Raw genomic sequence first — 112659 nt, forward strand, 5'->3', positions numbered from 1 at the left:
GACCCGCGCTCGAAACTTACATAACTCATTGAATCTCAAGGAGTTTTCCGTTTCGACTGCGCCGGAAGTGGGGCGAATTATAGGCCTCCAGAATCTGCCGTCAACCCTTAATTTCGCTTTTCTTTCAATAACTTGCCGATAGGTCAGAGAACACCCGATTCTTTCTATATAGAGGAGAAAGATTCGCCCCTTCTATATAGAAGAAGTCATCAGAGCACCCCATCCTCTTTCATCGCAGCCACCGCCCCCGCTCCCAGACCCAACACCCGCTGCAAAACCTCCAGCGTATGCTCGCCCAACAAAGGAGGCGCACGACGATACTCCACAGGCGTCCGAGACAACCGAATCGGGCTGGCCACCTGCGGCACCATCCCTGCCAACGCATGAGGCAGCTCAATCGCCAACCCGCGAGATTTCACCTGCGGATCCTCGAACACCTGCGACAGATCATTGATCGGCCCACACGGCACACCCGCCTGCTCTAATTGAACCACCCACTCGGCGGTCGTCTTGAAGACTGTCGCCTGACGGATCAACGGAATCAACACCGCCCGGTTCGCCACTCGCAGCTTATTGGTCGCGAAACGCGGATCGTCGGCCCACTGCGGCTGCCCCGCCACTTCGGCAAACTTGCGGAACTGCCCGTCATTACCCACCGTTAGAATGAAGTCACCATCAGCCGTAGGAAAATCCTGGTACGGCACGATATTCGGATGCGCATTGCCCAGCCGCTTTGGCGCATTGCCCGTCGTCAGGTAGTTCATCGCCTGGTTAGCCAGACAAGCCACCTGCACATCCAGCAACGCCATATCGATGTGCTGACCGCCACCATCGTGATCACGGTGAGCCAGCGCTGCCAGGATCGCCACCGTCGAATACAGCCCCGTGAGGATATCCGTGAGCGCCACACCCACTTTCACCGGCCCGGCACCCTCATCACCCTCAGGCCTCCCGGTCAGGCTCATCAGCCCGCCTAGCCCCTGGATCATGAAGTCATAGCCTGCGCGTTTGGCATACGGTCCGGTCTGACCGAAACCGGTGATCGAGCAGTAGATCAGATCCGGATTGATCGCCTTCAGCGACTCATAGTCCAGACCATAAGCCGCCAACCCACCGACCTTGAAGTTCTCGATCAGGATGTCCGACTTGGCTGCCAGCTCTCGCACCAGCTTCTGACCTTCGGGACGCGTGAAATCAATCGTCACAGATTGCTTGTTGCGGTTTGCCGACAGGTAATAAGCCGCCTCGCTGGTGTTCTCACCATAGGCGTCTTTGAGGAAGGGCGGCCCCCAGGCACGAGTGTCGTCACCATTGCCCGGGCGCTCGACCTTGATCACTTCCGCCCCAAGGTCGGCCAGGATCTGGCCAGCCCACGGGCCAGCCAGCACTCGAGATAAATCCAGCACCCGCAGATGCGACAGCGCGCCCATGGTCGCTCTCCTATTAATAGAACGCCTGCAGGCCGGTCTGCGCACGACCAAGGATCAGCGCGTGGACGTCGTGAGTACCTTCATAGGTATTCACCACTTCCAGGTTGACCAGGTGGCGAGCCACCCCAAACTCATCGGAAATGCCGTTGCCGCCCAACATGTCACGCGCCATACGAGCGATCTCGAGAGACTTGCCGCAAGAGTTGCGCTTCATGATCGAAGTGATTTCAACCGCAGCAGTGCCCTCATCTTTCATGCGACCCAGACGCAGGCAGCCTTGCAGTGCCAGAGTGATTTCGGTCTGCATGTCAGCCAGCTTCTTCTGGATCAACTGAGTAGCGGCCAACGGACGACCGAACTGTTGACGATCCAGAGTGTACTGGCGAGCGGTGTGCCAGCAGAACTCGGCCGCGCCCAGCGCTCCCCAGGAGATGCCATAACGTGCAGAGTTGAGGCAGGTGAACGGACCTTTCAAACCACGCACGTCCGGGAAGATGTTTTCTTCCGGTACGAACACGTTGTCCATGACGATCTCACCAGTGATCGAAGCCCGCAGGCCGACCTTGCCGTGAATCGCCGGAGCGCTCAGGCCTTTCCAGCCCTTCTCCAATACAAAGCCGCGAATATCGCCGGCGTCGTCCTTGGCCCAGACCACGAACACATCGGCGATCGGGCTGTTGGTGATCCACATCTTGGCACCGGTCAGGCTGTAGCCGCCTTCGACTTTGCGTGCACGAGTAATCATCGCGCCCGGGTCGGAACCGTGGTTCGGTTCGGTCAGACCGAAGCAGCCGATCCACTCGCCGGAAGCAAGTTTCGGCAGGTACTTCTGTTTCTGTGCTTCGGTACCGAATTCATTGATCGGCACCATCACCAGCGAAGACTGCACGCTCATCATCGAACGGTAGCCGGAATCCACGCGCTCGACTTCACGGGCAATCAGGCCATAGCTGACATAGTTGAGGCCGCTGCCACCGTACTGTTCAGGGATGGTCGCGCCCAACAGGCCAACCTCACCCATCTCACGGAAGATCGCCGGGTCAGTCTTCTCATGGCGGAAGGCTTCGAGGACGCGTGGAGCGAGGCTCTGCTGGGCGAATTGCTCGGCAGTGTCGCGGATCATGCGTTCTTCTTCAGTCAGCTGTTGATCCAGCAGCAGTGGATCGATCCAGTTGAAGCTAGCTTTACCGCCCATGAGTGAGTCCTCGCAAATCGGGTGAATTAACGTGGCATTGATCCTAGGCCCGCTTCGCCATCCCGGCAAACGAGGATTTTGCATCCTGTTGTGCTAATTTCTCACTCCGAAACGTCGCCAAGTGCCTTATATGCGGCGTATTAGTGAGGTTGACGTACATGCGCCGCAAGATACCCAGCACCACCGCCCTGATCAGCTTCGAGGCAGCCGCTCGTCACGAGAGCTTTACCAAGGCCGCCGAAGAACTTTCCCTCACCCAGGGCGCCATCTGCCGACAGATCGCCAGCCTTGAGGACTTCCTCAGTGTCGAACTCTTCCGACGCTCGCGACGCGGAGTGAAGCTGACCGAAGCGGGTCTTTCCTACAGCCGCCGAGTAGCGACCCAACTCGATGCCGTTGAGCGCGACACGCTTTCAGTGATGGGCCAGCAAGGCACCAACGTGATCGAGCTCGCCGTGGTGCCGACCTTCGGCACGCAATGGCTGCTGCCAAGACTCAAGGACTTCCAGCTCAAACATCCGGAGGTCACGGTCAACCTGACCAACCGCACCCGCCCCTTCCTGTTTGCCGACACCGATTTCGATGCGGCCATCTACTTTGGCGACGCCGACTGGTCGGGTACCGAATCCCACAGACTGATGGGTGAGAATCCGATGCCGGTGTGCAGCCCCGCCCTGCTCGGCAACAAAACTCACCTGACACCCGATGAAATCGCCGATCTCCCTCTCCTCCAGCAAACCACCCGCCCCTACGCCTGGCGACAGTGGTTCAACTCGCAGCACCTGAACATCCCCCGCGACATGACAGGTCCGCGCTACGAGCTATTCTCCATGCTGGCCCAGGCGGCCATGCATGACATGGGGATCGCGTTGATCCCACCGTTCCTGATCCAGCGCGAATTGGCCGAGAAACGCCTGGTGATAGCCAACCCGAATGCACTCTCCAGCATCAAGGCGTATTACCTGATGATTCCGGAGCGAAAGGTCGAATCCGCGTCACTCAAGGCATTTCGCGACTGGCTGGTGAACCAGGCACACAGCTACAACCTAGAAGGATAAAGGCTTTCAGCGATTACTAACCCCGTAGTCAGGATATTCAAAGCCCTACAGATATAACTATTTGTCGCAAATCGACAGACTGTATCCGAAAGTCGTACAGACGTCCCACAAGCGCCTGCTGACGTGGCTTTGCGCCCTCATTCGCGACTCATTGCGGCCTATTCACGTCACCGATGAGAAAATTCTTCAAATTCATCCAGACTCCTTGAAAGGCACGGCCTGCAAGGGATTCAACTGGTCATCTGCGACATTCGGTCACGGGATGACTTGTAGTTAATTTTCCGTCACCCGTCATAATCCCTTGAAGGGCATAAACTTCGCCTGCAAAATGCCGCGCCCCGCCCTGATTCGGCGGGATCGTGCTGATCGGCCGCCCCAGTCGCACCATCCGTAGTGCATGGGTTTACTCAATAAGATCACGCAGGAGATTTGACGTGCACATTGGTGTTCCTCTCGAAACCCAGACCGGTGAAACACGGGTTGCTGCAACCCCGGAAACCATTAAAAAGCTGATCAGCCAAGGTCATAAGGTCACTGTGCAAACCGGCGCGGGCGTTAAAGCCAGCGTTGTCGACAGTGCCTATGAAGCGGCAGGCGCAACCATTGGCAGTGCCAATGACGCGTTTGGCGCCGAGCTGATTCTCAAAGTGGTCGCACCCAGCGATGCCGAACTGACGCTGATCAAGCGCGGCACGGTGCTGGTGGGCATGCTCAACCCGTTCAACAACGACACCATCGCGAAGATGGCCGAGTGCGGGATTACCGCGTTCGCCCTGGAAGCGGCGCCACGTACGTCCCGGGCCCAGAGCCTCGACGTGCTGTCATCCCAGGCGAACATTGCCGGCTATAAGGCGGTGTTGCTGGCCGCTCACTACTATCCGCGCTTCATGCCGATGCTGATGACCGCTGCGGGCACCGTGAAAGCGGCGCGCGTGCTGATTCTGGGGGCCGGTGTGGCCGGGTTGCAGGCGATCGCCACGGCGAAACGTCTGGGTGCCGTCATCGAAGCGTCCGACGTACGTCCGGCCGTGAAGGAACAGATCGAGTCCCTCGGCGCCAAATTCGTCGACGTGCCTTACGAGACCGATGAAGAACGCGAATGCGCGGTCGGTGTCGGCGGTTACGCACGTCCGATGCCGGCGAGCTGGATGCAACGTCAGGCCCAGGCCGTGCACGAGCGCGCCAAGCAGGCTGACATCGTCATCACCACCGCACTGATCCCGGGCCGCAAGGCACCGACCCTGTTGAGCGCGGACACTGTGGCGCAGATGAAACCCGGTTCGGTGGTCATTGACCTCGCTGCTGCCCAGGGTGGCAACTGCCCGCTGACCGTGGCAGATCAGGTCGTGATCGAGAACGGCGTGACCATCGTCGGCCCGACCAACCTTGCCGGTGAAGTCGCCGCTGACGCCTCGGCGCTGTACGCACGCAACCTGCTGGACTTCCTGAAGCTGGTCTTCACTAAAGAAGGCCAGTTCGAAGTGAACCTCGAAGACGACATCGTCGCCGCGTGCCTGATGTGCCGCGACGGCCAAGTCATCCGCAAAAACGCCTAAGCAGGGATTCAGACGATGGAAGAGCTTATCTCCCCCGGTATCTACAACCTGATCATCTTCGTGCTGGCGATTTATGTCGGTTACCACGTGGTCTGGAACGTTACACCCGCATTGCACACGCCACTGATGGCGGTGACCAACGCCATTTCGGCGATCGTGATTGTCGGCGCCATGCTCGCGGCCGCACTGACCGTCACCCCGCTGGGCAAGACCATGGGCACCCTCGCCGTGGCACTGGCTGCAGTCAACGTGTTTGGTGGCTTCCTGGTCACCCGCCGCATGCTTGAGATGTTCAAGAAGAAAGCCCCGAAAGCAAAAGAAGAGGCGCCTAAGTAATGAGCATGAACCTCGTCACGACGCTCTACCTGATCGCGTCGATCTGCTTCATCCAGGCCCTCAAAGGTCTGTCGCACCCGACCACGTCGCGCCGCGGCAACCTGTTCGGCATGCTCGGCATGGCGTTGGCAATCCTGACCACCATCGGCCTCATCTATAAGCTCGGGGCTGAGCTGGCCACCGCCGGTATTGGCTACGTGATCGTAGGCCTGCTGATCGGCGGCACCGCCGGTTCGATCATGGCCAAGCGCGTTGAAATGACCAAGATGCCGGAACTGGTTGCGTTCATGCACAGCATGATCGGCCTGGCAGCGGTGTTCATCGCCATTGCTGCGGTGGTCGAGCCTCAGTCGCTGGGCATCGTCAAGCAACTGGGCGACTCGATCCCGGCGGGCAACCGTCTGGAGCTGTTCCTCGGTGCAGCCATCGGTGCCATCACCTTCTCCGGTTCGGTGATCGCCTTCGGCAAGCTGTCGGGCAAGTACAAGTTCCGCCTGTTCCAGGGTGCACCGGTACAGTTCAGTGGTCAGCACAAGCTGAACGCTGTGCTGGGTCTGGCGACGCTGATCCTCGGCATCACCTTCATGCTGACTGGCAACCTGGCCGCGTTCGCGCTGATGCTGGCCCTGGCCTTCGTCATGGGCGTGCTGATCATCATCCCGATCGGCGGCGCCGACATGCCGGTGGTGGTATCGATGCTCAACAGCTATTCCGGCTGGGCGGCGGCAGGTATCGGCTTCTCGCTGAACAACTCGATGCTGATCATTGCAGGTTCCCTGGTGGGTTCGAGCGGTGCGATCCTCTCGTACATCATGTGCAAGGCGATGAATCGTTCCTTCTTTAATGTACTGCTCGGCGGTTTCGGCAATACCGCGGACGCCGGTCCTGCTGGCGAGAAAGAAGCCCGTCCGGTGAAATCCGGCTCGGCTGACGACGCAACCTTCCTGCTGACCAACGCCGACACCGTGATCATCGTGCCGGGTTACGGTCTGGCGGTGGCACGTGCACAGCACGCATTGAAAGAGCTGACCGAGAAGCTGACCCACCACGGCGTGACCGTGAAGTACGCGATCCACCCGGTGGCCGGTCGGATGCCTGGCCACATGAACGTACTGCTGGCCGAGGCCGAAGTGCCGTACGACCAGGTGTTCGAGATGGAAGACATCAACTCCGAATTCGGCCAGGCCGACGTGGTGCTGGTGCTCGGCGCCAACGACGTGGTCAACCCGGCCGCCAAGAACGATCCGAAGTCGCCGATTGCCGGCATGCCGATCCTCGAAGCGTTCAAGGCCAAGACCATCATCGTCAACAAGCGCTCGATGGCCAGCGGCTATGCCGGTCTGGACAACGAACTGTTCTACCTGGACAAGACCATGATGGTGTTCGGCGACGCGAAGAAAGTCATCGAAGACATGGTCAAAGCGGTCGAGTAAATCGCTCGCTGCTGTACCAAACGCCCCGACTTGTCGGGGCGTTTTTGTTTGCAAAAACCGTCGGACAATTTGCCGCGTTGTTGCAGATCCGGTAACGGTGTTTTACTTGAAACCCGCTAAATAGACGCCTCGTTTGCGACCTTGGTAGCGGGACAGGCGCCCGCGAAATTCACTAGACTGCGCATCCTGCTACTCGCTGCCCGAGAAAATAATCCATGTACCGTGACCGTATTCGCCTGCCTTCGTTGTTGGATAAAGTGATGAGCGCCGCCGACGCCGCTGCGCTGATTGAGGACGGCATGACCGTCGGCATGAGCGGCTTCACCCGCGCCGGCGAAGCCAAGGCCGTTCCCCATGCACTGGCCGAGCGAGCCAAGGTCACGCCGCTGAAGATCAGCCTGATGACCGGTGCCAGCCTGGGCAACGACCTCGACAAGCAACTGACCGAGGCCGGCGTCCTGTCCCGGCGCATGCCGTTCCAGGTCGACAGCACCTTGCGCAAGGCGATCAACGCTGGCGAAGTGATGTTCATCGACCAGCACCTGTCGGAAACCGTCGAGCAACTGCGCAACCAGCAACTGAAGCTGCCGGACATCGCGGTGATCGAAGCCGTGGCCATCACCGAACAGGGCCATATCGTGCCGACCACGTCGGTGGGCAACTCGGCGAGCTTCGCGATCTTCGCCAAACACGTGATCGTCGAGATCAACCTGGCGCACAACGCCAACCTCGAAGGTCTGCATGACATCTATATCCCGACCTATCGCCCGACCCGCACGCCAATTCCGCTGGTAAAAGTTGACGACCGCATCGGCAGCACCGCGATCCCGATCCCGCCGGAGAAGATCGTCGCCATCGTCATCACCCAGCAGCCGGATTCGCCGTCCACCGTGTCTTCGCCGGATGTCGACACCAAAGCCATCGCCGATCACCTGATCACCTTCCTCAAGCAGGAAGTCGATGCCGGACGCATGACCAACAAGCTCGGCCCGTTGCAGGCCGGGATCGGCAACATTGCCAACGCGGTGATGTGCGGGCTGATCGATTCGCCGTTCGAAGACCTGACCATGTACTCCGAAGTGCTGCAGGATTCGACCTTCGACCTGATCGACGCCGGCAAGCTGAGCTTCGCCTCGGGCAGTTCGATCACCCTGTCGGAACGGCGCAACAGCGACGTGTTCGGCAACCTGGAAAAGTACAAGGACAAACTGGTGCTGCGCCCGCAGGAGATCTCGAACCATCCGGAAGTGGTTCGGCGTCTGGGCATCATCGGCATCAACACGGCGCTCGAGTTCGACATCTATGGCAACGTCAACTCCACCCACGTCTGCGGCACGCGGATGATGAACGGCATCGGTGGCTCGGGCGACTTCGCGCGCAACGCACACCTGGCGGTGTTTGTGACCAAGTCGATCGCCAAGGGTGGCGCGATTTCCAGCGTGGTGCCGATGGTCAGCCACGTCGACCACACCGAGCATGACGTCGACATCCTGGTGACCGAGGTAGGTCTGGCCGACCTGCGCGGCCTGGCGCCACGGGAACGCGCCCGGGTCATCATCGACAACTGTGTGCACCCGGATTACCGCCAGGCGCTGAATGACTACTTCGACAAAGCCTGCGCCATCGGCGGCCACACCCCGCACATTCTGCGCGACGCCCTGAGCTGGCACATCAATCTGGAAGAAACCGGGCACATGCTGAAGGCTTGATCCGCACAGATATTCCGCTGGCGCAAACACAGTTTCGTCAGCGGAAATTTGAAAACCTCCGCTCCCGTCAAAAACTGTACTGCTGTACCGGTCTTTTCCTACAGCTTTTGCCTACTCGCATCATCGAATCGAGCAAAAATGCACCAAATAGGCGCAGACAGGTACAGTTTGCGCGATTTTGACCCGTACACCCCCTATAAACAGTTAACTGGTCACTCACAATACAAGTGAACTGTATCTAGAGAGTCTGGCCAAACGAGAGGATCATGGGCACCAGTTAAACCACTACCTGATCCCGCCACAAGCGGAAGGATGTCAACCATGGAACGTACACTCAGTTCCGAACTGTTCTTCGAAGACAAAGCTGCAAAAACCCAGGCTTCCCTGCCTCTGCGCGTTATCGCCAACCTGATGTTGTGGCAGCGCCGCATCTCCAGCCGCCACCAACTGGCTCGTCTGGATTCGCGTCTGCTGGCTGACGCCGGTATCAGCGAAGCACAACGCTACGAAGAGCTCAGCAAGCCGTTCTGGCGCTAAGTAGCGTCGCTGGCTCTGGTCGCCAGACCCACCGCCAGCAACCCGAATTGAACAAACAAGACCCGTCGCGGGAAACCGCGACGGGTCTTGTCGTTTTGGGGGGCGAAAAACATGCGATACAGGTGCCTGCATCGTAGACAGGTACAGTTCAGATGAAATCAAAACTGGACCAGTACAATTTTGCCGCGGTGTATCTGCCGAGCTCACTGCATTGAGATCAACATGACCTTTCTCCTCCACTGACATAAGGAAGACGTCATGAATCACTTACAGGATGTTTCAGCAGTTACGGTCGATCACTCTCCCGGCTGCGGTCTTCTACGGCGGCTATTCAAAGGCTTCTGGCAAGGCCTGGAGCGCGCCAGGACAAGGCGCCTGCTGGCTCAACTCGATGGGCGGGAACTCGCCGATCTCGGCCTCAGCCACGCGGATCGACTGAACGAGCTGGAGAAACCCTTCTGGCGCTAGCATTTTGCCCTCTGTGCGAAACCTCCCACACAGGCCTAATATCCGGGCAGAACGTGGCGAATGCCGTGCGACTGGCGTCTGACTCCCCAGACACCAAGCCACCTCTCAATACGAAATTTCCAGAGGAGTTACACCATGTCCCGTCTTCGCCTGCTCAGCGCTGCCGCCCTGCTGGCCGTGGCTGCCAATGCCAGCGCTACCAGCTTCATTGTGACCACCGACGCCGTTGTTGGCGCGCTGAAGTCCTCTTCGGACGCGACTTCCGACGTCAGCTCTTCTCTGCGTGACAACAAAGTCGTGATCGCTGCCCGTGACGACGCTGCCAGCTTCGTTGCCAGCGAAGGCCAGATTCGCGGCGTGAAACTGGAAAGTGCCCTGGACCTCATCCGCCATCAGGCACCGCAACTGAATGCGACCGACGCACAACTGGCACAAGCCATCCTGGCGATCTGATTCGACGTTGCTGTAAGGGACACGCCAGCCGTGTCCCGATGTTTCGCCGCTGGCTCTGGACCGGGCATTGCGCTAGCCTTGGGACTCGCTAACAGCTCCTGAGACCCATGCGTTTTTATCAAAATCTGCTTATCCCTTCTGTTCTGCTCACTGCCTGCTGGGCGACCTCGGTCGATGCCTTTGACGTCTCGACGCAAAACACCGTCGTCAGCGGTTACGCCACCAGCATGGTGTCTTCCGCGCCTTTCGACCGTAAACTAGTGCTCGCCGCCCACGACGATGCTGCGGCATTCGTTGCCAGTGACGGCCAATTACGAGGCGCCCAGCTGGAATCCGCACTGCATTACCTGCGTAAATCCCGGCCAAAACTTCATGTAAGCGACCTTGAACTGGCACAGGCAATTCTCGTCCAATAGTTATTCTTGTCCCCTTCGGAGTCGTTCCATGCGTAGCCCGCTGATTGCTGCCGCCCTTGGCCTGCTGTTGTTGGCCGATATGGCCCAGGCGCACACCCTGGTAGCCACCAGTAACATCATCGTTCGTGCCTCCCAGCGCACCATCGATTTCACGTCCGACACCACCACGTCGATCCGCGATTCGAAAATCATCCGCGAAGCCCACGACGACGCCGCCAGCTTCGTCGCCAGCAACGGTGATATCCGTGGCGCACACCTGGAAGCCGCCCTCAACACCTTGCGCACCCGCGTGCCGGAAGCCCGCGACGCCAGTGACCAGGTACTCGCCGAAGCCATCCTCGCATTGTGAAATCTCTCAGCGCCTGGCTGCTGGCCGGGGCGCTGCTGCTGATCGGCAGCAACGCCCACGCCAGCCTGCAACTGCGGCTCAAGACCGACGGTCTGAGCCCCGCCCAACAACAGGCCAGCCAGGCGCTGCTCGATGAAGCGATGCAGAAACTGCCGCCCAGCTTCATCGAACGCCTGGATCGACGCATCGATGTCGGCTGGACCGACGAGATGCCCGACAATGCCTACGGTGAGGCGGCTCTTGTTTCCGAGCTGGACCTGAACCGCAAACTGCTCGCCAGTCTCACCGACGGCAGCGCGGCCAAACAAAAGACCAGTCGCCCCCACGGCACCGTGCGCCAGGAATTGCTGGCCACGGTGCTGCACGAAATCACCCACATTTATGATCGCGCACGCCTGTGGCCAGCCGCCGAACGCACGCTGATCCAGCGCTGCACCCGCCGCAACAACAGTGCCGGACTGGTCGGCCTGCCGGACGAGTGCCGAGGCCAGAACGACCGGCGCTTCACCCTCAGCGATGACCCGCGCCTGCTCGACCTCGCTGGCTGGCAGCAATACGTCGGTCGCCGTGGCGAACGTGAACAGCACAACCGCCAGATCGCCCGCAGCCCGGACCTGTACGAGATCTCCAGTCCGAAGGAGTTCGTCGCGGTCAACATGGAGTACTTCCTCCTCGACCCGAGTTACGCCTGCCGCCGTCCGGCGCTGTACCGTTATTACAAGGAACACTTCGGCTGGGCACCGCCGGAAAAAGACACCTGCGCCAAATCCTTCGCGTTCCTCAATGCCGGCAACGACTTTGCCAAGCAGCCGTTGGGCCAGGTCGATCCGGAACGGGTCTACGCCATCGACTACCTGCTGGCCGAAGCGAATCAGAACTGGGTCAGTCGCTGGGGACACAGCATGTTGCGCCTGGTGATCTGTGCACCGGGCCGGCCGCGCGGGCCGGACTGCCGACTGGATCTGGACCAGCATCTGGTGCTGTCTTACCGCGCATTCGTCGGCGATGTGCAGCTGTCGAGCTGGGACGGACTGGTCGGCAAATATCCGTCGCGCCTGTTTGTCCTGCCGTTGGCGCAGGTGATCGACGAGTACACCAAGACCGAACTGCGCAGCCTCGCCTCGGTGCCGCTGAACCTGTCGCGCAGCGAGATCGAAGACGTGGTCGAACACGCCGCCGAAATGCACTGGAGCTACGACGGCAACTACTTCTTCCTGTCCAACAACTGCGCGGTGGAAAGCCTGAAACTGCTGCGCAGCGGCAGCAACAATTCGCAGCTTGTCGGCCTCGACAGCATCATGCCCAACGGCCTGCTGGAAGTGCTCAAGGGCCGGGGCCTGGCGGATACCAGCGTGCTGGATAACCCCAAAGAGGCGTTGCGTCTGGGGTATCGTTTCGACTCGTTCCGTGATCGTTATCAGGCAATGTTTGATGTGCTGAAGAAGCAATTGCCGATCAAGCAGACCAGCGTCGAGGAGTGGCTGTCGCTGTCGGCAGAAGAACGACGGCCATGGTTCGAACGCGCCGACCTGCGTACCAGCGCTGCGTTGCTGCTGTTGGAACAGGCGAGTTTCCGTCGCCAGTTGCTGCTGGCCCAGGATGAGGTCAAGCAACGCTACCTCGGCGCCCGGGAGCTGGAAAACGGCGGTATGGATAAAGCCAACGCGACGCTGCAGCAGATCCTCGCCAACAGCGGCTTCCTCAGCCGCCCGGCGGAGCTGCTCGACTCTCGCGGTTACGGCCTGCCGCAACCGAGCGAATTCAGCCGGCTGGAAGCCGAAAGCAGTCAGCGCCAGAAACAGCTGTTGGTGCTGAGCGGTGATCTGGACAAGGAAGTGCGTGCGCTGCTGGAACCGAAGCGAGCGGCAGAGATTGCCGCCAACGAGGCCAACGTGAAGCAGATCGGCGAGCATTTGCGCAAACTGCACAAAGCCTCGGGTGGCCTGGAACTGCCCTGAAAACAACGGCCCTGAAAAACAAAAGACCACAGCCTGAGAAAGGCTGTGGTCTTTTTTATTGCCTGCAAATCAGTACAGAACGCCATCCAGAATTTCGTAGACGATCCCGGTACCGACTGCGATCAACACGATATCGCCACCGGCCCGACGCCACTCATAGCCAGGATACACCGGCAAACGCCCCAAAGCCCGAGCATCCAGCCGCTCGCCGTAATAACCGTGGGGCAACGGCCGACCGCGTTCCAGGCGAATGCCTGGAGGTGGCGGCGCACCGCGAACGAAGTAGCCGTGATTGTCACGGATTACCTGGCGCACCGGCCCGAAGTCACGTGGTGGCGGGCCGCCACGGTGGCTGCTTTGCCAATCATGATGGTCGCCACCGCGATCGTCGTAATGGCCCTGTTGCGGGCCGCCGTGGTCGTGATCGTCGCGTGGGTCGGCGCTGGCCAGCAGCGGCGTGGCGCTGATCATCAGCACGCCCAGACTGGCAATCAGACGTTTCGGCATTTTCATGGGTTTTCCTCACTGCACTGACAGCAAAAAGGGATTCAGAACGTGGTCCTGAATCCCTCGGTCTTGCTCATTTAGTCTATGTGGCGAGGCGCTAATTCCTCTGTATCAGGAACTTTACCTTCAGCTGACGCGGGCCTTACGCACGCCTTCGGACAGCGCCGAGCACAGGCTGAGCACGCCATCAATGGCCTGAGCCGGAGTGGTCGCGTTGGCGATGTGGTCGATCAGTGCCGAGCCCACCACCACACCATCGGCCAGACGCGCGATGGACGCGGCTTGCTCCGGCGTACGGATACCGAAACCGATGCTGATCGGCAGGTCAGTATGACGGCGCAGGCGCGCCACGGCTTCCTCGACGTGCTCCAGAGTCGCGGCACCGGCACCGGTCACACCGGCGACCGACACGTAGTAAACGAAGCCGGAGCTGCCGTTCAACACTTTCGGCAGACGTGCGTCATCGGTGGTTGGCGTGGTCAGGCGGATGAAGTCGATGCCTGCAGCCTGGGCCGGGTCGCACAGCTCCGAGTTGTGCTCCGGCGGCATGTCGACCACGATCAGGCCGTCAACACCGGCTTCATTGGCTTCGGCGATGAAGCGCTCGACGCCGAACTTGTGGATCGGGTTGAAGTAGCCCATCAGCACCAGCGGCGTGTCGCTGTTGTCCTTGCGGAACTCGCGTACCATTTGCAGGGTTTTGATCAGGTTCTGCTTGGCGCCCAAAGCACGGATGTTCGCCAGCTGAATCGCCGGGCCGTCGGCCATCGGGTCGGTGAACGGCATGCCCAGTTCGATCACGTCGGCGCCGGCTTTCGGCAAGCCTTTGAGAATTGCCAGCGAGGTGTCGTAATCCGGGTCACCGGCGGTAACGAAAGTCACCAGCGCGGCACGGTTCTGTTCTTTGAGTTCGGCAAAGCGGGTTTGCAGGCGGCTCATCAGTGTTTCTCCTGCTGCGATTGTTCCATGTGGTGCATGACGGTCTGCATGTCTTTGTCACCGCGACCAGACAGATTGACCACCATCAGGTGATCCTTCGGCAGCTTCGGTGCGCGTTTGAATACTTCGGCCAGGGCATGGGCGCTTTCCAGTGCCGGGATGATGCCTTCGAGGCGGCAGCACTGGTGGAACGCAGCGAGGGCTTCGTCGTCGGTCACCGAGGTGTACTGGACGCGGCCGATATCATGCAACCAGGCGTGCTCAGGACCGATGCCTGGGTAGTCGAGGCCGGCGGAAATCGAGTGGGCGTCGATGATCTGGCCATCGTCGTCCTGCAGCAGGAAGGTACGGTTGCCGTGCAGCACACCCGGTACACCGCCGTTGAGGCTGGCTGCGTGCTTGCCGGTCTCGATGCCGTAACCGGCGGCTTCGACGCCGATGATTTCCACGCTCTTGTCGTCAAGGAACGGGTGGAACAGGCCCATGGCGTTGGAGCCACCGCCGATGCACGCCACCAGGCTGTCCGGCAGGCGACCTTCCTGGGCTTGCAGCTGCTCGCGGGTTTCCTTGCCGATCACGGCCTGGAAGTCGCGAACCATGGCTGGATAAGGGTGCGGGCCGGCCACGGTGCCGATCAGGTAGAAGGTGCTGTCGACGTTGGTCACCCAGTCACGCAGCGCTTCGTTCATCGCGTCTTTCAGGGTGCCGGTGCCAGCGACCACCGGGATCACTTCGGCGCCCAGCAGCTTCATGCGGAACACGTTGGCCTGCTGGCGCTCGATGTCGGTGGTGCCCATGTAGATCACACAGTCCAGACCGAAACGCGCAGCCACGGTGGCGGTGGCCACACCGTGCATGCCGGCGCCAGTCTCGGCGATGATGCGTTTCTTGCCCATGCGCCGCGCCAGCAGGATCTGGCCGATGCAGTTGTTGATCTTGTGCGCGCCGGTGTGGTTCAGCTCTTCGCGCTTGAGGTAGATCTTGGCGCCACCGCAGAACTCCGTCAGGCGCTCGGCGAAATACAGCGGGCTTGGACGTCCGACGTAGTCGCGCTGGAAGTAGGCCAGTTCCTCTTTGAACGCCGGATCTTCCTTGGCCGCTTCGTATTCGCGGGCCAGATCGAGGATCAACGGCATCAGGGTTTCGGCAACGTAACGGCCGCCGAACGAGCCAAACAGGCCGTTGGCGTCAGGGCCGTTACGCAGATCGGAGGTGTTCGAAGTCTGGGTCATGGTTCGCTCCAGCGGATTTCACGAGAAGACAATGGCGTTCACTCTACCCCTCACCTTCCAGGCTGAAAACCGATAAGATCGCCACAACCTGTCAGAAAAACTCACACATATCATGAGCCATGACCTTCCCCCGCTGAACGCCCTGCGCGCCTTCGAAGCCACCGCCCGGCTGAACAGCGTCAGCCAGGCTGCCGAGCAACTGCACGTCACTCACGGTGCGGTCAGCCGCCAGCTAAAGGTGCTGGAAGAGCACCTCGGTGTCAGCCTGTTCGTCAAGGATGGTCGCGGCTTGAAACTCACAGATGCCGGTATCCGTCTGCGCGACGCCAGCGGCGAGGCGTTCGACCGCTTGCGCAGCGTCTGCGCCGAGCTGACCCAAAGCACCGCCGACGCGCCGTTCGTGCTCGGCTGCTCGGGCAGCCTGCTCGCGCGCTGGTTCATTCCACGACTGGGAAGGCTGAATGCCGATCTGCCGGACTTGCGTCTGCACTTGTCCGCCGGTGAAGGCGATCTCGACCCGCGCCGCCCGGGACTGGATGCGCTGCTGCTGTTCGCCGAACCGCCGTGGCCGGCCGACATGCAGGTCTATGAGCTGGCCAGCGAACGCATCGGGCCGGTCATGAGCCCGCTGTTCAGCGGTTACGAACACCTGAAATCAGCACCGCCCGCGGCCTTGCTCGACGAGCCCGTGCTGCACACGACTTCGCGCCCACAAGCCTGGCCGATCTGGGCACAGCAAAACGGCCTCGACGCCAAGGCGTTGAAGCTGGGACAAGGTTTCGAGCATTTGTATTACTTGCTGGAAGCGGCCGTCGCCGGGTTGGGCGTGGCAATCGCGCCGGAACCGCTGGTGACCGAAGACTTGAAGGCCGGGCGCCTGGTCGCGCCATGGGGCTTTTGCGAAACCCCGGCGCAACTGGCGTTGTGGCTACCCAAGCGCGCCGCGGACGGGCGCGCCCGGCAATTGGCGCAGTGGCTCAGGAACGAGCTGCGCCAGGCGGATCACTCGCCGCGCTTGAACAGCAAGTAAGCGGCCAGCAGACCCAGCGCACCGACCGCCACACCGGCGGTCGTCCATGGATGTTCCTGCGCGTAATCGCGGGTGGCGATCCCGGTCTCGCGGGTTTTGACTTTGACTTCTTCGTAGGCATCGCTGAGCAGGCTGCGCGAATGTTTCAGCGCGCTTTCGGCGTTGCCCTTGAGCGCCTTGAGGGTCTTGCGCGACTCGTCCGAAGCGTCGTCTTTCAGGCTTTCCAACGACTTGAGCAGACTCTCGATCTCCGCTTCCATGCTTTGCAACGAGGCTTTGCGTAAAGAGGTGTTGGCCATGGTGGCTCTCCTGCATTGGTGATGAGTGGCGTGTGTTGTTTGGGACTTCACCGGTTCTGGAAAGTGCAGAAAATCTGAACTCCGGTTTCTCCCGGCGACCGAAATCAACAGCGCAAATCGCTGCTAGGCTCAAATCCACACGTCAAGGAGATCGCCATGAGTGACCATCACACCTACAAGAAAGTCGAGCTGGTCGGTTCGTCCACCAGCAGCATCGAAGACGCCATCAACAATGCACTGGCCGAGGCCAACAAGAGCATCAAGCATCTGGAATGGTTTGAAGTGGTCGATACCCGTGGCCACATCAAGGACGGCAAGGCTGCCCACTTTCAAGTGACCCTGAAAGTCGGGTTCCGGATTGCCAGCAGCTGAGTTTGGGCTACGCTTCTGAACTTGCGCGCTGGCCGAATGCCATAGGAATGGCAAAGCGCTACAGGGTGGACGCATCGAGTGAACTTGATGCCCGCCTCTTTTAATCCGACCAGGGAGTGCGACCGATGAAGAAGTTCATATTGGCAGTAGGTTTGTTGAGCCTTGCGGGTGGTGCGTTTGCTGCCGGCAAGCCTTGCGAAGAAGTGAAAGCCGAGATCGCGGCAAAACTGGACGCGAAACACGTCTCCGGTTATTCGCTGGAAATCGTCGATAAAGGTGCAGCAGCGGGCGGCAAGGTCGTCGGCAAGTGCGAGGGCGGCACCAAGGAAATCGTCTACAAACGCGGTTGATCGCGCCTGAAATGCAAAAGCCGACGCAGTGCGTCGGCTTTTTTTTGCACGGCTATCTTTGTGCAACCTATCGGACTTCAGCCCTTCATCACCTGTGCCAGCAACTCGTAGGAATGCAGGCGATCGGCGTGTTCGTACAGATCGCAGGTAAAAATCAGCTCGTCGGCCTGGGTCTGTTCGACCAGCACTTCCAGTTTCGCGCGGATTTTCTGCGGGCTGCCGACCATCGCCAGACCGAGGAAATCGCCCACCGCCTCACGCTCATGAGGCAGCCACAGGCCATCCATGGTTTTCACCGGCGGACGCTGCACCAGACTTTGCCCACGCATCAGCGCGAGAATTCGCTGGTACACCGAGGTCGCCAGGTAATCGGCCTGTTCATCGGTGTCGGCCGCCACCAGCGGTACGCCAAGCATTACGTACGGCTTGTCGAGCACCGCCGATGGCTTGAAGTGATTGCGGTAGACGCGGATCGCCTCGTGCATGAAGCGTGGTGCGAAATGCGAGGCAAAGGCGTAGGGCAAACCGCGCTCGCCGGCCAATTGCGCACTGAACAGACTGGAGCCGAGCAGCCAGATCGGCACATTGGTACCAGTGCCTGGCATCGCGATCACCCGTTGATCCGGCGTTCGCGGGCCGAGGAAGCGCACCAGCTCGGCCACGTCTTCAGGGAAATCGTCGGCACTGCCGGAGCGCTCTCGGCGCAAGGCGCGGGCGGTCATCTGGTCGGAGCCGGGCGCACGGCCCAGGCCGAGGTCGATCCGCCCCGGATACAGGCTTTCAAGGGTGCCAAACTGCTCGGCAATCACCAGCGGCGCGTGGTTGGGCAGCATCACGCCACCGGAGCCGACACGGATGGTCGAGGTACCGCCGGCCAGATAGCCCAGTAACACCGAAGTCGCAGAACTGGCGATGCCATCCATGTTGTGGTGCTCGGCGACCCAGAACCGGGTGTAGCCGAACCTCTCGACATGCTGCGCCAGATCCAGCGAGTTGCGCAGCGACTGGGCCGGGCTGCCGTTCTCGCGCACCGGCACCAGATCGAGGGTGGAAAACTTTACGTCGGACAGTTGCTTCATGAACCTGCATCTCCGATTGAGGGCGCCGGTTTGTTCCTGACGAACGCAAACCTGCCCAATTCATAAGCGTGTTCTCTGCAATAAGGGCATATACCCGAGTTTCAATAGCCGATCCGAAATTTCCTACTAAAAAAGTCAACGATTCAGCCGGGCTGAACTTTGTTCCGGCGTCTATCCTCAGAAGCCTTGCAGGCAAAAACCACGACGGCGCGGCCTTTCGCGCCCGAATTGAAGGAGGCACACATGGCTATCGTGAAGAAGGCATCCGCACATTGGGAAGGTGACCTGAAAACCGGCATCGGCTCGATCTCCACCGAAACCGGCGTCCTGCGGGAAGCGCCATACGGCTTCAAGGCCCGCTTCGAGGGCGGCAAGGGCACCAACCCGGAAGAACTGATCGGCGCGGCCCATGCCGGTTGTTTCTCCATGGCGTTCTCGATGATCCTCGGTGACGCCGGGCTCAAGGCCGACAGCATCGATACCCAGGCCGAAGTCACCCTTGATCAGGTTGACGGCGGTTTCGCGATCACTGCAGTGAAGCTGATTCTCAAGGCGAAGATTCCCGGTGCCACCCAGGCGCAGTTCGAAGAACTGAGCAACAAGGCCAAGGAAGGATGCCCGGTATCGAAGGTATTGAATGCGAAGATCAGCCTGGATGCGTCGCTGGTCAACTGATCGACTTGAGCAGAATCAGAACCCGCCAGGCAAAAATGTGGTCGAATAAATGACAGCAGCTTTCGCGCATCGTCGTGCGCACTGCTCCCAGGAGCTTCAACCATGAAACGTTTTGCTTTGGCGGTTATCTGTGGCGTGCTGGCAACTTCGGCCTTTGCGACACCCAAAGATTGCGAAGAACTCAGGAAAGAGATCGAAATCAAGATTCAGGCGAATGCCGTGCCTTCCTACACGCTGGAGATAGTCTCCAAAGAGGAAGCCGAAAAGCACGACGTCGCCATGATCGTCGGCACTTGCGAGAACGGCACCAAAGCCATCATCTACCAGAAGAACGACAGCTGATTCACGCTAGATGGCGCAATAGGTGTCGCGATCCTCGGCGACGATTTCCCGCTTGGCGTTATACAGCCGGGCACTGGGAGTAAACATCAGGGAGCGACCCTCCAGCACGTACCGCTGACCCGCTTCGAAATGATCGAAGCGGATGGTCAGGTAGCACAGGCGCTCCACAGGGTCGTTCAACATCCCAGCTCCTCCACCGGGTGCCTCGAAATCGAAACGCACCAGCAACTCATGGCTGCCGGGCGTTACCTGGAAAAAACGTCCGTCAGTCAGGCGCTGCTTGTCGAGACGTTCGGCCATCAGCAGTTTTCCGCCCGGGGTCGGCGTCGAGAACTCAACCCAGGCCATGTTGGGGTCGACCGGGGGCATCGGCGTCTGACAACCGGCGAGCACACCGGCAACCAGCAACAGCATTGACTTGCGCATGATGAATGTCCGTGAATTCGGACATCCAGCATAACGCCGATCAGGTACGCTGACAGCCTGCCGGCTTGCCCTGGCCGACTACATTTTTCTGCTGGTCATAGAGCTTGGCCCAAGGCCGGAAACCGATGTAACCAGCCTGCAACTGATAGCGCTGACCGGCGTTGAAGTCCGTGAATTTCAGGCTCAACTGGCAATCGCGCCACAGGGGCTCGGCGTCCGGGCCGATGTTGGTCGCTTCCACCGGAAACTGGTAGCGCACCTTCAGTTCATGACTGCCGGGTTGTACCTCGAAGTAACGTTTGTCGACGGCGGCCTTCCTGTCGACTTCCAGCGCTTGCAGCGCCGTGTCCTGCTGCCGGGCGTCCAGATCGATCCAGGCTTGTGTGGGGTCAGGCGAAGGCATTCCGAATCCGGCACAACCGGCCAGCGTCAGCAGGCCTCCCGTCAGTATCAAGATGCGCATGGCGAAGCTCCAATGGGCGGGATAGTCTTGCGATCAGACTTTCCAGGGATGTTCTTATTGTGATCAGGCCGTTTCCAAGCCTTGGGTTACTTGATCGCGTTTTGCGGGTTTTGTTTCCGGGTGTGTTGTTTTTGTTGCTCAACGGTTGTTCCAGCGTCAGCTATTACAGCCAACTGGCCGGCGGTCAGCTGCAATTGCTGCGGGCGCGGGAGCCCGTGGCCAAGGTGATTGCCGACCCGAACCGCGACGCAACGCTGCGCGCCCACCTGGCCCAATCGCAAAAGGCTCGGGATTTCGCCAGCCAACACCTGCACCTGCCGGATAACCAGAGTTATCGCCTGTACGCCGACATCCACCGGCCGTACGTGGTGTGGAACGTGTTCGCCACCCCGGAGTTTTCCCTGAGCCCGCAGAACCACTGCTTCCCGATTGCCGGGTGCGTGGCCTATCGCGGTTACTACAGCCAGAGTGCCGCGCGAGGCGAGGCAGCGATCCAGCGCCTGCAAGGCATGGATGTGTCGATCGGCGGCGTAGAAGCCTATTCGACCCTGGGCTGGTTCAACGACCCGATCCTCAACTCGATGATGGGCTGGGGCGATGAACGCCTGGCCACGCTGATCTTCCATGAACTCGGCCATCAACGTTTCTATGTGAAGGACGACACCGAGTTCAACGAGTCCTATGCCACCTTTGTCGAGCAGGAAGGCACCCGGCAGTGGCGGGCGTTTCGTGGCTTGCCACCAGAGAACGATGCCCAGCTCAAACGCCGCGATCAGTTCATTCAACTGATCCTCGATACCCGTGCCCGGCTGGAAAAGCTGTACACACAACAGATGCCCGTCGAGCAAATGCGCGAACGCAAGGCCGCCGAGTTCGAACGGTTTCGCCGGGACTATCGGGAAATGCGCGACAGCCAGTGGGCCGGGGACAAGCGTTATGACGCCTGGGTCAATGCGCCGCTGAACAATGCGCGATTGTTGCCGTTCGGGCTGTATGACCAGTGGGTGCCGGCGTTTGCTGCCCTGTTCAGGCAGGTGGGCGGGGATTGGCAGAAGTTCTATGCACAGGTGGAGAAACTGGGCGGATTGCCGACTGACAAGCGAAAGGCAGCCCTGCGTGAGCTGGCCGCCCTTCGCTCCGATTGACGATCAGCGCTGCAAAAACGCCTGATGCAACTCAGCCAGGGTTTCAAAATGATAAGCCGGCGCCTCGGCGCTCAGCTCTTCATGACTACCGAAGCCATAACCCACGGCAGCCGCATCCAGACCGTTGCTGCGGGCGCCGATCAGGTCGTGCTTGCGGTCGCCGATCATCAGCGTGCTCGCCGGGTCCAGCCCTTCTTCGGCCATCAGGTGGGCAATCAGCTCGACCTTGTTGGTGCGGGTGCCATCCAGTTCGCTGCCGTAGATCACCCTGAAGTGTTTGGCGAAATCGAAGTGCCGGGCGATTTCCCGGGCGAACACCCACGGCTTCGACGTTGCGATGTAAAGCTGCCGGCCCTGGCCACTCAGGGTTTCCAGCAACGGCGTGACGCCCTCGAACACCCGGTTCTCGTAAAGACCGGTGACCTTGAAGCGCTCGCGATAGAAATTCACCGCCTCCCAGGCCTTGGCTTCATCGAATCCATAAAACTGCATGAATGCCTGCAACAGCGGCGGGCCGATGAAGTGTTCCAGTTTGGTCAGGTCCGGCTCATCAATGCCGAGTTTGGCCAAGGCGAACTGGATGGAGCGGGTGATGCCCTCACGCGGATCGGTCAGGGTGCCATCGAGGTCGAACAGTACGGTCTGGTAATGCATGAAAAATCCCGGGCAATAGAGAGAAAATTCAGAGCTGGTCGTAGCCTTCGGCCAGATGCAGGTCCTTGAGCTTCACGTAGTTCGCCGCGCTGTAGGTGAAAAAGGCGTTTTCCTTATCGGTCAGCGGGCGAACCTGTTTCACCGGGCTGCCCACGTACAGGAACCCGCTTTCCAGGCGCTTGCCCGGCGGTACCAGGCTGCCGGCTCCGATGATCACATCGTCCTCGACTACCGCGCCGTCCATGACGATGCTGCCCATGCCGATCAGCACGCGGCTGCCGACGGTGCAGCCATGCAGCATGACCTTGTGGGCGATGGTCACGTCATCGCCGATCAGCAGCGGGAAACCGTCCGGGTTGAACGGGCCGGCGTGGGTGATGTGCAACACGCAGCCGTCCTGCACGCTGGTGCGCGCGCCGATGCGGATCCGGTGCATGTCGCCGCGGATCACCGTCAGCGGCCACACGGAGCTGTCTTCGCCGATTTCGACGTCGCCGATCACCACCGCGGAGCCGTCGACAAAAGCGCCTTTGCTCAAGCGTGGGGTGTGATTCTGGTACTTGCGAAGGGACACGATTAGTTCTCTCTCTGTCGCCGATAGCTGCGGTGGGTGTCGATTGTAATTAAGATGGGCGCATGTTTCTTCCAGCCAAGGTGCAACCGTGAGCGTGAACAACCCTCTTCTGCAGTCCTACGACCTGCCGCCGTTCTCCGCGATCCGTGCCGAACACGTGCAGCCGGCCATCGACACCATCCTGGCCGACAACCGCGCCGCCATCGCCGAGATCCTCAAGACCCAGGGCCAGAACCCGACGTGGGCCGGGCTGGTGCTGGCGATGGACGAACTCAATGATCGCCTGGGCGCTGCCTGGAGCCCGGTCAGCCACCTCAATGCCGTGTGCAACAGCGCCGAACTGCGTGAAGCCTACGAGTCGTGCCTGCCGGCCCTGAGTGCCTACTCCACCGAGATGGGCCAGAACCGCGAGCTGTTCCAGGCCTATGAAGCCCTGGCCAACAGCCCGGAAGCCGCCGGTTTCGACGTGGCGCAGAAAACCATTCTGGAACACGCCCTGCGTGATTTCCGCCTGTCGGGTATCGACCTGCCGGAAGCCGAGCAGAAACGATACGCCGAAGTGCAGAGCAAGCTGTCCGAGCTGGGCAGCCGCTTCTCCAACCAGTTGCTCGACGCTACCCAGGCCTGGACCAAGCACCTCACCGACGAAGCCGCCCTCGCCGGCCTGACTGAATCGGCCAAGGCGCAGATGGCCGCTGCCGCTCAAGCCAAAGGACTCGACGGCTGGCTGATCACTCTGGAATTCCCGAGCTACTACGCGGTGATGACCTACGCCCAGGACCGTGCGCTGCGCGAAGAAGTCTACGCCGCCTACTGCACCCGTGCGTCGGATCAGGGCCCGAACGCCGGCCAGAACGACAACGGCCCGGTGATGGGCGAAATCCTCGACCTGCGTCAGGAACTGGCCAAGCTGCTCGGTTTCTCCAGCTTCTCCGAACTGAGCCTGGCCACCAAAATGGCCGAATCCAGCGATCAGGTGCTGAGCTTCCTGCGCGATCTGGCCAAGCGCAGCAAACCGTTCGCCGCCCAGGATCTGCAGCAGCTCAAGGCGTACGCCGCCGAACAGGGCTGCGCCGATCTGCAAAGCTGGGACAGCGGTTTCTACGGGGAAAAACTCCGTGAACAACGCTACAGCGTCGCCCAGGAAACCCTGCGCGCCTACTTCCCGATCGACAAGGTACTGGGCGGCCTGTTCGCCATCGTTCAACGCCTGTACGGCATCGAAATCGCCGAACTGAAAGGCTTCGACACCTGGCATCCGGACGTACGCCTGTTCGAGATCAAGGAAAACGGCCAGCACGTCGGCCGCTTCTTCTTCGACCTTTACGCCCGCGCCAACAAGCGTGGCGGTGCCTGGATGGACGGCGCCCGCGACCGTCGCCGCACCCTCGACGGCGTGCTGCAAAGCCCGGTGGCCAACCTGGTGTGCAACTTCACCCCGGCCGACAGCGGCAAGCCTGCGCTGCTGACCCACGATGAAGTGACCACCCTGTTCCACGAATTCGGCCACGGCCTGCATCACCTGCTGACCCGCGTCGAACATGCCGGTGTATCCGGCATCAACGGTGTGGCATGGGACGCAGTCGAGCTGCCGAGCCAGTTCATGGAAAACTGGTGCTGGGAGCCGGAAGGCCTGGCGCTGATTTCCGGCCACTACGAAACAGGCGAGCCATTGCCGCAGGATCTGCTGGAAAAAATGCTCGCGGCGAAGAATTTCCAGTCCGGCCTGATGATGGTCCGTCAGCTGGAGTTCTCGCTGTTCGACTTCGAACTGCACGCCACCCACGGTGATGGCCGCAGCGTCGCGCAGGTGCTCGAAGGCGTGCGCAACGAAGTCTCGGTGATGCGTCCTCCGGCCTACAACCGCTTCCCTAACAGCTTCGCGCACATCTTCGCCGGCGGTTACGCAGCGGGTTACTACAGCTACAAGTGGGCGGAAGTGCTGTCGGCGGATGCATTCTCCAAATTCGAAGAAGACGGCGTGCTCAACGCCGACACCGGTCGCGCCTTCCGCGAAGCAATCCTGGCCCGCGGCGGCTCGCAGGAGCCGATGGTGCTGTTCGTCGACTTCCGTGGCCGTGAGCCATCGATTGACGCACTCTTGCGCCACAGCGGCCTGAGTGAGGACGCGGCAGCATGAGTGAGGCACCTGTGAAAACGAAAAAACGCTTTATCGCCGGGGCGGTCTGCCCGGCGTGCAGCGAACCGGACAAGCTGATGATGTGGAGTGAGGACGACGTCCCGCACCGCGAATGCGTGGCGTGCGGCTACAGCGATACGCTCAATGCCCAAGGGCTGTCGGTTCCGAAAGAACTGGGCACGCGAGTCAACACCAGCGCGCTCAAGCCTGCCCCGGACAAGACGGTTCAGGCGGTGCAGTTCTTCCCGAACCCGAAGCTGAAGAAAAAGCCTGACGAGCAACACTGATCCGGCACCACCTTCCACCGATTTCCGGTGGAAGGTGGTATTGGTTTAACACCTGTCCCCTGCACTTGCTTCGTAGGCTGGCCGTTTCCGCCATGCCTCGAAGGAAGTTGCCGTGCCCGACACCAATCCCCTCCTGCAACACTGGACCCTGCCGCCCTGGCCGGCGATTCGCGCCGAGCATTTGCTGCCGGCGATCAACAGCATCATCGACGACCACCGGCGAATCATTGCGCAAGTGCTCGCCACTCAGCTGGAACATCCCGGTTGGGACGATCTGGTACTGAGCATCGACGAAGCCGATGCTCGCATCAGTGAGTTCCGGTCGATTCTCGAAACACTCTCCATGGTCAGATCCGACGATGCCGACTGGCTCGTGGAAAGCGCCAAAGCCCATCTCGCGCTCAACCAGTATCGCTCCGAAAAAAGCCGCAATCGCCCGCTGTACGAGGCCTACCAGCGTTTGGCGCAGAGCCCGATCGCGGGCAGTTTCGATGAATCACGCAAGATCGTGCTGGCGCGGATACTGCGCAAATTCAGGCAATCGGGCATCGAGCTTCCCACCGCGCAACAACAGGAGCTGGCCCGGTTGAACCTTGAGATCGGCGGACTTGAGTCCAGATTTTTGACCCACCTCGAACGCTGGACCGAGACCTGGAGCAAACGGGTCGACGATGTTGCACTGCTTGCGGGACTGTCCCCGTCGATGAAGGATCGCCTGGCGCGCGCCGCACGCGAGGCCGGACATGACGGCTGGCTGATTCGCCTGGACCAGAACACCTGCCAGCACATCCTCAAATACGCCGAGAATCGTGCGTTGCGCGAGGAATGCTGTGTGGCCTACGCGACCCGCGCTTCCGATCAGGGGCCGCTGGCCGGGCGCTTCGACAACGGCCCGGTGCTGACGAAGCTGCTTGCCTTGCGCCAGCAGAAAGCCCGCTTGCTTGGCCACGAAAACGCTGCGCAACTGAGTCTGGCAAAAAGCGTGGCCGGAACGACGGCCTGGGTCAGGGGGTTTCTCGAATGCCAGGTTGCGCAATTGACCCCCATCCTGGAGCAGGACGCAAAACAACTGGCCGCGTTCGCCAGGCAACGCGGAATCGACCGGGTCCAGCCATGGGATGAAGAATTCCTCGCCGAGCAATGGCGGCAGCAGCAGTTTCCTGGAGCGCTGGATAACCTGCGTGATTACTTCGAATTCGATGGCACCCTGCTCCGGCTGTGTCTGTTCTGCGAACGCATGTTCGGGATTCGTATCGTCGAACAGGTTGGCGGAAAACACTGGCATGAAGATGTGCGGCTGCTGGAGATCCGCGAGCATGAACTGGTCGTCGGTTACATCTACCTCGACCCGTTTCACCGCAACGACGCTGCGGATTTCGCTGGAACATCCACACTGCGCAATCGCCGGATCAATGCCGAAGGTCGACCGGCGCTACCCATTGCCGTGCTCTACAGCAATTTCACGCCGGCCACCGATAACCATCCTTGCCGACTCGAACTCAACGATCTGCGGGTACTTTTTCATGAGTTCGGTCACTGTCTTCAGCACGTTTTGACGCGCTCGCCCCATCACACCCTATCCGGCATCCTGCAACTGGGTCATGAGGCGGCGGAGTTTTCCGGTCAGCTGTTCGAGCAGTGGTGTCAGTCGCGGGAGTTCGTACTGTGGCTCGGCGCACATTTCCAGACTGGGGAGCGCTTGAGTGCAGCACGGGTCGATGCGGCACTTTCGGCCAGCCTGGCTCACTCCAGTCGGCAACAGGCCTTGATACTGATGGGAGCGATCATCGATTTCGAACTGCACGCCACCCACGGCGACGGGCGTTCTATCGAAGAGGTTTGCGCCGACGTGCAGCGCACAATGACTCACCTGCAACTGTCCGACAGTCACCGCTTCGCCAATGGTTTCGATTACATGGTGACCCAGTACGACGCTTCGGTTTACGCCTATGTCTGGTCAGGGGCGCTGGCTCAGGAAGCGTTCAAACGCTTCAGTCGTGATTGGGTGTTCAGGGCCCAGACCGGTCGGGTGTTCCGGGAAACGTTCTTTGCGCCCGGGGCCGGGCGCCCGTTGCTGGAAGCGGTGGAGGCATTCATCGGCCGGCCGGTCAGTGAAGAACTGTGCCTCGGCCGGCCGGTCAACCGGCGGATTACTTCAGATTAACGGTCTGGAACCAGCTCTTCATCGAGCAGGTTGCGAACGCACTGGTGCTGCAATCGCCATTGGCCAGCGCGGTGCGCAGCTTGTCGACGTCGGCCTGCATCACGTAACGCACGCCGTCCTTGAAGTGGCCGCTTTCACCGAAACCGCCCTGGGTCATTTCGTTCAGGGCGTCTTCCTTGCTCCAGCCCTGCACCACGATGCGGTACATCGCGGCCATCAGGCCGGTGCGGTCGGAGCCGTGCTTGCAATGCATCAGCACCGGGCCGTTGGCTTCGGCGGTCTGGATCGCACGCAGGGTCTTGAGGACATCGGCGTCATCGACATGATTGGTGCGATACGGCAATTGCACCTGGTTGATGCCCGGGGTTTTCAACCAGCTCGAGTCCTCTTCCGGCAGGAAGTTGATGACCGTGGCCACTTTCAGGTTCTGCAGCAACGGCACGGCGCCAGCGTCAGGCAGTGCACTGCGATAGAGCGTGGGCGACATCTGGAAGAAGTTGTATTTCATTTCGACCGGTTGTGCCCATTCCGGAGGACGAGAAACCGGCGCATCTGCGGCGTGGGCCGAGATCGAGCCAAGCAGGGCAAACAGCGAGAAACAGATCGCGGAGGAAAAACGCTTCAAGGACATGCTGTGCGGTGACCGTATGGGATTCGTCAGTGAGGGCGGCAGCTTGCGGGTTGTCCAGTCAAATCCCTGTGAGGCGATTGTCAAAGAAACGTGAAGCCGGGGACTTCCTTCGTCGCATTTCTGGGCTTTTTTTAGGCTGAATCGGTTCATCCGGTTGGTTAGGCTGCTACCATTTGTCACATCATGTTGCAGACGCGTCCCCGTTTTCCGGGTCATTTCCGGCCACGTCGCAACCGACCACTCAAAAAGCCGTCCCCAGAAACGGCTGATAACCATCAATGCCTGATGAGGTGCACCCCATGTCTGATCAAGATCGAGACAACCCGCGGCGTGAGTTCTTGCGCAAATCCCTGACCCTGATCCCGGTGGTCACCCTCGCCGGCACCGGCCTGGGCAGCAGCGTGCTGCAAGCGGCTCCCGAAAGCTCGCCAGCCACGGCCTCCGCCAAATCGGTTGCCGCAGATACAAGCGCCTACCAACCGAGCTACTTCACCGCCGAAGAGTGGGCGTTCATCAATGCCGCCGTCGCGCAGTTGATCCCCAACGATGCCCAGGGCCCCGGCGCTCTGGAGGCCGGTGTGCCGGAATACATCGACCGTCAGATGAACACCCCGTACGCCGCTGGTGCCCTGTGGTACATGCAAGGCCCGTTCAACGCCGACGCTGCGCCCGAGATGGGCTGGCAGAGCAAACTGGTTCCCAAAGAAATCTATCGCCTCGGCATTGCCGCCACGGATCAGTGGACAAAATCCCTCAACGGTAAAACATTTGCCGAGCAAGACAGCGCTACCCGAGACGATCTGCTCAAGCAGCTTGAAGCCGGAAAACCGCAATTCGACAGTGTTCCGGCGAAGATTTTCTTCAATCTTTTGCTGCAAAACACCAAGGAAGGGTTCTTCTGCGACCCGATCCACGGTGGCAATAAAGGCATGGTCGGCTGGACCATGATCGGCTTCCCCGGCGCCCGCGCCGATTTCATGGATTGGGTGGAACGCAACGAGCAATACCCCTTCCCGGCAGTTTCGATTCGCGGCGAGAGGGCGTGAGCATGGCAACGGTAATGAAGAAGGTCGACGCAGTGATCGTCGGTTTCGGCTGGACAGGCGCAATCATGGCCAAGGAGCTGACCGAGGCAGGCCTCAACGTGCTGGCGCTGGAGCGCGGGCCGATGCAGGACACCTACCCTGACGGCAACTATCCCCAGGTAATCGACGAACTCACCTACAGCGTGCGGAAAAAACTCTTCCAGGACATCTCCAAAGAGACCGTCACCATCCGTCACAGCGTCAATGACATCGCCCTGCCGAACCGCCAACTGGGTGCGTTCCTGCCGGGCAACGGCGTGGGCGGCGCCGGGCTGCACTGGTCGGGCGTGCACTTTCGCGTCGATCCGATCGAGTTGCGCATGCGCAGCCACTACGAAGAGCGCTACGGCAAAAGCTTCATCCCCAAGGACATGACCATCCAGGACTTCGGCGTCAGCTATGAAGAGCTGGAACCGTTCTTCGATTTCGCCGAAAAAGTCTTCGGCACCTCCGGCCAGGCCTGGACCGTGAAGGGCCAACTGGTCGGTCAGGGTAAGGGCGGCAACCCGTACGCGCCGGATCGCTCGAACCCGTTCCCGCTAGAAGCGCAGAAGAACACGGTTTCCGCACAGCTGTTCGGCAAAGCGGCTACCGAAGTCGGTTACAAACCCTACAACCTGCCTTCCGCAAATACGTCAGGGCCGTACACCAACCCTTACGGCGCGCAGATGGGCCCATGCAACTTCTGCGGTTTTTGCAGCGGCTACGTTTGCTACATGTATTCCAAGGCATCGCCGAACGTGAACATTCTGCCGGCGCTGAAACCGCTGCCGAATTTCGAACTGCGGCCCAACGCCCACGTGCTGCGGGTCAACCTCGACAGCACGAAAACCAAAGCCACCGGCGTCACCTACATCGACGGCCAGGGCCGGGAGATCGAGCAACCGGCGGACCTGGTGATTCTCGGTGCGTTCCAGTTGCACAACGTGCGCCTGATGCTGCTCTCCGGCATCGGCAAGCCGTATGACCCGGTCAGCGGTGAAGGCGTGGTCGGGCGTAACTTCGCCTACCAGAACATGGCGACCATCAAGGCGTTCTTCGACAAGGACACCCACACCAACAACTTCATCGGCGCCGGCGGCAACGGTGTGGCGCTGGACGACTTCAACGCCGACAACTTCGATCACGGGCCACACGGTTTCGTCGGCGGCTCGCCGATGTGGGTCAACCAGGCCGGCAGCCGACCGATTGCCGGCACCTCCAACCCGCCGGGCACACCGGCCTGGGGCAGTGACTGGAAACGCGCGACCGCCGATTACTACACCCATCAGGTGTCGATGGACGCGCACGGTGCGCATCAGTCCTACCGTGGCAACTACCTCGATCTGGACCCGGTGTACCGCGATGCCTACGGCCTGCCGCTGCTGCGGATGACGTTCGACTGGCAGGAAAACGACATCAAGATGAACCGTTTCATGGTCGAAAAAATGGGCAAGGTCGCCCAAGCCATGGGCCCGAAAGCCATTGCCGTGCTTGGCAAGAAAGTCGGTGAGCACTTCAACACGGCGTCCTACCAGACCACCCACCTCAACGGTGGCGCGATCATGGGTACTGATCCGAAAACCAGCGCCCTGAATCGCTATCTGCAGAGCTGGGACGTGCATAACGTGTTCGTTCCGGGTGCCTCGGCGTTCCCGCAGGGCCTGGGTTACAACCCGACCGGGCTGGTTGCCGCACTGACCTACTGGTCGGCGAAAGCGATCCGCGAGCAATACCTGAAAAACCCCGGCCCGCTGGTTCAGGCTTAAGGAGCGATGACCATGAAGACTCTCGTTATCGCGACCCTGGCGCTGCTTGGCAGCGTTGCTGCTCACAGTGCCGAAGTTGATCAATCCTTGATCAAAAAAGGCGAATACCTCGCCCGCGCCGGGGACTGCGTGGCTTGCCACACGGCCAAGGACGGCAAGCCGTTCGCCGGCGGCCTGCCGATGGAGACCCCGATCGGCACGATCTATTCGACCAACATCACCCCGGACAACACCGGGCTGGGTGGCTACAGCTTCGAGGAGTTCGACCAGGCCGTGCGTCATGGTGTCGCCAAAAACGGTAGTACGTTGTACCCGGCGATGCCGTACCCGTCCTACGCCCGCGTCAGTCAGGATGACATGCAGGCGCTGTACGCCTACTTCATGCACGGCGTTGAACCGGTGGCGCAGGAGAACAAGGCCAGTGACATCCCGTGGCCGTTGAGCATGCGCTGGCCGCTGATGGGCTGGCGCTGGCTGTTTGCGCCGAAGGTCGAAGACTACAAACCCGCGTCGGACGATGCCGTCATCAGTCGTGGGGCGTATCTGGTGGAAGGCCTCGGACATTGCGGCGCCTGCCATACGCCACGGGCCCTGACCATGCAGGAAAAATCCCTGAGCGCGGCCGAAGGCAGCAGTTTTCTGTCGGGCAGCGCGCCGCTGGAAGGCTGGATCGCCAAGAGTCTGCGTGGCGACCACAAGGACGGCCTCGGCAGCTGGAGCGAAGAGCAACTGGTGCAGTTCCTCAAGACCGGCCGCAGCGACCGCAGCGCGGTGTTCGGCGGCATGAGCGACGTGGTCACCCACAGCATGCAGTACATGACCGACGCCGACCTGACTGCGATCGCCCGTTACCTGAAATCGCTGCCGGCCAATGATCCTGCCGACCAGCCGCACCAGTATGACGAGAAAGCCGCCAAGGCCTTGTGGAATGGGGACGACAGCCAGCGCGGCGCCCCGGTGTACATCGACAACTGCGCGGCCTGCCACCGCACCGACGGCCATGGCTACACCCGGGTCTTCCCGGCGTTGGCGGGTAATCCGGTGCTGCAATCGGAGGATCCGACGTCGCTGATCCACATCGTGCTCAAGGGCGGCACCCTGCCTGCGACGCACACGGCACCGTCCACTTTCACCATGCCGGGTTTCGCCTGGCGTCTGTCGGATCAGGAAGTGGCGGATGTGGTGAGCTTTATTCGTGGAAGTTGGGGTAACAAGGCATCCCCTGTCACCGCAAAAGATGTTGCCAAGTTACGTACTGACGATATGACTACAACATCAGCCGGTGACCTTGGACAAGTAACAAGTCACAACTAAACGCAATAACCCCTGCATGACTAATCATGCAGGGGTTATTCATTCAATCGCTGTTACGGGTTGGTAATACTGGCATAGGCTTTGGCCAGGGCAACCAGTTTGGCCCGATCCTGCTCACCGATTTCACCGTCACGATCCACATCGTGCTCCAGACGGCCAATGCTGAAGGTATGGCCACCATCCCTGGAGGTTGCGGTAACAAAAATCGGGTCAACCAGCCTTTCAGTCTGCACGCCAGCCTCGGCATCCCAGCCCAGCTCCTTACGCGCAAGTTGCATGGAAACCAGTGTATTGGGCTCCGACGGGCCGGGCTGCATCAGTTGCAGGAAAATACCGCGCGAATTAAAAAACGACATCATCAATTCCTTTTGTCTTTTATATATTCAAGTGCTGTGAAGCGGGGTGAATACTACGAACTTTAATTGCAAACGAACAGCCGACTTATGTTTCTTTAATTTGCACCACTACAACTTCACATCTAAACAAACTTATAACTAACCGTGCGTTTATTGATGGACGGCCGAACGGTAGTGGATCATCCGCAACCTTGCAGATACTGTATGCATATACAGACCAAGGAAACCCGTGATGACCAGCCTCTTGCCCCCACGCGGCCGCGGTACCGCCACCAATCCGCACAACCGCTTCGCGCCGAGTCGTTCGGTGGCCGAGGACGACGGCTGGTTTCAGGAAGTGCCACTGACCCAGGGCACCGAAGTCAGTTTCGAGACGGCGAAATCCATCATCACCCGCAACACCTCGCCGGACCTGCCCTTCGACCGCTCGATCAATCCCTATCGCGGCTGCGAGCATGGCTGCATCTATTGCTACGCACGACCGAGCCACGCCTATTGGGACATGTCACCGGGGCTGGATTTCGAAACGAAGCTGATCGCCAAGACCAACGCCGCCCAGGTGCTGGAGGAACAGCTTGGCAAGAAAGGCTATCAATGCGCGCCGATCAATCTCGGCTCCAACACCGACCCGTATCAACCGATCGAACGCGAACACAGAATCACCCGCCAGACCCTCGAAGTGCTGCTGCGTTATCGACATCCGGTGACCATCGTCACCAAGGGCTCGCTGATCCTGCGCGACCTTGACCTGCTGACCGAGCTGGCGCAGCAGCGGCTGGTGGCGGTGATGATCAGCCTGACCACCCTGGACGATGAGCTCAAACGCATCCTCGAACCCCGGGCCGCCGCGCCCAAGGCCCGGTTGCGGGCGATCCGGGTGATGCGCGAGGCGGGGATTCCGGTCGGCGTGCTGTGCTCGCCGATGATTCCGATGATCAACGACAGCGAAATCGAAAGCCTGCTGACCGAAGCCCACGCTGCCGGAGCCCAGAGCGCCGCGTACATGATGTTGCGCCTGCCGCTGGAAGTGGCGCCGTTGTTCGAGGAATGGCTCGGTGCGCATTACCCGCAGCGCGCCGCCCATGTGTTGAGCCTGATCCGCAAGAGCCGTGGCGGCGAGCTGTACGACAGCCGTTTTGGCGCACGCATGCGCGGTGAAGGGCCGTTCGCCGACCTGCTCGCGCAGCGATTCGCCAAGGCGTTGAAACGTCTGGGACTCAATCACCGCGAAGGTTTCAATCTCGACTGCACGGCCTTCTGTCCGCCGGGTCGCCAGATGGCGCTGATTTAAGGAGGAAATGACTGACCAGATTCACGCCGGTCACGTTTTTTGTGACCTGGAACACACGTTCTAGAGCCTTTGATTCAGTTTGAGTTAAGTTTCAGCGGCTACCGTGTTCATCGAGTGACTGACGGGTCGGGATGACCCGGATGTTTTAAACAGCCACTGGCTTCATTCCGGAATACACGGGAATGACTCCCCGAATCCGCCAAAGAGGATGAATCATGAGTGACAAGGATAAACAGCCGTTGGCTGCGTCGGCGCAAGCCGTCCCCGGGGCGGATTCCGCCGATGCAGCACTGCGACATATCGTTGACGGCTTTTTGCATTTTCATCATGAGGTCTTCCCGCAGCAGGAAGAACTCTTCAAGAAACTCGCCACGGCCCAGTCGCCACGGGCGATGTTCATCACTTGCGCCGACTCGCGCATCGTTCCCGAACTGATCACTCAGAGTTCTCCCGGCGATCTGTTCGTGACCCGTAACGTCGGCAACGTGGTTCCCCCCTACGGCCAGATGAACGGCGGCGTTTCCACCGCCATCGAATACGCGGTACTGGCCCTTGGCGTGCAACACATCATCATTTGCGGCCACTCCGATTGCGGCGCCATGCGCGCAGTACTCAACCCGGGCAGCCTGGAAAAGATGCCGACGGTCAAAGCCTGGCTGCGCCACGCTGAAGTCGCGAAAACCATGGTGCATGACAACTGCAACTGCATCGACGAAAAAGAGAGCATGCCGATCCTCACCGAGGAAAACGTCATCGCCCAACTGCAGCACTTGCGTACCCATCCTTCGGTAGCCTCGCGCATGGCGAACGGTCATCTGTTCATCCATGGCTGGGTCTACAACATCGAAACCAGTGAAATCAAAGCTTACGACGCGGATCAGGGACGCTTCCTGCCGCTCGACGGCAGCCATCCGATTCCGGTGGCGACGCCCAAAGCGCGCTTCTGAATCCTCCTAAAAATCCGTGTGGTATGACGCCGGTCGCTGTTTCAGCGACCCGGCTTCGCCACGCCTGAAGAAAACTTCGGGAGAGTCATCATGCGTGCGGCTCAATTGAAAGCGGTGTTGCCACGGGAGCTGCTGGCTTCGGTGGTTGTGTTTCTGGTCGCCCTGCCATTGTGCATGGGCATTGCGATTGCTTCAGGGTTGCCGCCGGCCAAAGGCCTGATTACCGGGATCATCGGTGGCCTGGTGGTGGGTTGGCTGGCGGGGTCGCCGTTGCAGGTCAGCGGGCCGGCGGCGGGTCTGGCGGTGCTGGTGTTCGAGCTGGTGCGCCAGCACGGGATCGAGATGCTCGGGCCGATCCTGCTGCTCGCCGGTTTTCTGCAACTGCTGGCCGGGCGTCTGAAGCTCGGTTGCTGGTTCCGGGTCACGGCGCCAGCGGTGGTCTACGGGATGCTCGCGGGGATCGGTGTGCTGATCGTGCTCTCACAGGTGCATGTGATGCTGGATGCCGCGCCGAAACCCTCCGGGCTGGACAACCTGACGGCGTTCCCCGGCGCAGTGGCGCAGGCTTTGCCGTCCTTTGGCTGGCAGGCCGGGTTGCTCGGATTGTCGACCATCGCCGTGATGTGGCTGTGGGAGAAATTCCGTCCGCACTCGCTGCGTTTCATTCCCGGCGCGCTGCTTGGTGTCGGGCTGGCGACCGGCGCCAGTCTGCTGCTGGCATTGCAGGTCAAACGGGTTGAAGTACCGGCGAATCTGGCCGAAGCCATCGACTGGCTGAAGCCGGCGGACCTGCTGAGCCTGGCCGACCCGACGCTACTGATCGCCGCGTTCGCCGTGGCCTTCATCGCCAGCGCCGAAACCCTGCTGTCCGCCGCGGCGGTGGATCGCATGCACAGCGGCCCGCGTTCGGACTTCGACCGTGAACTGTCGGCGCAAGGAGTCGGCAACATGCTCTGCGGTCTGGTGGGCGCGTTGCCGATGACCGGGGTGATCGTACGCAGTTCGGCCAACGTCCAGGCCGGTGCGACCACGCGCTACTCGACGATTTTCCATGGTCTGTGGCTGCTGGCTTTCGTGCTGTTGCTGTCGAGTCTGCTGCAAAGCATTCCAGTGGCGAGTCTGGCGGGCGTTTTGGTCTACACCGGTTTCAAACTGGTGGATCTCAAGGCGTTTCGTGGCCTGGGGCGTTATGGCCGGATGCCGATGTTCACCTACGCGGCGACAGCGCTGGCGATCATCTTCACCGACCTGTTGACCGGTGTGCTGATCGGTTTCGGTTTGACCCTGGTGAAGCTGGCGTTCAAGGCTTCGCGACTGAAGATCAGCCTGATCGATCTGCCGCAGGACGGGGAAATGGAATTGCGCCTGGTGGGCGCCGCGACATTCCTCAAGGTGCCGGCACTGACTCAGGTGCTGGGCAGTATTCCACCGGGCACGACAGTGCATGTGCCGCTCAACAACCTGAGCTACATCGACCATTCCTGTCTGGAATTGCTGGAAGAGTGGGGCCGGGCCAATGCGGCCAAGGGTTCGAAGCTGTTGATCGAGTCGCGCGGATTGAAACGCAGGCTTGAGGGGAGAATCCGTACCACCACCGGCATCGGTGCGGCAGGCTGAAAAAAACCTGGGGGAACAGAGCAATCTGTTCCCCCAAACGTTTGCGCCGAGATCAAGCCGCAGGCTGATCCAGTTCCAGGCCCACGCCCAGACGGCGGCTCATGCACGGCCAGCGTTTCCACGCCGCACCGGTGTCCGGGCTGCTGAGTTTTTCGCGGTAGGCTTCCACCGACTCCAGCGCAAAGCTGTCGTCGTCGAGCATGCTGTCCACTGCGTGGTGCACCACTTCATCGAGTTGATTGGCAAATTCCTCACCGAGCAACTGGTGAGCAATCAGATTGGCGACCGTCATGTCCAGGGGGATCAGTGGCTGGCCGAAATGCTTGATGTACAGGTCGTTGACCTCTTCGACAAAGCGGTGGGCCAGATAGGCCTCGTCCAGCAGACTGTCCAGGCCGACCGGCGGCTGGAGAAAGTACTGTTCGGCGATTTTCAGCACCGGTTTGATCTGTGACTCGATTCCCGCTTCCCTGGCGACTTCATTGGCTGCATCCAGCAGGTCTGGCACTTCATCGATGTAGGCGGCGACAAAACGCGTCAGCACGCCGTTGGCGTCGGTTTCCGGCAACTGGATGGCCGGGTGCAGGTGTTGCAGTTGATTTTCGAGCTGACGGGTCAGCTTTCCGGTTTCGATCTCGTGTTGTCGGGCTATGTGGATCTGCTCGCGCAATGCGGCGGTGTTCATGAAAACTCCAGGAAACAAGGCAATGAAATAGGGAAGACATAACTTAGCTGGCTTACGAAAAATGCTAAGACGCATTTGTCATAATTATTTCATCCTTGATACACCTGCGTTATATCGGTTTGCCACCACTCGTCTGCATCCTTCTCCATTCGTGCCCTGGAACGCAAGTGCCAGCTGTTTCATTCGATTTACGTCCGCACATTGCATTTTTCCGCCGCTGTCTATACTCGCCATTGAATGGAGTTAGCTGATGACGCCCGACTGCACCCGCAGCAAGGCCCGGCGATTCAAGTTCGTAGTCTGATGCAGCCGCTCCCTTGCCGCAGGCGAAAGCCGGCGGGATAACAAGAACGATAAGGGGAACCCGCAATGATGCGACATCCACACGTCTGGATGGGCCTCCTGTTGTGGTCGATTTTCAGCCAGGCCAACGCCGCCTGGACTGTGAATATGGCGCCTGGAGCGACTGAAATCAGTCACGCAGTATTCGACCTGCACATGACCATTTTCTGGATCTGTGTGGTGATCGGGATCATCGTCTTCGGCGCCATGTTCTGGTCGATGATGGTGCACCGCCGTTCTACCGGGCAGGTCGCCGCAAAATTCCACGAAAGCACCACCGTCGAGATTCTCTGGACCGTCGTCCCGCTGCTGATCCTGGTGGCGATGGCCGTTCCGGCGACCGCCACGCTGATCCGCATGTACGACACCAGTGAGCCGGACATCGATATCCAGATCACCGGCTACCAGTGGAAGTGGCACTACAAATACCTGGGCCAGGACGTCGAGTTCTTCAGCAACCTGGCCACCCCCGCCGAACAGATCCACAACAAGGAAGCCAAGGGCGAGCATTACCTGCTCGAGGTCGACAAGCCACTGGTGCTGCCGATCGGCGCCAAGGTGCGCTTCCTCGTCACTTCCGCCGACGTGATCCACTCCTGGTGGGTGCCGGCCTTCGCGGTCAAGCGCGATGCGATCCCCGGATTCGTCAACGAAGCGTGGACCCGTATCGACAAGCCCGGCATCTACCGTGGCCAGTGCGCCGAGCTATGCGGCAAGGATCACGGCTTCATGCCGATCGTGGTCGACGTCAAGGAGAAGGCCGACTACGAAAAATGGCTGGCCGACCGCAAGGCCGAGGCTGCGCAACTCAAAGAGCTGACCAGCAAGGAATGGACCCTCGACGAGCTCAAGGAGCGCGGCGACAAGATCTACCACACCACCTGCGTGGCCTGTCACCAGGCCGAAGGCCAGGGCCTGCCGCCGATGTTCCCGGCACTCAAGGGCTCGCCGATTGCCACCGGGCCGAAAGCCGATCACCTGCACCGCGTGTACTTCGGCAAACCGGGCACCGCCATGGCGGCGTTCGGCAAGCAACTCTCGGAAGTCGATATCGCAGCGGTCGTGACCTACGAACGTAACGCCTGGGGCAACAACAAGGGCGACATGGTCACGCCAAAAGAAGTGCTGGAGCTGAAACAGGCGGAAAGCAAATGAGCCGGTCTATTGCGTACTTCGTGAACCGGCCGGGGCAAGGCGCCCCGGTCTGCCAAGTCCACTCACATGAAGGAGACCGGCCATGAGCGCTGTCATCGATGACCACGGTCATGCCGACCACGCCCACGGCCCCGCCAAAGGCCTGATGCGCTGGGTGCTGACCACCAACCACAAGGACATCGGCACGCTGTACCTGTGGTTCGCGTTCTGCATGTTCCTGCTCGGCGGCTCGTTCGCCATGGTGATCCGTGCCGAGCTGTTCCAGCCCGGCCTGCAGATCGTCGAACCGGCGTTCTTCAACCAGATGACCACCATGCACGGTCTGGTGATGGTGTTCGGTGCGGTGATGCCGGCGTTCGTCGGCCTCGCCAACTGGATGATCCCGTTGATGATCGGCGCGCCGGACATGGCTCTGCCACGGATGAACAACTTCAGCTTCTGGCTGCTGCCGGCGGCGTTTCTGTTGCTGGTGTCGACCCTGTTCACTCCCGGTGGCGGGCCGAACTTCGGCTGGACGTTCTATGCACCGCTGTCCACCACCTATGCGCCGGAAAGCGTGACCTACTTCATCTTCGCCATTCACCTGATGGGGATCAGCTCGATCATGGGCGCGATCAACGTGATCGCCACCATCCTCAACCTGCGCGCCCCCGGCATGACGTTGATGAAAATGCCGCTGTTCGTCTGGACCTGGCTGATCACCGCGTTCCTGCTGATCGCGGTAATGCCGGTGCTGGCCGGGTGCGTGACGATGATGCTGATGGACATCCACTTCGGCACCAGTTTCTTCAGTGCCGCCGGTGGCGGTGACCCGGTGCTGTTCCAGCATGTGTTCTGGTTCTTCGGCCACCCCGAGGTGTACATCATGATCCTGCCGGCCTTCGGTGCCGTCAGCCAGATCATCCCTACCTTCTCGCGCAAGCCGCTGTTCGGCTACACCTCGATGGTCTACGCCACGGCGAGCATCGCGTTCCTGTCGTTCATCGTCTGGGCGCACCACATGTTCGTGGTAGGTATTCCGCTGGTGGGCGAGTTGTTCTTCATGTACGCGACGATGCTCATCGCGGTGCCGACCGGGGTGAAGGTGTTCAACTGGGCCAGCACCATGTGGCAAGGCTCGCTGACCTTCGAGACGCCGATGCTGTTTGCCGTGGCGTTCGTGATCCTGTTCTCCATCGGCGGTTTCTCCGGGCTGATGCTGGCCATCGCCCCGGCGGACTTCCAGTACCAGGACACCTACTTCGTGGTCGCGCACTTCCACTACGTGCTGGTGCCGGGGGCGATCTTCGGGATCTTCGCCTCGGCCTACTACTGGCTGCCGAAATGGACCGGCCACATGTACGACGAAACCCTGGGCAAGTTGCACTTCTGGCTGTCCTTCGTCGGCATGAACCTGACCTTCTTCCCGATGCACTTCGTGGGACTGGCGGGGATGCCACGGCGGATTCCGGACTACAACCTGCAGTTCGCCGACTTCAACATGGTCTCGTCGATCGGCGCGTTCATGTTCGGCGCCACGCAGATCTTCTTCCTGTTCATCGTGATCAAGACCATCCGTGGCGGGGAGCCGGCACCGGCCAAACCGTGGGATGGCGCCGAAGGTCTGGAGTGGAGCGTGCCGTCGCCGGCGCCGTATCACACCTTCACCACGCCGCCGGAAGTGAAATGAACCCTGTAGCCCTTGAGGGCCGCCGCCATGGCTGACTCGATTTCGCTGAAGAAACTGGTGACCCGACTGCTGGGCGTGGTGGTGGCGATGTTTGTTTTCGGTTTTGCTTTGGTGCCGATTTACGACGTGATGTGCAAGGCGTTCGGCATCAATGGCAAGACCGCCGGGCAGTACGAGGGCGAGCAGGTTGTGGATAACTCGCGACAGGTGCGGGTGCAGTTCCTGTCGATGAACAACGCCGACATGCCCTGGGAGTTCTATCCCAAGGGTGAGGAACTGGTCGCCCATCCGGGCGGGGTGAACGAGATGATCTTCATCGCCCGCAATCCCACCGACAAGCCGATGAGCGCCCAGGCCGTACCGAGCATCGCCCCGAGCGAAGCGGCGGCGTATTTCCACAAGACCGAATGCTTTTGTTTTACCCAGCAGGTGCTGCAGCCCGGTCAGCAGATCGAGATGCCGGTGCGCTTCATCGTTGACCGCGACATGCCCAAGGACGTGAAGCACCTGACGCTGTCCTACACGCTGTTCGATATCACCGCCCGACATCCTCCGGTGGCTGCAAACACTGGCGGTTAAGCGTGCCCGATAAGGAGAACAATAAATGGCAACTCATGAGCACTATTACGTCCCGGCCCAGAGCAAGTGGCCGATCATCGCCACCTTCGGCATGGTCATCACCGTCTACGGCCTGGCCACCTGGTTCAACGACCTGAAGGCTGCGCGCCCGGAATCCCACGGGCCGTACATCTTTTTCGTCGGCGGGCTGTTGCTAGCGTATATGCTGTTCGGCTGGTTCGGCGCGGTGATCAAGGAAAGCCGCGCGGGGTTGTACAGCCCGCAGCTGGATCGCTCGTTCCGCTGGGGCATGAGCTGGTTCATCTTCTCCGAGGTGATGTTCTTCATCGCCTTCTTCGGCGCGCTGTTCTACGTGCGGCACATTTCCGGCCCGGCGCTGGGCGGCGAAGGCACCAAGGGCATTGCGCACATGCTCTGGCCGAACTTCCAGTTCACCTGGCCGCTGCTGCACACACCCGACCCGAAACTGTTCCCGCCGCCCAAGGAAGTCATCAGCCCCTGGGGCCTGCCGCTGATCAACACCATCCTGCTGGTGAGTTCCAGCGTGACCATCACCATCGCCCACCATGCCCTGAAGAAAGGCCATCGCGGTGCGCTGAAAATCTGGCTGGCGATCACCGTGCTGCTGGGTTGCGGCTTCCTCGCCTTGCAGGCCGAGGAGTACATGCACGCCTATCACGAGCTGGGCCTGACCCTCGGTTCGGGGATCTATGGCGCTACGTTTTTCATGCTCACCGGGTTCCACGGCGCCCACGTGACCATCGGCACGATCATCCTGTTCGTGATGCTGATGCGCATCATGAAAGGCCACTTCGACAACGAGCACCAGTTCGGCTTCGAAGCCGCGAGCTGGTACTGGCACTTCGTCGATGTGGTGTGGATCGGCTTGTTCATCTTCGTTTACGTGCTCTGAAGGACAGAGCTACCAGGGCGCGTGCGACACCAGTTGGCCGCTGTAGAAACCCCAGGCAATCAAGCCGACGGTGCAAGCGGCCAATGCCACCCGAACACTCAAGGCGATGACCAGGCGATTTGAACTGCTGTCGTCCTTGACCAGGAAAAACAGGCCGCTGAACAGGCTGATCACCGTGGCAATCAGCATCAGGACGATAGCTGCTTTGAGCATGGGAAGACTCCGGGGGTACAGGCGATGCAATCAAGTATAGCGGTCGCATTCACTGCTTTTCTGGCGCAGCCATGAAGCGCTTCCGGCCGGGCGTCGTGCCGACGCTGGTGGTCGCCTTGCTGCTGCCGCTGCTGATTTCGCTGGGCTTCTGGCAACTGGGCCGGGGCGCGGAGAAAACCGCCCTGCTCGCCAGTTACGCCGAACGCCGGGCCGCCGAACCGATGGCCAGCACCGAGCTGTTGCACAGTGCCGATCCGGCCTTTCGCCGGGTGCATCTGCATGGCCAGTTCGATGCGGCGCACAGCCTGCTGTTGGACAACCGGCAGCGGGACGGCAAGGTCGGCGTCGAATTGCTGCAACCGTTTCAGGATCAGCGCACCGGTCTGTGGCTGCTGGTCAATCGCGGCTGGCTGCCATGGCCGGACCGCCGCGTTACCCCGCAATTCAAGACACCGGCCGATGCCGTGAATGTCGATGCCTGGGTGTACGTCGCCCCCGGCGCGACCTTCCAGTTGCACGCCGACCCGGTCAGCAGCACCTGGCCGCAAACCGTCACCGCCGTCGAACCGGCCAAATTGTGGAAAACCCTCGAGCGTGACGGCTTCGCCTATGAATTGCGCGCAGAACCCGGTCCCGCCAGCTATCAGGCCGACTGGCCGGTGGTTGCCATGGGCCCGGAAAAACACCTCGGCTACGCCGTGCAGTGGTTCGCCATGGCCACCGCCCTGTTCGGTCTCTACATCTACCTCGGATTGCACAACGCGAAGGAGAAACACCATGGGAGCGGCCATGAATCCACCCAGCATGTCTGAAGCCAAGGCCCCGGCCGGTCGCCGCCGCGGGCGCATTCAACTGCTGTTGATCCTGCTCGGCGTGATCGGCCCGATGATCCTCGCCACCGGCATGTACAAGTTGCAGTTCTGGGTACCGGAAGGACGCAGCTATCACGGCGAATTGATCGGCAACGGTCAGAGCCGCGCCGACCTCGGCGTGACGGCTGACGAAGAACGCTGGCAGATGCTGGTGACCGCACCGAAAGACTGCGCGGTGGACTGCCAGCAACTGGTGTATCTGGCGCGGCAGATCCAGATCGGCCTTGGCCGCGATGCCGGGCGCGCCAGCCACGCCCTCGCCGCCGCACAACCGCTGACGGCCGATTACGAAGCCAAGCTGACCCGCGAATATCCGCAGCTGCAACGCTATCCGCTGGACGCCGCCGCGTTCAGCAAGGCGACCGGCGACAAGGCCACGCCGCAGCTGTGGATCATCGACCCCCACGGCAATCTCGTGCTGCGCTACGACCCGAGTGTGAAGGGCAAGGATCTGCTCAACGACCTGCGCCACCTGCTGAAACTGTCGAACATCGGATAAGGGCATCGTCATGGCCAAACCTGGATTTCGCCTCGCGCTGTTTGCCACCCTGCTGGCACTGATCGTGGTGCTGCTCGGCGCCTACACCCGCCTGACCCACGCCGGCCTCGGCTGTCCTGACTGGCCGGGCTGCTACGGCTTCATCAGCGTGCCGAAAAGCGAAGCCCAACTGGCCCACGCCGAACTGCATTACCCGGACTCGCCGGTGGAGGCGCACAAAGGCTGGAACGAGATGATCCACCGCTACTTCGCCGGCACCCTGGGCATGCTGATTTCGATTCTGGCCGGGCGCGCGTGGGTCAATCGTCGTCATCCCGGGCAACCACTGAAACTTCCGCTGTTTCTGCTGGCGGTGGTGTTCGCCCAGGCGGCGTTCGGCATGTGGACAGTGACGCTCAAGCTCTGGCCGCAAGTGGTGACCGGGCATTTGCTCGGTGGCTTCGCGACCTTGAGTCTGTTGTTTCTACTGACCTTGCGACTGTCCGGCGTGCTGCCGGCGCTGACCGTGCCCAAGCGTCTGCAATATTGGGCCACCGCCGGACTGCTGCTGGTGATCGGCCAGATCGCCCTCGGCGGCTGGGTCAGTTCCAACTATGCGGCGGTGGCCTGCATCGACTTCCCGACCTGCCACGGCCAGTGGCTGCCGCCGGCGGATTTCGCCAACGGCTTTCACCTGACCCAGCACATCGGCCCCAACTATCTCGGCGGACAACTCGACAGCGATGCACGCACGGCGATTCACCTGACCCACCGCATCGGCGCCCTGCTGGTGACGATTGTCCTGCTCGGTCTGGCGTGGCAACTGAAAGGGGTGGGCATGACGCGACTGGCCGGGCTGGTGCTGGTTGCGCTCGGCGCGCAGATCACCCTCGGCATCAGCAACGTGTTGTTTCATCTGCCACTGCCGGTGGCCGTGGCGCACAACGCCGGCGGCGCGGCACTGCTGCTGACCATGGTGCTGGTCAACTATCACGCGCGAACCAGTCTGGTCCGGGTCAAGCAACCGATGCTCGCGCGCTGGCGCCTGAGCCCGCGTAAACAGTCGGCCGCACCCATCACTATAAAAGGAGAAACGCCATGGCGGTTCTGATCGGCGAACGTCCCGCGCAGGCGTTGTGGCGAGATTACCTGGAGCTGACCAAACCGAAAGTCGTGGTGCTGATGCTCATCACCTCGCTGGTCGGCATGTTCCTCGCCACCCGCGCCGGGGTGCCGTGGACGGTGCTGGTATTCGGCAACCTGGGGATCGCGTTGTGTGCCGGTGGTGCGGCGGCGGTCAATCATGTGGTGGACCGGCGCATCGATGCGGTCATGGCCCGCACCCACAAACGGCCGCTGGCCGAGGGCCGGGTTTCGCCCACGGCGGCACTGACCTTTGCGCTGATATTGGCGCTGCTCGGCCAGGCGTTGCTGCTGACCTTCACCAACCCGCTGACCGCTTGGCTGACCCTGGCCTCGCTGCTTGGCTACGCGGTGATCTACACCGGTTTCCTCAAACGCGCGACGCCGCAGAACATCGTCATCGGCGGCCTTGCCGGCGCCGCGCCGCCGCTGCTCGGCTGGACCGCCGCTACCGGCCATATCGGCGCTGAACCACTGCTGCTGGTGCTGATCATCTTCGCCTGGACCCCGCCGCACTTCTGGGCGCTGGCGATCCACCGCAAGGAGGAGTACGCCAAGGCCGACATCCCGATGCTGCCGGTCACCCACGGCGAGCACTACACCAAGGTGCACATTCTGCTGTACACCTTCGCCCTGCTGGCGGTCAGCCTGTTGCCCTACGTGATCCACATGAGCGGCGCGCTGTACCTGATCTGCGCCCTCGGGCTGGGCGCGAGGTTTCTGCAATGGGCCGTGGTGCTGTACCGTGGCACTCGGCCGCACGCGGCGATCAACACCTTCAAGTACTCTATCTGGTACTTGTTTCTGCTGTTCATCGCCCTGCTCGTAGACCACTACTTACTGTTGAACCTATGACTCGAACCCAGAAAACCGTCTTCATCCTCGTGGCCGTGATCGCGCTGATCCTCGGCCTGACCGTCAACAAAGTGCTGAGCGGCAAGGGCCAGGGCGACCCGACCGCGCTGATCGACGCCGGCATCATCCTGCTGCCGCAGAGCCGCAACCTGCCGGACGTGACGATGACCAATCAGGACGGCCAACCGGTCACCGTCAACGAGCTCAAGGGCAAGTGGAGCCTGCTGTTCTTCGGCTACACCTTCTGCCCGGACATCTGCCCGACCACCCTCGCCCAGCTGCGCCAGATCAAGAGCGAGCTGCCGAAGGATGCGGTGGACAAGTTGCAGATCGTGCTGGTCAGCGTCGACCCGAACCGCGACAACCCTGCGCAGTTGAAGCAGTACCTGGGTTACTTCGATCCGCAATTCATCGGCCTGACGCCGAAGTCGATCGATGAGCTGCAGAAGGTGGCCAACGCGGTGAGCATTCCGTTCATTCCGGCGGATACCAGCAAGCCGAACTACACGGTGGATCACAGCGGGAATCTGGCGGTGATCGGGCCTGATGGGACGCAGCGTGGATTTATTCGGGCGCCGTTGAACAATGCCAAGCTGGTGGCGCAGTTGCCGGTGATGCTGAACCGCAAGTAAAAACCCGGACCAAAAAAAACCGCAGCCTGAGCTGCGGTTTTTTTATGCCTGTAAGCCGGGATCAGAACGCCGGCAACACCGCACCCTTGTACTTCTCGGTAATGAATTTCTTCACTTCCGGGCTGTGCAGGGCTTCAGCCAGTTTCTTCATGGCGTCGCTGTCCTTGTTGTCCGCACGGGACACCAGGATGTTCACGTAAGGCGAGTCGTTGCCTTCGATGACCAGCGCGTCCTTGGAAGGATCCAGCTTGGCTTCCAGCGCGTAGTTGGTGTTGATCAGCGCCAGGTCGACCTGGGTCAGCACGCGCGGGATGGTCGCGGCTTCCAGTTCACGGATCTTCAGGTCTTTCGGGTTTTCGGCGATGTCCTTGACGGTGGACAGGATGTTTTTCGAATCCTTCAGCTTGATCACGCCCGCCTTGTCCAGCAGCAACAGCGCACGGCCGCCGTTGGTGGCGTCGTTCGGGATCACCACGTTGGCGCCGCCTGGCAGGTCTTCGATTTTCTTGATCTTGCTCGAATAGGCGCCCAGCGGCTCCAGGTGCACACCGGTCACGGCCACCAGGCTGGTGCCCTTGGCCTTGTTGAACTCATCGAGGTACGGCTGGTGCTGGAAGAAGTTGGCGTCCAGACGCTTCTCGGCCACCTGCACGTTCGGCTGGATGTAATCGGTGAAGACCTTGACCTTCAGATCCACGCCTTCTTTGGCCAGTGCCGGCTTCACGAATTCGAGGATTTCCGCGTGCGGCACCGGGGTGGCAGCAACGGTCAGGGTTTCAGCGTGAGCCGAAAAAGCGGCTACGGCAGCGAAAGCAGCGATCAGTTTTTTCATTCAGCTAACTCCTTTTGAGGTGCCCGTGTGGCACCTGCCAGCGAATGGCCGGCTCATTTTTTGATTACCAAACCGGGTTATTTGCGCGAGAAATGCACGACCAGTCGGTCGCCGACCATTTGCAGCACTTGCACCAGAATCAGCAGCAACACCACGGTGACGATCATCACGTCGGTCTGGAAACGCTGGTAACCGAAACGGATCGCCAGGTCACCCAGACCACCGGCGCCAACCACACCGGCCATCGCCGTGTAGGAAACCAGTGTAATCGCCGTCACCGTAATCGCTGCGAAAATGCCCGGACGAGCCTCCGGCAGCAAGGCATTCATGATGATCTGGCGAGTGGTCGCGCCCATGGACTGGGTCGCTTCGATGATGCCGCGATCCACTTCACGCAGGGCGGTTTCCACCAGACGCGCGAAGAACGGCGTCGCACCCACCACCAGCGGCGGAATCGCACCGGCCACGCCCAGCGAGGTGCCGGTGATCAGCACGGTGAACGGGATCATCACGATCAACAGAATGATGAACGGCAACGAACGCAGGATGTTCACCACCAGCGACAGCAATGCATACACGCCTTTGGCTTCGAGCAACTGACGCGGGCTGCAGAGGAACAGCAGCACGCCCAGCGGCAGGCCGAGCAACACGGTGAACAGCAGCGAACCGCCGAGCATCATCATGGTGTCGCCGGTGGCCAGCCAGATTTCGTACCAGTCGATATTGGTGAAGAAACTCATCAGGTCTGCCATTAGCGCAACACCTCCATGTGAACGTCAGCGGCGGTGAAGCGGGCAAAGGCCGCTTCCATGTCGCCACCGGTGACGGCGAGGGTCAATTGCCCGTAAGGAATGTCTTTGATGCGGTCGATGCGGCCAGCCAGGATGCTGTAGTCCACACCGGTTTCCCGGGCGACGGTACCCAGCAGCGGCGCGTAGGTCGCTTCGCCCTGGAAGGTCAGACGCACGATGCGGCCCGGCACGTGAGCGAAGTCATCGCGCTGCTCGCTTTCGTCGATCTGCTCGTCTTCCTGGACGAAACGTTTGGTGGTCGGGTGCTTCGGATGCAGGAACACGTCGGCCACCGAGCCTTGCTCGACGATCACGCCGGCGTCCATCACCGCCACCTGATCGCAGACACGGCGGATCACGTCCATCTCGTGGGTGATCAGCACGATGGTCAGTTTCAACTCGCGGTTGATCTCGGCCAGCAGTTGCAGCACCGAAGCGGTGGTCTGCGGGTCAAGGGCGCTGGTGGCTTCGTCGCACAGCAGGATTTTCGGCTTGGTCGCCAGGGCGCGGGCGATGCCGACGCGCTGCTTCTGGCCACCGGACAACTGCGCCGGATACTTCTTCGCGTGGTCGGACAGGCCGACCCGCGCCAGCAATTCGGCTACACGCTGGTCGATCTCGGCGCGGGACAGTTCACCGGCCAGGGTCAGCGGCAGCGCAACGTTGTCGGCCACGGTCTTGGACGCCAGCAGGTTGAAGTGCTGGAAGATCATCCCGACCTGCTGACGGAAACGGCGCAGGCCGTTGGCGTCCAGCGCGGTGACTTCTTCGCCGTCGACGATGATCTTGCCGCCACTGGAATCTTCCAGGCGATTGATCAGACGCAGCAGGGTACTTTTTCCCGCGCCGGAATGGCCAATCAGGCCGAACACCTGACCGTTCTCGATGGAGAGACTGGTCGGATGCAGCGCGGTGATGTCCTTACCGGCGACGCGGTAAGTCTTATGGACGTTTTGAAACTCGATCACGTAGCGAACCTTGTGGGGCGCGTTGGAAAAGGATCAGCGGTTAGCCGGGCGCGCATTTTAGCCTGTCCGTATAGAGGTTCTTAGCATTTATTTCGCAATTAACCTTCGATTTGGCAATAACAGGATCAAAGGTCATAAAAAAGGAACGCCCAAAACCCTCGTCAGTCACTAGGTAAGCGACTTGAAAACCCTGGGTGCCGTGCCCGGGAACCACTCGAGCGTCCCGGCGCAACGCCGGGGCAGACAGGAGTTCACGACTGATGAGTACGAAAAAACCTGCCACAGACAAAAGCCAACTGGCCGGCACCGACACCCCGGATCGCGCCAACACCAATGCCAAACTCGACAGCCTGGAAAAATTCCGTTCCGACGCCACCGGCCAGGCCCTGCGCACCAATCAGGGCGTGAAGGTCGCGGATAACCAGAACACCTTGAAGGCCGGGCCGCGTGGGCCGTCGCTGCTGGAAGACTTCATCATGCGTGAGAAAATCACGCACTTTGACCATGAGCGGATTCCCGAGCGCATCGTCCATGCCCGCGGTACCGGGGCCCATGGTTTCTTTCAGACCTACGAGAATCATTCGGCGCTGACCAAGGCCGGTTTCCTGCGGGATCCGGGAAAGAAAACACCCGTGTTCGTGCGTTTTTCCACGGTGCAAGGGCCACGGGGCTCCGGCGATACCGTGCGCGACGTGCGCGGTTTTGCGGTGAAATTCTTCACCGACGAAGGTAACTTCGACCTGGTCGGCAACAACATGCCGGTATTTTTCATCCAGGACGCGATCAAGTTTCCCGACTTCGTCCATGCCGTGAAACCCGAGCCGCACAACGAAATGCCTACCGGTGGTTCGGCCCACGACACCTTCTGGGATTTCGTGTCGCTGGTGCCGGAATCGGCGCACATGGTCATCTGGGCGATGTCCGACCGGGCCATCCCGAAAAGCCTGCGCAGCATGCAGGGTTTTGGCGTGCACACCTTCCGGCTGATCAACGCCGAGGGCAAATCGCGCTTCGTCAAATTCCATTGGCGCCCCACCGCCGGCACTTGTTCGCTGGTGTGGGACGAAGCGCAGAAGCTGGCCGGTAAAGACACCGACTACCATCGACGCGATCTCTGGGAGGCCATCGAGACCGGGGACTACCCGGAATGGGAACTTGGCGTACAGGTCATCGAGGAGGAAAACGAGCACGACTTCGATTTCGACATCCTCGACCCGACCAAACTGATTCCCGAGGAAGTCGTCCCGATCACACCGCTGGGCAAGATGACCCTCAACCGCAACCCGGACAACTTCTTTGCCGAGACCGAGCAGGTCGCGTTCTGCCCCGGCCATATCGTGCCGGGGATCGACTTCTCCAATGACCCGCTGCTGCAAGGTCGGCTGTTTTCCTACACCGACACGCAGATCAGCCGACTCGGCGGGCCGAACTTTCATGAGCTTCCGATCAATCGCCCGGTGGCGCCCTTCCACAACGGCCAGCGCGATGCCCAGCACCGCACGGTGATCGACAAGGGCCGCGCGTCCTACGAGCCGAACTCGATTGATGGCGGTTGGCCAAAAGAAACACCACCGGCCGCGCAGGACGGCGGGTTCGAGAGCTATGCGGAGCGCATCGACGCCAACAAGATCCGCCAGCGCAGCGAGTCGTTCAGCGATCACTTCTCCCAGGCGCGACTGTTCTTCAAGAGCATGAGCAAGCACGAACAGGAACACATCATCTCGGCTTACAGCTTCGAACTGGGCAAGGTTGAGCGCGAGCACATTCGGGCCCGGGAAGTGAACGAGATTCTGGCCAATATCGATCTGGAACTGGCAAAGCGCGTGGCACACAACCTTGGGTTGCCGGAGCCAGCCAAAGGGACGGTCGAGGTGCGCAAGACATCTCTCGACCACTCACCGTCCCTGAGTCAGGCCAACCTGTTGCCGGAGAATATCAAGACGCGAAAAGTGGCGATTCTGGCAGCCAATGGCGTCGATGGTGCCGCGATTGATGCAATGAAGAAGGCTCTGGCGGCAGAAGGTGCGCATGCCAAGCTGCTCGGCCCGACTTCGGCACCGGTGAAGACGGCCGATGGCAAAAGCCTGGCGGTGGATGCGTCGATGGAGGGCTTACCTTCGGTGGCGTTCGACGCGGTGTTCGTGCCGGGCGGCGCGGCGTCGGTCAAGGCGCTGAGCGGCGACGGCGTGGCGTTGCATTACCTGCTGGAGGCGTACAAGCACCTGAAGGCGATTGCCCTGCAAGGCGAGGCCAAACAGTTGCTGGATGTGCTGAAGCTGGAGACGGATGCCGGATTGATCGAAGGCAAGGATGTGAAAGCGCTGACCAAGCCGTTCTTTGCGGCGATCGGGCAGCATCGGGTTTGGGATCGGGAGGCGAAAGCCAAGGCAATTCCGGCCTGAAAAAAACCGCAGCCTGCGAAAAGCAGGCTGCGGTTAATTCAAGGTTTGCGCGGGCTCAGAACCATCTGTGCCGGGACTGTGCGCAGAATCTGCTTCTCGATCTGCAGATCGAAATCCGGATCGAGCTTCTTCACGCGTTTGGTGATCAGCGTCGCCAGCCACGGATAATCATTGGTGCGCGGCGCCTGAATGCTCACCGCACAGTCGTAATTCACCACATCGGCGGCGATCGCGTCGAGTTGACGGCGAAGTTTGCGGCTATCGTTGATATTCAGCGCAACCGTGGTGCTCTCGGCAGTCGGATCGATCACCTTGGCTTTCGGCTTGGCCTCGGCGGCGAGGAGCGCTGCTTCGGCTTTTTCCAGCTCAGCCTTGCGCGCTTCGGTGATGGCGCCGTTGACGCCACCGGTCAGCGCCGGAGCCTTTGGCATCAGCGCGCGGGCCCGGGCCAAAGCGGTTGCGGCAGCATTCACATCGCCCTTTTGCAGGACGATCTGGCTGCGGCGCAGATAGGCTTCGGCCAACTGGCGCTGGTATTGCTCAAGGGACTGATCGTTGGGCGTTTCGGCCTGCAAGGCTGCCAACTGGTCTTCGGCAGTGGCCAGTTCGCTGCTGGCCAGGCTTTGCTCCAGCTGTGCGATGGCCGTGGCCCGCGCATCGGGGGCTTCGGCCACCGGCGGCGTGCTTTGGCAGGCGCCCAGCAGCACTGAAAATGCGACAAGGAGCAGATAACGGGAGGCGAACGGCTTCATTCCTGCGACTCTCTATTTGCGCAAAAAACGAGCAAGTCTACACCCCTCGACGGGGCAGAACAAAACTCAGCAGAAACAGTGCGGCCGCCGTCACAACGATTGACGGGCCGGCCGGGGTGTCCTTGAACCAGGACAGCGCCAGCCCGCCACACACGGCGAGCATGCCCAGCAGGCTCGCGCCCAGTGCCATCTGCTCCGGCGAACGGGCGTGACGTTGTGCCGCAGCCGCCGGGATGATCAACAGCGACGTAATCAGCAACACACCTACGATTTTCATCGCCACGGCGATCACCACCGCGATCAGCAACATCAACGCCATGCGCAGACCAGCTACCGGCAGGCCTTCGACCCGGGCCAGTTCTTCGTGCACGGTGATCGCCAGCAGCGGCCGCCACAATGTCACCAGCAACACCAGCACCGCCGCGCTGCCGCCGAGGATCCAGGCAAGGTCAGTCGGGCTGATAGCCAGCAAGTCGCCGAACAGATAGGCCATCAGGTCGATCCGCACTTCATGCATGAAGCTTAGTACCACCAGGCCGAGAGAGAGCGTGCTCGGTGCGAGAATGCCCAGCAACGTGTCGGACGCCAGCGGCTGACGCTGTTGCAGGGTCACCAGCAGTACCGCCAGCAGCAGGCAGCCCACGGTGACCGCGACGGTCGGGCTGACATCCAGCAGAAAGCCCAGCGCCACGCCGAGCAGCGCGGCGTGGGACAGGGTGTCGCCGAAATAAGCCATGCGCCGCCAGACCACGAACGAGCCCAGCGGCCCCGCGACCACCGCCAGCGCCAGACCTGCAAGCAGGGCGTAGAACAGAAAATCAGCCATGCTTGCAGCTATCTCCGTGAACGTGAGGTTGGCCCGTCAAAGGCCCTTTGACCACCGAACCGTGCAGGTCGTGGGCGTGGTCGTGATGGTGGTGATAGACCGCGAGGCTCGGGGCGTGGTTGCCGAACAGCTCGACGAAAGCCGGATCGCCACTGACCTGCTCGGGATGCCCGGAGCAGCAGACGTGACGGTTGAGGCACACCACCTGATCCGTGGTGCTCATCACCAGATGCAGGTCGTGGGACACCATCAGCACGCCGCAACCGTGACGGTCGCGCAGCCGGGTGATCAGGCTGTACAGCTCGGCTTGCCCGGCGACATCGACGCCTTGCACCGGCTCGTCGAGGACCAGCAGTTCCGGCTCGCGCAACAGCGCCCGGGCCAGTAGCACGCGCTGCATTTCACCACCGGACACGCTTTGCACCGGGCTGTCGATGACGTGTTCGGCGCCGACTTCCTTGAGTGCCGCCAGCGCACGCGGACGATCAACGCCCGGCACCAGCCGCAGGAAGCGCAAGACTGACAGCGGCAGGGTCGGATCGACGTGCAGCTTTTGCGGCATATAACCGACGCGTAGTTTCGGTTTGCGCCAGACGCTGCCGCTATCGGGTTTCAGCAGCCCGAGCACGGCGCGCACCAGCGTGGTCTTGCCGGCGCCGTTGGGGCCGATCAGGGTGACGATCTGCCCCGGCTCGACGCTCAGGTGAATGTTGTCCAGCACGTTCTGCCCGGCAAACCGGACAGCCACCTGCTCCAGACGGATCAACGCATCGCTCATCAAGCCCCCCGGCAACCGGAGCAGAGGCCGACCACTTCGACGGTCTGGGCCTCGACGATGAAGCCGACGTCCTTGGCGCTGTGGACAATGGCGTCGCTGATGGTTTTTTGCTCAAGCTCGATGGCCGCGTGGCACTCGCGGCAGATCAGGAACTGGCCTTGGTGCGAATGCTTCGGATGAACGCAGCCGACGAAAGCGTTCAGCGAGGAGATGCGGTGTACCAGACCGTTTTCCAGCAGGAAATCCAGCGCGCGGTACACGGTCGGCGGCGCTGCGCGGCGGCCGTCCTGCTCGCTGAGCACAGCGAGGATGTCGTAGGCACCCAGCGGCTTGTGGCTCTGCCAGACCAGTTCCAGCACCCGCCGACGCAATGCGGTCAGGCGCAGGCCTTTCTGTGCACACAAGGCATCGGCCTCGGACAGGGCGCTGTGGACGCAATGGGAGTGGTCGTGGGGACGGCTGGCAATCGGGGTAATAGGCATGAGCGGCGACGAGTTTGGTTAGAGACGTTATTATGTTACCCGTTCTCGCCTCCTTGAGTGGTCATCGTGTCCCGACTTTTTTCTGTTTTTGTGGCCTTTGTCGCCAGTTTTCTGCTGATCGGTTCGGCCCAGGCCGAAGTCAGAGTCCTCACCAGCATCAAGCCACTGCAATTGATTGCCGCTGCGGTGCAGGACGGCGTGGCGATTCCGGAAGTATTGCTGCCGCCGGGGGCTTCGCCGCATAACTACGCGCTGCGCCCTTCCGACGTGCGTAAGGTGCAATCGGTGGACCTGCTGTACTGGATCGGCCCAGACATGGAAGGTTTCCTGCCTCGCGTGCTGAACGGTCGTACGCTGCCGAGCGTTGCAGTGCAGGACCTGCCGGGCATGAAGTTGCGTCGCTTCGCCGAAGACAGCCACTCCCATGCCGAAGACGCCGACGAGCATGATCACGATCACCGCCCAGGCACCCTCGATGCGCATTTGTGGCTATCGCCGGTGAACGCGCGGGTGATTGCCGACAAGATGGCCGCCGACCTGAGCGCTGCCGACCCGGCCAATGCCGAGCGCTACCAGAGCAACGCCAAGGCATTCGACGAGCGTCTCGATGCACTGGATCAACGCTTGAAGAAACGTCTGGCCAGTGTTGAAGGCAAACCCTACTTCGTCTTCCACGAAGCCTTCGACTACTTCGAAGATGCCTACGGCCTGAAACACACCGGTGTGTTCAGCGTGGCGGCGGAAGTGCAGCCGGGCGCTCAGCATGTGGCGGCAATGCGCGCACGGTTGCAGGAAGTCGGCAAGACGTGCGTGTTCAGCGAGCCGCCATTGCGCCCACGTCTGGCCGAAACCCTGGTGGCTGGCCTGCCGGTGAAACTGGCGGAGCTGGATGCGTTGGGCGGCTACACGCCGGCGACGGCTCAAGGTTATGAGCAGGTGCTGGAGAAGCTGGGGAATGATCTGGCGGGTTGCCTGGAGTCGCTCTGATACAAAAAACCGCAGCCTGCACAGGCTGCGGTTTTTTCTTTTACAGGGCGAAAGGTAGCGGTGTGCTGACCTGCTGACGCTGCGCCAGCCGCTGCTCGAACTCTTTCGGATCGTGAATCAGCACGTCCTGCCCGGCGAACGATTCCGCCGCGATCAACCGCGACAGCCAGAACCGCACGCACGCCACGCGCAGCATGGTCGGCCACAGTTCAGCCTCAGCCGCCGTGAACGGACGCAGTGCCGCGTAGGCACCCAGGAGGGCCCGGGCACGTGGGCCGTCGATCAGGCCGTCATCGTCCGAACACCAGTCGTTCAAGGCAATCGCCACGTCGTAGAGCATCGGCCCGGAGCAGGCGTTGTAGAAGTCGATCAGCCCGGTCAGGTGCGTGCCTTCGAACATGGCGTTGTCACGAAACAGGTCGGCGTGGATATTCGCCCGAGGCAGCGCGAGAATTTTCTCTTTCTGTTGAGTGATTTCGTCCAGCGCGGCTTGCAGTAGCGCTCGCGGCTCATCGCTCAGGTGCGAGAGAAACTCGGTCCCCTCCTCCAGCATCCAGTCCAGGCCACGATCGGTCTTGCGCTTGATCATGCTGTCGCCCTGGGTCGCCAGGTGCAGGTGCGCCTGCAAGTCACCGACCTGCGCGCAATGCTGGGCGTTGGCCTGTTTGATGTGCTTGCCGGCCAGGCGCGGCTGCAGCAGCGCCGGTTTGCCTTTCAGCTCGCGCAGGGCCACGCCGTCGGTGGTGCGCAGTGCATAAGGCACCGGCAGGTCGGCTTCGTGCAATACGTCGAGCAGGTCGATGAAAAACGGCATTTCCTGCACCGGGCCGCGCTCGACCAGGGTCAGGACAAACTCGCCCTTTTCCATGCTGATGAAGAAGTTGGTGTTTTCGCTGCCGGCGGCGATCCCCTGGAAATCGAGCAGACGGCCGAGCCCGTAAGGGGCGAGAAAGGTTTCCAGCTCGGGCCGAGCCAGGGGGGTGAACACAGACATGGTTAAAAACTGCTCAGTTCTGGCGCCGCCATCGAGCCGGCGCCGGTTGAAATTAAGAAACTACTTCCACTCGAAAATCTTCCACGCGGGGATCAGCATATCCGGCTGGTCCGAGCGGATGAAGTTTGCATCAGTACCGTCCGCACGCACCAGAAAATAGGGCGGGAAACCCTTTTTGGTCACCTTGATCGCGTACAGGAAACCGTTCTGCCGGTACTCCTGGATGGTTTTGTCACCCTCGGTGCGGATGGTGACTTCCGGCTCCGCTGACGGCGCATCATCCGCCGCGATCGCAGGCAAGGGTGAGACAGCAATCAAACTGACCAGCAGCAAGCGATTTAACGTACGCATGATAACCTTGTCCCTTTGTCGTCAACGGTCCCGCTATTCTAGCGCCGGACCCGCCGAAAAGGTTGATCCTGCTCATGAGCCAAGCCCCCCTCGTCCTGGTGGACGGTTCGTCTTACCTGTACCGCGCCTTTCACGCGCTGCCACCGCTGACCACGTCCAAAGGCCTGCCGACCGGTGCGGTCAAAGGCGTGCTGAACATGCTCAAGAGCCTGCGCAAGCAGTATCCGGACAGCCCGTTCGCCGTGGTGTTCGACGCCAAGGGCGGGACATTTCGCGATGAGATGTACGCCGAATACAAGGCCAACCGCCCGAGCATGCCCGACGACATGCGCCTGCAGATCGAGCCGCTGCACCAGAGCGTGAAAGCCCTCGGTTTCCCGCTGCTGTGCGTCGAAGGCGTCGAGGCCGATGACGTGATCGGCACTCTGGCCCGCAGCAGCGCAGCCGCCAACCGCCCGGTAATCATTTCCACCGGCGACAAGGACATGGCGCAACTGGTCGACGGCCACATTACCTTGGTCAACACCATGTCCGGTAGCTCGATGGACGTGGAGGGCGTGAAGGAGAAATTCGGCGTCGCTCCGGAGCAGATCATCGATTATCTGGCCCTGATGGGCGACTCTTCCGACAACATCCCCGGCGTTCCCGGCATCGGACCGAAAACCGCGTCCGGCCTGCTGGTGGGCGTCAACGGCGGCCTGACCGAGCTCTACGCGCAGCTCGATATCGTGCCGACCCTGCCGATTCGTGGTGCCAAGACCCTGCCGGCCAAGCTCGAAGAGCACAAGGAGATGGCGTTCCTTTCCTATCAGCTGGCGACCATCAAGGTCGACGTGCCGCTGGACATCGGCCTCGACGACCTGCAAATGGGCCCGGAAGATCCGGCCAAGCTGCTTGAGCTTTACACCCTGCTGGAGTTCAAGAGCTGGATCAACGATCTGGAGCGGGACGCCAAACGCCTGGAACTGAGCAGCGCCGCCGCGCCTGAGCCGGCCGTCGATCTGTTCAGCGCGCCTGCGGAAGAAGCGCCTGCCGCTCCGGCTGAAGCCGCGTACGAGACCATCCTTGATCAGGCCCGCTTCGACGTCTGGCTGGAAAAGCTAAAGAACGCCAAACTGTTCGCCTTCGACACCGAAACCACCGGCGTCGACGCGCAACAGGCGCAACTGGTCGGTCTGTCCTTCGCGGTGCAGGCCAACGAAGCAGCCTACATTCCGCTGACGCATTCCTACATCGGCGTGCCGGAGCAACTGGATCGCGACACCGTGTTGCGCGCGCTGAAACCAATCCTGGAAGACCCGAACAAGCTCAAGGTCGGCCAGCACGCCAAATTCGACATGAACATCCTGGCCAACTGCGCCATCGGTGGCGACCAGAACGAAGGCATCACCGTGCGCGGGATTGCCTTCGACACGATGCTTGAGTCCTACGTGCTCAACTCCACCGCCACCCGTCACGACATGGACAGCCTGGCGCAGAAGTACCTGGATCACACCACCGTGAGCTTCCAGGACATCGCCGGCAAAGGCGCCAAGCAACTGACCTTCGACCAGATCGCGCTGGAGCAGGCCGGCCCATACGCCGCCGAAGATGCCGACGTGACCCTGCGCCTGCACCAGACACTGTTCGAAAAACTCAGCGCCATCCCGAGCCTGGCCAGCGTACTGACCGACATCGAGATCCCGCTGGTGCCGGTGCTGGCCCGCATCGAGCGCCAGGGTGCATTCGTCGATGCCGCGCTGCTGGGCGTTCAGAGCATCGAGCTGGGCGACAAGATGGTCGCGCTGGAGCGTGAAGCCTTCGAGATCGCCGGTGAAGAGTTCAACCTCGGCTCGCCAAAGCAACTGGGCGTGATCCTCTATGAAAAACTTGGCCTGCCGGTGCTGAAGAAGACCGCGAAGGGCCAGCCGTCCACTGCCGAAGAAGTGCTGGCAAAACTGGCCGAAGATGATCACCGCCTGCCAAAAGTGCTGATGGAACACCGCTCCATGAGCAAGCTGAAAAGCACCTACACCGATCGCCTGCCGGAGCAGATCAATCCGCGCACCGGGCGTATCCACACCTCGTACCATCAGGCCGTCGCATCGACCGGGCGCCTGTCGTCGAGCGACCCGAACCTGCAGAACATTCCGGTGCGCACCGCCGAAGGCCGACGCATCCGTCAGGCCTTTGTCGCGCCGAAAGGCTACAAACTGCTGGCAGCGGACTACTCGCAGATCGAATTGCGGATCATGGCGCACCTGTCCCGCGACGAAGGCCTGATGAACGCCTTCCGCAACAATCTGGACGTGCATACCGCAACTGCCGCCGAAGTGTTCAAGATCGAGCTGAACGAAGTGACGTCCGACCAGCGCCGTGGCGCCAAGGCGATCAACTTCGGCCTGATCTACGGCATGGGCGCGCAGAAGCTGGGCAAGGACATCGGCGTCGACACCAAGACCGCCAAGGCTTACATCGACACCTACTTCGCGCGCTACCCGGGCGTTCGCGAATACATGGATCGCACGCGCGCGCAGGCAGCGGATCAGGGCTACGTAGAAACGATCTTCGGCCGTCGTCTGTATCTGCCGGACATCAACTCCAACAAGCCCCAGGAGCGCGCAGCTGCCGAACGCACGGCGATCAACGCTCCGATGCAGGGCACCGCAGCGGACATCATCAAGAAAGCCATGGTGGCGGTGGACAACTGGCTGAGCGCTTCTGGGCTGGATGCCAAAGTCATCCTGCAGGTACACGACGAACTGGTGCTGGAGGTTCGCGAGGATCTGGTGGATCAGGTTCGCGACGAAATTCGCGTCCACATGAGTGAAGCGGCGAAGCTGGATGTGCCGTTGCTGGTGGAAGTGGGAGTCGGCAACAACTGGGACGAGGCCCACTGATCGGTCAGAGGCCGGCTCTGCCGGGGCATAACGCCGCAGCAGAGCCCTTTGCAGGCACTTAGTCCTAAAGGTTCTGGAATTTATTCCAAACCTTTTCTAGAAAATTCTGAACTAATCTTGCAGGCTGATACTCAGAGGTACTGAATGGCTGGTGAAGCCCTTCGATGCTCCTATGTTGTGTTAAGTGTTGGCAGATATCTGAACCCCGCCCTAGCGGTTCGGAACTTGAACCCCGGAACTTCTCCCTCCCCATATGAAGTCCGGGGCTTTTTTTGCCTCAAAACTGGCTGTGGCGCAGCCAGACTGCGTTAAAAGCATCGCTAAAAATGCTCATTTAGGTCGCCTAAAGTCGAGCGCGACCCCGGCCGTTTTAGCAATGCTTTTGCCTTGCCTGACAGCACCACAGACAGTTTTGAAATCCCCTTACTCTGCCGCCGCTTCCGCACCTTTATCCGCCAGTTCCATCCAGCCCGCCAGCTTGGTGTAGGCCTCTTCCAGGCCCATGCGTTTTGGCGCGGAGAACAGCTGGATCGTCACCAGGTCACCCCACCCCTTACGGATTTCCGACTGCACCTTGAGCAGCGTGTTCTTGGCTGCGCCGTAGGTCAGCTTGTCCGCTTTGGTCAGCAGAATGTGCATCGGCATGCCGGCCGCAACGGCCCAGTCGAGCATCAGCAGGTCGAAGTCGGTCATTGGATGGCGGATGTCCATCATCAGAATCAGACCCTTCAAACTCTCGCGACCACCGAGGTAAGCCTCGAGGTGACGCTGCCAGTGTTGCTTGAGCGGGATCGGTACTTTTGCATAACCGTAGCCCGGCAGGTCGACCAGACGCCGTTCATCGTCTAGCTTGAAGAAGTTCAACAGCTGTGTGCGACCCGGGGTTTTCGAGGTGCGCGCCAGGCTGGCGTGAGTCAGGGTGTTCAGCGCGCTGGATTTACCGGCGTTGGAACGACCGGCGAACGCCACTTCGAAGCCTTCGTCGTCGGGGCACTGATCGACTTTGGCGGCACTGAGCATGAACGTGGACTGTTGGCACAGGCCGAGGATGGGATTCTTGAGTTGCATGGGATTTCCGATGTGGGCGGCGCCGGGATTGGGCGCGGAACGCGGTGTCGCTTCCGTTTCAGTGACGCCAGTATATAATGCCGCAGATTTTGTGTGTGCTTTGTCCCAGCGAAGGATGAAGTTCACGAGAGCGACAGACTTTGATTGCGCAACAGAACGCAGATCGCTCTCAACCCTGAAAAGGTCGTTTTATGACGAAATGGCTGCTGGCTGCCGGAGTTCTGATGCCGCTTTACAGCGCACAGGCTACACAGGATCCGGAAGCCGTGTACAACCGTGTTTGTGGTGCCTGTCATTCCGGCCAACTACCCATGGCGCCCAGAAGAGGCGATCAGGAAGCTTGGACGCCGAGGTTGGCGAAAGGTATGGAGACGCTGGTGCAACACGTGACCCAGGGTTTCAAGGCGATGCCGCCGCGTGGTTTGTGCATGGACTGCAGTGCCGAGGATTACCAGGCCATCATCCTCTGGATGAGCGGAAGTAAACCCGGTCCATAACTCTTAACCCTTAGCCGTAGTTGGATTAGCTGATGAACAAACTGATCGTGAGTCTGCTGTTGACCGTGGGAATCTCAGGTTTCGCCCATGCTGCAGGCGATGCCGCCGCAGGCCAGGCGAAGGCTGCCGTATGCGGGGCCTGCCATGGCCCGGATGGCAACAGCATGGCGCCAAACTTTCCGAAACTGGCCGGCCAGGGTGAACGCTACCTGACCAAGCAACTGCATGACATCAAGTCGGGCAAGCGCACCGTTCTGGAAATGACCGGCCTGCTGACCAACCTGAGCGATCAGGACCTCTCTGACATCGCCGCCTATTTCGCCAGCCAGAAAGGCAGCGTCGGCGCCGCCGATCCGAAGATCGTCGCTCGCGGCGAAGCCCTGTTCCGTGGCGGCAACCTGGAAAAAGGCCTGCCAGCCTGCACCGGTTGCCACTCGCCGAACGGCGCGGGCAATGCCGCCGCCGGCTTCCCGCACCTGGGTGGCCAACACGCTCAATACATCGCCAAACAGCTGACCGATTTCCGCAAGGAAGAAGCCGGTCGCAGCAACGACGGCGATGCCATGACCATGCGCACCATCGCTCGCAAGCTGAGCGACGAGGACATTGCGGCGGTCTCCAGCTACATTCAAGGCCTGCACTAAGGCCAGGCCTGCGATAGTGATTCGAGCGTTGCGCGCGCAGGACAACTCCCGCCACGTTAACGCTCGATTAATCCGTTGCATGAAGTATAAAAAGGGTGGCTTTGGCCGCCCTTTTTTGTGGCCGCTGCCGTTACACTACAGAACTCATGCCCGCCAGGATCTGTCTGAAAACAGGTCGCGCGAGGCGACCAATTTGCCCAGGAGTAAAGCATGCGTAATCTGATCATCAGCGCCGCCCTCGTCGCTGCCAGCCTGTTCGGCGTGACGGCCCAGGCCGCCGAAGCACCTGCCGCCCCGTACGTCGAATTGAGCAACCCGGTCCCGGTTGCCGTGCCTGGCAAGATCGAAGTGGTGGAACTGTTCTGGTACGGCTGCCCGCACTGCTACGCCTTCGAGCCCGTGATCAATCCATGGGTTGAAAAACTGCCTTCCGACGTCAACTTCGTCCGCATCCCTGCCATGTTCGGCGGCCCTTGGGATGCACACGGTCAAATGTTCCTGACCCTGGAAGCCATGGGCGTCGAGCACAGCGTTCACGCTGCCGTGTTCAACGCGATCCAGAAAGAACACAAGAAGCTGACCGACAAGAACGACATGGCCGACTTCCTCGCCACTCAAGGCGTAGACAAGGACAAGTTCCTGGCCACCTTCGACTCCTTCGCCATCAAGGGCCAGATCGTCAAGGCTCGTGAACTGGCCAAGAAATATGAAATCTCCGGCGTTCCAACCATGATCGTCAACGGTAAATACCGCTTTGACATCGGCTCTGCCGGTGGTGCCGAAGAGGCTCTGAAGCTGGCTGACCAACTGGTCGCCAAAGAGCGAGCGGCCAACAAGGCGGCCGCCAACTAAGCGCGGCAATCGCCATGCGCCGCTGGGGAACCGAACGTCTCGTCGGCCTGCATGATCCGCAGGTCAACGAGCATCACCTGGAATCCACGGGCTTGCCCGCAGACAGCCGTTTGCGCTTGCTCAGCTTCAATATCCAGGTCGGCATCAGTACCGAGCGTTATAGGCACTACCTGACCCGCAGCTGGCAGCATCTGCTGCCGCACCCCGGCCGTTCCGGCAATCTGCAGAAGATCGGCAATCTGCTCGGCGACTTCGATCTGGTCGCCCTGCAGGAAGCCGATGGCGGCAGCCTGCGTTCGGGCTACGTCAATCAGGTCGAACATCTGGCCCATCTCGGCGCCTTCCCTTACTGGTATCAACAACTCAATCGCAATCTTGGCCGACTGGCCCAGCACAGCAACGGCGTGCTCAGTCGCCTGCGCCCGTGGGCGATCGAGGACCATCCGCTGCCGGGGCCGAAAGGTCGCGGGGCGATCCTGGTGCGCTTCGGCGAAGGTCCCGAGGCGCTGGTGGTGGTGATGATGCACCTGGCGCTCGGCGCCCGGGTACGCACCATGCAACTTGCATATATCCGCGAGCTGATCGGCGGCTACAAGCATCAGGTGCTGATGGGCGACATGAACACCCACGCCAGCGACCTGCTGCAACACTCGCCCCTGCGCGACCTCGGCCTGCTGGCCCCGCAACTCGAAGCGACATTCCCCAGCTGGCGCCCGCAGCGCTGCCTGGACCATATTCTGCTCAGCCCGACCCTGACGCTGGAAAAGGTCGAGGTGCTGGCCCAACCGATTTCCGATCACCTGCCCGTCGCGGTAGAGATTCGTCTGCCGGGTTCGCTCACGGCCGATGCATTGCCCGCGTTGAGTCCTGCCCCTCGCGGAACGCCTGAATGAGCGACGAAGCCCAGCGCTGGAAAGAGAAATACCTCAAAAGCATCGAACAACAGGAAAAGCTCGAACGTCGATGGGACGCCCGGCTCGACCTGCTGCGTCGCGGCCTGGTGCGTAGCACGCTCGCGGCTGAAGGCACCGATCGCGTGGTCGATCAGTGCATGAAGGAAATGCGCGACGTGGTGCGCACCGACGACATGGATGCCGGCCTCGCCGCCCTGTTGCCGCGCCTAGAAAAAGCCGTGCTCGACTCCGAGCAACGCCGTGAAACCCGGATCGAGCAGGTCAGCACCGCGCTGAACTCGCTGGTGGCTCAGCTGCAATCGCTGCCCCTGCCCCGGGACGTCGCCCAGCCACTGAAGAAGTTCGCCAAGCAGCTCGACGGGCGAGTCAGTCAGGCCCGGGAAATGCCGTTATTGCTGAGCGAACTCAGCGGTTTGCAGGGCAAGGCGTTGAGCCAACTGGAGGCGCCGGCGGAACCGGGACGTCCGGGACTGTTGCAGCGCCTGTTCGGCAGCCGTGACAGCGAAGAATCGCCTGCACCTGTGGCTCAGCCTGTTGTGACTTCTCCAACAGCTCGGCCAGAGCAACCGCCCGCCGCGCCTGAAAGCGCGCCAATGCCAGAAGCGCCTGCTGCAATCGCCGAACCGGCAGCCATTGCCACCGTCAGTGAAACACCGCTCGCCGCACCGCTGGTCGCGCCACTGCAAGCTTCAGCACCAACACCCATATCAACACCCGAGCCTGTTGCAGAGCCGGAAGTGGTTGCCTTCGAGCCTGCCCGGATCATCACAGAAGTCGCTACGACTCCCGACGAACCGGAACTCTCCGAGCCAGAACCCGAGCCGCCTGCCTTCACGCCGCCTCCGGTCTTTGCGCCATCGACACCGAGCGCCATCAACCCTGACGAACTGATCCACCCCGGCGACAACCCGCCTCCGGTCTTCCTCGACAGCTTGCCGCTGCCCGAGCCCATCGCGCAGGCCTTGGCGGCCATCGACCCGGAGCAACCCGAGCAAGACATTCTCTATGCCCTGCCGGATTCGCCCGAACCCTCCTACAGCTCGGTGGCCAAGCACATCGAAGACACCCTGATCGGCCTGCTGGATGACCTGACCCTGCCTGAGCGCCATCGCCCCCAAGCCGAGGCCATGCGCGATAGGCTGAAACATGGCCTCAACTGGTACGAACTGCTTCCGATCCTCGACGATCTGGCGACCTTGATGCTGGCCATCACCGACAGCGGTCAGCACGAGTTCGAAGCTTATCTGCAGCAACTCAACGAACGCCTCGAAACGTTCCAGAGCAACCTGCAGGCCGCCAGCGAAGGTCATGCCGACAACAGCTCGGCGGCGCGAGCTATGGACACGCAGATCCGTGAACAGGTCGATGGCCTGCAGACCAGCGTGCAGGAAGCGGCAGACCTGGACGACCTCAAGCAGGTTCTGGAAAACCATCTCGAAGGCCTGCTCGGCACGATGGACCAGCACCAGAAACAACGTGACGCCCGGGAACAGGAGGTCGCCGGACGCCTCAAAAGCCTGGCCGAACGCGTTGCGCACATGGAGCAGGAAGCGCTGGGCTACCGCGAACACCTCGAAGAGCAGCGCCAGAAAGCCCTGATCGATCCGCTCACCGGCCTGCCCAACCGCGCTGCCTGGAGCGAACGGCTCGACCACGAAATCGCCCAGTGGCAGCAGCACGGCAACACCCTGAGCCTGGCCATGCTCGACCTCGATCACTTCAAGCGGATCAACGACAACTACGGCCATCTGGCCGGCGACAAAGTGCTGAAGATCATCGCCACGGTGCTGCGCAAGCGCCTGCGCGGCAGCGATTTCATTGCCCGGTTCGGCGGAGAGGAGTTCGTCCTGCTGCTGCCGGCAACTCCGCCGGCCGTCGGCGCCAAACTGCTGGAAACCCTGCGCGCGTCCATCGAGGCCTGCCCGTTCCACTTCAAGGGTGAGCGCGTCACGATCACCATATCCATGGGGCTGGCGGCGTTCAGGCCGGGAGAACACAGCGATCTGGTGCTCAAAAGAGCCGATCAGGCGTTGTACCGGGCCAAAAACGCAGGCCGCAACCGGGTGGAGCTGGGCTGAAGACAATTGTTCCATTTCATTTAAATCAGCCCTTTTGCCGTTCGCACGCAAGTCAGTACGTTACACTGTTGCATTACTGACTCGCGTGTACTGCCATGAAATTCCTTGCCCTCATCACGTCGCTGCTCGTTCTGGCCGGTTGTGCCAGCGGCCCGCGCTACGACACCAGCCATCCTTCTGCCAATCACGACAGCCGCGCGCAATTCGTGATCGTGCATTACACCTCCGCCTCCCTTGAGCGTTCGCTGCAACTGCTGACCCACGGTGAAGTCAGCAGCCACTACCTGATCGGCGACGACAAGAAAGGCACGATCTACAAGCTGATGGACGAAAACCTGCGCGCCTGGCATGCCGGCGAGAGCGAATGGCAAGGCCGTACCTGGCTCAACTCAAGCTCCATCGGCATCGAAATCGTCAACCCGGGTTTCAAGGACACGCCGACCGGGCGCGTGTGGTTTCCGTACAGCGAAGCCCAGGTGCAGTCGCTGATCGTCCTGCTCAAGGACATCAGCAAACGCAACGGCATCAGCCCGGACCACATCATCGGCCACAGCGATATCGCACCGCTGCGCAAGCTTGATCCGGGCCCGTTATTCCCGTGGAAGCGCCTGGCTGCAGAAGGCCTTGGCTTGTGGCCAGACGAACAAGCCGTCGCCCGCCAGCAAGTGCGGTTCGAGGTGGAGTTGCCGAGCATCAGCTGGTTCCAGGCGCAACTGGCGCGCCTGGGCTACGCAACGCCGCAGAACGGCGAGCTGGACGTCGCGACCCGCCATGTCCTCGCAGCCTTCCAGATGCACTTCCGCCCTTCCCGCTTCGACGGTACTCCGGATGCGCAAACGGCAGCATTGCTGCTGGTGCTGAATCAGACAAAATAATGACGCCCGCCCGACGGTCAGGGCGAAAACGCAATCAGCAGCTATAACTCATTGGTAATTCTTCGGATATCCATATGGTTGCTACCCGAGAGACGCTGCGTAGCTGGTTTTATCGTCCGTGGTTTCTGGCGATGCTGGCGGCTGTCTTCAGCGCGGGCCTGCTGATCACCGGCGGGCTGTTCGTGGCCATGCATCAGGTCGAACAGAGCGAAAGCCAGGAAATGAACGCCCAGGGCGAGCGCTTCCTGGCTCGCCTGGAGCAGTTGTTCGGCCAGTTGCGCGAGAGTCTGGACGATCTGGAAGCCCAGCCATTGCGCAGCTGCGATGACGAAATGATCGCCACGCTGCAGCAAGTGACCTTCAACTATCGCTTCGTCTATGAAGCCGCCTATATGGATGCCTCGCGCATCTGCTCCAACCGCCCGCGTCAGGAAGGCCTGTCAGTCGTCCGCCCGCCGGACATCAAGGGCCCGACCTACAGCTACTGGCTGAACACCACCACCGAACCCGATGAAAACCGCGCGGCGCTGATGCTCGGCCGCGGCAACTTTCGCGTGGCCACCTCTCGCGGCCACCTGACCGACATGGTCGATCTGTCTCCCGACAGCAGCCTGCTGGTGGTGCTGGATCACGGGACCCGGGCGATTCCGGTACTTGGCGTGCCACAGGCCTGGCCACCCACCGAGCCGTGGCCACCTAAATCCACTGACGCGTTGCAAGTCACCCAGACGCGTCTGATCTATCGCATGCCCACCGACAACCCGGAATACCAGTTGGTGCTGATCAGTCCGCGCACGGGCATGCACATTCCGGAGCTGTGGTGGTGGATGGTGCCGTTCTGTCTGGTCCTCGGGGCGCTGGTGGGCGTTCTGGTGTTCTGGATCGTCCGCCAGCGTCAGTCTCTGGATGCCGAGCTTCACGGTGCAATCCGCCGTGGCGAGTTGCAGGTGCTGTATCAACCGATCTTCGATCTCGACAGCCGCAACTGCGTCGGCGCCGAAGCCCTGCTGCGCTGGCGCCGGCCGGACGGCACGCTGACCAGCCCCGACCTGTTTATCCCGATGGCGGAAAATACCGGGCAGATCCGCCAGATGACCGATTTCGTCCTCCAGCGCCTGCTCGAACAACTGGGTCAATTGCTGCGGGCCAATCCGCAGCTGTACATCTCGGTGAACCTGGCGGCCTGTGACGTGATGGTGCCGCGCATCGGCCAGGTCATGGCGCGGCTGCTGAGCCTGCATCGGGTGGCAGCGCGGCAGATTGCGTTCGAAGTGACCGAGCGCGGCTTGATCGATGTGGTGGTGGCCCGGGAAAACCTGCAAGCGCTGCGCGATGTCGGTCATCAAGTGCTGATCGACGATTTCGGCACTGGCTATTGCAGCCTCGCCTACTTGCAGACCCTGCCGGTGGACTGCCTGAAAATCGACAAGGCCTTCATCGACGCCCTCGGCCACGACGCGGCCAGCAGCGGCGTCGCGCCGCACATCATTCACATGGCCCAGGCACTGGATCTGAAAGTGATCGCTGAAGGTATCGAGCATGAATCCCAGGCGGCGCTGCTCAGCAGCGAAGGCGTGAAGTTCGGTCAGGGCTGGCTGTTCGCCCATGCCTTGAGCGCCGTGCAATTCATTGAGCTGATCACCCGAGGACGGCGGCTCGCCGGCCGCCGGATGGACGACGAAGCCTAGACCGCCAGCGCCATGTAGAACTGCGTGCCCTGCCCCGGCCGCGAATAGACGCCCATCCGCCCGCCATGCAACTGGACGATTTCCTTGCACAGCGCCAGCCCGAGCCCGGCCCCGCCCTTCTTGCGTCCGACCTGGACGAACGGTTCGAAGATCCGTCCTTGCTGGCCGTAAGCGATACCTTCGCCATTGTCCTCGACGCTGATGATCACCCGCTCGCCATGCCGGCGCGCCTGCAACCGGATCAGGCCGTCGCGGGCCGTATGGCGCAAGGCATTGTCGATCAGGTTGTCCAGCACACGATCCAGCTGGGCCTGATCGGCCTGCAAGCGCGGTAACGGGCTCTGCACCTCGACATTCAATGCCACGCCCTTCTGCGCCGCCGTGTCGGCAAAACGCGATTGCGCCTGAACCAGCAAATCCTCGATGGAGCACGGCGCCAGCGTGAGTTTCTGCAACCCGCTCTGATAGCGTGAGAAGTTCAGAAGGTCGTTGATCAACTGCATCAGGCGCTGCATTTCTTCATTGACCGTGTCGAGCAGATCCGACTCGCGGGATTCCGCCGGAAACTTCGCCCGTTCGCGAAACAGCCCGAACGCCATGTGCATGCCGGTCACTGGCGTGCGCAGTTCGTGGGAGGCACGCAATACGAATTCGCTGCGAACCCGCTCGAAGGCCCGCTGTTCGGTGACATCGTGCAGCACCATCACCGCGCCGAGAATATGCCCCTGGGTATGGCTGACCGGGGTCAGGCTGTAGGTCAGCAGCCGCGACTCGCCGTCGACCTCGATGCTCAAATCTTCCGGCGCGCGCTCAAGGGTGCCGCCGCGCAGCACCAGTTGCAGCTGCGCATCCAGTTCCGGACGCTGGAGCGCGGTGCCCAGGCCTTCGCCAAAGCGGTCACTGTCCCAACCCAATTGCCGCTGGGCCACCGGGTTCAAGTGTTCCAGATGCCCCTGGCGGTCGATCATCAGCAAACCGTCATCGATGCTGTCGAGCACCGCTTGCAAGCGTTGCTGGCCGGCCAGCAGCTCATCGACATTGGTCGCCTGATGCTCGCGCAGCGCTTCGGCCATCAGTCCGAAGCGCCGGGTCAGCAGGTTGATTTCCATGGCCGAAGACACCGGCAAGGTCACTTCGAAATTGCCTTGGCCGATGTTGTCCGCCGCTTTCGCCAGCGCCTCGATCGGCGAACCGAACCGGCGGGCGATCCCCTGGGCGGTAATGAAGCCGATGATCAACACCGCCAGCCCCACCAGCCCGAGCAGGCCGGCAATCAGCAAGGCCCGGTCGCGGGCGGCATGTTGTACGGAGTTGATGTTATCCAGTGCGTGCTTGTGCTCGGCGATCAAACCGTTGCGCAGGGTGTTGAAGCGCTCGCGCAGATCACCACTGCCGCTCAGGGCTGCAGCCGGGTCGCGGGACACATCGAATGCTTGCAGGAAATTCAGATAATCCGCTTTGGCCTGACTGAACCCGTACTGGCGTCCGTCGTCCTTCTGTTCCTGGGCGATGCCTTCGTCGAGCAGTTCGAAGTAATGCTGTTTCGATGCTTCGAAGGCCACCGGATCGGGCTTCTCGGCAAGCATCATGATCAGTTGATCGCCCAGGGTCTGGCGCAGCTTTAGGCCCAGATCGAGGGTGACGAAGTTGTTGCGGATCAACGCCTCCTGAGTACCGGCCATTTGCATCACACTGACCAGCCCGAGCATCAGCCCGAGCAAGGCCACGGTGATCAGTGCGGAAATGCTCAGGAACAAGCGGGTCCGCAACTTCATCGCCAGTTTCATCGGCGGGCGCTCACAGGTTGTACTGCTTGCGCTTGCGATACAGGGTCGAGGCGTCGATCCCGAGAGTCTTGGCCGCCTGGTCGAGGGTCCCGGCAGTCGCCAGCACCGCGCCGATATGAGCCTTCTCGAGCTCGTCGAGGCTCAAGGCCGCACCGACGCGCGGCGCATTGTTGGCGGGTTGCTCGGCCATGCCGAGGTGGCTGATTTCCACACGCTCCTGCGGGCAAATGATGCTTGCACGCTCGACCACGTTGCGCAGCTCGCGGATGTTGCCGGGCCAACGGTACCCCAGCAGTGCTTCCCGGGCTTCGTCACTGAAGCCCCGGGCCGGACGCGCGTATTCCTTCACGAAACGAGCGAGGAAGCGGTCAGCCAGGGTCAGGATGTCTTCGGCTCGCTCACGCAACGGAGGCAAATGCAGGGTGATGACGTTCAGGCGATAAAGCAGGTCTTCGCGGAAACGACCGTCACGCACCATGTCTTCAAGGTTGAGGTTGGTGGCCGCGAGAATGCGCACATCGGCGCGGCGGGTGACTGGGTCCCCTACCCGCTCGTATTCCTTGTCCTGAATGAATCGCAGCAACTTGGGTTGCAACGTCAGTGGAAAATCGCCGATCTCGTCGAGAAACAGCGTGCCGCCATCGGCCTGATTGACCCGGCCCAAGGTGCTTTCGCTGGCCCCGGTGAACGCACCGCGACTGTGACCGAACAGCTCGCTTTCCATCAGCTCGGCGGTCAGCGATGGGCAATTGATGGTGACGCAGGATTTCTTCTCGCGCTTGCTCCAGCCGTGAATCGCCCGGGCCAGCTCACCTTTACCGGTGCCGGACTCGCCGAGGATCAGGATATTGGCGTCGGTGCTCGCCACTTGCCGCGCGGTTTCCAGTACGACCTTCATCGCCGGGCTGTGGGAATCGAGACCGTCCTTGGGTTTGCGGATCTCGCCTTCGAGGGCTTCCAGACGCGCAGACAACTGGCGGACTTCAAGCTGCTTGGCGGTCGCCAGGCGCAACTGGTCAGGGCTGCACGGTTTGACCAGATAGTCGGCGGCGCCCGCCTGAATCGCGTCCACCGCCGTATCGACAGCCGAATGCGCGGTGACGATCACCACCCGCATCCATGGCGCCTGGATGCGCATCTGCGCCAGCACGTCGAGACCATTGTCTTCGCCGAGGCGCAGATCGAGGAAGCACAGATCGAACACCTGACGTTGCAACAGCGCGTCAGCCTGGGCCGCGCTGTTGGCGGTGGCAACGGTATAGCCTTCGTCTTCGAGGCAATAACGGAAGGTTCGCAGGATGGCGGATTCATCGTCCACCAGCAGAATGCGGCCTTGATGCTCAGTGGCTGATTCCATTTTTCCTACGCTCCATAAGTGAATGTCTTGGGTTAGTCCCGGAAAAATCGGGCAAGTTGCATGGTTGATTCTGATCGATTCCAGTCATAGCAGGGTAGCTCTCTCCTGCCCTCACGGCTAATTCACTGATTTTGTTGATTTTTTAAACAAACGGCGTTTTTCAGTCATTTGCCTGCTTCCTTTTCTGACATCCGCACCCTGCTCTCAATTCAAAAAGAATGATTTCTCCTACGAAGCATTCGTGCATTTCGCACGACCGTGGATGGGCCATCGTGCAGGATGCGTCGTCCTGATTTCTCATTACGTTTATAACTATTTGATTTTATTGGTTTTTTTAAAACAAAAAAGCTGGCATGCAGGCTGCAATACCCCTCTCAGCCCGGGCAGATATGAACTGCCCTAACCGAATAAGAGTGAGGAACCCAGGATGACTCGCCAACGTGCCGCCCAAATGCGTATCTCGCCACTGCACCTGCAGCAGGCCCTGTTTGGCGCACTTGCGCTGCTGATTACCCTGATCGCCTGCCAGCAATACCTGCGCTGGGAACAGAGTCAGCAACCCGAGCCCCTGATTTCGATGCAGCACGCAACGCAGACGCACTTCAGCGCCGTCAGCAGCAGCCAGGCCGACAACGATGCAATGCGCATGATGGATGTCGACCAGCCGCAGCCGCTGGGCGACATGCCACGCGAAGAACGCTGGGTTTTCTGATCCACGAATCTGGGCGCCGCTGCGCCGAGACCGGCAACACCCCTAAATAGAAACAAGGAGAATCACCATGTTGAGCTGGGCAATCACATTCCTGATCATTGCCATCATCGCTGCAGTACTGGGCTTCGGTGGTATCGCGGGCACCGCCACGGGTATCGCCAAGATTCTCTTTGTCGTGTTCCTGGTGATGTTCATCGCCTCGTTCTTCTTTGGCCGTCGCGGCCGAGGTTGACCATGAGTGCTTTAAAGACACTGGCAGCCGCCCTGCTTCTGGGCGGTAGTGCCATGGCGATGGCGGCCAATGATGGCCAGACGCGGGTCAACGAGCTGCTGAGTTCAGACCCGCACTACAGGGAAACCTGGGAAGGCGTGGTGAAGAAGGAAGAACGCCTGCCGGAATGGGTGATGAACCTCTCCGGTACGCCGGACCAACAGATGAATGCCGTCACTGAAGACGGCGACAAGTATCTGGTCGGGCCGCTCTGCGAATCGCAGGACAAATGCCTCAACCATCGCTTGATCGTCGCGTTCAGCTTCGACAAGAAACACGCTTACGCCATGCTGGTCGATGTGCCCGAAGGATTGCCGGCCGACAAGTCGCCTACGCGACATGCCACCTACCGCTTCCTCGGCAAACCCGATCAGGGCATGCAGGATCTGTTGATGGAAACGCTGAAGAAAGATCCGAACTGGTATTGAACATGAAGGCAGCCGACAGCTGCCTTCCATTGCGCCCGCCCGAGGAAGGCCGGCGCATGACCAGGGGGCCGGGACGTTCTGACTGTTGCAGGGTCGGAGTGACCTACGGGTACAGGGAGTGCCTGCGATGAGGGCCGGGTCAGGGTAAAAGCTGCGACGCAAGTTCGCCAACCCGGAGCGGTTCGACGGACTTGCGCTGAGCTTTCAAAGTGACAAAACATTGATCCAGAGCGTTCTGCTCATCTTTTTATCGATCACACTGCGCGCGAAAAGCATTTCGCGGTGTTTCCTCGCGACCGTATATCGAGAAAGAGTCGATAAAGCCAGTCGGCGTTTTAGATTCGAAACGTAGGCTTTTTCGGAAAATTTTCGTCGAAATCACTCGTTCAAAAAATAACCAATCTACGCTGTAATGGCCGGTTCACGGCACTTATGCCTGCCGAAATGTCGTATTCGAACCGGTTGGGACGCCAGTTTCATTTAAAAAAGCTCATGCCGATTCGGCATAGGGTAGGCGTTTACGGCATTAGACGGCGCAACCCCGCATCGGAATAGTTGCGCCTTTTTTCGCCTGCCGGAGAGCCGTAAACACGCGCTTCGGGGCACCTTATACGGAGGCAGATGCACAGACTTTTCCGCCAAGAGCGTTCCAGTTCCTGCATGTGCCTTGAGTCAAACGCAAGTAAGGGTAAAGAATATGAAGAAGGCAAAGCTTAGCCTCGCCTGGCAGATCCTCATCGGTCTGGTATTGGGGATTGCAATCGGTGCGTTGCTCAACCATTTCAGTGCCGAAAAGGCCTGGTGGATCAGCAACGTCCTGCAACCGGCAGGCGATATCTTTATCCGTCTGATCAAGATGATCGTGATCCCGATCGTCATTTCTTCCCTTATCGTCGGCATCGCCGGCGTGGGCGACGCCAAGAAGCTCGGGCGTATCGGCCTGAAGACCATCATCTACTTCGAAATCGTCACCACCATCGCCATCGTCGTCGGCCTGCTGCTGGCCAACCTGTTCCATCCGGGTGCGGGCATCGACATGAGCACCCTGGGCACCGTGGACATCTCCAAGTACCAGGCGACCGCCGCCGAAGTACAGCATGAACACGCGTTCATCGAGACCATCCTCAACCTGATCCCGTCGAACATCTTCGCGGCCATGGCCCGCGGCGAAATGCTGCCGATCATCTTCTTCTCCGTGCTGTTCGGCCTCGGTCTGTCGAGCCTGCAGTCGGACCTGCGCGAGCCGCTGGTGAAGATGTTCCAGGGCGTCTCGGAAAGCATGTTCAAAGTCACCCACATGATCATGAACTACGCCCCGATCGGCGTGTTCGCCCTGATCGCGGTGACCGTGGCCAACTTCGGTTTCGCCTCGCTGCTGCCGCTGGCCAAACTGGTGATCCTGGTTTACGTCGCCATCGCCTTCTTCGCCTTCGTGGTGCTGGGCCTGATCGCCAAGATGTTCGGTTTTTCGGTGATCAAGCTGATGCGCATCTTCAAGGATGAGCTGGTCCTGGCTTACTCCACCGCCTCCTCGGAAACCGTGCTGCCACGCGTGATCGAGAAGATGGAAGCCTACGGCGCACCGAAAGCCATCTGCAGCTTCGTGGTACCGACCGGCTACTCGTTCAACCTCGACGGTTCGACCCTGTACCAGTCCATCGCCGCCATCTTCATCGCTCAGCTGTACGGCATCGACCTGTCGATCAGCCAGCAACTGCTGCTGGTCCTGACCCTGATGGTCACCTCCAAAGGCATCGCCGGCGTGCCGGGCGTGTCCTTCGTGGTACTGCTGGCCACTCTGGGCAGCGTCGGTATTCCGCTGGAAGGCCTGGCCTTCATCGCCGGTGTCGACCGTGTGATGGACATGGCGCGTACCGCCCTGAACGTGATCGGCAACGCCCTCGCCGTACTGGTCATCGCCCGTTGGGAAGGCATGTACGACGACGCCAAGGGCCAGCGCTACTGGAACTCGCTGCCGCACTGGCGCAGCAAGGAAAAACTGCCGGCCGGTGACGTTTCGAAAAACTGATCCCCGCCTGCAAGGCACCCTGACAAACCCCGGAGAAATCCGGGGTTTGTCGTTTCTGGCGACCCCGCTATCATTCGCCGCATCTTCCGGGGGATTTGACTGATGCTTAATGGCCTGTGGCTTGGCTTCTTCATCGTGGCAGCCGTGTCGGCGCTGGTGCAGTGGCTGGTCGGCGGTAACGCCGGAATCTTTGCGGCGATGGTGGAAAGCATTTTTGCCATGGCCAAGCTGTCGGTCGAGGTCATGGTGTTACTGTTCGGCACCCTGACCCTGTGGCTGGGCTTCCTGCGCATTGCCGAGAAAGCCGGGATCGTCGAATGGCTGGCCAAGGTGCTCGGGCCGCTGTTCCTGCGACTGATGCCGGAAGTGCCGGCCGGGCATCCGGCGCTGGGCCTGATTACCCTGAACTTCGCCGCCAACGGCCTGGGCCTGGACAACGCCGCCACGCCGATCGGCCTCAAGGCTATGAAGGCGCTGCAGGAACTCAACCCCAGCTCGACCATCGCCAGCAACGCGCAGATCCTGTTCCTGGTGCTCAACGCGTCATCCCTGACCCTGCTGCCGGTGACGATCTTCATGTACCGCGCCCAGCAAGGCGCGCCGGACCCGACGCTGGTGTTCCTGCCGATCCTGCTGGCCACCAGTTGCTCGACCATCGTCGGCTTCCTGTCGGTGGCGTTCATGCAGCGCCTGCGGGTCTGGGACCCGGTGGTGCTGGCTTACCTGATTCCCGGCGCGCTGATCCTTGGCGGCTTCATGGCGTTGCTGGCGACGATGTCGGCCACGGCGCTGGCGGGGCTGTCGTCGATCCTCGGCAACCTGACGCTGTTCGGCCTGATCATGCTGTTCCTGGTGATCGGCGCCTTGCGCAAGGTGAAGGTCTACGAAGCGTTCGTCGAAGGTGCGAAGGAAGGTTTCGACGTTGCCAAGAATCTGCTGCCATATCTGGTGGCGATGCTCTGCGCCATCGGCGTATTGCGCGCATCGGGCGCGCTGGATTTCGGCCTCGACGGCATTCGTCACCTGGTGCAGTGGGCAGGGTGGGACACGCGCTTCGTCGATGCGCTGCCGACTGCGATGGTCAAACCGTTCTCCGGCAGCGCCGCCCGGGCGATGCTCATCGAAACGATGAAGACCTCCGGGGTCGACAGCTTCCCCGCGCTGGTGGCGGCGACGATCCAGGGCAGCACCGAGACCACGTTCTACGTGCTGGCGGTGTACTTCGGCGCGGTGGGCATCCAGCGCGCGCGACATGCAGTGGGATGCGCGCTGCTGGCGGAGCTGGCGGGCGTGCTCGGCGCTATCGGCGTCTGCTACTGGTTCTTCGGTTAAGGCTCAAGGCCGGGCAGGTGGGGCAACTTTCTGCCCTTGCTCCACCGCCCATGCCACGACTTTCGTGGTGAGGCGATCACTGGCCTGACCGAATCCTGCCACCACCGCCGGAACCTGCACATCGCTCAACGGCTGGCGCTCTTCAAAGCGGTGGCTGGCGAGAATCTTCTGGTCATACCCGCGTACCAGCAACGCATCGACCCGCACCACGACGCTGGCCTGATTGCCCTGATATTCCGTCTGGAACGCCTGCAAGCTGCCGCCCAGTTCCAGATCCGCAGCAAAATTGCTGTCATCGGTACTGAGCAACGTCACCCGGCCATCACGCGCAAAGCCATCGAGCAGCCGGTTACGCACCAGCACCGGCGCCGGATCGCTCCAGCGCGAAGCCTTGTAGGTGCTGATCACATCGCCCTGGGGAATCACGGCGATACCCGGCCGATTGAGCGCTTCGCTGGCCTGCAATTTGTTCAGACGCAGCGACCAGTGCTGAGTCGCCGCCGAACTGGCCGAGGCGGGCGCCTGTGCGGCTGGCAAGCGGTAGACATCCAGCGGCTCGGACTTGGGCAGGATCGAGCAGGCGCCGAGCAGCGTGAAGCCGGCGAGGAGGGCGAGGCGAGTCAGCTTCATGGCGTGAACTCCTTGTTCTTTTCACTGCCCAGCAGGTAACCGCTGGGGTTGGCCTCCAGACGTTGGGAAATGGCCCGCAGCGAGGTCAGGGTTTCACGCAGTTCGCGCACTGCCGGCGCGAGGCCGTTGAGGCCCTGCATGCCGCTGTCGAGGGAATTCTGATTCTTGCTGAGTAAGCCGTTGATGGTGGCGCTGCTTTGCTCAAGCGACTTCATCGCTTGTTCGGCACTGCCCAGGGCCTGTTTGCCCTGATCGTTGAGCAGGCCGTTGGCGTTGCGCATCAGCAGCGATGTCTGCTCGAGCATGCTGCCAGCCTGTTTGCCGACGGTTGCCAGTTGTTGCATGGCCTGGCGCAAGTCGCCGCGCTGATCGTTGATCGAGCCGGTGGTCTGTTCCAGGTGTTCGAGGGTTTTGCTCACGCGCTCGATGTTGTCGGCGGAGAACATCTGGTTGGCGTTGTTCAGCAGCGTGCTGACCCCGCTCATCAGGTCGTTACTGTCATTGAGCAGCCGCGAGATAGGCGAGGGCGAGGCGACGATGGTCGGCAGCTCGCCGTCCTTGCCACGCAGTTTCGGACTTTCCGGCGTACCGCCGCTGAGCTGGATGATCGAGGTGCCGGTGATCCCGGCCAGGGCCAGTTTGGCCAGGGTGTCTTCCTTGACCGGCGTGTCGCCGCCAAGGCGAATCCGCGCCAGCACTCGGCGCGGGTCCTTCGGGTCGAGCCGCAGGCTGACCACGTCGCCAACCTTGATCCCGCTGTATTGCACCGGGCTGCCCCGGGACAGGCCGCTGACCGCCTCGTTGAAGACGATTTCGTAATCCTTGAACTCGGTGTCGACGCTGGACTTGGCCAGCCACAGACCGAAGAGCAGGGCGCCGGCCACCACAATCACCGTGAACAGGCCGATCAACACATGATGGGCTCGGGTTTCCATGTCAGACCTCGTTGAGCAGTTTGGCGGCGTCCAGCGCCGAGCGGCCGCGAGGGCCGTGGAAATATTCGTGAATCCACGCGTCGTCGGTTTCCGAGACCTCGTCGATGGGCCCGGCCACCAGCACTTTTTTCTGCGCCAGCACCGCCACCCGGTCGGTGATGGTGTAGAGCGTGTCGAGGTCGTGAGTCACCAGAAACACGCTCAGCCCCAGCGCATCGCGCAGGGTCAGAATCAACTGGTCGAACTGCGCAGCGCCGATAGGATCGAGGCCGGCAGTGGGTTCGTCGAGAAACAGGATGTCCGGGTCCAGTGCCAGCGCCCGGGCCAGCGCCGCGCGCTTGATCATGCCGCCGGACAAGGACGCCGGGTATTTGTCCGCCGCCGACAGCGGCAGCCCGGCCAGCGCCAGCTTCACCGCCGCCAGGTGCTCGGCGTCGTCACGGCTCAGGCCGGCGTGCTCGATGAGGGGCAGGGCGACGTTCTCGGTGACGGTCAGCGAGGAGAACAGCGCGCCTTTCTGGAACAGCACGCCAAAACGCCGTTCGACCAACGACCGCTCGTGCTCGGACAGGCTCGGCAGGTTCTGGCCGAACACTTTCACGTTGCCTTCGCTGGGCCGGCGCAGGCCGACGATGCTGCGCAACAGCACCGACTTACCGCTGCCGGAGCCGCCGACCACCGCGAGAATTTCGCCTTTGTACAAGTCCAGGTCGAGGTTCTCGTGCACGCTCTGGCTGCCGAAACGATTGCACAGGCCACGGACTTCGATCACCGCCTCGGACGGCATGCGGGGTAGACGACTCACCAGCCCATCTCCATGAAGAACAACGCGGCAACCGCATCGAGCACGATCACCACGAAGATCGATTGCACCACGCTCGAGGTGGTGTGGGCGCCGACCGATTCGGCGCTGCCACTGACCTTGAAGCCTTCCAGACAGCCGATGGCAGCAATCAGGAACGCGAAGATCGGGGCTTTGACCAGGCCAACCAGGAAATGTTGAATCCCTATGTCGCTTTGCAGCAGCGACAGGAACATCGCCGGCGAAATATCCAGCGACACGGCGCAGACCACGGCACCACCGATGATCCCGCAGATCATCGCGAGGAAGGTCAGCATCGGCAGCGCCACCAGCAACGCCAGCACGCGGGGCACCACCAACAATTCCATGGGGTCAAGGCCGAGGGTGCGGATCGCGTCGATTTCCTCGTTGGCCTTCATCGAGCCGATCTGTGCGGTAAAGGCACTGGCGGTACGGCCGGCCATCAGGATCGCCGTGAGCAACACGCCGAACTCGCGCAGGAAGGCGAAGCCCACCAGATCCACGGTGAACACGCTGGCGCCGAAACTGGCCAGCACCGTCGCCCCGAGAAACGCCACCACGGCGCCCACCAGAAAGGTCAGCAACGCCACGATGGGCGCGGCGTCGAGGCCGGTCTGTTCGATGTGCGCGATCATCGGCGTGATCCGCCAGCGCTTGGGCCGGAACAGGCTGCGGGCGATGGTTTCGAGGATCAGGCCGACGAAGCCGAGCAATTGCAGGGTGTCCTGCCAGACCGTGTCCACGGCCCGGCCGATGCGGGTCAGCAGTTGCACGCTGACGCTGATTTCCGGTTCCTTGATCGGCACGCAGAAGTCGGTCAGCGAGCGATACACGGTTTGCAGCAACGCGCGGTCGGCCGTGGAAATCGTGCAATCGGGATGTTCGGCGGATTTGCCCAGTCGCTCGGAGCCGAGCAGTTCCACCAGCAGCGAGGCGCCGGCGGTATCGAGGGCGCCGAGGCCATTGAGATCGATGGTGGTGCTGGCGTCGTACTGACCGCGGAGCGTTTCGCTCAGGTGCTTGAGTTCGGCGTAATGGGCGAGCGTCCAGTCCCCGGTGACCCGCAGACGGGCAGGGCTGATCGTGGTGTCCAGTCGGGCATTACCGGTCATCGAGCTGCTGGTCATAAGCTCCGTGCTTGTTCGGCTGAATTCGCGAACCTACGTAATAGCACGAACCGGATTACTTTTCTTTGGTCGGTGTGCTGTCCGTGACTTCGAAGCGCAGCACGCCGATCACCTGGTCGTCTTCGGTCAGCACCCGCACCTGCCAGTCACCGACCGGGTTGCCGGGGAAAACCTGCTTGTGGGTCCACGCCCGGTAGCCTTCCTTGCGCCCGCCGTGGATGTCGAGGGCAATGCGGTCGACCTCTTTGCCGTTGAACTGCCACACGTGATAGATCCGCTCATCGAGCCCGCGCGGTGCGTTGATCGCGGTGTAGGCGTAGAGCCCGCCGTTGCGGATCTGCTCGGCGCTGACTTGCTCGAGGCTGGCGCCGGGGGTGCGATCCTGCAACTGGGTGCTGATCGCAACGTCAGTCATCCACAGCGTCGCCGGCGGCACCCACGAACGCAGGACCCAACCGACGCCGCCGATTCCGATGGTGATGCTGAGGATCGCCAGCGCGTTGCGCACGGTGCGGATCGGGAAGATCGACGCCAGGCTCGGGAACGACAGCACCACGGCAGTCCCCAGCGCCCATTTGAAACTCTGCGACGTGGTCAGGTGCATGATCACCGGCAACGCGGTGAGCAGGGCGGCGAACAATGTCAGGGTATGCAATGCAAGGAACGCCCAGCGCCGGGGCGCCAGCCATTTGTAGTAGAGCGGGTCAACGATCGAGATCAGCGCGGCGATGCACAGCAACCCGGTGAACACCAGTTGGCCGCTGTTCCAGGTGGTGGTGATAAAGAAAAACGGCAGGACAAAAAACAGACTTTCCTGATGGATCATCTGCGTCGCATAACGCAGCAGCGGCTGGGGGATTTCCCGTTTGAAAACCCGCGTGAACAGCTCGGTCAGGCTGTTTTCCAGCATCAGCCAGATCCAGCTCAGCAGCATGATCGTGGTGATCCAGCTCGCCAGCCCCTGTTGCCGGTCGACCAGGATGAAACTGCCGACTCCGGAAATGAAACCGCCGAGCGCAATGACCCCGGGGTAGCGCTTCATCAGTTCGAGGATGCGCTGGATCAGAAGGGTCAATTTGGGCATTTGGGCGGTTCACGACAGTCGAAGAAAAAAACCTCGACAGAGTACCGCCCGCCGGGGGCTGTGGCGAGGCTGTCGATCAGTCTGAGGGCACGGATTTACGCCGGCGCAGATGCCAGCCGAGCAGGACAAGCCCCAGAACACCAACCGCGCCGCCAATCAGCCACAGCACCTGATCGTCACTGAACAACGGCTTCTCGATCCGCAGATAGCCCGGCTGCAACAGCAATTCGCGCATGGCCTTGTTCGCCGCCTCCAGCGTCACCCCTTGCAGTTCCCGGGCGGGATCGGCGAAGCGGCCATCCTCAAAGTCGCCCAGCGCGCTCCAGTAATAGTCGGCCATGCCGCTGTTGCCCTGCACGGCCCAGGCCTGGTGGGCGATGGCTGCCTGTTTGATGCGATTGAAGGTATCGGCATCGAGGCCGTTTTTCAGCAGGCTCGCCTTGAGATCTTCCAGCACCTGCTCGGCTTCGGCGATGTCGCCACGATCCAGATCGGCGTTGAGGCTCATGAAGCCAACGCCGCCGAACACCTCGCGCTCGGCCCAGGGCCCGTAGGACAGGCCATGGTTCAAGCGCAGCTCGCGGTACAGCGCCCACTCCAGATACTCCTTGAGCAGGTCGAAAGTCTCGTCGTACTGATCGTCGAGCATCGGCTCCGGCACCAGCCAGTGCAGCTTGGCGCTGTTACCGATGAAACCGCGAGTGATCGTGCGTTCGTGAGCAGCGCTGGTGCGGATGTCCGGCAGCGATCGGTGCTCGCTCGGATCGACCGCCTCGAGCGCGCCCCACGCCCGTTCCAGATAAGCCGGCAGCAGCTTGTCGAGGTCACCGACGACGATCAGGGTCATGTTGTTCGGTGCGTACCAGGCCTTGCGCACCTTCTCCAGCTGCTCCCGGGTCAGGCCCTCGACTTCGGCCCGTTGCGGGCATTTCAGACCCAGCTCGACCGCCAGTTGATTGCTCGCACTGTGGCCAAGGTCCTGACGGTCGAGAAAACGCCGCAGACGGGTGTAATGGCCGCCATCCTCGCGCTCGACCACCCGTTTGGCGGCGTTGATCGCGTTGTCGTCGAAACGGGTCTGGGTCAGCAGATCCAGCAGCAGATCGAGCACCTTGCGCTGGTTTTTCGCCGGGGCTTCGATGACGAAAGTGGTGTCGGCGTTGCTGGTGAAGGCATTCCAGTCGCCGCCCAAAGCCTGCATACGTTCTTCGAGGCCGCCTTCGCCGGTGGCGTCGATGCCGCTGAACAGCAGGTGTTCGAGCAGGTGCGGCAGCTCCTTTTCATTGCAGTCGAAGTCGTCGAGGCCGACGCCCACCACCAGCCGGATCGCCACATGCCCGCGTTCGGTGCCGGACTTGAGCAGCAGTTGCAGGCCGTTGGGCAGGGCATAGCCTTCGACCTGGAAACGATCCAGGGCGAAGGCGGGCAAGGAACCGATCAACAGACAGGCGAACAACAGGCAACGCATAACGAGCTTCCATACAGCTGAATTGGAGATCCGTGTCGTCAGTCCGGCCGCGAGGCCGAACCTTGAGTTACTGACTGACCGCAACCCCAGACGTTCAAGGCGAATGCGTGATGTCAGCCATTTCATCCGCTGCCAATGCTCCGGTGTCGGAGGTTTCAAGCACCACGTACGCGCTGCTGCAGAACAGCGAATTCAAACGTTTCATGTCGGCAATCAACTCCAGGTGCAACGAGCTGGTCTCGATACTTTGCACGATCTTGCGTTGCAAACGGCTGACATGAGCGTGGGCCAGACGGCGTTCCTGGGCGCGGAAGCGACGTTTCTCGCGCAACAACTGGCGGGCGCTTTCCTTGTCGCCACTGAGAAACACCGACAGCCCGAGCCGCAGGTTGGCGATCAATTGCTGGTGCAGCCCGGCCAGCTCTTCCAGCCCGTCTTCGGAAAACGAGCGGCGTTGCGAGGTCTTCTGCTGCTGGATTTTGCGCAGCATGCGTTCGATCAGGTCGCTGGCGAGCTTGAGGTTGATCGCCAGCTCTATGATCTCTGCCCAGCGCCGGCTGTCCTGCTCGCCGAGATCCTCCCGGGGCATCTGCGCCAGATACAGCTTGATCGCGCTGTACAGCGCCTCGACATCATCGGTCAGTTTGCGCATTTCCTGGGTAACGGCAGTCTGTTTGCCGCGCAGCACGTCGAGGGCGGCATCGAGCATGTTGTCGATCAGGTCGCCCATACGCAGGGTTTCCCGGGCGGCGTTGGCCAGCGCCAGGCTTGGCGTGACCAGTGCCGTCGCGTCGAGATGACGGGGTTTGGCGGTGCCGTTGACCTCGGGGCGCTCCGGCAACAGCCAGGCGCACAGCCGTGCCATCGGCGCGACCGTCGGCAGCAGGATCAGGCAGCGCGCGGTGTTGTAGAGCAGGTGGAAGCCGATGACCATTTCCTGCGGGCTGTAATCGAGGTTGTCGATCCAGTGCGCCAGCGGATCGAGCACCGGAATGATCAGCAACAGCCCGATCAACTTGTACAACAGGCTGCCCAGCGCCACTTGCCGGCCGGCGGCGTTCTGCATGCTGGTGCTCATGAACGCCAGCACGCCGCTGCCGATATTGGCGCCGATCACCAGACCGATCGCCACCGGCAGGCTGATCACATTGGCGCCGGCCAGGGTCGCGGTCAGCAGCACGGCGGCCAGGCTGGAGTAGGAAATCATCGCGAACAACGCGCCGACCAGGGCGTCGAGCAGGATGTCGCCGGTCAGCGAGGCGAAGATCACCTTTACGCCTTTTGCGTGGGTAATCGGCCCGGCGGCCTCGACGATCAGTTGCAGCGCCAGAATGATCAGCCCCAGCCCGATGGCCACACGGCCCATCTGCCCGAGCCGCGTCTGTTTGCGCGAGAGAAAGAAAATCACCCCGAGGAAAATCAGCAGCGGCGACAGCCACGACAGATCGAACGTCAGCACCCGCGCCATCAACGCCGTACCGACGTCGGCGCCGAGCATGGTGGTCAGGGCCGGGGTCAGCGCCATCAGGCCCTGGCCGACGAAGGAGGTGACGAGCATGGCGGTGGCGTTGCTGCTCTGCACCATGGCGGTCACGAGGATGCCGGCGATGAACGCGAGCCAGCGCCTGGACATGTTCTGGCCGATCACATGCCGCAGATTGGTGCCGTACACCCGCAGGATGCCGGTTCGAACAATATGCGTGCCCCAGATCAGCAAGGCCACGGCGGAAAGCAGATTGAGCAGGGTGAGCATGCAGACCCCCTGTAGTTGCAGCGCCCCAAAGGGGCAAGTTGACGATACCGCGCGGTTTCTACGTGTTGTTCTTAAGCTGTAGTTGGCTAACGGTCCGGGCGCCAGCATTGCACAGCTAAAGCGGGGATTGAAACAAAAGCGTCATGAAAACAGGTTCATGCAGCCATGAAAAAAGGGCCCGAAGGCCCTTTGATCATCAGCGCAGCGTTCCGGTTACTGACCCGGAACATCCTTGCGCAGTTTCACCGGATCCTGCTGTTTCTTCTTTTTCGCCATCGCGGTGCGCAGCTTGATGTTGATGGCCTCGACCGCCAGCGAGAAGCCCATGGCGAAGTAGACGTAGCCTTTCGGTACGTGCACGTCGAACGCTTCGGCGATCAGCACGGTGCCGACCACCAGCAGGAACGACAGTGCGAGCATTTTCAGCGACGGGTGCTTGTCGATGAATTCGCTGATCTTGCCCGAGGCCGCCATCATCACCAGTACCGCGACGATGATCGCCGCCACCATCACCGGCACATGGGACACCATGCCGACGGCAGTGATGACCGAGTCCAGCGAGAACACGATGTCGATGATCGCGATCTGGATGATGGTGTAGAGGAAGTTGCCGCCCTTGCCGCCGGGCGTCTCGTCGCTTTCGTCTTCACCTTCCAGCGCGTGGTACATCTCCTGGGAGCTTTTCCACAGCAGGAACAGGCCACCGAAGAACAGGATCAGGTCACGCCCGGAAATACCCTGGCCGAACACCACGAACAGGTCGGCGGTGAGGCGCATGACCCAGGTGATCGACAGCAGCAACAGGATTCGCGTGATCATGGCCAGGCCAAGACCGAAGATCCGGGTGCGCTGTTGCATGTGTTTGGGCATGCGGCTGACCAGGATCGAAATCATGATGATGTTATCGATGCCCAGGACGATTTCCAGGGCGGTCAGGGTGAAGAAGGCAACCCAGATCTCAGGGTTGGTCAGCCATTCCATGTGTATTCCTTTGAGCGTGTGTTAAACCAGGACGCCAGCAAGCAGCTGGCGTTCTGGTGAGTTGATGCCGTTACAAAGTGCTGAACAGCGGGAAAGTCCCCAACAGCAAGGCTGCGGCCAGTATGCACAGGCAGACCAGCACTGCCCACTTCAGGGTGAAACGCTGGTGATCGCCGAACTCGATCCCGGCCAGTGCTACCAGCAGATAGGTCGACGGCACCAGCGGGCTCAGCAGGTGAACCGGCTGGCCGACAATCGAGGCACGGGCCATTTCCACGGCGGTGATGCCGTAATGGCTGGCCGCTTCCGACAGCACCGGCAACACACCGTAGTAGAACGCGTCGTTCGACATGAAGAACGTGAACGGCATGCTCACCAGCGCGGTAATCACCGCCAGGTACGGGCCGAGGAAATCAGGGATCACCGCCAGCAGGCTTTTCGACATGGCATCGACCATGCCGGTGCCCGACAGGATACCGGTGAAGATGCCCGCCGCGAAGATCAGACTGACCACCGACAGCACGCTGCCGGCGTGAGCCGCGACGCGATCCTTCTGCATTTGCAGGCAAGGGTAGTTGACGATCATTGCAATACTGAACGCCACCATGAACAGCACCGGCAGCGGCAGCAGGCCGGCGATCAGGGTGCACATCAGCGCCAGGGTCAGCAGGCCGTTGAACCAGATCAGCTTCGGACGACGGGCATCCGGGAATTGCGAGACGCTGATTTCGCTGTGATCGATCTCATCGCCGATCAAATGCAGTTCACCCAGACGCGCACGCTCACGTTTGCCGTAGAAGTAGGCAATGATCAGGATCGCGATCACACCGGCGCCCATGGCCGGGATCATCGGCACGAAGATGTCCGACGGGTCCACGTGCAGCGCACTGGCGGCACGGGCGGTCGGGCCACCCCACGGGGTCATGTTCATCACGCCGCCGGCGAGGATGATCAGACCGGCCATGATCCGCGGGCTCATGCCGATGCGGCTGTACAGCGGCAGCATGGCGGCCACGCAGATCATGTAAGTGGTCGCGCCGTCACCGTCGAGGGAAACGACGAGCGCCAGTACGGCGGTGCCGACCGAAACTTTCAGCGGGTCGCCCTTGACCAGTTTGAGGATCTTGCGCACGGCCGGGTCGAACAGGCCGGAGTCGATCATCAGGGCGAAATACAGAATGGCGAACATCAGCATCACGCCGGTCGGCGCAAGCTTGGTAATACCTTCGAGCATCATCGGGCCGATCTTCGGGGCGAAGCCACCGAACAGGGCGAACAGGATCGGGATGATGATCAGAGCGATCAGCGCGGACAGGCGCTTGGTCATGATCAGGAACATGAACGTGATGACCATGGCGAAGCCAAGGAAAGTCAGCATGGGAATACTCCAGGCGTAGCGCGGCTAGGTAAGTGAGCGGATCGGGCGGGATCAGCGCAGAACGGGAAGCACGAGACGTACGGACGGAGTTGGAGCGAGGAGGCGGGCTACAGAGGACATCAGAATCACCATTGTTGTTGTTAATTGGGCCTGACGCGGGAGCAATCACGCGCGTTGGCCAACCGGTCTGTTGCCGGTAGTGGCGGCGATCCTAATGGGGCAACCTTTCAGCCAGCTTTCGCAGGTGAAAGCTTCGATACCAACGGCCAACCGGCCGTCGGATGCGACTAGAGTCAATGAACACGGGAACGGGAGGGCAGGGTGATGAATGAATTGCACAGCGGCGGCTGCCATTGCGGACATATCCGCTATCAGTTCAGCGGAGCGTTGCGCGACATTGCCCACTGTCATTGTTCGATCTGTCGAAAGGTCAGCGGTGGCATCGTCACCACCTGGATCACGCTACCGGCGGCGAACTTCCAATGGCTGACCGGAACGCCTTCGCGCTATGACTCGTCAACCAGCTGCGCGCGGTTCTTCTGCCCGGACTGCGGCGCGCAACTGGCGCTGGTGACCTTGCTCAGCCCCGAGAGCATCGATCTGACCATCGCCACGCTGGATCACCCGGAACAAGCCGCCGCCGAGCGGCACATCTGGACCGATAGCCAGTTACCATGGCTGCATCTGGATGAACATCTGCCGGGCGAGCCCGAAGAAACCATCTGATCAAAAAACAGACAGATCCAGCGGCCGCATCGCGCCCATCCAGACCGCGTGCTCGGTGTGATCCAGCAAGTCATCGCCGGTGTCCGGGTGCAGGAACACCACCAACCCCTTGCGATTGAGCGCCAGCCACGGCAGCACGTCGCCGATCAGCTCGGGCCCGAAGGCCAGTTGGCAGCTCCAGTCCGGATGCGGGCCGACCGGGCGTTCGTGCACGCGGCCCATCTTCAACGGGAATAATTGCGCGGCCTGCTCACACAGCGCACGCGCCTGTTCGATGGTGCTCGCGTCGTAATAAACATGGGCGTGATAACCCTTGATCGTCTGCATCGCAAACCCTCTGAATCGGTTCGAACCCTCGGCGTTGGCCGTATGTCACACGCCATACAAGGGAAAACAAAAGGGACCTCAGCCATGAAAAATGCCGAAACCCCGGTGGTGAAAGTGGTGCTCTATGGTGCCATGAGTAGCCTGGGCAGTGCGTTGATGGCTGAACTGCTGCGCCGCCAGCACGAAGTCATCGCCATCCTCGACGACCTGACCGCCCTGGCGCCACGTCCTGGCCTGCGCACCAAAAGCGGCGATCTGTTTGATGCCGAACGAGTCAACCAGAGTGTGGCCGGCAGCTCGGCGGTGATTTGCCTGCTCGATGCGCCGGGCCTGCCGTTCAGCAGCGAGCATGTGGAAAAGTCCGTGGTGCTCGGGTCGGTGGAACAGGTGCTGGCGGTCGATGCGCTGATCGATGGCCTGCAGGCGGCGCACGTGTCGCGGCTGTTTGTCGTGGGGAATTTCGCGCTGCTGGACGAGCCGGATCTGGATGATCGCCTGCAACGCCACGCCGCCGAGGAAATCCGCGAAGCCCTGCAAGGCAGCCCGTTGCGCTGGACGCTGGTCGATGCGCCGCGTGGAGTGGCAGGGCTGACCATCGAGCATTTCAGCCAGGTCAGCAGCAGCCTTGAGCCGGGGCTGGCCGAACCGCTGGAACGCCTGAGCCGGGTGGCCATCGGGATGGCCGATGAATTGCGGTTGAATCTGCATGTGGGCGAACACGTGAAGTTTGTCGCGGTGTCGGACGGCTGATCACACCGCGATCGAAGGCAATTCCATTCCCGTCAGCGACTGCGCGCTGCTGGCCTGTTCGGCCATCAACCAATCGACGAATTGTTGAATCAACGCCCCACGCCGTTTGCGTTGCGGCAGCACCACGTAATAACCGAGGCGGGAGAGGGTGGTCTCGGCAATCGGCCGGCACAACAAACCCTGGGCCAGCAAGTTATCCACAAGGTGCCGCCAGCCGATGGCCACACCCTGACCGCCAATTGCCGCTTGAATGAGCAGCGTGTAGTTGTCGAAACGCAGTTGGCCCGGCGCGGGCGGCGTGTTGATGCCGAGTTCGCGGAACAGACCGCTCCAGTCGAACCAGTTGCTGCTGTTCTCACCGCGCAGATGCAGCAACGGAAATTCCAGCAGCGCCTGAGGCGGCAAGGGCCGGACGCGATCCTTGAGCAATTGCGGGCTGCACACCGGGAACACTTCTTCGCTGAACAGCCAATGACTTTCGCCCTGTTTGAAGCGACCGTCGCCGAACAGCACGGCAACGTCGATATCCGGCCGGAGCATGTTGTGATTGCGTTCGCTGGTGACCAGGCTGACATCGACCTGCGGATTGGCTTCGTGAAAACGGTGGAGGCGCGGCATCAGCCAGTAAGCGGCGAAGGCGAAATCGGTGGCGACCTGCAGCACTTCATGTTGCTGCTGTGCACTGATCGCGCTCAATCCTGCGTCGATATTCTGCAAACCGAGGGTGACTTGCTCGAAAAGGATCGAACCGACCTCGGTCAGCTCGATACCTCGGTAGATCCGGTCGAACAGCCGTGTTCCGAGCTGCTCCTCCAGCCTTTTGATTTGCTGACTGATGGCCGGTTGAGTGGTGCCGAGTTCCACCGCTGCAGCAGTAAAACTGCGATGACGGGCCGCCGCCTCGAAGGCGCGCAGCAGGTCCAGCGACAAATCACCGAGGGCTTCATACATAAGCTGTGCTTATCCTAGTCATTGTCCGGCGCGGGCTTTACCGGAGATTGCGTGGAATCCATGCTCGATCGCAGCAATGTCGCATAAATATTCACTATGGAATGCCGCGATCACATGAAGCGCAAGAACATTCTCTTCATCATGGCCGATCAAATGGCCGCGCCAATGTTGCCGTTCTACGGCCCGTCGCCGATCAAACTGCCGAATCTAAGCCGCCTCGCCGAACAGGGCGTGGTGTTCGATGCCGCGTATTGCAACAGCCCGCTGTGCGCGCCGTCGCGATTTACCTTGGTCAGCGGCCAGTTGCCGAGCAAGATCGGCGCCTACGACAATGCCGCCGATTTCCCCGCCGACATTCCCACCTACGCCCATTATCTGCGGCGCCTCGGTTACCGCACTGCGCTGTCGGGCAAGATGCACTTCTGCGGGCCGGATCAACTGCACGGTTACGAAGAACGTCTGACCAGCGACATCTACCCGGCCGATTATGGGTGGGCAGTGAACTGGGACGAGCCCGACGTGCGGCCGAGCTGGTACCACAACATGTCCTCGGTGTTGCAGGCCGGGCCGTGCGTGCGTACCAACCAGCTCGACTTCGACGAAGAAGTGGTGTTCAAGGCGCAGCAATACTTGTTCGACCATATTCGCGAGGACGGCGACCAGCCGTTCTGCCTGACCGTGTCGATGACTCACCCCCACGACCCCTACACGATTCCCAAGGCGTTCTGGGATTTGTACGACGATGCGGATATCCCGCTTCCCGCAACACCGGACCAGCATTCGCTCGATCCGCATTCCCAGCGTTTGCTCAAGGTCTACGACCTGTGGGACAAGCCGCTGCCTGTGGATAAGATCCGCGATGCGCGTCGCGCTTATTTCGGTGCGTGCAGCTATATCGACGCCAACGTCGGCAAACTCCTGCAAACACTCGAAGATACCGGGCTGATCGATGACACCATCATCGTGTTCTCCGGCGACCACGGCGACATGCTTGGGGAAAAAGGCCTCTGGTACAAAATGCACTGGTTCGAAATGGCCGCGCGAGTGCCCCTGTTGATAAGTGCGCCAGGTCAGTTCAATGCGCGTCGAGTAAGCGCCGCAGTGTCCACCGCCGACCTGCTGCCGACTTTCGTCGAACTGGCCGGCGGCAGCCTGGAACCGAATCTGCCGCTGGACGGCCGCTCGCTGGTGTCGCACCTGCAAGGGCAGGGCGGTCACGACGAAGTGTTCGGCGAATACATGGCCGAAGGCACCGTCAGCCCGCTGATGATGATCCGCCGTGGCGCCTACAAATTTATCTACAGCGAAACCGACCCTTGCCTACTCTTCGATGTGGATAACGATCCACGGGAGCAGGAAGAACTCAGCCAGTCACCGCAACATCGCCAGCTGTTCGACGATTTTCTCGCCGAAGCACGGGCCAAATGGGACATTCCGGCGATTCACCGCGAGGTGCTCGAAAGCCAGCGACGCCGGCGCTTCGTTGCCGAGGCGCTGACCATCGGCAAGCTGAAGAGCTGGGATCACCAGCCGCTGGTCGACGCCAGTCAGCAGTACATGCGCAACCACATCGACCTCGATGACCTGGAGCGCAAAGCCCGTTATCCACAACCCTGCCAAAACCAATAACGTTAAGGGGAAGTCCATGGTCAAGTTATCCACAGTCGTGACGGTCAGCCTGCTGGCACTGGGCAGCGCATCGGCGTTCGCCGAGAGCTGCGACACGGTGAAAATGGCCGACCCCGGCTGGAGCGACATTGCCGCGACCAACGCCATCACCGGGTTTCTGCTGGACGGCATGGGCTACAAGGCCAAGGTCGACACCCTTGCGGTGCCGATCACCTTCGGCGGCTTGAAGGATGGCCAGGTCGACGTGTTCCTTGGCAACTGGATGCCGGCGCAGCAGGGCTTCTACGACAAGTTCGTGGCCACCGGCGACGTCACGCAACTGGCGAAGAACCTCGACGGCACCGAATTCACCTTGGCCGTGCCGGACTACGTGTGGGATGCGGGTGTGCATAACTTTTCCGACCTGAACAAATTCGCCGACAAGTTCGACCGCAAGATCTACGGCATCGGCTCCGGCGCGCCGGCAAACATCTCGCTGCAAGAGATCATCAAGAAGAACGACTTCGACATGGGTCAGTGGAAGCTGATCGAGTCCAGCGAACAGGCGATGCTGGCCGAAGTCTCGCGGGCGGTGAAGAAACAGAAATTCGTCACCTTCCTCGGCTGGACCCCGCACCCGATGAACGTGCAGCTGAAAATGCATTACCTCAAGGGAGGCGAGAAGTACTTTGGCGACACCGGCAGCGTCTACACCCTGACCCGCAAGGGCTACGCCGAGGCCTGTCCGAATGTGGGTAAATTGCTGACCAATCTTTCGTTCACTCAGGAGATGGAGAACAGCATCATGGCCGAGGTGGTGAACAAGAAGGTCAGCAATGCCGATGCGGTTAAGGCCTGGATCAAGGCGAATCCGGCGGTGCTGGATAAGTGGCTTGATGGTGTGAAAACCGTGGATGGCAAAGATGCTTTGCCGGCGGTTAAAGCCAAGCTGTAACTGCGCGGGCCGATCGTTCCCACGCTCTGCGTGGGAATGCCGCCATGGACGCTCCGCGTCCCGAGCTGCGTACAATGCGCAAAATTTCACCCGAGAGGATTCATGGCCTTCCCCAGCCGCCGCTCACTGTTCCCCTTCCTGACCTGGCTGCCCCGGCAGACCCGCGCCAGCGTCGGGCGGGACCTGGTCGTCGGCCTCAGCGGCGCGATTCTCGCGTTGCCGCAGTCGATTGCCTACGCGCTCATCGCCGGTCTCCCACCCGAATACGGCCTCTATGCGGCGATCATCCCGGTGCTGATCGCCTGTCTGTGGGGCTCGTCGTGGCATCTGATCTGCGGCCCGACCGCTGCCATTTCGATTGTTCTGTTCGCCAGTGTCAGTCCACTTGCCGTGCCTGCATCACAGGACTACATCACCCTGATCCTGTTGCTGACGTTCCTCGCCGGGATTTTCCAGTGGCTATTGGGATTGCTGCGCTTCGGCGCACTGGTGAATTTCGTCTCGCACTCGGTGGTGCTGGGGTTCACCCTCGGCGCGGCGGTGGTTATTGCCATCGGGCAATTGCCGAACCTGCTGGGGCTGGATCTGCCGGCCAAGGCCACGGCGCTGGCCAGCCTGATGGATCTGCTACGGCATCTAGGGGCTGTGGATAAACCGTCGCTCGTACTCGGCGTCGCTACGGTGGTGGTTGGCGTATTGCTCAAGCAACTGCTGCCACGCTGGCCGACGCTGTTGATGACCTTGGTATTAGGCAGTCTGGTGGTGTGGCTGTGGCCGGCGATGTTCGGCCATGTTCACTTGGTCAGCGCTTTCGTGGGGCGCCTGCCGCCGTTCAGTGGTTTGCCGCTGGACATGGATCTGGTCCTGCGTCTGCTGCCCAGTGCCGTGGCGGTGGGCATGCTCGGGCTGGTCACCAGCCTGTCGATTGCCCGTTCGATTGCTGCGCGTTCCCAGCAATTGCTCGATGCCAATCAGGAAGTCCGTGCCCAGGGACTTTCCAACATCATCGGGGCGTTCTTTTCGGGATCGTTGTCCGCCGGATCGTTCACCCGTTCCGGGCTGAGTTATGAGGCCGGGGCCTGTTCACCGCTGGCCGGGGTGTTTTCGGCGTTATGGGTGGCGCTGTTCGCGATTTTCGGTGCAGGGCTGATTGCGCACATTCCGATCCCGGCGATGGCCGGCAGCATTCTGTTGATCGCCTGGGGGCTGGTGGATCATCGCGGCATTCGTGCGTTGCTGCGGGTCAGCCGGGCAGAATTTGTGGTGATGGGCCTGACCTGCGTTGCCACGTTGCTGCTGGAATTGCAGACAGCCATTTACGCCGGGGTACTGGCCTCGCTGTTTTTCTACCTCAAGCGCACCTCGCAGCCACGAGTGCAGCATTGGCGCGATGGCGAAGATGATGTGTTGCGGGTCGGCGGCTCGATCTTCTTCGGCGCCAGCCACTACCTGCAAGTGCGCCTGCAACGGATGCACGGTGCGCGGGTGGTGATCGAGGCGCAGCAGATCAACTTCATCGACTACTCCGGCGTGGAAATGCTCCATCAGGAAGCCCGGCGCCTGCTGCGCCAGGATCGCAGCCTGACCTTGCGTCAGGCGCGACCACAGGTGGTGGAGGAGTTGCGCAAACTCGAAGGGCCGGAGAAATGCCCGATCCGCTTCGAGGACTGAAGGCGCCTTAGAGCGCCAGTTGTCGACGCAATTCAGCCAGAACCGGCGCCGTGTCGGGACGCACACCGCGCCACAGGAAAAACGCTTCCGCCGCCTGTTCCGCCAGCATGCCCAAGCCATCCATCACCACGCCCGCGCCGTGCTCGCTGGCCCAGCGGCAGAACGCGGTCGGTTCCTTGCCGTACATCATGTCGTAGCACAGGGTCTGGCCCGGCTCGATCAGGCTTTCTGCAATCGGCGGCACATCGCCGGTGAGGCTGGCGGAGGTGGCGTTGATGATCACGTCCACCGGCTCGCGCAACCAGTCGTAACCACTGGCCGATACCGGCCCGAGGTCGCAGAACAGTTCGGCCAGCAGCTCGGCCTTGTCCACCGTGCGGTTGGCGATGATCACCGAGGCCGGTTTTTCCGCCAGCAAAGGCTCCAGCGCACCGCGCACCGCGCCACCGGCGCCGAGCAGCAGAACGCGTTTGCCGGTGAGGCTGAATCCGGCGTTGACCGTCAGATCGCGCACCAGCCCGGCGCCGTCGGTGTTATCCCCGAGCAAGGTGCCGTCGGCGAGTTTGCTCAGGGTGTTCACCGCACCCGCACGTTGAGCACGGGCGGTCAGGCTGTTGGCCAGGCGGTAGGCGTCTTCCTTGAAGGGCACCGTCACGTTGGCACCGCGACCGTCCTGGAAAAACGCCGTGGCGCAGCCGGAAAAATCGTCGAGCGGTGCCAGCAGGGTGCTGTAGTCGAGGCTCTGTCCGGTCTGTTCGGCGAACAGCTTGTGAATCATCGGCGACTTGCTGTGGCCGATCGGGTTACCGAAAACGACGTAACGATCCATCAGAAGTCCTCAGGCCTGGGCCAGCCAGTCGCGATCTTGCAGGAAGTAGTCGGTCAGGCGCGCTTCTTCGCTGCCCGGCTCGGCTTTCCAGTCGTAGGCCCAGCGCACTTGCGGCGGCAGCGACATCAGGATCGACTCGGTGCGACCGCCCGACTGCAGGCCGAACAGGGTGCCACGGTCGTAGACCAGGTTGAACTCGACGTAGCGACCGCGACGGAACTCCTGGAACTCGCGCTGCTTGGCGGTGAACGCGTCGTTCTTGCGGCGCTGCACGATCGGCAGGTAAGCGTCGATGTACGCATCGCCGATGGCACGCATGAAGGCGAAACTGGTATCGAAGTCCCACTCGTTCAGGTCATCGAAGAACAGACCGCCGATGCCACGTGGTTCGTGGCGATGCTTGATGTGGAAATAGGTGTCGCACCAGGCCTTGTAGCGCGGATAGACGTCCGGGCCGAACGGCGCGCAGGCCTGTTCGGCGACGCGGTGCCAGTGGATACAGTCTTCTTCATTGCCGTAGTACGGCGTCAGGTCGAAACCGCCGCCGAACCACCAGACCGGCTCTTCACCCTCCTTCTCGGCGATGAAAAAGCGCACGTTGGCGTGGGACGTCGGCACATGCGGGTTGTGCGGGTGGATCACCAGCGACACACCGAGGGCTTCGAAACCACGCCCGGCCAGTTCCGGCCGATGAGCGCTGGCGGACGGTGGCAGACCGCTGCCGAAGACGTGGGAAAAGTTGACGCCGCCCTTTTCGATCACCGCGCCGTTCTCGATCACCCGGGTGCGACCGCCACCGCCGGCCGCACGGGTCCAGGCGTCTTCGACGAAGCGCGTGCCGCCGTCTTCGGATTCCAGCGCCGCGCAGATGCGGTCTTGCAGGTCGAGCAGATAGGCCTTTACGGCGTCGGTGCGGGTCGTCATGGCATCACCTTGGATCGGGCATCGCCCCGTGAGCGAGGGGGCGGCGCAAATGGGCGCGTAGCATACCATCGCAGGAAGGCACGCCGCAGTTGACGAAGATCAAGCAGGGGAGTTCGATAGGGGCCTTCCGAATCGTCCCAAGGAGTAGGCAGATGGCCAAGCGAATCCAGTTCCGCGCCCATGGCGGCCCCGAAGTGCTCGAATACGTTGACTACCAGCCCGCCGAACCCGGCCCGCAGCAGGTTCGCGTGAGCAACAAGGCCATCGGCCTGAACTTCATCGACACCTACTACCGCAGCGGCCTGTACGCGCCGCCGGCATTGCCGTCGGGTGTGGGGGCGGAAGGTGCGGGTATCGTCGAGGCGGTGGGCAGCGCCGTCACCCGGTTCAAGGTCGGTGACCGCGTGGCCTATGGCAGCGGCCCGCTGGGCGCATACAGCGACGTGCATGTCCTGCCCGAGGCCAATCTGGTGCACCTGCCAGACGCCATCAGCTTCGAAACCGCCGCCGGCGTGATGCTCAAGGGCCTGACCGTGCAGTACCTGCTGCGCCAGACCTATGAACTCAAGGGCGGCGAAACCATTCTGTTCCACGCAGCAGCCGGCGGCGTCGGCCTGCTCGCCTGCCAATGGGCGAAAGCGCTGGGAGTGAAGCTGATCGGCACTGTCAGCTCGCCAGCGAAAGCCGAACTGGCCAAGGCCCACGGCGCCTGGGAAACCATCGATTACAGTCACGAAAATGTCGCCCAGCGGGTGCTGGAATTGACCGACGGGAAGAAAGTCCCGGTGGTCTACGACGGCGTCGGCAAGGACACTTGGCCGGCCTCGCTGGACAGCGTGGCGCCTCGCGGTCTGCTGGTGAGCTTCGGCAACGCCTCGGGCGCGGTGGACGGAGTGAACCTGGGGATTCTGGCGGCGAAAGGCTCGCTGTACGTCACCCGGCCAACGCTCGCGACCTACGCCAACAACGCAGAGAACCTGCAACGCATGGCGGATGAGCTGTTCGGGATGATCACCAGCGGCAAGCTGAAAGTGGATATCAGCCAGCGTTACGCACTGGCTGATGCGGCGAAGGCGCAGACTGAGTTGTCGGCACGACGCACCACCGGCTCCACCGTTCTGCTGCCCTGACGGCAGATCTCTCCGGCCAATCGTCATGACTTGGTCGGAGTCTGTGGCAACTCTGCAAAAAACGGTGTCTTGCCGGTCAAGGTCGTTTCAAATGCCTGACGGGCAAGACGCTTCACCTCCAACCCCAACACACCGGGCAGACTGAGCAATGCGCTCGCTTGCCCCTCGACCTGCAAAGCACCTTCGATGAGGGTTTGCGCGACAGCAGTCAGTCTGTCCTCGGCGATAACCAGACGCATGTGCGCTCCACCGGGCCGTCGCTCGATCTGCACCTGCACATCTGCTGTGCCCAACTCAGGCAGGATCTGCCGAAGTATGTGCATTACCTGTGACTGAGTGATGATCGCCCCACCCAGTTTGATCGATGTTTCAACCCGTCCATCAAGGGCCAGAACCGGCATGGAGCTGCCACAGGCACAATTCGTCACCGTGCGCAGGATTCGCCCGCGATCCCCGATCCTGTAGCGAAACAGCGGCGCATGATCGGGCAGCAGGGGCGTCAGCAGAAACTCGCCTGTCTTCTCTTCTGCCACGGCCAGAAGGGTCCGGGGATCAACCACTTCGACCAGCATCGCGTCGGCATGCAAATGATAAAAACCGTGTTCAAGGTGTGCACACTGAAAGCCGATGGGACCCGTTTCCGTCGAGCTGTAGCCCAACGAGCGAATTTTCAGCTTCGGCCAATCCCTGGCCAATTGGTCGCGCAGCGTTTTACTGCAGGGTTCTCCAATGTAGTAAAGCCACCTCAGACTGCCCAACTGTTCTGAACCAACGTCTTCATGATTGAACAGCGCGGCGGCAAAGGAGGGGGTGCACATCAGCGCATCGGCCGCGTGTGACTGAATCAGCTCGGCAATGCGCTGAACACCCATCTGTGAGCCAGCGGGCAACAAGCGTGCGCCAATGTGCTGAACAATGGCTGTCGCGTAATGAAACGCACCCTGCATTTCACCGGCCGTCAGGCAGTTGATGACCACGTCCGGACGCTCGTCCGTCATACCAAACACCCGTGCTCCCAGAGGCACGATCGCGGCGTTGAACGCCCAGGAATGGGTGATCTGTTTGCGATTGCCGGTGCTCCCTCCCGAGGTCAGGGTCAGTCCACCACCGGGTGCTCGGTGCGACGCATCGCCGAGTGCGGAAAACAGCTCACCGCCGAACTCGTCTTCCACTGCCAGAACCGGCAGTCGACGCAGATCAGCCAATGTCTGCACCTCCAGAATCCGGGGATACAGCGCACGGAACCAGGGCAGAGAACGCGCGTGAGCCAATTTTTGTGCAAGCGCCTCGGCTGATAAATCCATCAGTGGATCATTGCTCATTAGCCCATCCTCCCTGACGAATGCCCAACTCGTCGAATCCGCTACGGACGGCACTCGCCAGAGATTCCAACTGGCGCTGACTGTGGCTCGCGCTGATGGCCAGACGCAAAATCGCCTCGCCCTTGGCCACTACCGGAAACAGTGCGGTAGTGACCGCCATGCCCTGCCGACGCAAATGCTGCGCCAGACAGATCGCATCTCTCTCGGCTCCGACGCGGACAAAACGAATGGGGGACTCGACCTGATGATTGCCCAGCACCGGCCCAAGCAGACCGTCGATCACGGCGATATTTCGCCACAGGTCAGACTGCAATCGACCCAGCTCCGGCGACAGGTGGATATTCCCGGAGGCGACCGCCGCGCCAACTCCAGCCAGGGAAAGTGGTCCACCAAACGTATAAGTCGAAGCGTGGCTTCGTATCAGCTCGGCATCCGCCGCTGTACGCACGGTGATCGCGCCACCGGTTGCACCGAATGCCTTGGAAAGAGACGACAGGAGAATCAGTCGACCGCGTAGCCGTTCCTCAGCTGCAACCAATGCATATCCACCCCCTGCCGCTCCGTGGATCGAAGTGCCGTGGGCATCATCCGCATAGAGATAACCGTCAAAACGCTCCGCCAGTTGCAACAGGCGGTTGACCGGATACAAACCGCGCATCGAACCAATGCTGTCGGTCAGGATGATGGGCGAGTTACCCGCTGCGACCGCCGCCAGACACGCATCCTCCACTTGCTCCAAATCGCTGCAATCGCAGCGCTTTACCGGCCCGAACTGCCAGAGAATGCCCTGCAGCACCTGCATCGAGGCATGCGCTGCACGGTCAACAATCCAGCAGGGACCACGCCTCAAGGGGTAGGAGGGCATTTCGCCGGAACCGAGCAGCGGCAGGCAGCCGAGATGCGCACTGCCTACGGAGTTGAAGGTAACCGTATGTCCCTGAAATATCCGGCTCAGTTGTTCATCCAGCTCACGCATGGGAGGCAACAGTACTCGGGTTCGCGCGGCAGCGAACTGCACACCAAAGGCTTCAGCGGCGCTCACGGCTCCGTGAATCAAGCGTGGATCACACTCCAGCCCCAGGTAAGAACATGAGAGAAACTCCGTCAGCCGTTCGCCGCTGTCGAGTTCGATCTCCTTGCCTTCACGTTTGACCAGTTTCAGACCATTCAGCCCGGCATCGAATAACTGCTGTTGATCATCACGAGATTGCCGAACACGGTTTTTGACCCAATTGACGGTCGGTTGAAAGGTGTTCATCGGGATACCTGCATAGAGGCTGTCCGGCGATAGACCTGCACACGCCAGAGCTGGGTTTTTTCTCGTGCGATTTCTGCCTGGTACTGATGGGTGATATCGCAGAAACCTGCACAATCGGGTTGAACCACATGTAAATGGCCACGCATGACCACCCGCGCGTTTTCTGCCAGCGCTGGTGCCAGATGCTGCAGAACATGGGTACCGGCCGTTTCGGGCATGAAGGAGGGCACGTCCGACAGAGATACGAAATCGATGCCTGTTTCCCCGTCAACGCAGTCGAGGATGTCAGCCTGCACAACGCGTAACTCGCACTGCTGAAGACCCTCACGGGCACGCTGGAAAATTGCCGGATCGCACTCCAGCGGAAAGCCTTGCGGATAGCGCAGTTCACCGAAAAACAGCATTTGCAGGAAAAAGCTCTCCCGGACCACCTGAGAGCTGAACAGCCTGTGGAAAATTTCCAGATAGGCCGCACGGGAACTGATACCAAGGTTGTTGGGTGGAAACGAGCCTTTGTACAACAGCGAATTGAGCACTGCTGCGTTGCCCAGCAAAGCGATCACGGCCTTCCAGCGCTTGAGTGGAAAGCGCTTTCGGTAATATTCGGTTTGTTCTTCAAGGCAGCCGTACTGAAAAATGCCCCGGCCCGCCTTGCCGGTAAACAGTCCGGTGATCTTCGCCAGCCGCTTCAGAGTCTGCTCGAATGCGCCCATGTAAATCGGCGCGTCCCATTGCCTGGACTGGAATAACCCGAACAACCAGCGACGATCTGCGGGCGGCAAAATCAATTGCTGAAAAATGGATCGGCGCCGTGCTCTGAGACTTTCCATCCGATAGCCCATGAACTCCATGAACGACTCGTGATCGGTCTGTTCCAGCAACGCCAGACGCAACCGGGTGAACGCCAGTTGCGGCGCACTGATGTCGCTACAGGTCATGCGTAACGGGTTTGCGGCCAGCAGCGGCAACAGGCGCCCGCCGCATCCGGCAATACCCAGCACGTGTCGGGCATGCCTGGGCAGGATTGCGTACTCAAGCGCGGTGTCTTCATCCCCCAGCGTGTAGTTGAGCTGGTCGAAATAGTCAGCCATGTCTACCTCCAGCCACCTGATGTGAACATGGGTAGGAGGTCTTCATTGGTTGTCCAGGGCGTGAAGGAAGTCATAGCGGGGCGCCAGCCCGTTTTGCCAGGCCTCGTATTGCTCATAAACGGCCTCAAGCATGTTGCCGGTCAGGCGCAGGCTGGTTTCCATGACGGTGGCAACGGCATCCCAATCGTCCTGACGCTTGCAGGTACGCTGCAGCATGAGTTTGATTTCGTTGAAGTGCTCGATATCGATGTCGGAATGTGCAACGAAGAACGTCAGCTGAGCCGGTTTCAACTCCAGCGTTTCACTCAGACGATTAATAAGTGGCGTAATGAACTGGTAAGCATTTTCTGCCCAATAACTATAACCAAGCCGCTGCAGCGGGTTACCGGTAAAGGAAATCCAGTACAAATAGGCAATCAATACTTCAGTCTCTGGAAGCGCAGATGGAATATCGAACACTTCATGCTTCAGACCAAGGCTCATGACATCGTGCAACGCCATCTTTTCATGACCGACTTCCTGTGCCGCATGTTCAAAACAGAACTTCGCATACACCGGATTATCTGCATGTCGCACACCCACCAATCCTTGATTTCGCGCATTGTGTGCCGTGTAGTGAAAGGTTTCGATCATGTAGATCGCATATAACGCTCTGGAAACACCACCTTCGCGAATGGCTTTTACCAGCCGCGAACTCTCCAGAATATCGGCCCATGACTTTTCGATTCGCTCATCGAGCAGGCTCAACTGTTGGTTAAAACTGAGGGGCGGATTCATCAAGGTGCTTCTCCGGTGGGTTGGCGAGCAGGTGGATGGGTTGTTGAAGCGCGGCGAAAATCTGCTGCCATTGAGCTGAAAGCAGCCAGTAATCGCCGCGCTTGCGGTGTTCGATGTGTAGAGCGTCGGTCGTGATCGGCGTCAGGCCGAAGCGCTGGAAGAATCGCCGTTGCGGTGATCGGCAGAGGGCGGTGACGCCTTCATGACCGTGCCTGATCGCCCATTCCGTGGCAGCCGCCAGCAGGCCGTTGACCGACATCGGGAACTGATTTTGCGAGTGGCTGATCAAGCGGCTGAACTCGACATGGCGCGATAGCGCCACCGTGGGAGAAACATGCTGCTGCGTCAGTGATGCCCATTCGAACGGCGCAGGCGTGACTCTCAATACAGCCATGGGTCTGTCGTGCAGATACAGCAAAAAGTGGGTACTGCGCGAGGCAATTGCCAGGCGTGTTTCAAACAGTCTGGCTTTGGGCGTCAGCATGTAGTGCTGCAATCGCAGTCGAAAATGACGACCAACAAACTGTTCAAACTCTCGCGTATCCGAGCCTGCCTCAAGAATAACGATACGATAACTTTCATAACGACTTTTCAAGGTCGCCTGTAATGCCTGCAGACAGTCCGTTAATTGCAAATACCTGATATCCATTTCTTCTCCGCAGCCGTTAACTTTTCGAAGTTTTCTGAGCGCATTGAAATAATGAATGTTTTTAGAAAAACCGCCACTGTGCGGCTTCTGAGAATAACGTCGGAAAAATTACAACAAATGAATACTTACCGATTCATCTGACATAGAAAGGAAAAATTCAAACCGAAAAACCGGTCAGTATGTTCAGTTACATGAAGGAAAAATCGCAGGCACGCGTAGTACTCCTCGCTATAAAAGCCGAGGAGTACTCATAGAATTAACCAAGGGTAATATCAGGCCGGGCGCACAACCTTGCCGGTCGCCAGATCGCGGATCAGGCTCGGGTTCTTGCGCCCGCCGAGCATTCCGCCCAGCACCAGATCGACCTGACCACGGAAATACTGCTCGACCCGCAAGCGAGTCTTCGCCGCTGGCCGGCCTTGCGGGTTGGCCGATGTCGAAATCAACGGTCCGACCAGCGAGCACAAGTCCCGCACCTGCGGATGATCGCTGACCCGCAGCGCCACGGTGTCATGCACCCCGGTCACCCACTCCGGCAACAGGTTCTGATGCGGCACCAGCCAGGTGTTCGGCCCCGGCCAGGTACTGGCCATGCGGTCGATCCAATCCTGAGGAAAATCCTCGAACAGGAAGTCGAACTGACGAATGTTGTCGGCGACCAGGATCAACCCTTTGTCCACCGAACGGTTCTTGATCGCCAACAGGCGATCCACCGCTTCTTCATTCCATGGATCGCACCCCAGCCCCCAGACGGCTTCGGTTGGATAGGCAATCACCGCCCCGGCGCGAATCTCTCGTGCGGCTTGTTGCACACGCCAACTGTTGACCATGAAAAACTCTCCGCAAACAGGTTTCGCGCAGTTTACCGATCTTCAATGTAAAACCTAGCTTACCCGCGCAAACCAGCGACCGTTTTCGCATACGGCGCGGCCCTCCATCTCAAGTTCGGTCAACGCCGCCAGCACTTTGGGCAACGCCCAGCCACTGCTGTCAGCCAAACCTTCGCTGGTATGGGGTGCGGCGTGCAACAGCCGCAACAACGGGTTATCGGTACTCGGTGCAGTTGCGGACACCGACAGGTGCTGCCAGCCGCGCAAGGCTTCGAGAATATGTTCGATGGTTTCCACCAGCACCGCTCCATCGCGGATCAGTTGATGGCAACCGCGCGCGCCGGGGTGGTGGATCGAGCCCGGAATCGCGTACACCTCGCGCCCCTGTTCCGCCGCCAGTCGGGCGGTGATCAACGAGCCGCTGGCCACGCTGGCCTCGACCACCAGTACGCCGAGGGACAAACCGCTGATGATCCGGTTGCGCCTGGGGAAGTTGCTCGCCGTCGGTCCGGCGTCCAGTGGAAACTCCGAAATTACTGCACTGCCTGAGGCAATCATCGTGTCCGCCAGCCGCCGGTTGCGCTGTGGATAAAATTTTTCAAGACCGGTGCCCAGCACACCGACGGTTTGCCCGCCGACGTCGACAGCGGCTTGATGCACTGCAGCATCGATGCCCAGCGCCAGGCCACTGGTGATGACAAAACCGGCCCCGGCCAGGCTGCGGGCAAACGCCGTGGCGGTGTCCATGCCCGGGCGTGAAGCGCGACGACTGCCGACCATCGCCAGTTGCGGTTTTTCCAGGATCAGCGGGTCACCGGCAACAAACAGCAGCGGTGGTGGATCGGCAATCTGCGCCAGCAAGGCCGGGTAGTCCGGCTGGTCCCACATCAGCAAATGCTGGCCCGGGCGCTCTAGCCAGGCCAATGCGCGGCTCGCGCCGTCGCGTACTTCAGGACAACGGCGCGCTTCGGCACTCGCCACCGGCAAACCCAACGAACGCCAGGCACTGGCCGGCGCGCTGATGGCTTTGGAGGCGGAGCCGAACGCTTCGAGCAATCGGGCAAAACGCTTGGGGCCGATTTCCGGCAGGCGGTGCAGGCGCAAGCGCGCTTCCAGTTCCGCTGGGGAAACCGGCGTACAGACAGGCATCATCATGGATCATCCTTGATCGTTATAAGCCCCGAACCTTTCGGAACAAGCTGTGGATAACTCTGTTGGTAACTTGTGAAGCCAGCTAAGGATTTCGCACCTTGTCCAGCACCGCCAGCGAGCGCGATGCGTTCAATACCAGGCCGTAGCTGAGCTTGTCGTAGGTGCGGAACACCATCAGTAATCCGGCGCGTTCATCGGGGATTTTCAACGGTTGGCCGGTGATCCGGTCACGCACGGTTTCCCCGGTTTTCATCACCACCAGCACGTTGCCTTCGGCCAGACCGTCGCGTTTGCCCTTGTTCAGGGTCACCACATCCATTGCGCCGATCTGCGTGACGCCACGCGGCACATCAATGATCAGGCCGTTGATGTCGCTGGTGGGCGCGCTGGGCATGAAGGTCGAGTTGATCGAACGTTCCTCGCCACTGAACAGTCGGTCGCCGAGGCGCACTTCCTGGGTCGTGCGTTGCAGGGCGAGGGTGGCGACGTCGCCCTCGGTGGCAACGATTTCACCACCGCCGATGTCATCGGCGTTGATCCCCAGAAACTCCTTGCTCTGCGGATCGGTGTAGACCTTGCCCTGGCGGAAGATGCCGTAGACCGGCTGGTTCGGATCGAAATGCCCGCGGGCGAAAATCCGGTCGCCGGTGCCGCTGAGCACCCGCTCGGCATCACCGGCAACAATGTACGGCGCCTTGTCGAAGTCCTCGACCTTGTCGACGATGCGGTTGCTCAGCAGAAAGCTGTTGATGGATTTCAGCGGAATGCTCGGGATCGCCTCGGCCACCGGGCTGCTGCGGATCCTTGGCGACAGCTTGATCGTGCCGCGCGATTCCCCGCGATTGAGGGTCAGGCGTGGCTGGCCGTTGACGTAACTGAGCGTCAGCGTGTCGCCCGGATAGATCAGGTTGGGGTTTTCGATCTGCGGATTGGCCCGCCACAACTGCGGCCACTGCCAGGGTTCGCGCAGGTACTTTCCGGAGATGTCCCAGAGTGTGTCCCCCGAAACCACCGTGTATTGCTGTGGAAAACCTTCCTTGAGTTGCACTTGCCCGTGCGCGGTACCGGCCGAGGCCAGAAACAGCAGGGCGAGTAGTGATTTCCTCATGCGGTGAATCCCTTTATCATGTGCGTTCGCGTGAAACGCCAGAGCCCCCGTGGCTCGCTCCCTGCTCTATGCTGAAAAGCAAGGAGCTACGTTTCACAACGGTAGCCTGCATCTTCGGACCCGCCAGGCCATCGCCCGACTTTACCTCACACGTGCAGCAATCAAGCTTATGGCCATTTTGAACATCCTCGAATTTCCGGACCCGCGTCTGCGCACTATCGCCAAACCTGTGGCTGTAGTGGACGACGAAGTGCGTCAGCTGGTCGATGACATGTTTGAAACAATGTATGAAGCGCCGGGCATCGGCCTTGCCGCGACCCAGGTCAACGTGCACAAACGTATCGTCGTGATGGACCTTTCCGAAGACCGCACCGAACCCCGGGTGTTCATCAACCCCGAGTTCGAATCGCTGACCGACGAAATGGAGCAATACCAGGAAGGCTGCCTCTCGGTTCCGGGTTTCTACGAAAACGTCGACCGCCCGCAGAAGGTCAAGATCAAGGCTCTGGACCGTGACGGCCAGCCTTACGAACTGATCGCCGAAGGCCTGCTCGCGGTGTGCATCCAGCACGAATGCGACCACCTCAACGGCAAGTTGTTCGTCGATTACCTGTCCACGCTCAAACGCGACCGGATCAAGAAGAAACTGGAAAAGCAGCACCGCCAGAACGCTTGATGCCCCTCTCCAAAGGCTTGCTGCGGCAAGCCTTTTTCTTTTTATGAGATTCCCCCCATGACTGAGCCACTGCGCATCGTTTTTGCCGGTACCCCGGAATTCGCCGCCGAACACCTCAAGGCGCTGCTGGACAGCCCTTACGAGATCGTCGCGGTCTACACCCAACCGGATCGCCCGGCCGGTCGTGGGCAAAAACTGATGCCGAGCCCGGTCAAACAGCTCGCTCTGGAAAATGATATCCAGGTGTTGCAGCCGCCGACCCTGCGCAACGCTGACGCTCAGGCCGAGCTCGCAGCGTTGAAGCCGGACTTGATGGTGGTGGTCGCCTACGGCCTGATCCTGCCGCAAGCGGTACTGGATATTCCGCGCCTGGGCTGCATCAACAGCCACGCCTCGCTGCTGCCACGCTGGCGCGGGGCGGCGCCGATCCAGCGCGCCGTCGAAGCAGGCGACGCCGAAAGCGGCGTGACCGTGATGCGTATGGAAGCGGGGCTCGATACCGGGCCGATGCTGCTCAAGGTCGTGACCCCGATCAGCGCCGACGACACCGGCGGCAGCCTCCACGACCGCCTCGCCGAAATGGGCCCGCCAGCCGTCGTGCAAGCGATTGCCGGTCTGGCCGCCGGCACTCTGGAAGGCGAAGTGCAGAACGACGATTTCGCCACCTACGCCCACAAACTGAACAAGGACGAGGCGCGCATCGACTGGAGCCGTCCGGCCGTCGAGCTGGAACGTCTGGTCCGCGCCTTCAACCCATGGCCGATCACCCACAGCACGCTCAACGGCGAAGCCCTGAAAGTGCTGGCGGCGACACTGGCCGAAGGCAAAGGCGCACCGGGCACCATTCTCGGCGCCAGCAAGGACGGCCTGCTCGTCGCCTGCGGCGAACAGGCGCTGTGTCTGACCCGCCTGCAATTGCCCGGCGGCAAGGCGCTGAACTTCAGCGATCTGTTCAACAGCCGCCGTGAGAAGTTCGCTGTCGGCACCGTACTGGGCGCAGCGGTGGACGCGCAATGAACCCGCGTCTGGCCGCCGCCAAGGCACTCGCCGCCGTCCTGAGCGGCAAGGCTTCGCTCAACAGCTCCCTGCCGACGCAATTGGACAAGGTCGAGGATCGCGATCGCGGTTTCACCCAGGATCTGGCCTTTGGCACCGCCCGCTGGCAGCCGCGTTTGTCGGCGCTGGCGGAAAAACTGCTGCAGAAGCCGTTCAAGGCCGCCGACGCCGATGTCGAGGCGTTGCTGCTGGTCGGTCTCTATCAATTGCTCTACACCCGCGTCCCGCCGCACGCCGCCATCGGCGAAACCGTCGGTTGCGCCGACAAGCTGAAAAAACCGTGGGCCAAAGGTCTGCTCAACGCCGTACTGCGCAACGCCCAACGTGAACATGAGGCGATCTTCGCCGAACTGGAGCGCGATCCGGTGGTGCGCACCGCCCACCCGCGCTGGCTGCAAAAATCCCTGAAGGCCTTCTGGCCTGAACAATGGGAAGCCATCTGCGAGGCCAACAACGCGCATCCGCCGATGATTCTGCGGGTCAACCGCCGTCATCACAGCCGCGACGCCTACCTCGGTCTGCTGACTCAAGCGGGCATCGCCGCGCAGCCGTGCACCTTCAGCCGCGACGGCATCGTCCTCGACGCCGCCGCGGACGTGCGCAGCCTGCCGGGTTTCGCCGAAGGCTGGATCAGCGTGCAGGACGAAGCCGCGCAACTGGCCGCCGACCTGCTCGACCTCGCGCCGGGCCAGCGGGTACTGGACGCCTGCTGCGCGCCGGGCGGCAAGACCTGCCACATCCTCGAAGCCGAACCGGCGCTGGCCGGCGTGTTGGCGGTGGATCTGGAAGCCAAGCGTCTGGTGCGGGTGAAGGAAAACCTCGAACGCCTCGGTCTCAGCGCCGAACTGATCGCCGCCGACGGTCGTGACACGGCGGCATGGTGGGACGGCAAACCGTTCCAGCGCATCCTGCTTGACGCGCCGTGCTCGGCCACCGGGGTGATTCGCCGTCATCCGGACATCAAGCTGACCCGTCAGGCCGACGACATCGCGGCCCTCGCGCAATTGCAAGGCGAGTTGCTCGACGCGATGTGGAAAACCCTCGAAGTGGGCGGCATCCTGCTCTACGCCACCTGTTCGACCTTGCCGACCGAGAACACCGAAGTCATCGCCGCGTTCCTTGAGCGCACGCCGGGTGCCCGGGAACTGGATCTGGCCACGCAGGCCGGGATCAAACAGCCCCACGGTCGCCAGTTGCTGGCCCAGCAGGGCGGGCACGACGGGTTCTACTACGCCAAGCTGATCAAGATCGCTGCCGCGCGCGGCTAAACGGATTCAATGGAGTGACGGGTTGAAAATCATCATCCTCGGTGCAGGGCAGGTCGGCGGTTCGCTGGCTGAACATCTGGCCAGCGAAGCCAACGACATCACCGTGGTCGACACCGATGGCGACCGTCTGCGCGACCTTGGCGACCGTCTCGACATCCGCACCGTGCAGGGCCGTGGCTCGCTGCCGACCGTGCTGCGTCAGGCCGGTGCCGACGACGCCGACATGCTGGTGGCGGTGACCAACAGCGACGAAACCAACATGGTCGCCTGCCAGGTCGCCCACACCCTGTTCCACACTCCGACCAAGATCGCCCGGGTACGCGAAGCCTCGTACCTGACCCGCGAGGAGCAACTGTTCCAGAACGAAGCGATTCCGGTCGACGTGCTGATCAGCCCCGAGCAAGTGGTCACCAACTACATCAAGCGCCTGATCCAGCATCCCGGCGCCTTGCAGGTAATCGACTTCGCCGAAGGCCAGGCGCAACTGGTGGCGGTGCGCGCCTATTACGGCGGGCCGCTGGTGGGGCAGCAACTACGCCAGTTGCGCGAGCACATGCCGAACGTGGAAACCCGGGTGGCGGCGATTTTCCGTCGTGACCGTCCGATTCTTCCTCAGGGCGACACGGTGATCGAGGCGGACGACGAAGTCTTCTTCATCGCTGCCCGTGAGAACATTCGCGCCGTAATGAGCGAAATGCGCCGTCTCGACGAAACCTACAAGCGCATCGTCATCGCCGGCGGCGGACAGATCGGTGAGCGCCTGGCCGAGGCCATCGAAAGCCGTTACCAGGTGAAGATCATCGAGATGAACCCGGCGCGTTGCCGCTATCTCTCCGACACCCTCGACAGCACCGTGGTGCTGCAGGGCAGCGCGTCGGATCGCGACCTGCTGCTGGAAGAGAACATCGCCGACGCGGACATCTTCCTCGCCCTGACCAACGATGACGAAGCCAACATCATGTCGTCGCTGCTAGCCAAGCGTCTGGGTGCGAAAAAGGTGATGACGATCATCAACAACCCGGCCTACGTCGACCTGATTCAGGGCGGCGACATCGACATCGCCATCAGCCCGCAACTGGCGACCATCGGCACCTTGCTGGCCCACGTGCGTCGTGGCGATATCGTCAGCGTGCACTCATTGCGCCGGGGCGCGGCGGAAGCCATTGAAGCGGTGGCCCATGGTGATTCGAAGTCGAGCAAGGTCATCGGCAAGGCCATCGAAAACATCGCCCTGCCGCCGGGGACCACCATCGGCGCAATCATCCGCGATGAAGAAGTGATCATCGCCCACGACGACACGGTGATCGCCGCCGGCGACCATGTGATCCTGTTCCTTGTGGATAAAAAGCACATTCGCGATGTGGAGAAGCTGTTCCACGTGGGACTGAGTTTCTTCTGACCGACCAAGAGGCGAGACCGATGATCGAATCCCTGGAAAAAATGCTCGCCAAGGGTGTGGATAACTCATTGCTGCGCTTCGGCCTGGGCAAGGGTTATCTGGATCTGGGGGAAAACGCGAAGGCGGCCGAGCATTTCCAGCGGTGTGTCGGCTTCGATCCGAAGTACTCCGCTGCATGGAAACTGTTGGGCAAGGCGCACCTGGCGCTGGGTGATCTGACGGCTGCACGGCAGGCATGGGAGCAAGGGCTGGAAGCGGCCCGGGCCCATGGCGACAAGCAGGCCGAGAAGGAAATGACGGTGTTTCTGAAAAAGCTGGACCGGCAGAAGCCGTGACGACTGTGGATAACCCGTTTTGTCAGGTTATCCACAATTGCACATCGCCGATCAGTACCAGCGCGCCTCGCCCGGCGGGCGCTTCTTGAAGCGCTTCATGCTCCACATGTACTGGCTCGGATAAGCCGCCACATAACGCTCGACCACCTGGCTCATCGCCGCGCAGGACGTCTCGGTGTCGGTGCTGTACATCGCTTCCGGCGCGGCTTCGAGAATCACCTTATAGCCGGAACCGTCCGGCAGACGCAGGGCATGCAGGAACACGCCGACAGCCTTGCCGCCAGCGAGCATGTTCGGCACAAACTTGCTGGTCAGGGCCTGGGTGGCGAAGAACGGCACAAAGATTCCGGCGGATTCGGCCGGTTCCGGGTCTGCGGGAATCCCCACCTGACCGCCCTTGCGCACTTCCTTGATGACACTGAGGATGCCTTCCTTGGTCGACGCCGCCACGCGGTTGCCCAATTGCACCCGCTGCTTGCGCAGCAATTCATCCACAGCCTTGAGCTTCGGCGGACGGTAGAAAATGATCGGTTTGCACTGGCTGCAATAGAAGTGATTGAGCACTTCCCAGTTGCCGAGGTGGCTGGTGATGCCGACCACACCTTTGCCCGACGCCAGCGCATCCTTGAGGATGTCGAGGCCTTCGACTTCGCGCACCAGGTCGATGGAACGCTGGGCCGGCCAGATCCAGGCGCAGGCGCTTTCGGTCAGGGACTTGCCGATGTCTTTCAGGCTCTGGCCCACCAGACGCTCACGTTCGGCCGGGTCCATCTGTGGAAAACATTTGGCGAGGTTGATCCGCACCACGTCGCGGGAACGGTTGGGGGTTTTCCACATGATCCAGCCGATCGCCGAACCCACGGCCTGCACGGCCCGCCACGGAAGCAGGGCAAACAGCCGCAGAGCGCCAACCAGCATGGCGCCTTTAAACTTTTCCACAGGTCACTCCTGATCTTGTGCTGTGCGGGAGGCGGCCATTCTAACCGGCGTTGACGAGCTGCGCGTAGCGGTCGCAGTCCTGAGTGTGATCCATGACCATGCCCGAGGCCTGCATAAGCGCATAGCAAATGGTCGGACCGACGAAAGTGAAACCGGCCTTTTTCAGGCCTTTGCTCATGGCCACGGCTTGCGGGGTGATGGCCGGGACTTCGCTGCGATCCTTGAAATGATTGATCACCGGCCGGTTATCCACAAACGACCAGAGGAAGGCCACCGGATCTTCCAGCGCCAGCCACGCCTGCGCATTGCGCCGGGCGGCATTGAGCTTGAGGCGGTTGCGGATGATCCCCGGATCGAGCATCAAGTCATCGATTTCCGCGTCGCTCATCTGCGCCACGCGTTGTACGTCGAAGCCGTACAACACCTCGCGATATCGCTCGCGCTTGCGCAGCACGGTGATCCACGAAAGCCCGGCCTGGAACCCTTCGAGCAAAAGCAACTCGAACAATCCCTGCGCATCGCGTAGCGGCGTGCCCCACTCCTGATCGTGGTAAGCCATGTACAGCGGATCTTCGTTGCACCAAAAGCAGCGTGGCATAAGGCTCCAGGGGGTGGAGGTGCGACTGAATCGGGTATACTCCCGCTCTTTAAATCGCAGCCCAAGAAACAGGTGAATTTCGTGAGCCAGCCTACGCCAGCCGTGCGTACCTTCCAAGACTTGATCCTCGCGCTCCAGCAATACTGGGCCGAGCAAGGTTGTGTGGTACTTCAGCCCTACGATATGGAAGTAGGCGCCGGCACTTTCCACACCGCGACATTCCTGCGTGCCATCGGCCCGGAAACCTGGAACGCCGCTTACGTACAGCCAAGCCGCCGTCCGACTGATGGCCGTTACGGCGAAAACCCGAACCGTCTGCAGCACTACTACCAGTTCCAGGTAGTCCTGAAGCCGAACCCGGACAACTTCCAGGAACTGTACCTGGGCTCCCTCAAGCATGTCGGCCTGGACCCGCTGGTCCACGACATCCGCTTCGTCGAAGACAACTGGGAATCGCCGACCCTCGGTGCCTGGGGTCTGGGCTGGGAAGTCTGGCTGAACGGCATGGAAGTGACCCAGTTCACTTACTTCCAGCAGGCGGGCGGCATCGAGTGCTACCCGGTGACCGGCGAGATCACCTACGGTCTCGAGCGTCTGGCCATGTACCTGCAGGGCGTGGACTCGGTCTATGACCTGGTCTGGGCTGACGGTCCGTTCGGCAAAGTGACCTACGGCGACGTGTTCCACCAGAACGAAGTGGAGCAGTCCACCTACAACTTCGAACACGCCAACGTCGACAAGCTGTTCGAACTGTTCGACTTCTATGAAAGCGAAGCCAAGCGCCTGATCGAACTCGACCAGCCGCTGCCGTTGCCAAGCTACGAAATGGTCCTGAAGGCCTCGCACACCTTCAACCTGCTGGATGCGCGCCGGGCGATCTCGGTGACTGCGCGTCAGCAATACATTCTGCGCGTGCGCACCCTGGCGCGTTCCGTCGCCCAAGCCTACCTGCTGGCCCGCGCCAAGTTGGGCTTCCCGATGGCAACCCCGGACCTGCGTGACGAAGTACTGGCCAAGCTGGAGGCTGCACAATGAGTGCTCAAGATTTTCTGGTTGAACTGGGCACCGAAGAACTGCCACCCAAAGCCCTGAACACCCTGGCCGAAGCGTTCCTCGCCGGTATCGACAAGGGCCTGCAGGCTGCCGGTCTGAACTACGAGACCAAAACCGTCTACGCCGCACCGCGTCGTCTGGCCGTGCTGATCACTGCGCTGGCCACCCAGCAACCGGATCGCAGTATCAACCTCGACGGCCCGCCACGTCAGGCCGCGTTCGATGCCGAAGGCAATCCGACGCAAGCGGCACTGGGCTTCGCCAAGAAGTGCGGCGTCGAGCTGAGCGAAATCGACCAGAGCGGTCCGAAACTGCGCTACAGCCAGAACATCGCCGGCAAGCCGACCGCCAGCCTGCTGCCGACCATCGTCGAAGACTCGCTGAACGACCTGCCGATCCCGAAACGCATGCGTTGGGGTGCACGCAAGGAAGAGTTCGTGCGTCCGACCCAATGGCTGGTGATGCTGCTCGGCGACCAGGTCATCGACTGCACGATCCTCGCACAGAAGGCCGGCCGTGAGTCCCGTGGCCACCGTTTCCACCACCCGGAAAGCGTGCGCATCGGTTCGCCGTCGAGCTACCTGGCCGACCTGCGTGCCGCTTATGTTCTGGCCGACGCCAACGAGCGTCGCGAGATCATCAGCAAGCGCACCGAAGAGCTGGCGACCCGTCAGGAAGGCACCGCGATCGTGCCTCCGGCGCTGCTCGACGAAGTGACAGCGCTGGTCGAGTGGCCGGTGCCGCTGGTGTGCTCGTTCGAGGAACGTTTCCTCGACGTGCCGCAGGAAGCGCTGATCACTACCATGCAGGACAACCAGAAGTATTTCTGCCTGCTGGATGCCGACGGCAAGTTGCTGCCGCGTTTCATCACCGTGGCCAACATCGAATCCAAAGACCCGCAGCAGATCATCGCCGGTAACGAGAAGGTGGTTCGCCCACGTCTGACCGACGCCGAGTTCTTCTTCAAGCAGGACAAGAAGCAGAAGCTCGAAGCGTTCAACGATCGCCTGCAGAACGTGGTTTTCCAGGAAAAACTCGGCAGTGTCTATGACAAGGCCGAGCGCGTGTCGAAACTGGCCGCGTACATCGCCGCACGCATCGGCGGCAACGCTTCGTGGGCTGCCCGTGCAGGCCTGCTGTCCAAGTGCGACCTGGCCACCGAAATGGTCGGCGAGTTCCCGGAGATGCAAGGTGTCGCCGGTTACTACTACGCCCTCAATGACGGCGAGCCGGAAGACGTCGCTCTGGCCCTGAACGAGCAGTACATGCCGCGCGGTGCCGGCGCTGAACTGCCGGCCACCCTGACCGGTGCGGCCGTGGCCATCGCCGACAAGCTCGACACCCTGGTCGGCATCTTCGGAATCGGCATGTTGCCGACCGGCAGCAAGGACCCGTATGCCCTGCGCCGTGCGGCACTGGGCGT

113 protein-coding genes (1 of these 113 only partly in view) are annotated in these 112659 nt (G+C 61.0%); 63 read left to right on the top strand and 50 right to left on the bottom strand.

The genetic code is table 11. From position 1 onward, the window contains the following. Positions 1-209 precede the first annotated feature (209 nt). Positions 210-1430, bottom strand: a complete 1221-nt coding sequence (locus M5B98_RS25540; RefSeq protein ID WP_248744355.1) for a CaiB/BaiF CoA transferase family protein — start codon at positions 1428-1430, stop codon at positions 210-212. Positions 1431-1443: 13 nt separating this feature from the next. Next, positions 1444-2625, bottom strand: a complete 1182-nt coding sequence (locus M5B98_RS25545; RefSeq protein WP_064379316.1) for an acyl-CoA dehydrogenase — start codon at positions 2623-2625, stop codon at positions 1444-1446. Positions 2626-2783: 158 nt separating this feature from the next. On the opposite strand from M5B98_RS25545, the gene M5B98_RS25550 reads away from it, so the two are divergent. The 11 genes from M5B98_RS25550 (at position 2784) to M5B98_RS25600 (ending at position 12898) form a co-directional block, all read left to right on the top strand. Beyond that, positions 2784-3683: a LysR family transcriptional regulator gene (locus M5B98_RS25550; protein WP_007953904.1), complete on the top strand. Its 900-nt coding sequence runs from the start codon at positions 2784-2786 to the stop codon at positions 3681-3683. Between the two features lie 434 nt (positions 3684-4117). Next, entirely contained in the window at positions 4118-5239 is a 1122-nt protein-coding gene (locus M5B98_RS25555; RefSeq protein ID WP_011331831.1) for a Re/Si-specific NAD(P)(+) transhydrogenase subunit alpha, read from the top strand. 15 nt (positions 5240-5254) lie between these two features. Then, positions 5255-5575 (top strand): NAD(P) transhydrogenase subunit alpha, encoded by a 321-nt coding sequence (locus M5B98_RS25560; RefSeq protein WP_003220416.1) that lies wholly within the window; start codon positions 5255-5257, stop codon positions 5573-5575. Next, the gene (locus tag M5B98_RS25565; protein ID WP_134828664.1) at positions 5575-7008 is read left to right on the top strand and encodes an NAD(P)(+) transhydrogenase (Re/Si-specific) subunit beta; all 1434 of its coding nucleotides are present in this window, start codon (positions 5575-5577) and stop codon (positions 7006-7008) included. Before M5B98_RS25560 ends, M5B98_RS25565 begins: the two co-directional genes overlap by 1 nt. Positions 7009-7223: 215 nt before the next feature. Next, entirely contained in the window at positions 7224-8717 is a 1494-nt protein-coding gene (locus M5B98_RS25570) for an acetyl-CoA hydrolase/transferase family protein (protein ID WP_248744356.1), read from the top strand. Positions 8718-9038: 321 nt separating this feature from the next. Further along, positions 9039-9254, top strand: coding sequence for a DUF1127 domain-containing protein (locus tag M5B98_RS25575; RefSeq protein WP_003220409.1), 216 nt, complete (start codon positions 9039-9041; stop codon positions 9252-9254). A gap of 258 nt (positions 9255-9512) precedes the next feature. Beyond that, complete coding sequence (locus tag M5B98_RS25580; RefSeq protein ID WP_248744357.1) at positions 9513-9722, top strand: DUF1127 domain-containing protein; 210 nt, start codon at positions 9513-9515, stop codon at positions 9720-9722. Positions 9723-9857: 135 nt separating this feature from the next. Beyond that, positions 9858-10175, top strand: coding sequence for a DUF2388 domain-containing protein (locus M5B98_RS25585; RefSeq protein WP_085713004.1), 318 nt, complete (start codon positions 9858-9860; stop codon positions 10173-10175). A 107-nt stretch (positions 10176-10282) separates the two neighbouring features. After that, positions 10283-10591, top strand: a complete 309-nt coding sequence (locus tag M5B98_RS25590) for a DUF2388 domain-containing protein (protein ID WP_248744358.1) — start codon at positions 10283-10285, stop codon at positions 10589-10591. A 28-nt stretch (positions 10592-10619) separates the two neighbouring features. Next, positions 10620-10940 (top strand): DUF2388 domain-containing protein, encoded by a 321-nt coding sequence (locus tag M5B98_RS25595; protein ID WP_065260625.1) that lies wholly within the window; start codon positions 10620-10622, stop codon positions 10938-10940. Next, on the top strand, positions 10937-12898 hold the full coding sequence (locus M5B98_RS25600; RefSeq protein ID WP_248744359.1) for a DUF4105 domain-containing protein: 1962 nt from the start codon (positions 10937-10939) through the stop codon (positions 12896-12898). The genes M5B98_RS25595 and M5B98_RS25600 overlap by 4 nt, the downstream gene beginning before the upstream one ends. A 69-nt stretch (positions 12899-12967) precedes the next feature. Here the strand turns inward: M5B98_RS25600 and M5B98_RS25605 are convergent, their stop codons facing one another. The 3 genes from M5B98_RS25605 to trpB all read right to left on the bottom strand — a co-directional run bounded on the left by M5B98_RS25605 (position 12968) and on the right by trpB (position 15576). Beyond that, positions 12968-13411: an anti-virulence regulator CigR family protein gene (locus tag M5B98_RS25605; protein ID WP_114880913.1), complete on the bottom strand. Its 444-nt coding sequence runs from the start codon at positions 13409-13411 to the stop codon at positions 12968-12970. 120 nt (positions 13412-13531) lie between these two features. Then, positions 13532-14344, bottom strand: coding sequence for a tryptophan synthase subunit alpha (gene trpA / locus M5B98_RS25610; protein WP_248744360.1), 813 nt, complete (start codon positions 14342-14344; stop codon positions 13532-13534). Then, positions 14344-15576 (bottom strand): tryptophan synthase subunit beta, encoded by a 1233-nt coding sequence (gene trpB, locus M5B98_RS25615; RefSeq protein ID WP_114880912.1) that lies wholly within the window; start codon positions 15574-15576, stop codon positions 14344-14346. The genes trpA and trpB overlap by 1 nt, the downstream gene beginning before the upstream one ends. Positions 15577-15688: 112 nt before the next feature. Here trpB and M5B98_RS25620 point away from each other — a divergent pair, with 112 nt between their 5' ends. Further along, positions 15689-16606 (top strand): LysR family transcriptional regulator, encoded by a 918-nt coding sequence (locus tag M5B98_RS25620; RefSeq protein ID WP_248744361.1) that lies wholly within the window; start codon positions 15689-15691, stop codon positions 16604-16606. Here M5B98_RS25620 and M5B98_RS25625 read toward each other — a convergent pair. Then, complete coding sequence (locus tag M5B98_RS25625; protein ID WP_007953918.1) at positions 16579-16905, bottom strand: DUF883 family protein; 327 nt, start codon at positions 16903-16905, stop codon at positions 16579-16581. The two genes, M5B98_RS25620 and M5B98_RS25625, sit on opposite strands and share 28 nt — an antisense overlap. A 156-nt stretch (positions 16906-17061) precedes the next feature. Between M5B98_RS25625 and M5B98_RS25630 the strand changes: the two genes are divergently transcribed. Next, the gene (locus M5B98_RS25630; protein ID WP_003220389.1) at positions 17062-17277 is read left to right on the top strand and encodes a dodecin; all 216 of its coding nucleotides are present in this window, start codon (positions 17062-17064) and stop codon (positions 17275-17277) included. Between the two features lie 125 nt (positions 17278-17402). Continuing rightward, on the top strand, positions 17403-17627 hold the full coding sequence (locus tag M5B98_RS25635) for a DUF1161 domain-containing protein (protein WP_085713011.1): 225 nt from the start codon (positions 17403-17405) through the stop codon (positions 17625-17627). A 77-nt stretch (positions 17628-17704) separates the two neighbouring features. Here the strand turns inward: M5B98_RS25635 and M5B98_RS25640 are convergent, their stop codons facing one another. Further along, a complete protein-coding gene (locus tag M5B98_RS25640; protein ID WP_248744362.1) occupies positions 17705-18706 on the bottom strand; it encodes an LLM class flavin-dependent oxidoreductase in 1002 nt (333 codons plus the stop codon). Positions 18707-18949: 243 nt separating this feature from the next. Between M5B98_RS25640 and M5B98_RS25645 the strand changes: the two genes are divergently transcribed. Next, positions 18950-19381 (top strand): OsmC family protein, encoded by a 432-nt coding sequence (locus tag M5B98_RS25645; protein ID WP_248744363.1) that lies wholly within the window; start codon positions 18950-18952, stop codon positions 19379-19381. 102 nt (positions 19382-19483) lie between these two features. Beyond that, positions 19484-19723, top strand: coding sequence for a DUF1161 domain-containing protein (locus tag M5B98_RS25650; RefSeq protein WP_248744364.1), 240 nt, complete (start codon positions 19484-19486; stop codon positions 19721-19723). Positions 19724-19729: 6 nt separating this feature from the next. On the opposite strand, the gene M5B98_RS25655 is transcribed toward M5B98_RS25650, so the two are convergent. Then, complete coding sequence (locus tag M5B98_RS25655; RefSeq protein WP_085713013.1) at positions 19730-20149, bottom strand: hypothetical protein; 420 nt, start codon at positions 20147-20149, stop codon at positions 19730-19732. 40 nt (positions 20150-20189) lie between these two features. Further along, positions 20190-20612, bottom strand: a complete 423-nt coding sequence (locus tag M5B98_RS25660; RefSeq protein ID WP_085733829.1) for a hypothetical protein — start codon at positions 20610-20612, stop codon at positions 20190-20192. A gap of 59 nt (positions 20613-20671) precedes the next feature. Between M5B98_RS25660 and M5B98_RS25665 the strand changes: the two genes are divergently transcribed. Further along, positions 20672-21757: an aminopeptidase gene (locus M5B98_RS25665; RefSeq protein ID WP_248744365.1), complete on the top strand. Its 1086-nt coding sequence runs from the start codon at positions 20672-20674 to the stop codon at positions 21755-21757. A gap of 3 nt (positions 21758-21760) precedes the next feature. Here the strand turns inward: M5B98_RS25665 and M5B98_RS25670 are convergent, their stop codons facing one another. Then, on the bottom strand, positions 21761-22411 hold the full coding sequence (locus tag M5B98_RS25670; protein ID WP_248744366.1) for an HAD family hydrolase: 651 nt from the start codon (positions 22409-22411) through the stop codon (positions 21761-21763). Between the two features lie 28 nt (positions 22412-22439). Further along, positions 22440-22985 (bottom strand): gamma carbonic anhydrase family protein, encoded by a 546-nt coding sequence (locus tag M5B98_RS25675; protein WP_085647197.1) that lies wholly within the window; start codon positions 22983-22985, stop codon positions 22440-22442. Between the two features lie 88 nt (positions 22986-23073). Here M5B98_RS25675 and prlC point away from each other — a divergent pair, with 88 nt between their 5' ends. The 3 genes from prlC to M5B98_RS25690 all read left to right on the top strand — a co-directional run bounded on the left by prlC (position 23074) and on the right by M5B98_RS25690 (position 27576). Then, entirely contained in the window at positions 23074-25125 is a 2052-nt protein-coding gene (gene prlC, locus M5B98_RS25680; protein WP_248744367.1) for an oligopeptidase A, read from the top strand. Beyond that, positions 25122-25412, top strand: coding sequence for a YheV family putative zinc ribbon protein (locus tag M5B98_RS25685; protein ID WP_007953955.1), 291 nt, complete (start codon positions 25122-25124; stop codon positions 25410-25412). The genes prlC and M5B98_RS25685 overlap by 4 nt, the downstream gene beginning before the upstream one ends. A 112-nt stretch (positions 25413-25524) precedes the next feature. Beyond that, positions 25525-27576: a M3 family metallopeptidase gene (locus M5B98_RS25690; RefSeq protein WP_248744368.1), complete on the top strand. Its 2052-nt coding sequence runs from the start codon at positions 25525-25527 to the stop codon at positions 27574-27576. Here the strand turns inward: M5B98_RS25690 and M5B98_RS25695 are convergent. Continuing rightward, complete coding sequence (locus tag M5B98_RS25695; protein WP_248744369.1) at positions 27563-28207, bottom strand: dual specificity protein phosphatase family protein; 645 nt, start codon at positions 28205-28207, stop codon at positions 27563-27565. The genes M5B98_RS25690 and M5B98_RS25695 overlap by 14 nt on opposite strands. A 299-nt stretch (positions 28208-28506) precedes the next feature. On the opposite strand from M5B98_RS25695, the gene M5B98_RS25700 reads away from it, so the two are divergent. The 3 genes from M5B98_RS25700 to M5B98_RS25710 are packed head-to-tail and all read left to right on the top strand — an operon-like array spanning position 28507 to position 32354. Next, positions 28507-29253 carry a gluconate 2-dehydrogenase subunit 3 family protein gene (locus M5B98_RS25700; RefSeq protein WP_248744370.1) on the top strand — a complete coding sequence of 249 codons (747 nt, stop codon included), beginning with the start codon at positions 28507-28509 and terminating at the stop codon, positions 29251-29253. Between the two features lie 2 nt (positions 29254-29255). Further along, positions 29256-31040: a GMC family oxidoreductase gene (locus tag M5B98_RS25705; RefSeq protein ID WP_096822445.1), complete on the top strand. Its 1785-nt coding sequence runs from the start codon at positions 29256-29258 to the stop codon at positions 31038-31040. Between the two features lie 12 nt (positions 31041-31052). Then, positions 31053-32354 carry a c-type cytochrome gene (locus M5B98_RS25710; RefSeq protein WP_248744371.1) on the top strand — a complete coding sequence of 434 codons (1302 nt, stop codon included), beginning with the start codon at positions 31053-31055 and terminating at the stop codon, positions 32352-32354. Between the two features lie 53 nt (positions 32355-32407). Here M5B98_RS25710 and M5B98_RS25715 read toward each other — a convergent pair whose 3' ends face one another. Continuing rightward, on the bottom strand, positions 32408-32710 hold the full coding sequence (locus tag M5B98_RS25715) for a hypothetical protein (RefSeq protein ID WP_248744372.1): 303 nt from the start codon (positions 32708-32710) through the stop codon (positions 32408-32410). A gap of 232 nt (positions 32711-32942) precedes the next feature. On the opposite strand from M5B98_RS25715, the gene M5B98_RS25720 reads away from it, so the two are divergent. From M5B98_RS25720 to M5B98_RS25730, 3 genes are all read left to right on the top strand, one after another. Next, the gene (locus M5B98_RS25720; RefSeq protein WP_248744373.1) at positions 32943-34001 is read left to right on the top strand and encodes a PA0069 family radical SAM protein; all 1059 of its coding nucleotides are present in this window, start codon (positions 32943-32945) and stop codon (positions 33999-34001) included. A gap of 215 nt (positions 34002-34216) precedes the next feature. After that, positions 34217-34948 carry a carbonic anhydrase gene (locus tag M5B98_RS25725; RefSeq protein ID WP_248744374.1) on the top strand — a complete coding sequence of 244 codons (732 nt, stop codon included), beginning with the start codon at positions 34217-34219 and terminating at the stop codon, positions 34946-34948. 90 nt (positions 34949-35038) lie between these two features. Further along, positions 35039-36565 (top strand): SulP family inorganic anion transporter, encoded by a 1527-nt coding sequence (locus M5B98_RS25730; protein ID WP_248744375.1) that lies wholly within the window; start codon positions 35039-35041, stop codon positions 36563-36565. 52 nt (positions 36566-36617) lie between these two features. On the opposite strand, the gene M5B98_RS25735 is transcribed toward M5B98_RS25730, so the two are convergent. Beyond that, positions 36618-37250: a hypothetical protein gene (locus M5B98_RS25735; RefSeq protein ID WP_065260651.1), complete on the bottom strand. Its 633-nt coding sequence runs from the start codon at positions 37248-37250 to the stop codon at positions 36618-36620. Positions 37251-37619: 369 nt separating this feature from the next. Between M5B98_RS25735 and coxB the strand changes: the two genes are divergently transcribed. The 4 genes from coxB to M5B98_RS25755 all read left to right on the top strand — a co-directional run bounded on the left by coxB (position 37620) and on the right by M5B98_RS25755 (position 41908). Continuing rightward, complete coding sequence (gene coxB / locus M5B98_RS25740; RefSeq protein ID WP_085713027.1) at positions 37620-38747, top strand: cytochrome c oxidase subunit II; 1128 nt, start codon at positions 37620-37622, stop codon at positions 38745-38747. Positions 38748-38829: 82 nt separating this feature from the next. Then, a complete protein-coding gene (gene ctaD / locus M5B98_RS25745; RefSeq protein ID WP_114880897.1) occupies positions 38830-40416 on the top strand; it encodes a cytochrome c oxidase subunit I in 1587 nt (528 codons plus the stop codon). Between the two features lie 27 nt (positions 40417-40443). Beyond that, positions 40444-40995, top strand: a complete 552-nt coding sequence (locus M5B98_RS25750; RefSeq protein ID WP_085713029.1) for a cytochrome c oxidase assembly protein — start codon at positions 40444-40446, stop codon at positions 40993-40995. Positions 40996-41020: 25 nt separating this feature from the next. Further along, complete coding sequence (locus M5B98_RS25755; protein ID WP_248744376.1) at positions 41021-41908, top strand: cytochrome c oxidase subunit 3; 888 nt, start codon at positions 41021-41023, stop codon at positions 41906-41908. A 9-nt stretch (positions 41909-41917) separates the two neighbouring features. Here M5B98_RS25755 and M5B98_RS25760 read toward each other — a convergent pair whose 3' ends face one another. After that, positions 41918-42121 carry a twin transmembrane helix small protein gene (locus tag M5B98_RS25760; RefSeq protein WP_065260656.1) on the bottom strand — a complete coding sequence of 68 codons (204 nt, stop codon included), beginning with the start codon at positions 42119-42121 and terminating at the stop codon, positions 41918-41920. 71 nt (positions 42122-42192) lie between these two features. On the opposite strand from M5B98_RS25760, the gene M5B98_RS25765 reads away from it, so the two are divergent. Genes M5B98_RS25765 through M5B98_RS25785 form a run of 5 tightly spaced genes read left to right on the top strand, consistent with a single transcriptional unit; the run spans position 42193 to position 46101 of the window. Then, entirely contained in the window at positions 42193-42933 is a 741-nt protein-coding gene (locus tag M5B98_RS25765) for an SURF1 family protein (protein WP_248744377.1), read from the top strand. After that, the gene (locus tag M5B98_RS25770) at positions 42899-43492 is read left to right on the top strand and encodes a hypothetical protein (protein ID WP_248744378.1); all 594 of its coding nucleotides are present in this window, start codon (positions 42899-42901) and stop codon (positions 43490-43492) included. The genes M5B98_RS25765 and M5B98_RS25770 overlap by 35 nt, the downstream gene beginning before the upstream one ends. Positions 43493-43502: 10 nt before the next feature. Then, entirely contained in the window at positions 43503-44582 is a 1080-nt protein-coding gene (locus M5B98_RS25775; protein ID WP_248744379.1) for a COX15/CtaA family protein, read from the top strand. Further along, positions 44570-45469, top strand: a complete 900-nt coding sequence (gene cyoE / locus M5B98_RS25780) for a heme o synthase (RefSeq protein ID WP_248744380.1) — start codon at positions 44570-44572, stop codon at positions 45467-45469. The genes M5B98_RS25775 and cyoE overlap by 13 nt, the downstream gene beginning before the upstream one ends. After that, a complete protein-coding gene (locus M5B98_RS25785; RefSeq protein WP_007953994.1) occupies positions 45466-46101 on the top strand; it encodes an SCO family protein in 636 nt (211 codons plus the stop codon). The genes cyoE and M5B98_RS25785 overlap by 4 nt, the downstream gene beginning before the upstream one ends. 61 nt (positions 46102-46162) lie before the next feature. Here M5B98_RS25785 and M5B98_RS25790 read toward each other — a convergent pair whose 3' ends face one another. From M5B98_RS25790 to M5B98_RS25800, 3 genes are all read right to left on the bottom strand, one after another. Then, positions 46163-46933 (bottom strand): MetQ/NlpA family ABC transporter substrate-binding protein, encoded by a 771-nt coding sequence (locus tag M5B98_RS25790; RefSeq protein ID WP_114880892.1) that lies wholly within the window; start codon positions 46931-46933, stop codon positions 46163-46165. Positions 46934-47010: 77 nt separating this feature from the next. Beyond that, positions 47011-47685 (bottom strand): methionine ABC transporter permease, encoded by a 675-nt coding sequence (locus M5B98_RS25795; RefSeq protein ID WP_065260662.1) that lies wholly within the window; start codon positions 47683-47685, stop codon positions 47011-47013. After that, a complete protein-coding gene (locus tag M5B98_RS25800) occupies positions 47685-48692 on the bottom strand; it encodes a methionine ABC transporter ATP-binding protein (RefSeq protein WP_248744381.1) in 1008 nt (335 codons plus the stop codon). The genes M5B98_RS25795 and M5B98_RS25800 overlap by 1 nt, the downstream gene beginning before the upstream one ends. A gap of 194 nt (positions 48693-48886) precedes the next feature. Here M5B98_RS25800 and katE point away from each other — a divergent pair, with 194 nt between their 5' ends. After that, positions 48887-51094: a catalase HPII gene (gene katE, locus M5B98_RS25805; protein WP_318654182.1), complete on the top strand. Its 2208-nt coding sequence runs from the start codon at positions 48887-48889 to the stop codon at positions 51092-51094. A gap of 38 nt (positions 51095-51132) precedes the next feature. Here the strand turns inward: katE and M5B98_RS25810 are convergent, their stop codons facing one another. The 4 genes from M5B98_RS25810 to zur are packed head-to-tail and all read right to left on the bottom strand — an operon-like array spanning position 51133 to position 53932. Continuing rightward, on the bottom strand, positions 51133-51846 hold the full coding sequence (locus tag M5B98_RS25810; protein WP_114880890.1) for a PA5502 family lipoprotein: 714 nt from the start codon (positions 51844-51846) through the stop codon (positions 51133-51135). A gap of 37 nt (positions 51847-51883) precedes the next feature. After that, positions 51884-52672, bottom strand: a complete 789-nt coding sequence (znuB, locus tag M5B98_RS25815; RefSeq protein WP_065260666.1) for a zinc ABC transporter permease subunit ZnuB — start codon at positions 52670-52672, stop codon at positions 51884-51886. Next, positions 52665-53450 carry a zinc ABC transporter ATP-binding protein ZnuC gene (znuC, locus tag M5B98_RS25820; protein ID WP_169428258.1) on the bottom strand — a complete coding sequence of 262 codons (786 nt, stop codon included), beginning with the start codon at positions 53448-53450 and terminating at the stop codon, positions 52665-52667. The genes znuB and znuC overlap by 8 nt, the downstream gene beginning before the upstream one ends. Continuing rightward, on the bottom strand, positions 53450-53932 hold the full coding sequence (gene zur / locus M5B98_RS25825; protein WP_011331783.1) for a zinc uptake transcriptional repressor Zur: 483 nt from the start codon (positions 53930-53932) through the stop codon (positions 53450-53452). The genes znuC and zur overlap by 1 nt, the downstream gene beginning before the upstream one ends. A gap of 57 nt (positions 53933-53989) precedes the next feature. Between zur and M5B98_RS25830 the strand changes: the two genes are divergently transcribed. Next, positions 53990-54919 carry a zinc ABC transporter substrate-binding protein ZnuA gene (locus M5B98_RS25830; protein ID WP_085713039.1) on the top strand — a complete coding sequence of 310 codons (930 nt, stop codon included), beginning with the start codon at positions 53990-53992 and terminating at the stop codon, positions 54917-54919. Positions 54920-54959: 40 nt separating this feature from the next. Here the strand turns inward: M5B98_RS25830 and M5B98_RS25835 are convergent, their stop codons facing one another. Both M5B98_RS25835 and M5B98_RS25840 read right to left on the bottom strand, forming a co-directional pair. After that, positions 54960-55913, bottom strand: a complete 954-nt coding sequence (locus tag M5B98_RS25835; RefSeq protein ID WP_248744383.1) for a homoserine kinase — start codon at positions 55911-55913, stop codon at positions 54960-54962. Positions 55914-55973: 60 nt separating this feature from the next. Then, positions 55974-56264, bottom strand: a complete 291-nt coding sequence (locus M5B98_RS25840) for a DUF2782 domain-containing protein (RefSeq protein WP_114880887.1) — start codon at positions 56262-56264, stop codon at positions 55974-55976. A gap of 74 nt (positions 56265-56338) precedes the next feature. On the opposite strand from M5B98_RS25840, the gene polA reads away from it, so the two are divergent. Continuing rightward, the gene (gene polA / locus M5B98_RS25845) at positions 56339-59143 is read left to right on the top strand and encodes a DNA polymerase I (protein ID WP_248744384.1); all 2805 of its coding nucleotides are present in this window, start codon (positions 56339-56341) and stop codon (positions 59141-59143) included. Between the two features lie 423 nt (positions 59144-59566). On the opposite strand, the gene yihA is transcribed toward polA, so the two are convergent. Beyond that, positions 59567-60211 carry a ribosome biogenesis GTP-binding protein YihA/YsxC gene (gene yihA, locus M5B98_RS25850; protein ID WP_248744385.1) on the bottom strand — a complete coding sequence of 215 codons (645 nt, stop codon included), beginning with the start codon at positions 60209-60211 and terminating at the stop codon, positions 59567-59569. A 191-nt stretch (positions 60212-60402) separates the two neighbouring features. Between yihA and M5B98_RS25855 the strand changes: the two genes are divergently transcribed. The 7 genes from M5B98_RS25855 to M5B98_RS25885 all read left to right on the top strand — a co-directional run bounded on the left by M5B98_RS25855 (position 60403) and on the right by M5B98_RS25885 (position 67759). Continuing rightward, positions 60403-60708, top strand: coding sequence for a c-type cytochrome (locus tag M5B98_RS25855; protein WP_085713044.1), 306 nt, complete (start codon positions 60403-60405; stop codon positions 60706-60708). A 32-nt stretch (positions 60709-60740) separates the two neighbouring features. Next, on the top strand, positions 60741-61352 hold the full coding sequence (locus tag M5B98_RS25860; RefSeq protein ID WP_169428253.1) for a c-type cytochrome: 612 nt from the start codon (positions 60741-60743) through the stop codon (positions 61350-61352). Positions 61353-61562: 210 nt separating this feature from the next. Beyond that, on the top strand, positions 61563-62204 hold the full coding sequence (locus M5B98_RS25865; protein ID WP_085713046.1) for a thiol:disulfide interchange protein DsbA/DsbL: 642 nt from the start codon (positions 61563-61565) through the stop codon (positions 62202-62204). A 14-nt stretch (positions 62205-62218) separates the two neighbouring features. Further along, complete coding sequence (locus tag M5B98_RS25870) at positions 62219-63097, top strand: endonuclease/exonuclease/phosphatase family protein (RefSeq protein WP_085713047.1); 879 nt, start codon at positions 62219-62221, stop codon at positions 63095-63097. Continuing rightward, positions 63094-65196 carry a diguanylate cyclase gene (locus M5B98_RS25875; protein WP_248744386.1) on the top strand — a complete coding sequence of 701 codons (2103 nt, stop codon included), beginning with the start codon at positions 63094-63096 and terminating at the stop codon, positions 65194-65196. The genes M5B98_RS25870 and M5B98_RS25875 overlap by 4 nt, the downstream gene beginning before the upstream one ends. A 95-nt stretch (positions 65197-65291) precedes the next feature. Next, positions 65292-66071: an N-acetylmuramoyl-L-alanine amidase gene (locus M5B98_RS25880; protein WP_248744387.1), complete on the top strand. Its 780-nt coding sequence runs from the start codon at positions 65292-65294 to the stop codon at positions 66069-66071. A gap of 74 nt (positions 66072-66145) precedes the next feature. Next, positions 66146-67759, top strand: coding sequence for an EAL domain-containing protein (locus M5B98_RS25885; RefSeq protein ID WP_248744388.1), 1614 nt, complete (start codon positions 66146-66148; stop codon positions 67757-67759). Here the strand turns inward: M5B98_RS25885 and M5B98_RS25890 are convergent. Further along, complete coding sequence (locus M5B98_RS25890) at positions 67756-69546, bottom strand: KinB sensor domain-containing domain (protein ID WP_114880881.1); 1791 nt, start codon at positions 69544-69546, stop codon at positions 67756-67758. The two genes, M5B98_RS25885 and M5B98_RS25890, sit on opposite strands and share 4 nt — an antisense overlap. A 10-nt stretch (positions 69547-69556) precedes the next feature. Continuing rightward, positions 69557-70903 (bottom strand): sigma-54-dependent response regulator transcription factor AlgB, encoded by a 1347-nt coding sequence (gene algB, locus M5B98_RS25895; protein ID WP_025112294.1) that lies wholly within the window; start codon positions 70901-70903, stop codon positions 69557-69559. A gap of 427 nt (positions 70904-71330) precedes the next feature. Between algB and M5B98_RS25900 the strand changes: the two genes are divergently transcribed. The 5 genes from M5B98_RS25900 to M5B98_RS25920 all read left to right on the top strand — a co-directional run bounded on the left by M5B98_RS25900 (position 71331) and on the right by M5B98_RS25920 (position 75675). Beyond that, positions 71331-71615, top strand: coding sequence for a hypothetical protein (locus M5B98_RS25900; RefSeq protein ID WP_236187664.1), 285 nt, complete (start codon positions 71331-71333; stop codon positions 71613-71615). Between the two features lie 67 nt (positions 71616-71682). Further along, a complete protein-coding gene (locus tag M5B98_RS25905) occupies positions 71683-71847 on the top strand; it encodes a DUF1328 domain-containing protein (protein ID WP_003177151.1) in 165 nt (54 codons plus the stop codon). A 2-nt stretch (positions 71848-71849) separates the two neighbouring features. After that, complete coding sequence (locus M5B98_RS25910; RefSeq protein WP_085713053.1) at positions 71850-72314, top strand: inhibitor of vertebrate lysozyme family protein; 465 nt, start codon at positions 71850-71852, stop codon at positions 72312-72314. Between the two features lie 697 nt (positions 72315-73011). Next, positions 73012-74343, top strand: a complete 1332-nt coding sequence (gene gltP / locus M5B98_RS25915) for a glutamate/aspartate:proton symporter GltP (RefSeq protein ID WP_085612511.1) — start codon at positions 73012-73014, stop codon at positions 74341-74343. Positions 74344-74445: 102 nt separating this feature from the next. Next, complete coding sequence (locus tag M5B98_RS25920) at positions 74446-75675, top strand: nucleoside recognition domain-containing protein (RefSeq protein ID WP_085713054.1); 1230 nt, start codon at positions 74446-74448, stop codon at positions 75673-75675. Between the two features lie 3 nt (positions 75676-75678). Here M5B98_RS25920 and M5B98_RS25925 read toward each other — a convergent pair whose 3' ends face one another. The 9 genes from M5B98_RS25925 to M5B98_RS25965 form a co-directional block, all read right to left on the bottom strand. Then, entirely contained in the window at positions 75679-76305 is a 627-nt protein-coding gene (locus M5B98_RS25925; protein ID WP_248744389.1) for an ABC-type transport auxiliary lipoprotein family protein, read from the bottom strand. Further along, positions 76302-77240, bottom strand: coding sequence for an MlaD family protein (locus tag M5B98_RS25930; RefSeq protein ID WP_248744390.1), 939 nt, complete (start codon positions 77238-77240; stop codon positions 76302-76304). The genes M5B98_RS25925 and M5B98_RS25930 overlap by 4 nt, the downstream gene beginning before the upstream one ends. A 1-nt stretch (position 77241) precedes the next feature. Continuing rightward, positions 77242-78027: an ABC transporter ATP-binding protein gene (locus tag M5B98_RS25935; protein WP_170931578.1), complete on the bottom strand. Its 786-nt coding sequence runs from the start codon at positions 78025-78027 to the stop codon at positions 77242-77244. A 14-nt stretch (positions 78028-78041) separates the two neighbouring features. Then, positions 78042-79190 (bottom strand): ABC transporter permease, encoded by a 1149-nt coding sequence (locus tag M5B98_RS25940; protein ID WP_085713058.1) that lies wholly within the window; start codon positions 79188-79190, stop codon positions 78042-78044. Positions 79191-79245: 55 nt separating this feature from the next. Next, positions 79246-80274 (bottom strand): DUF5924 family protein, encoded by a 1029-nt coding sequence (locus M5B98_RS25945; RefSeq protein WP_119429912.1) that lies wholly within the window; start codon positions 80272-80274, stop codon positions 79246-79248. 76 nt (positions 80275-80350) lie between these two features. Then, entirely contained in the window at positions 80351-81742 is a 1392-nt protein-coding gene (locus tag M5B98_RS25950) for a M16 family metallopeptidase (protein ID WP_248744391.1), read from the bottom strand. 94 nt (positions 81743-81836) lie between these two features. Then, positions 81837-83495, bottom strand: coding sequence for a Na/Pi cotransporter family protein (locus tag M5B98_RS25955; protein WP_134828627.1), 1659 nt, complete (start codon positions 83493-83495; stop codon positions 81837-81839). A 213-nt stretch (positions 83496-83708) separates the two neighbouring features. Further along, complete coding sequence (locus M5B98_RS25960; RefSeq protein ID WP_114880872.1) at positions 83709-84476, bottom strand: TerC family protein; 768 nt, start codon at positions 84474-84476, stop codon at positions 83709-83711. A gap of 70 nt (positions 84477-84546) precedes the next feature. After that, on the bottom strand, positions 84547-85854 hold the full coding sequence (locus tag M5B98_RS25965) for a CitMHS family transporter (protein ID WP_085713065.1): 1308 nt from the start codon (positions 85852-85854) through the stop codon (positions 84547-84549). A 324-nt stretch (positions 85855-86178) separates the two neighbouring features. Between M5B98_RS25965 and M5B98_RS25970 the strand changes: the two genes are divergently transcribed. Next, complete coding sequence (locus M5B98_RS25970) at positions 86179-86580, top strand: GFA family protein (RefSeq protein ID WP_248744392.1); 402 nt, start codon at positions 86179-86181, stop codon at positions 86578-86580. Here M5B98_RS25970 and M5B98_RS25975 read toward each other — a convergent pair whose 3' ends face one another. Continuing rightward, positions 86581-86907, bottom strand: a complete 327-nt coding sequence (locus M5B98_RS25975) for a DOPA 4,5-dioxygenase family protein (protein WP_248744393.1) — start codon at positions 86905-86907, stop codon at positions 86581-86583. It lies immediately after the preceding gene. 84 nt (positions 86908-86991) lie between these two features. Here M5B98_RS25975 and M5B98_RS25980 point away from each other — a divergent pair, with 84 nt between their 5' ends. Further along, on the top strand, positions 86992-87657 hold the full coding sequence (locus M5B98_RS25980) for an NAD(P)-dependent oxidoreductase (protein ID WP_248744394.1): 666 nt from the start codon (positions 86992-86994) through the stop codon (positions 87655-87657). Here M5B98_RS25980 and M5B98_RS25985 read toward each other — a convergent pair whose 3' ends face one another. Further along, positions 87658-88608: a choline sulfate utilization transcriptional regulator gene (locus M5B98_RS25985; RefSeq protein WP_248744395.1), complete on the bottom strand. Its 951-nt coding sequence runs from the start codon at positions 88606-88608 to the stop codon at positions 87658-87660. 114 nt (positions 88609-88722) lie between these two features. On the opposite strand from M5B98_RS25985, the gene betC reads away from it, so the two are divergent. The 3 genes from betC (at position 88723) to M5B98_RS26000 (ending at position 92842) form a co-directional block, all read left to right on the top strand. Continuing rightward, positions 88723-90237, top strand: a complete 1515-nt coding sequence (gene betC / locus M5B98_RS25990; protein ID WP_248744396.1) for a choline-sulfatase — start codon at positions 88723-88725, stop codon at positions 90235-90237. Between the two features lie 16 nt (positions 90238-90253). Further along, positions 90254-91171, top strand: a complete 918-nt coding sequence (choX, locus tag M5B98_RS25995; RefSeq protein ID WP_248740301.1) for a choline ABC transporter substrate-binding protein — start codon at positions 90254-90256, stop codon at positions 91169-91171. Positions 91172-91273: 102 nt separating this feature from the next. Further along, positions 91274-92842 carry a SulP family inorganic anion transporter gene (locus tag M5B98_RS26000; RefSeq protein ID WP_248744397.1) on the top strand — a complete coding sequence of 523 codons (1569 nt, stop codon included), beginning with the start codon at positions 91274-91276 and terminating at the stop codon, positions 92840-92842. Between the two features lie 7 nt (positions 92843-92849). Here the strand turns inward: M5B98_RS26000 and aroE are convergent, their stop codons facing one another. Both aroE and hemF read right to left on the bottom strand, forming a co-directional pair. After that, complete coding sequence (gene aroE / locus M5B98_RS26005) at positions 92850-93671, bottom strand: shikimate dehydrogenase (RefSeq protein ID WP_248744398.1); 822 nt, start codon at positions 93669-93671, stop codon at positions 92850-92852. Between the two features lie 9 nt (positions 93672-93680). After that, positions 93681-94595 carry an oxygen-dependent coproporphyrinogen oxidase gene (gene hemF, locus M5B98_RS26010; protein WP_248744399.1) on the bottom strand — a complete coding sequence of 305 codons (915 nt, stop codon included), beginning with the start codon at positions 94593-94595 and terminating at the stop codon, positions 93681-93683. A 152-nt stretch (positions 94596-94747) separates the two neighbouring features. On the opposite strand from hemF, the gene M5B98_RS26015 reads away from it, so the two are divergent. Then, positions 94748-95725, top strand: a complete 978-nt coding sequence (locus M5B98_RS26015) for an NADPH:quinone reductase (protein WP_248744400.1) — start codon at positions 94748-94750, stop codon at positions 95723-95725. Positions 95726-95748: 23 nt separating this feature from the next. Here the strand turns inward: M5B98_RS26015 and M5B98_RS26020 are convergent, their stop codons facing one another. The 8 genes from M5B98_RS26020 to M5B98_RS26055 form a co-directional block, all read right to left on the bottom strand. Next, positions 95749-97047: a phenylacetate--CoA ligase family protein gene (locus M5B98_RS26020; RefSeq protein WP_248744401.1), complete on the bottom strand. Its 1299-nt coding sequence runs from the start codon at positions 97045-97047 to the stop codon at positions 95749-95751. Next, entirely contained in the window at positions 97037-98305 is a 1269-nt protein-coding gene (locus tag M5B98_RS26025; protein WP_248744402.1) for an aminotransferase class I/II-fold pyridoxal phosphate-dependent enzyme, read from the bottom strand. The genes M5B98_RS26020 and M5B98_RS26025 overlap by 11 nt, the downstream gene beginning before the upstream one ends. Next, positions 98302-99396, bottom strand: coding sequence for a DUF3419 family protein (locus M5B98_RS26030; protein WP_248744403.1), 1095 nt, complete (start codon positions 99394-99396; stop codon positions 98302-98304). Before M5B98_RS26030 ends, M5B98_RS26025 begins: the two co-directional genes overlap by 4 nt. Positions 99397-99438: 42 nt before the next feature. Further along, the gene (locus M5B98_RS26035; RefSeq protein WP_248744404.1) at positions 99439-100173 is read right to left on the bottom strand and encodes an iron-containing redox enzyme family protein; all 735 of its coding nucleotides are present in this window, start codon (positions 100171-100173) and stop codon (positions 99439-99441) included. Further along, a complete protein-coding gene (locus M5B98_RS26040; RefSeq protein WP_248744405.1) occupies positions 100151-100822 on the bottom strand; it encodes a hypothetical protein in 672 nt (223 codons plus the stop codon). The genes M5B98_RS26035 and M5B98_RS26040 overlap by 23 nt, the downstream gene beginning before the upstream one ends. A gap of 272 nt (positions 100823-101094) precedes the next feature. After that, complete coding sequence (locus M5B98_RS26045; RefSeq protein WP_085713080.1) at positions 101095-101652, bottom strand: L-threonylcarbamoyladenylate synthase; 558 nt, start codon at positions 101650-101652, stop codon at positions 101095-101097. 54 nt (positions 101653-101706) lie between these two features. Continuing rightward, a complete protein-coding gene (gene dprA / locus M5B98_RS26050; RefSeq protein ID WP_248744406.1) occupies positions 101707-102807 on the bottom strand; it encodes a DNA-processing protein DprA in 1101 nt (366 codons plus the stop codon). 79 nt (positions 102808-102886) lie between these two features. Next, complete coding sequence (locus M5B98_RS26055; protein ID WP_248744407.1) at positions 102887-103912, bottom strand: LysM peptidoglycan-binding domain-containing protein; 1026 nt, start codon at positions 103910-103912, stop codon at positions 102887-102889. Positions 103913-104081: 169 nt separating this feature from the next. On the opposite strand from M5B98_RS26055, the gene def reads away from it, so the two are divergent. The 5 genes from def to M5B98_RS26080 are packed head-to-tail and all read left to right on the top strand — an operon-like array spanning position 104082 to position 108646. Continuing rightward, complete coding sequence (def, locus tag M5B98_RS26060; protein ID WP_085733888.1) at positions 104082-104588, top strand: peptide deformylase; 507 nt, start codon at positions 104082-104084, stop codon at positions 104586-104588. A gap of 57 nt (positions 104589-104645) precedes the next feature. Then, positions 104646-105605, top strand: a complete 960-nt coding sequence (gene fmt, locus M5B98_RS26065) for a methionyl-tRNA formyltransferase (RefSeq protein WP_248744408.1) — start codon at positions 104646-104648, stop codon at positions 105603-105605. Continuing rightward, positions 105602-106912 (top strand): 16S rRNA (cytosine(967)-C(5))-methyltransferase RsmB, encoded by a 1311-nt coding sequence (gene rsmB / locus M5B98_RS26070; protein WP_248744409.1) that lies wholly within the window; start codon positions 105602-105604, stop codon positions 106910-106912. The genes fmt and rsmB overlap by 4 nt, the downstream gene beginning before the upstream one ends. A 22-nt stretch (positions 106913-106934) precedes the next feature. After that, on the top strand, positions 106935-108311 hold the full coding sequence (trkA, locus tag M5B98_RS26075; RefSeq protein ID WP_085713086.1) for a Trk system potassium transporter TrkA: 1377 nt from the start codon (positions 106935-106937) through the stop codon (positions 108309-108311). Between the two features lie 20 nt (positions 108312-108331). Further along, positions 108332-108646: a tetratricopeptide repeat protein gene (locus M5B98_RS26080; RefSeq protein ID WP_248744410.1), complete on the top strand. Its 315-nt coding sequence runs from the start codon at positions 108332-108334 to the stop codon at positions 108644-108646. 51 nt (positions 108647-108697) lie between these two features. On the opposite strand, the gene M5B98_RS26085 is transcribed toward M5B98_RS26080, so the two are convergent. Further along, complete coding sequence (locus tag M5B98_RS26085) at positions 108698-109585, bottom strand: lysophospholipid acyltransferase (protein WP_085713088.1); 888 nt, start codon at positions 109583-109585, stop codon at positions 108698-108700. Between the two features lie 40 nt (positions 109586-109625). After that, complete coding sequence (gene tag / locus M5B98_RS26090; protein ID WP_085713089.1) at positions 109626-110183, bottom strand: DNA-3-methyladenine glycosylase I; 558 nt, start codon at positions 110181-110183, stop codon at positions 109626-109628. An 81-nt stretch (positions 110184-110264) separates the two neighbouring features. Between tag and glyQ the strand changes: the two genes are divergently transcribed. Further along, positions 110265-111218, top strand: a complete 954-nt coding sequence (gene glyQ / locus M5B98_RS26095; RefSeq protein ID WP_003187265.1) for a glycine--tRNA ligase subunit alpha — start codon at positions 110265-110267, stop codon at positions 111216-111218. Then, on the top strand, positions 111215-112659 hold the 5' portion of the coding sequence (gene glyS, locus M5B98_RS26100) for a glycine--tRNA ligase subunit beta (RefSeq protein WP_085713090.1). Its footprint extends 610 nt past the window's final position; the window shows 1445 of its 2055 coding nt (coding positions 1-1445); it begins with the start codon at positions 111215-111217; its stop codon lies off the right edge, out of view. The genes glyQ and glyS overlap by 4 nt, the downstream gene beginning before the upstream one ends.

The organism is Pseudomonas sp. MWU12-3088, assembly GCF_023242405.1.
Taxonomy (GTDB): Bacteria; Pseudomonadota; Gammaproteobacteria; order Pseudomonadales; family Pseudomonadaceae; genus Aquipseudomonas; species Aquipseudomonas kribbensis.

What these genes read in the sequence shown, in the direction of transcription:
- M5B98_RS26040 (WP_248744405.1), bottom strand. Translation starts at nt 100,822, where the DNA reads ATGGATATCAGGTATTTGCAATTAACGGACTGTCTGCAGGCATTACAG.
- M5B98_RS25795 (WP_065260662.1), bottom strand. Translation starts at nt 47,685, where the DNA reads ATGGCAGACCTGATGAGTTTCTTCACCAATATCGACTGGTACGAAATC.
- M5B98_RS25885 (WP_248744388.1), top strand. Translation starts at nt 66,146, where the DNA reads ATGGTTGCTACCCGAGAGACGCTGCGTAGCTGGTTTTATCGTCCGTGG.
- cyoE (WP_248744380.1), top strand. Translation starts at nt 44,570, where the DNA reads ATGGCGGTTCTGATCGGCGAACGTCCCGCGCAGGCGTTGTGGCGAGAT.
- M5B98_RS26035 (WP_248744404.1), bottom strand. Translation starts at nt 100,173, where the DNA reads ATGAATCCGCCCCTCAGTTTTAACCAACAGTTGAGCCTGCTCGATGAG.
- M5B98_RS25725 (WP_248744374.1), top strand. Translation starts at nt 34,217, where the DNA reads ATGAGTGACAAGGATAAACAGCCGTTGGCTGCGTCGGCGCAAGCCGTC.
- M5B98_RS25545 (WP_064379316.1), bottom strand. Translation starts at nt 2,625, where the DNA reads ATGGGCGGTAAAGCTAGCTTCAACTGGATCGATCCACTGCTGCTGGAT.
- trpA (WP_248744360.1), bottom strand. Translation starts at nt 14,344, where the DNA reads ATGAGCCGCCTGCAAACCCGCTTTGCCGAACTCAAAGAACAGAACCGT.
- M5B98_RS25695 (WP_248744369.1), bottom strand. Translation starts at nt 28,207, where the DNA reads ATGTCCTTGAAGCGTTTTTCCTCCGCGATCTGTTTCTCGCTGTTTGCC.
- M5B98_RS25705 (WP_096822445.1), top strand. Translation starts at nt 29,256, where the DNA reads ATGGCAACGGTAATGAAGAAGGTCGACGCAGTGATCGTCGGTTTCGGC.
- M5B98_RS25945 (WP_119429912.1), bottom strand. Translation starts at nt 80,274, where the DNA reads ATGCCCAAATTGACCCTTCTGATCCAGCGCATCCTCGAACTGATGAAG.
- M5B98_RS25630 (WP_003220389.1), top strand. Translation starts at nt 17,062, where the DNA reads ATGAGTGACCATCACACCTACAAGAAAGTCGAGCTGGTCGGTTCGTCC.
- M5B98_RS25645 (WP_248744363.1), top strand. Translation starts at nt 18,950, where the DNA reads ATGGCTATCGTGAAGAAGGCATCCGCACATTGGGAAGGTGACCTGAAA.
- M5B98_RS25685 (WP_007953955.1), top strand. Translation starts at nt 25,122, where the DNA reads ATGAGTGAGGCACCTGTGAAAACGAAAAAACGCTTTATCGCCGGGGCG.
- M5B98_RS26025 (WP_248744402.1), bottom strand. Translation starts at nt 98,305, where the DNA reads ATGAACACCTTTCAACCGACCGTCAATTGGGTCAAAAACCGTGTTCGG.
- M5B98_RS25560 (WP_003220416.1), top strand. Translation starts at nt 5,255, where the DNA reads ATGGAAGAGCTTATCTCCCCCGGTATCTACAACCTGATCATCTTCGTG.
- M5B98_RS25890 (WP_114880881.1), bottom strand. Translation starts at nt 69,546, where the DNA reads ATGAAACTGGCGATGAAGTTGCGGACCCGCTTGTTCCTGAGCATTTCC.
- M5B98_RS25860 (WP_169428253.1), top strand. Translation starts at nt 60,741, where the DNA reads ATGAACAAACTGATCGTGAGTCTGCTGTTGACCGTGGGAATCTCAGGT.
- M5B98_RS25660 (WP_085733829.1), bottom strand. Translation starts at nt 20,612, where the DNA reads ATGCGCATCTTGATACTGACGGGAGGCCTGCTGACGCTGGCCGGTTGT.
- M5B98_RS26000 (WP_248744397.1), top strand. Translation starts at nt 91,274, where the DNA reads ATGGCCTTCCCCAGCCGCCGCTCACTGTTCCCCTTCCTGACCTGGCTG.
- M5B98_RS25790 (WP_114880892.1), bottom strand. Translation starts at nt 46,933, where the DNA reads ATGAAAAAACTGATCGCTGCTTTCGCTGCCGTAGCCGCTTTTTCGGCT.
- M5B98_RS25935 (WP_170931578.1), bottom strand. Translation starts at nt 78,027, where the DNA reads ATGCCGTCCGAGGCGGTGATCGAAGTCCGTGGCCTGTGCAATCGTTTC.
- M5B98_RS25930 (WP_248744390.1), bottom strand. Translation starts at nt 77,240, where the DNA reads ATGGAAACCCGAGCCCATCATGTGTTGATCGGCCTGTTCACGGTGATT.
- aroE (WP_248744398.1), bottom strand. Translation starts at nt 93,671, where the DNA reads ATGGATCGTTACGTCGTTTTCGGTAACCCGATCGGCCACAGCAAGTCG.
- M5B98_RS25955 (WP_134828627.1), bottom strand. Translation starts at nt 83,495, where the DNA reads ATGCTCACCCTGCTCAATCTGCTTTCCGCCGTGGCCTTGCTGATCTGG.
- M5B98_RS25655 (WP_085713013.1), bottom strand. Translation starts at nt 20,149, where the DNA reads ATGCGCAAGTCAATGCTGTTGCTGGTTGCCGGTGTGCTCGCCGGTTGT.
- M5B98_RS25940 (WP_085713058.1), bottom strand. Translation starts at nt 79,190, where the DNA reads ATGACCAGCAGCTCGATGACCGGTAATGCCCGACTGGACACCACGATC.
- M5B98_RS25755 (WP_248744376.1), top strand. Translation starts at nt 41,021, where the DNA reads ATGGCAACTCATGAGCACTATTACGTCCCGGCCCAGAGCAAGTGGCCG.
- M5B98_RS26015 (WP_248744400.1), top strand. Translation starts at nt 94,748, where the DNA reads ATGGCCAAGCGAATCCAGTTCCGCGCCCATGGCGGCCCCGAAGTGCTC.
- dprA (WP_248744406.1), bottom strand. Translation starts at nt 102,807, where the DNA reads ATGATGATGCCTGTCTGTACGCCGGTTTCCCCAGCGGAACTGGAAGCG.
- M5B98_RS25770 (WP_248744378.1), top strand. Translation starts at nt 42,899, where the DNA reads ATGGGAGCGGCCATGAATCCACCCAGCATGTCTGAAGCCAAGGCCCCG.
- M5B98_RS25720 (WP_248744373.1), top strand. Translation starts at nt 32,943, where the DNA reads ATGACCAGCCTCTTGCCCCCACGCGGCCGCGGTACCGCCACCAATCCG.
- M5B98_RS25970 (WP_248744392.1), top strand. Translation starts at nt 86,179, where the DNA reads ATGAATGAATTGCACAGCGGCGGCTGCCATTGCGGACATATCCGCTAT.
- M5B98_RS26030 (WP_248744403.1), bottom strand. Translation starts at nt 99,396, where the DNA reads ATGGCTGACTATTTCGACCAGCTCAACTACACGCTGGGGGATGAAGAC.
- M5B98_RS25715 (WP_248744372.1), bottom strand. Translation starts at nt 32,710, where the DNA reads ATGTCGTTTTTTAATTCGCGCGGTATTTTCCTGCAACTGATGCAGCCC.
- M5B98_RS25565 (WP_134828664.1), top strand. Translation starts at nt 5,575, where the DNA reads ATGAGCATGAACCTCGTCACGACGCTCTACCTGATCGCGTCGATCTGC.
- choX (WP_248740301.1), top strand. Translation starts at nt 90,254, where the DNA reads ATGGTCAAGTTATCCACAGTCGTGACGGTCAGCCTGCTGGCACTGGGC.
- M5B98_RS25670 (WP_248744366.1), bottom strand. Translation starts at nt 22,411, where the DNA reads ATGCATTACCAGACCGTACTGTTCGACCTCGATGGCACCCTGACCGAT.
- gltP (WP_085612511.1), top strand. Translation starts at nt 73,012, where the DNA reads ATGAAGAAGGCAAAGCTTAGCCTCGCCTGGCAGATCCTCATCGGTCTG.
- rsmB (WP_248744409.1), top strand. Translation starts at nt 105,602, where the DNA reads ATGAACCCGCGTCTGGCCGCCGCCAAGGCACTCGCCGCCGTCCTGAGC.
- coxB (WP_085713027.1), top strand. Translation starts at nt 37,620, where the DNA reads ATGATGCGACATCCACACGTCTGGATGGGCCTCCTGTTGTGGTCGATT.
- M5B98_RS25570 (WP_248744356.1), top strand. Translation starts at nt 7,224, where the DNA reads ATGTACCGTGACCGTATTCGCCTGCCTTCGTTGTTGGATAAAGTGATG.
- polA (WP_248744384.1), top strand. Translation starts at nt 56,339, where the DNA reads ATGAGCCAAGCCCCCCTCGTCCTGGTGGACGGTTCGTCTTACCTGTAC.
- M5B98_RS25765 (WP_248744377.1), top strand. Translation starts at nt 42,193, where the DNA reads ATGAAGCGCTTCCGGCCGGGCGTCGTGCCGACGCTGGTGGTCGCCTTG.
- def (WP_085733888.1), top strand. Translation starts at nt 104,082, where the DNA reads ATGGCCATTTTGAACATCCTCGAATTTCCGGACCCGCGTCTGCGCACT.
- M5B98_RS25905 (WP_003177151.1), top strand. Translation starts at nt 71,683, where the DNA reads ATGTTGAGCTGGGCAATCACATTCCTGATCATTGCCATCATCGCTGCA.
- M5B98_RS25985 (WP_248744395.1), bottom strand. Translation starts at nt 88,608, where the DNA reads ATGTATGAAGCCCTCGGTGATTTGTCGCTGGACCTGCTGCGCGCCTTC.
- M5B98_RS25965 (WP_085713065.1), bottom strand. Translation starts at nt 85,854, where the DNA reads ATGCTGACTTTCCTTGGCTTCGCCATGGTCATCACGTTCATGTTCCTG.
- M5B98_RS25605 (WP_114880913.1), bottom strand. Translation starts at nt 13,411, where the DNA reads ATGAAAATGCCGAAACGTCTGATTGCCAGTCTGGGCGTGCTGATGATC.
- M5B98_RS25585 (WP_085713004.1), top strand. Translation starts at nt 9,858, where the DNA reads ATGTCCCGTCTTCGCCTGCTCAGCGCTGCCGCCCTGCTGGCCGTGGCT.
- M5B98_RS25760 (WP_065260656.1), bottom strand. Translation starts at nt 42,121, where the DNA reads ATGCTCAAAGCAGCTATCGTCCTGATGCTGATTGCCACGGTGATCAGC.
- M5B98_RS25870 (WP_085713047.1), top strand. Translation starts at nt 62,219, where the DNA reads ATGCGCCGCTGGGGAACCGAACGTCTCGTCGGCCTGCATGATCCGCAG.
- M5B98_RS25635 (WP_085713011.1), top strand. Translation starts at nt 17,403, where the DNA reads ATGAAGAAGTTCATATTGGCAGTAGGTTTGTTGAGCCTTGCGGGTGGT.
- M5B98_RS25650 (WP_248744364.1), top strand. Translation starts at nt 19,484, where the DNA reads ATGAAACGTTTTGCTTTGGCGGTTATCTGTGGCGTGCTGGCAACTTCG.
- algB (WP_025112294.1), bottom strand. Translation starts at nt 70,903, where the DNA reads ATGGAATCAGCCACTGAGCATCAAGGCCGCATTCTGCTGGTGGACGAT.
- M5B98_RS25925 (WP_248744389.1), bottom strand. Translation starts at nt 76,305, where the DNA reads ATGAAGCTGACTCGCCTCGCCCTCCTCGCCGGCTTCACGCTGCTCGGC.
- M5B98_RS25625 (WP_007953918.1), bottom strand. Translation starts at nt 16,905, where the DNA reads ATGGCCAACACCTCTTTACGCAAAGCCTCGTTGCAAAGCATGGAAGCG.
- M5B98_RS25810 (WP_114880890.1), bottom strand. Translation starts at nt 51,846, where the DNA reads ATGAAGCCGTTCGCCTCCCGTTATCTGCTCCTTGTCGCATTTTCAGTG.
- M5B98_RS25580 (WP_248744357.1), top strand. Translation starts at nt 9,513, where the DNA reads ATGAATCACTTACAGGATGTTTCAGCAGTTACGGTCGATCACTCTCCC.
- M5B98_RS25875 (WP_248744386.1), top strand. Translation starts at nt 63,094, where the DNA reads ATGAGCGACGAAGCCCAGCGCTGGAAAGAGAAATACCTCAAAAGCATC.
- fmt (WP_248744408.1), top strand. Translation starts at nt 104,646, where the DNA reads ATGACTGAGCCACTGCGCATCGTTTTTGCCGGTACCCCGGAATTCGCC.
- M5B98_RS25960 (WP_114880872.1), bottom strand. Translation starts at nt 84,476, where the DNA reads ATGGAATGGCTGACCAACCCTGAGATCTGGGTTGCCTTCTTCACCCTG.
- M5B98_RS25735 (WP_065260651.1), bottom strand. Translation starts at nt 37,250, where the DNA reads ATGAACACCGCCGCATTGCGCGAGCAGATCCACATAGCCCGACAACAC.
- M5B98_RS25975 (WP_248744393.1), bottom strand. Translation starts at nt 86,907, where the DNA reads ATGCAGACGATCAAGGGTTATCACGCCCATGTTTATTACGACGCGAGC.
- znuC (WP_169428258.1), bottom strand. Translation starts at nt 53,450, where the DNA reads ATGAGCGATGCGTTGATCCGTCTGGAGCAGGTGGCTGTCCGGTTTGCC.
- M5B98_RS25835 (WP_248744383.1), bottom strand. Translation starts at nt 55,913, where the DNA reads ATGTCTGTGTTCACCCCCCTGGCTCGGCCCGAGCTGGAAACCTTTCTC.
- trpB (WP_114880912.1), bottom strand. Translation starts at nt 15,576, where the DNA reads ATGACCCAGACTTCGAACACCTCCGATCTGCGTAACGGCCCTGACGCC.
- M5B98_RS25785 (WP_007953994.1), top strand. Translation starts at nt 45,466, where the DNA reads ATGACTCGAACCCAGAAAACCGTCTTCATCCTCGTGGCCGTGATCGCG.
- M5B98_RS25855 (WP_085713044.1), top strand. Translation starts at nt 60,403, where the DNA reads ATGACGAAATGGCTGCTGGCTGCCGGAGTTCTGATGCCGCTTTACAGC.
- M5B98_RS25710 (WP_248744371.1), top strand. Translation starts at nt 31,053, where the DNA reads ATGAAGACTCTCGTTATCGCGACCCTGGCGCTGCTTGGCAGCGTTGCT.
- zur (WP_011331783.1), bottom strand. Translation starts at nt 53,932, where the DNA reads ATGCCTATTACCCCGATTGCCAGCCGTCCCCACGACCACTCCCATTGC.
- M5B98_RS25640 (WP_248744362.1), bottom strand. Translation starts at nt 18,706, where the DNA reads ATGAAGCAACTGTCCGACGTAAAGTTTTCCACCCTCGATCTGGTGCCG.
- M5B98_RS26055 (WP_248744407.1), bottom strand. Translation starts at nt 103,912, where the DNA reads ATGAGGAAATCACTACTCGCCCTGCTGTTTCTGGCCTCGGCCGGTACC.
- ctaD (WP_114880897.1), top strand. Translation starts at nt 38,830, where the DNA reads ATGAGCGCTGTCATCGATGACCACGGTCATGCCGACCACGCCCACGGC.
- M5B98_RS25730 (WP_248744375.1), top strand. Translation starts at nt 35,039, where the DNA reads ATGCGTGCGGCTCAATTGAAAGCGGTGTTGCCACGGGAGCTGCTGGCT.
- M5B98_RS25775 (WP_248744379.1), top strand. Translation starts at nt 43,503, where the DNA reads ATGGCCAAACCTGGATTTCGCCTCGCGCTGTTTGCCACCCTGCTGGCA.
- M5B98_RS26020 (WP_248744401.1), bottom strand. Translation starts at nt 97,047, where the DNA reads ATGAGCAATGATCCACTGATGGATTTATCAGCCGAGGCGCTTGCACAA.
- M5B98_RS25575 (WP_003220409.1), top strand. Translation starts at nt 9,039, where the DNA reads ATGGAACGTACACTCAGTTCCGAACTGTTCTTCGAAGACAAAGCTGCA.
- M5B98_RS25880 (WP_248744387.1), top strand. Translation starts at nt 65,292, where the DNA reads ATGAAATTCCTTGCCCTCATCACGTCGCTGCTCGTTCTGGCCGGTTGT.
- tag (WP_085713089.1), bottom strand. Translation starts at nt 110,183, where the DNA reads ATGCCACGCTGCTTTTGGTGCAACGAAGATCCGCTGTACATGGCTTAC.
- M5B98_RS25540 (WP_248744355.1), bottom strand. Translation starts at nt 1,430, where the DNA reads ATGGGCGCGCTGTCGCATCTGCGGGTGCTGGATTTATCTCGAGTGCTG.
- M5B98_RS25590 (WP_248744358.1), top strand. Translation starts at nt 10,283, where the DNA reads ATGCGTTTTTATCAAAATCTGCTTATCCCTTCTGTTCTGCTCACTGCC.
- M5B98_RS25840 (WP_114880887.1), bottom strand. Translation starts at nt 56,264, where the DNA reads ATGCGTACGTTAAATCGCTTGCTGCTGGTCAGTTTGATTGCTGTCTCA.
- yihA (WP_248744385.1), bottom strand. Translation starts at nt 60,211, where the DNA reads ATGCAACTCAAGAATCCCATCCTCGGCCTGTGCCAACAGTCCACGTTC.
- M5B98_RS25865 (WP_085713046.1), top strand. Translation starts at nt 61,563, where the DNA reads ATGCGTAATCTGATCATCAGCGCCGCCCTCGTCGCTGCCAGCCTGTTC.
- M5B98_RS25595 (WP_065260625.1), top strand. Translation starts at nt 10,620, where the DNA reads ATGCGTAGCCCGCTGATTGCTGCCGCCCTTGGCCTGCTGTTGTTGGCC.
- M5B98_RS25900 (WP_236187664.1), top strand. Translation starts at nt 71,331, where the DNA reads ATGACTCGCCAACGTGCCGCCCAAATGCGTATCTCGCCACTGCACCTG.
- betC (WP_248744396.1), top strand. Translation starts at nt 88,723, where the DNA reads ATGAAGCGCAAGAACATTCTCTTCATCATGGCCGATCAAATGGCCGCG.
- M5B98_RS25920 (WP_085713054.1), top strand. Translation starts at nt 74,446, where the DNA reads ATGCTTAATGGCCTGTGGCTTGGCTTCTTCATCGTGGCAGCCGTGTCG.
- M5B98_RS25620 (WP_248744361.1), top strand. Translation starts at nt 15,689, where the DNA reads ATGAGCCATGACCTTCCCCCGCTGAACGCCCTGCGCGCCTTCGAAGCC.
- M5B98_RS26045 (WP_085713080.1), bottom strand. Translation starts at nt 101,652, where the DNA reads ATGGTCAACAGTTGGCGTGTGCAACAAGCCGCACGAGAGATTCGCGCC.
- M5B98_RS25550 (WP_007953904.1), top strand. Translation starts at nt 2,784, where the DNA reads ATGCGCCGCAAGATACCCAGCACCACCGCCCTGATCAGCTTCGAGGCA.
- M5B98_RS25910 (WP_085713053.1), top strand. Translation starts at nt 71,850, where the DNA reads ATGAGTGCTTTAAAGACACTGGCAGCCGCCCTGCTTCTGGGCGGTAGT.
- M5B98_RS25700 (WP_248744370.1), top strand. Translation starts at nt 28,507, where the DNA reads ATGTCTGATCAAGATCGAGACAACCCGCGGCGTGAGTTCTTGCGCAAA.
- M5B98_RS25950 (WP_248744391.1), bottom strand. Translation starts at nt 81,742, where the DNA reads ATGCGTTGCCTGTTGTTCGCCTGTCTGTTGATCGGTTCCTTGCCCGCC.
- znuB (WP_065260666.1), bottom strand. Translation starts at nt 52,672, where the DNA reads ATGGCTGATTTTCTGTTCTACGCCCTGCTTGCAGGTCTGGCGCTGGCG.
- M5B98_RS26080 (WP_248744410.1), top strand. Translation starts at nt 108,332, where the DNA reads ATGATCGAATCCCTGGAAAAAATGCTCGCCAAGGGTGTGGATAACTCA.
- hemF (WP_248744399.1), bottom strand. Translation starts at nt 94,595, where the DNA reads ATGACGACCCGCACCGACGCCGTAAAGGCCTATCTGCTCGACCTGCAA.
- M5B98_RS25980 (WP_248744394.1), top strand. Translation starts at nt 86,992, where the DNA reads ATGAAAAATGCCGAAACCCCGGTGGTGAAAGTGGTGCTCTATGGTGCC.
- M5B98_RS25750 (WP_085713029.1), top strand. Translation starts at nt 40,444, where the DNA reads ATGGCTGACTCGATTTCGCTGAAGAAACTGGTGACCCGACTGCTGGGC.